The organism is Chryseobacterium sp. G0201 (assembly GCF_003815655.1).
Lineage (GTDB): Bacteria > Bacteroidota > Bacteroidia > Flavobacteriales > Weeksellaceae > Chryseobacterium.
Window position 1 is genome coordinate 2,537,541 of record NZ_CP033917.1, and the last position, 115,343, is coordinate 2,652,883.

The 115,343-nt window shown below is 34.6% G+C and carries 104 protein-coding genes (2 of these 104 cut by a window edge); 50 read left to right on the forward strand and 54 right to left on the reverse strand.

All coding sequences use genetic code 11. The features are described from left to right. The 5 genes in view from recR to EG348_RS11465 are tightly spaced (at most 24 nt apart) and all read left to right on the forward strand, a layout consistent with a single transcriptional unit that may run on beyond the window. On the forward strand, positions 1 to 550 hold the 3' portion of the coding sequence (gene recR / locus EG348_RS11445) for a recombination mediator RecR (protein WP_123983243.1). The gene continues 62 nt to the left of window position 1, outside the view; the window shows 550 of its 612 coding nt (coding positions 63-612); the start codon falls outside the window, past its left edge; it ends in the stop codon at positions 548 to 550. Positions 551 to 574: 24 nt separating this feature from the next. Further along, complete coding sequence (locus EG348_RS11450; RefSeq protein ID WP_123983244.1) at positions 575 to 1,360, forward strand: glycosyltransferase family 2 protein; 786 nt, start codon at positions 575 to 577, stop codon at positions 1,358 to 1,360. Further along, complete coding sequence (locus tag EG348_RS11455; RefSeq protein ID WP_123983245.1) at positions 1,357 to 1,908, forward strand: acyltransferase; 552 nt, start codon at positions 1,357 to 1,359, stop codon at positions 1,906 to 1,908. Before EG348_RS11450 ends, EG348_RS11455 begins: the two co-directional genes overlap by 4 nt. A 4-nt stretch (positions 1,909 to 1,912) precedes the next feature. Continuing rightward, on the forward strand, positions 1,913 to 3,046 hold the full coding sequence (locus EG348_RS11460) for an NAD-dependent epimerase/dehydratase family protein (RefSeq protein WP_123983246.1): 1,134 nt from the start codon (positions 1,913 to 1,915) through the stop codon (positions 3,044 to 3,046). Then, on the forward strand, positions 3,043 to 4,068 hold the full coding sequence (locus tag EG348_RS11465; protein WP_123983247.1) for a lipopolysaccharide biosynthesis protein: 1,026 nt from the start codon (positions 3,043 to 3,045) through the stop codon (positions 4,066 to 4,068). Before EG348_RS11460 ends, EG348_RS11465 begins: the two co-directional genes overlap by 4 nt. A 72-nt stretch (positions 4,069 to 4,140) precedes the next feature. On the opposite strand, the gene secG is transcribed toward EG348_RS11465, so the two are convergent. The 4 genes from secG to EG348_RS11485 all read right to left on the reverse strand — a co-directional run bounded on the left by secG (position 4,141) and on the right by EG348_RS11485 (position 9,247). Next, on the reverse strand, positions 4,141 to 4,488 hold the full coding sequence (gene secG, locus EG348_RS11470; protein WP_123983248.1) for a preprotein translocase subunit SecG: 348 nt from the start codon (positions 4,486 to 4,488) through the stop codon (positions 4,141 to 4,143). 131 nt (positions 4,489 to 4,619) lie between these two features. Continuing rightward, positions 4,620 to 6,653, reverse strand: coding sequence for a M16 family metallopeptidase (locus tag EG348_RS11475; protein ID WP_123983249.1), 2,034 nt, complete (start codon positions 6,651 to 6,653; stop codon positions 4,620 to 4,622). Between the two features lie 108 nt (positions 6,654 to 6,761). Then, positions 6,762 to 8,075, reverse strand: coding sequence for a M16 family metallopeptidase (locus EG348_RS11480; RefSeq protein ID WP_123983250.1), 1,314 nt, complete (start codon positions 8,073 to 8,075; stop codon positions 6,762 to 6,764). Between the two features lie 170 nt (positions 8,076 to 8,245). Next, positions 8,246 to 9,247 carry an aerolysin family beta-barrel pore-forming toxin gene (locus EG348_RS11485; RefSeq protein WP_123983251.1) on the reverse strand — a complete coding sequence of 334 codons (1,002 nt, stop codon included), beginning with the start codon at positions 9,245 to 9,247 and terminating at the stop codon, positions 8,246 to 8,248. Between the two features lie 666 nt (positions 9,248 to 9,913). On the opposite strand from EG348_RS11485, the gene EG348_RS11490 reads away from it, so the two are divergent. Both EG348_RS11490 and EG348_RS11495 read left to right on the forward strand, forming a co-directional pair. Then, positions 9,914 to 11,353, forward strand: a complete 1,440-nt coding sequence (locus EG348_RS11490) for a tetratricopeptide repeat protein (RefSeq protein WP_123983252.1) — start codon at positions 9,914 to 9,916, stop codon at positions 11,351 to 11,353. A gap of 154 nt (positions 11,354 to 11,507) precedes the next feature. Continuing rightward, on the forward strand, positions 11,508 to 13,838 hold the full coding sequence (locus tag EG348_RS11495; protein WP_123983253.1) for an ATP-dependent helicase: 2,331 nt from the start codon (positions 11,508 to 11,510) through the stop codon (positions 13,836 to 13,838). Between the two features lie 298 nt (positions 13,839 to 14,136). Here the strand turns inward: EG348_RS11495 and nagB are convergent, their stop codons facing one another. Further along, entirely contained in the window at positions 14,137 to 16,062 is a 1,926-nt protein-coding gene (gene nagB, locus EG348_RS11500; RefSeq protein ID WP_123983254.1) for a glucosamine-6-phosphate deaminase, read from the reverse strand. A 298-nt stretch (positions 16,063 to 16,360) separates the two neighbouring features. Here nagB and EG348_RS11505 point away from each other — a divergent pair, with 298 nt between their 5' ends. Both EG348_RS11505 and EG348_RS11510 read left to right on the forward strand, forming a co-directional pair. Continuing rightward, entirely contained in the window at positions 16,361 to 19,081 is a 2,721-nt protein-coding gene (locus EG348_RS11505; protein WP_123983255.1) for a TonB-dependent receptor plug domain-containing protein, read from the forward strand. 177 nt (positions 19,082 to 19,258) lie between these two features. Then, positions 19,259 to 20,026 (forward strand): phospholipase D-like domain-containing protein, encoded by a 768-nt coding sequence (locus tag EG348_RS11510; protein WP_123983256.1) that lies wholly within the window; start codon positions 19,259 to 19,261, stop codon positions 20,024 to 20,026. Here the strand turns inward: EG348_RS11510 and EG348_RS11515 are convergent, their stop codons facing one another. From EG348_RS11515 to EG348_RS11525, 3 genes are read right to left on the reverse strand one after another with little or no spacing between them, the layout of a single operon-like run. Beyond that, a complete protein-coding gene (locus EG348_RS11515) occupies positions 20,027 to 21,055 on the reverse strand; it encodes an alpha/beta hydrolase (protein WP_123983257.1) in 1,029 nt (342 codons plus the stop codon). A gap of 23 nt (positions 21,056 to 21,078) precedes the next feature. Next, positions 21,079 to 21,462 (reverse strand): DUF3037 domain-containing protein, encoded by a 384-nt coding sequence (locus EG348_RS11520; RefSeq protein ID WP_123983258.1) that lies wholly within the window; start codon positions 21,460 to 21,462, stop codon positions 21,079 to 21,081. Beyond that, positions 21,449 to 22,222: a HipA family kinase gene (locus EG348_RS11525; protein ID WP_123983259.1), complete on the reverse strand. Its 774-nt coding sequence runs from the start codon at positions 22,220 to 22,222 to the stop codon at positions 21,449 to 21,451. Before EG348_RS11525 ends, EG348_RS11520 begins: the two co-directional genes overlap by 14 nt. Positions 22,223 to 22,494: 272 nt before the next feature. Here EG348_RS11525 and EG348_RS11530 point away from each other — a divergent pair, with 272 nt between their 5' ends. After that, complete coding sequence (locus tag EG348_RS11530; protein WP_123983260.1) at positions 22,495 to 23,334, forward strand: alpha/beta hydrolase family protein; 840 nt, start codon at positions 22,495 to 22,497, stop codon at positions 23,332 to 23,334. Between the two features lie 106 nt (positions 23,335 to 23,440). Next, complete coding sequence (locus EG348_RS11535; RefSeq protein WP_123983261.1) at positions 23,441 to 23,653, forward strand: hypothetical protein; 213 nt, start codon at positions 23,441 to 23,443, stop codon at positions 23,651 to 23,653. A gap of 85 nt (positions 23,654 to 23,738) precedes the next feature. Here EG348_RS11535 and EG348_RS11540 read toward each other — a convergent pair whose 3' ends face one another. From EG348_RS11540 to EG348_RS11570, 7 genes are all read right to left on the reverse strand, one after another. Further along, entirely contained in the window at positions 23,739 to 24,560 is an 822-nt protein-coding gene (locus EG348_RS11540) for a flavin reductase family protein (protein ID WP_123983262.1), read from the reverse strand. Between the two features lie 156 nt (positions 24,561 to 24,716). Continuing rightward, positions 24,717 to 25,964 (reverse strand): fumarylacetoacetase, encoded by a 1,248-nt coding sequence (gene fahA, locus EG348_RS11545; protein ID WP_123983263.1) that lies wholly within the window; start codon positions 25,962 to 25,964, stop codon positions 24,717 to 24,719. A gap of 103 nt (positions 25,965 to 26,067) precedes the next feature. Beyond that, positions 26,068 to 26,523 (reverse strand): hypothetical protein, encoded by a 456-nt coding sequence (locus EG348_RS11550; RefSeq protein ID WP_123983264.1) that lies wholly within the window; start codon positions 26,521 to 26,523, stop codon positions 26,068 to 26,070. A 69-nt stretch (positions 26,524 to 26,592) separates the two neighbouring features. Continuing rightward, on the reverse strand, positions 26,593 to 27,723 hold the full coding sequence (hppD, locus tag EG348_RS11555; protein WP_123983265.1) for a 4-hydroxyphenylpyruvate dioxygenase: 1,131 nt from the start codon (positions 27,721 to 27,723) through the stop codon (positions 26,593 to 26,595). A gap of 240 nt (positions 27,724 to 27,963) precedes the next feature. Next, positions 27,964 to 28,746, reverse strand: coding sequence for a hypothetical protein (locus tag EG348_RS11560; RefSeq protein ID WP_123983266.1), 783 nt, complete (start codon positions 28,744 to 28,746; stop codon positions 27,964 to 27,966). 136 nt (positions 28,747 to 28,882) lie between these two features. Then, positions 28,883 to 30,157, reverse strand: coding sequence for an acetyl-CoA hydrolase/transferase family protein (locus tag EG348_RS11565; RefSeq protein WP_123983267.1), 1,275 nt, complete (start codon positions 30,155 to 30,157; stop codon positions 28,883 to 28,885). A gap of 179 nt (positions 30,158 to 30,336) precedes the next feature. Next, complete coding sequence (locus EG348_RS11570; protein WP_123983268.1) at positions 30,337 to 31,524, reverse strand: homogentisate 1,2-dioxygenase; 1,188 nt, start codon at positions 31,522 to 31,524, stop codon at positions 30,337 to 30,339. Between the two features lie 122 nt (positions 31,525 to 31,646). On the opposite strand from EG348_RS11570, the gene EG348_RS11575 reads away from it, so the two are divergent. Both EG348_RS11575 and EG348_RS11580 read left to right on the forward strand, forming a co-directional pair. After that, positions 31,647 to 33,716: a TonB-dependent receptor plug domain-containing protein gene (locus EG348_RS11575; RefSeq protein ID WP_123983269.1), complete on the forward strand. Its 2,070-nt coding sequence runs from the start codon at positions 31,647 to 31,649 to the stop codon at positions 33,714 to 33,716. After that, positions 33,713 to 34,180 (forward strand): thioredoxin family protein, encoded by a 468-nt coding sequence (locus EG348_RS11580; RefSeq protein WP_123983270.1) that lies wholly within the window; start codon positions 33,713 to 33,715, stop codon positions 34,178 to 34,180. The genes EG348_RS11575 and EG348_RS11580 overlap by 4 nt, the downstream gene beginning before the upstream one ends. A gap of 286 nt (positions 34,181 to 34,466) precedes the next feature. Here the strand turns inward: EG348_RS11580 and EG348_RS11585 are convergent, their stop codons facing one another. The 4 genes from EG348_RS11585 to EG348_RS11600 form a co-directional block, all read right to left on the reverse strand. Then, positions 34,467 to 35,321, reverse strand: coding sequence for a glycine betaine ABC transporter substrate-binding protein (locus EG348_RS11585; RefSeq protein WP_123983271.1), 855 nt, complete (start codon positions 35,319 to 35,321; stop codon positions 34,467 to 34,469). Position 35,322: 1 nt separating this feature from the next. Continuing rightward, positions 35,323 to 36,150, reverse strand: coding sequence for an ABC transporter permease (locus EG348_RS11590; protein WP_123983272.1), 828 nt, complete (start codon positions 36,148 to 36,150; stop codon positions 35,323 to 35,325). A gap of 1 nt (position 36,151) precedes the next feature. Beyond that, positions 36,152 to 37,399, reverse strand: a complete 1,248-nt coding sequence (locus tag EG348_RS11595) for a glycine betaine/L-proline ABC transporter ATP-binding protein (RefSeq protein WP_123983273.1) — start codon at positions 37,397 to 37,399, stop codon at positions 36,152 to 36,154. A gap of 521 nt (positions 37,400 to 37,920) precedes the next feature. Beyond that, positions 37,921 to 38,310 carry a DUF1304 domain-containing protein gene (locus EG348_RS11600; RefSeq protein WP_123983274.1) on the reverse strand — a complete coding sequence of 130 codons (390 nt, stop codon included), beginning with the start codon at positions 38,308 to 38,310 and terminating at the stop codon, positions 37,921 to 37,923. 66 nt (positions 38,311 to 38,376) lie between these two features. On the opposite strand from EG348_RS11600, the gene EG348_RS11605 reads away from it, so the two are divergent. The 3 genes from EG348_RS11605 (at position 38,377) to EG348_RS11615 (ending at position 39,909) form a co-directional block, all read left to right on the forward strand. Next, a complete protein-coding gene (locus EG348_RS11605) occupies positions 38,377 to 38,949 on the forward strand; it encodes a Crp/Fnr family transcriptional regulator (protein WP_123983275.1) in 573 nt (190 codons plus the stop codon). 63 nt (positions 38,950 to 39,012) lie between these two features. Beyond that, positions 39,013 to 39,447, forward strand: coding sequence for a DoxX family protein (locus EG348_RS11610; protein WP_123983276.1), 435 nt, complete (start codon positions 39,013 to 39,015; stop codon positions 39,445 to 39,447). An 18-nt stretch (positions 39,448 to 39,465) separates the two neighbouring features. Further along, complete coding sequence (locus EG348_RS11615; RefSeq protein WP_123983277.1) at positions 39,466 to 39,909, forward strand: carboxymuconolactone decarboxylase family protein; 444 nt, start codon at positions 39,466 to 39,468, stop codon at positions 39,907 to 39,909. Between the two features lie 230 nt (positions 39,910 to 40,139). Here the strand turns inward: EG348_RS11615 and EG348_RS11620 are convergent, their stop codons facing one another. From EG348_RS11620 to EG348_RS11635, 4 genes are all read right to left on the reverse strand, one after another. Continuing rightward, positions 40,140 to 41,123, reverse strand: coding sequence for an aldo/keto reductase (locus EG348_RS11620; protein ID WP_123983278.1), 984 nt, complete (start codon positions 41,121 to 41,123; stop codon positions 40,140 to 40,142). 219 nt (positions 41,124 to 41,342) lie between these two features. Beyond that, entirely contained in the window at positions 41,343 to 42,092 is a 750-nt protein-coding gene (locus tag EG348_RS11625) for a type 1 glutamine amidotransferase domain-containing protein (protein WP_228414717.1), read from the reverse strand. Between the two features lie 2 nt (positions 42,093 to 42,094). Then, the gene (locus tag EG348_RS11630) at positions 42,095 to 42,382 is read right to left on the reverse strand and encodes a putative quinol monooxygenase (protein WP_123983279.1); all 288 of its coding nucleotides are present in this window, start codon (positions 42,380 to 42,382) and stop codon (positions 42,095 to 42,097) included. Then, positions 42,382 to 42,996: an NAD(P)H-dependent oxidoreductase gene (locus EG348_RS11635; protein ID WP_123983280.1), complete on the reverse strand. Its 615-nt coding sequence runs from the start codon at positions 42,994 to 42,996 to the stop codon at positions 42,382 to 42,384. The genes EG348_RS11630 and EG348_RS11635 overlap by 1 nt, the downstream gene beginning before the upstream one ends. 303 nt (positions 42,997 to 43,299) lie before the next feature. Here EG348_RS11635 and EG348_RS11640 point away from each other — a divergent pair, with 303 nt between their 5' ends. The 4 genes from EG348_RS11640 (at position 43,300) to EG348_RS11655 (ending at position 46,724) form a co-directional block, all read left to right on the forward strand. Beyond that, positions 43,300 to 43,989, forward strand: coding sequence for a metallophosphoesterase family protein (locus EG348_RS11640; RefSeq protein WP_262696720.1), 690 nt, complete (start codon positions 43,300 to 43,302; stop codon positions 43,987 to 43,989). A 137-nt stretch (positions 43,990 to 44,126) separates the two neighbouring features. Then, positions 44,127 to 45,029, forward strand: a complete 903-nt coding sequence (locus EG348_RS11645) for a LysR family transcriptional regulator (RefSeq protein ID WP_123983282.1) — start codon at positions 44,127 to 44,129, stop codon at positions 45,027 to 45,029. Positions 45,030 to 45,245: 216 nt separating this feature from the next. Then, positions 45,246 to 46,121 carry an aldo/keto reductase gene (locus tag EG348_RS11650; RefSeq protein WP_123983283.1) on the forward strand — a complete coding sequence of 292 codons (876 nt, stop codon included), beginning with the start codon at positions 45,246 to 45,248 and terminating at the stop codon, positions 46,119 to 46,121. A gap of 156 nt (positions 46,122 to 46,277) precedes the next feature. Next, complete coding sequence (locus EG348_RS11655; RefSeq protein WP_123983284.1) at positions 46,278 to 46,724, forward strand: lipocalin family protein; 447 nt, start codon at positions 46,278 to 46,280, stop codon at positions 46,722 to 46,724. 49 nt (positions 46,725 to 46,773) lie between these two features. On the opposite strand, the gene EG348_RS11660 is transcribed toward EG348_RS11655, so the two are convergent. The 4 genes from EG348_RS11660 to EG348_RS11675 are packed head-to-tail and all read right to left on the reverse strand — an operon-like array spanning position 46,774 to position 50,030. Further along, the gene (locus EG348_RS11660; RefSeq protein WP_123983285.1) at positions 46,774 to 48,111 is read right to left on the reverse strand and encodes a UDP-N-acetylmuramate--L-alanine ligase; all 1,338 of its coding nucleotides are present in this window, start codon (positions 48,109 to 48,111) and stop codon (positions 46,774 to 46,776) included. Between the two features lie 5 nt (positions 48,112 to 48,116). Further along, the gene (locus tag EG348_RS11665) at positions 48,117 to 48,554 is read right to left on the reverse strand and encodes a hypothetical protein (RefSeq protein WP_123983286.1); all 438 of its coding nucleotides are present in this window, start codon (positions 48,552 to 48,554) and stop codon (positions 48,117 to 48,119) included. A gap of 12 nt (positions 48,555 to 48,566) precedes the next feature. Then, positions 48,567 to 49,373 carry a lysophospholipid acyltransferase family protein gene (locus EG348_RS11670; RefSeq protein ID WP_123983287.1) on the reverse strand — a complete coding sequence of 269 codons (807 nt, stop codon included), beginning with the start codon at positions 49,371 to 49,373 and terminating at the stop codon, positions 48,567 to 48,569. Positions 49,374 to 49,400: 27 nt separating this feature from the next. After that, on the reverse strand, positions 49,401 to 50,030 hold the full coding sequence (locus tag EG348_RS11675; RefSeq protein ID WP_123983288.1) for an NUDIX hydrolase: 630 nt from the start codon (positions 50,028 to 50,030) through the stop codon (positions 49,401 to 49,403). A 286-nt stretch (positions 50,031 to 50,316) separates the two neighbouring features. Between EG348_RS11675 and EG348_RS11680 the strand changes: the two genes are divergently transcribed. The 6 genes from EG348_RS11680 to EG348_RS11705 all read left to right on the forward strand — a co-directional run bounded on the left by EG348_RS11680 (position 50,317) and on the right by EG348_RS11705 (position 55,781). Continuing rightward, complete coding sequence (locus EG348_RS11680) at positions 50,317 to 51,135, forward strand: hypothetical protein (RefSeq protein ID WP_123983289.1); 819 nt, start codon at positions 50,317 to 50,319, stop codon at positions 51,133 to 51,135. A 166-nt stretch (positions 51,136 to 51,301) separates the two neighbouring features. Beyond that, the gene (locus tag EG348_RS11685) at positions 51,302 to 51,700 is read left to right on the forward strand and encodes a hypothetical protein (RefSeq protein ID WP_123983290.1); all 399 of its coding nucleotides are present in this window, start codon (positions 51,302 to 51,304) and stop codon (positions 51,698 to 51,700) included. 7 nt (positions 51,701 to 51,707) lie between these two features. Beyond that, complete coding sequence (locus EG348_RS11690; protein WP_228414718.1) at positions 51,708 to 52,439, forward strand: curli production assembly/transport protein CsgE; 732 nt, start codon at positions 51,708 to 51,710, stop codon at positions 52,437 to 52,439. Positions 52,440 to 52,450: 11 nt separating this feature from the next. Further along, entirely contained in the window at positions 52,451 to 52,861 is a 411-nt protein-coding gene (locus tag EG348_RS11695; RefSeq protein ID WP_123983291.1) for a curli production assembly/transport component CsgF, read from the forward strand. A 32-nt stretch (positions 52,862 to 52,893) separates the two neighbouring features. Next, positions 52,894 to 54,258 carry a CsgG/HfaB family protein gene (locus EG348_RS11700; RefSeq protein ID WP_123983292.1) on the forward strand — a complete coding sequence of 455 codons (1,365 nt, stop codon included), beginning with the start codon at positions 52,894 to 52,896 and terminating at the stop codon, positions 54,256 to 54,258. An 11-nt stretch (positions 54,259 to 54,269) separates the two neighbouring features. Then, the gene (locus tag EG348_RS11705) at positions 54,270 to 55,781 is read left to right on the forward strand and encodes a carboxypeptidase-like regulatory domain-containing protein (RefSeq protein ID WP_123983293.1); all 1,512 of its coding nucleotides are present in this window, start codon (positions 54,270 to 54,272) and stop codon (positions 55,779 to 55,781) included. A 171-nt stretch (positions 55,782 to 55,952) separates the two neighbouring features. Here EG348_RS11705 and EG348_RS11710 read toward each other — a convergent pair whose 3' ends face one another. The 6 genes from EG348_RS11710 to EG348_RS11735 form a co-directional block, all read right to left on the reverse strand. Next, entirely contained in the window at positions 55,953 to 56,603 is a 651-nt protein-coding gene (locus tag EG348_RS11710) for a response regulator transcription factor (protein WP_228414719.1), read from the reverse strand. 218 nt (positions 56,604 to 56,821) lie between these two features. Then, the gene (locus EG348_RS11715) at positions 56,822 to 57,295 is read right to left on the reverse strand and encodes an OsmC family protein (protein WP_123983294.1); all 474 of its coding nucleotides are present in this window, start codon (positions 57,293 to 57,295) and stop codon (positions 56,822 to 56,824) included. After that, a complete protein-coding gene (locus EG348_RS11720) occupies positions 57,292 to 58,233 on the reverse strand; it encodes a tetratricopeptide repeat protein (RefSeq protein WP_123983295.1) in 942 nt (313 codons plus the stop codon). The genes EG348_RS11715 and EG348_RS11720 overlap by 4 nt, the downstream gene beginning before the upstream one ends. 112 nt (positions 58,234 to 58,345) lie before the next feature. Beyond that, the gene (locus tag EG348_RS11725) at positions 58,346 to 59,905 is read right to left on the reverse strand and encodes an Rne/Rng family ribonuclease (protein ID WP_123983296.1); all 1,560 of its coding nucleotides are present in this window, start codon (positions 59,903 to 59,905) and stop codon (positions 58,346 to 58,348) included. Between the two features lie 372 nt (positions 59,906 to 60,277). After that, positions 60,278 to 60,568, reverse strand: a complete 291-nt coding sequence (locus tag EG348_RS11730) for an HU family DNA-binding protein (protein ID WP_027388329.1) — start codon at positions 60,566 to 60,568, stop codon at positions 60,278 to 60,280. Positions 60,569 to 60,707: 139 nt separating this feature from the next. Further along, a complete protein-coding gene (locus EG348_RS11735; RefSeq protein WP_228414720.1) occupies positions 60,708 to 61,310 on the reverse strand; it encodes a response regulator transcription factor in 603 nt (200 codons plus the stop codon). Positions 61,311 to 61,558: 248 nt separating this feature from the next. Here EG348_RS11735 and tssO point away from each other — a divergent pair, with 248 nt between their 5' ends. From tssO to polA, 23 genes are all read left to right on the forward strand, one after another. Beyond that, positions 61,559 to 62,095 carry a type VI secretion system TssO gene (gene tssO / locus EG348_RS11740; RefSeq protein ID WP_123983298.1) on the forward strand — a complete coding sequence of 179 codons (537 nt, stop codon included), beginning with the start codon at positions 61,559 to 61,561 and terminating at the stop codon, positions 62,093 to 62,095. An 11-nt stretch (positions 62,096 to 62,106) separates the two neighbouring features. Beyond that, positions 62,107 to 62,631 carry a type VI secretion system transmembrane protein TssO gene (locus EG348_RS11745; RefSeq protein ID WP_123983299.1) on the forward strand — a complete coding sequence of 175 codons (525 nt, stop codon included), beginning with the start codon at positions 62,107 to 62,109 and terminating at the stop codon, positions 62,629 to 62,631. Positions 62,632 to 62,686: 55 nt separating this feature from the next. Beyond that, positions 62,687 to 63,595: a PKD domain-containing protein gene (locus tag EG348_RS11750; protein WP_123983300.1), complete on the forward strand. Its 909-nt coding sequence runs from the start codon at positions 62,687 to 62,689 to the stop codon at positions 63,593 to 63,595. A 40-nt stretch (positions 63,596 to 63,635) separates the two neighbouring features. Then, positions 63,636 to 66,035: a type VI secretion system protein TssR domain-containing protein gene (tssR, locus tag EG348_RS11755; RefSeq protein WP_123983301.1), complete on the forward strand. Its 2,400-nt coding sequence runs from the start codon at positions 63,636 to 63,638 to the stop codon at positions 66,033 to 66,035. 93 nt (positions 66,036 to 66,128) lie between these two features. Next, positions 66,129 to 66,632, forward strand: coding sequence for a DUF4280 domain-containing protein (locus EG348_RS11760; RefSeq protein ID WP_123983302.1), 504 nt, complete (start codon positions 66,129 to 66,131; stop codon positions 66,630 to 66,632). Positions 66,633 to 66,653: 21 nt separating this feature from the next. Beyond that, the gene (locus EG348_RS11765; protein WP_123983303.1) at positions 66,654 to 69,488 is read left to right on the forward strand and encodes a peptidoglycan DD-metalloendopeptidase family protein; all 2,835 of its coding nucleotides are present in this window, start codon (positions 66,654 to 66,656) and stop codon (positions 69,486 to 69,488) included. A 75-nt stretch (positions 69,489 to 69,563) separates the two neighbouring features. After that, complete coding sequence (locus EG348_RS11770) at positions 69,564 to 70,538, forward strand: hypothetical protein (RefSeq protein WP_123983304.1); 975 nt, start codon at positions 69,564 to 69,566, stop codon at positions 70,536 to 70,538. Positions 70,539 to 70,719: 181 nt separating this feature from the next. After that, positions 70,720 to 71,682 carry a hypothetical protein gene (locus EG348_RS11775; RefSeq protein ID WP_123983305.1) on the forward strand — a complete coding sequence of 321 codons (963 nt, stop codon included), beginning with the start codon at positions 70,720 to 70,722 and terminating at the stop codon, positions 71,680 to 71,682. A gap of 191 nt (positions 71,683 to 71,873) precedes the next feature. Next, entirely contained in the window at positions 71,874 to 72,278 is a 405-nt protein-coding gene (gene tssD / locus EG348_RS11780; RefSeq protein ID WP_185145477.1) for a type VI secretion system tube protein TssD, read from the forward strand. 418 nt (positions 72,279 to 72,696) lie between these two features. Beyond that, positions 72,697 to 75,186 carry an ATP-dependent Clp protease ATP-binding subunit gene (locus EG348_RS11785; RefSeq protein ID WP_123983307.1) on the forward strand — a complete coding sequence of 830 codons (2,490 nt, stop codon included), beginning with the start codon at positions 72,697 to 72,699 and terminating at the stop codon, positions 75,184 to 75,186. A gap of 63 nt (positions 75,187 to 75,249) precedes the next feature. After that, on the forward strand, positions 75,250 to 76,098 hold the full coding sequence (locus tag EG348_RS11790; protein ID WP_123983308.1) for a lytic transglycosylase domain-containing protein: 849 nt from the start codon (positions 75,250 to 75,252) through the stop codon (positions 76,096 to 76,098). 86 nt (positions 76,099 to 76,184) lie between these two features. Continuing rightward, positions 76,185 to 78,122, forward strand: coding sequence for a type VI secretion system Vgr family protein (locus EG348_RS11795; protein WP_123983309.1), 1,938 nt, complete (start codon positions 76,185 to 76,187; stop codon positions 78,120 to 78,122). A gap of 12 nt (positions 78,123 to 78,134) precedes the next feature. After that, the gene (locus EG348_RS11800; RefSeq protein WP_123983310.1) at positions 78,135 to 79,640 is read left to right on the forward strand and encodes a hypothetical protein; all 1,506 of its coding nucleotides are present in this window, start codon (positions 78,135 to 78,137) and stop codon (positions 79,638 to 79,640) included. 10 nt (positions 79,641 to 79,650) lie between these two features. Then, a complete protein-coding gene (locus tag EG348_RS11805; protein WP_123983311.1) occupies positions 79,651 to 80,457 on the forward strand; it encodes a hypothetical protein in 807 nt (268 codons plus the stop codon). A 397-nt stretch (positions 80,458 to 80,854) separates the two neighbouring features. Next, entirely contained in the window at positions 80,855 to 81,265 is a 411-nt protein-coding gene (gene tssD / locus EG348_RS11810) for a type VI secretion system tube protein TssD (RefSeq protein WP_072409683.1), read from the forward strand. 241 nt (positions 81,266 to 81,506) lie between these two features. Further along, positions 81,507 to 83,702 (forward strand): type VI secretion system Vgr family protein, encoded by a 2,196-nt coding sequence (locus EG348_RS11815; protein WP_123983312.1) that lies wholly within the window; start codon positions 81,507 to 81,509, stop codon positions 83,700 to 83,702. 8 nt (positions 83,703 to 83,710) lie between these two features. After that, the gene (locus tag EG348_RS11820) at positions 83,711 to 84,604 is read left to right on the forward strand and encodes a hypothetical protein (RefSeq protein ID WP_123983313.1); all 894 of its coding nucleotides are present in this window, start codon (positions 83,711 to 83,713) and stop codon (positions 84,602 to 84,604) included. Then, positions 84,576 to 84,848 (forward strand): hypothetical protein, encoded by a 273-nt coding sequence (locus tag EG348_RS11825; protein WP_123983314.1) that lies wholly within the window; start codon positions 84,576 to 84,578, stop codon positions 84,846 to 84,848. Before EG348_RS11820 ends, EG348_RS11825 begins: the two co-directional genes overlap by 29 nt. Next, on the forward strand, positions 84,838 to 86,433 hold the full coding sequence (locus tag EG348_RS11830; protein ID WP_123983315.1) for a hypothetical protein: 1,596 nt from the start codon (positions 84,838 to 84,840) through the stop codon (positions 86,431 to 86,433). The genes EG348_RS11825 and EG348_RS11830 overlap by 11 nt, the downstream gene beginning before the upstream one ends. 6 nt (positions 86,434 to 86,439) lie before the next feature. Continuing rightward, positions 86,440 to 86,940: a hypothetical protein gene (locus EG348_RS11835; protein WP_123983316.1), complete on the forward strand. Its 501-nt coding sequence runs from the start codon at positions 86,440 to 86,442 to the stop codon at positions 86,938 to 86,940. 32 nt (positions 86,941 to 86,972) lie between these two features. Continuing rightward, positions 86,973 to 87,362 carry a hypothetical protein gene (locus EG348_RS11840; RefSeq protein ID WP_123983317.1) on the forward strand — a complete coding sequence of 130 codons (390 nt, stop codon included), beginning with the start codon at positions 86,973 to 86,975 and terminating at the stop codon, positions 87,360 to 87,362. A gap of 116 nt (positions 87,363 to 87,478) precedes the next feature. Beyond that, positions 87,479 to 88,192 (forward strand): hypothetical protein, encoded by a 714-nt coding sequence (locus EG348_RS11845; protein ID WP_123983318.1) that lies wholly within the window; start codon positions 87,479 to 87,481, stop codon positions 88,190 to 88,192. Between the two features lie 112 nt (positions 88,193 to 88,304). After that, entirely contained in the window at positions 88,305 to 91,154 is a 2,850-nt protein-coding gene (polA, locus tag EG348_RS11850) for a DNA polymerase I (RefSeq protein ID WP_123983319.1), read from the forward strand. Positions 91,155 to 91,383: 229 nt separating this feature from the next. Here the strand turns inward: polA and EG348_RS11855 are convergent, their stop codons facing one another. The 20 genes from EG348_RS11855 to EG348_RS11955 form a co-directional block, all read right to left on the reverse strand. Further along, positions 91,384 to 91,854, reverse strand: coding sequence for a hypothetical protein (locus tag EG348_RS11855; protein WP_123983320.1), 471 nt, complete (start codon positions 91,852 to 91,854; stop codon positions 91,384 to 91,386). Between the two features lie 23 nt (positions 91,855 to 91,877). Beyond that, positions 91,878 to 92,222 carry a hypothetical protein gene (locus EG348_RS11860; RefSeq protein ID WP_123983321.1) on the reverse strand — a complete coding sequence of 115 codons (345 nt, stop codon included), beginning with the start codon at positions 92,220 to 92,222 and terminating at the stop codon, positions 91,878 to 91,880. A gap of 27 nt (positions 92,223 to 92,249) precedes the next feature. Further along, positions 92,250 to 92,648, reverse strand: coding sequence for an immunity 22 family protein (locus EG348_RS11865; protein WP_123983322.1), 399 nt, complete (start codon positions 92,646 to 92,648; stop codon positions 92,250 to 92,252). A 165-nt stretch (positions 92,649 to 92,813) separates the two neighbouring features. Further along, the gene (locus tag EG348_RS11870; protein ID WP_123983323.1) at positions 92,814 to 93,371 is read right to left on the reverse strand and encodes a YdeI/OmpD-associated family protein; all 558 of its coding nucleotides are present in this window, start codon (positions 93,369 to 93,371) and stop codon (positions 92,814 to 92,816) included. Positions 93,372 to 93,396: 25 nt separating this feature from the next. Then, positions 93,397 to 93,930, reverse strand: coding sequence for an HD domain-containing protein (locus EG348_RS11875; protein WP_123983324.1), 534 nt, complete (start codon positions 93,928 to 93,930; stop codon positions 93,397 to 93,399). 124 nt (positions 93,931 to 94,054) lie between these two features. Next, entirely contained in the window at positions 94,055 to 95,203 is a 1,149-nt protein-coding gene (locus EG348_RS11880; protein WP_123983325.1) for an FAD-dependent oxidoreductase, read from the reverse strand. A 23-nt stretch (positions 95,204 to 95,226) separates the two neighbouring features. Then, positions 95,227 to 95,979, reverse strand: a complete 753-nt coding sequence (locus EG348_RS11885; protein ID WP_123983326.1) for a DUF6597 domain-containing transcriptional factor — start codon at positions 95,977 to 95,979, stop codon at positions 95,227 to 95,229. Between the two features lie 10 nt (positions 95,980 to 95,989). Then, entirely contained in the window at positions 95,990 to 96,457 is a 468-nt protein-coding gene (locus EG348_RS11890) for a hypothetical protein (protein ID WP_123983327.1), read from the reverse strand. 26 nt (positions 96,458 to 96,483) lie between these two features. After that, positions 96,484 to 97,449 carry a S41 family peptidase gene (locus EG348_RS11895; RefSeq protein ID WP_123983328.1) on the reverse strand — a complete coding sequence of 322 codons (966 nt, stop codon included), beginning with the start codon at positions 97,447 to 97,449 and terminating at the stop codon, positions 96,484 to 96,486. 51 nt (positions 97,450 to 97,500) lie between these two features. Further along, entirely contained in the window at positions 97,501 to 98,193 is a 693-nt protein-coding gene (locus tag EG348_RS11900) for a hypothetical protein (RefSeq protein ID WP_123983329.1), read from the reverse strand. Next, entirely contained in the window at positions 98,168 to 98,644 is a 477-nt protein-coding gene (locus EG348_RS11905) for a hypothetical protein (protein WP_123983330.1), read from the reverse strand. The genes EG348_RS11900 and EG348_RS11905 overlap by 26 nt, the downstream gene beginning before the upstream one ends. Further along, entirely contained in the window at positions 98,634 to 99,110 is a 477-nt protein-coding gene (locus EG348_RS11910) for a hypothetical protein (RefSeq protein WP_123983331.1), read from the reverse strand. Before EG348_RS11910 ends, EG348_RS11905 begins: the two co-directional genes overlap by 11 nt. Before the next feature lie 157 nt (positions 99,111 to 99,267). Further along, positions 99,268 to 100,983 (reverse strand): ATP-binding protein, encoded by a 1,716-nt coding sequence (locus tag EG348_RS11915; RefSeq protein ID WP_123983332.1) that lies wholly within the window; start codon positions 100,981 to 100,983, stop codon positions 99,268 to 99,270. Positions 100,984 to 100,988: 5 nt separating this feature from the next. Then, positions 100,989 to 102,101 carry a sensor protein KdpD gene (locus EG348_RS11920; RefSeq protein ID WP_123983333.1) on the reverse strand — a complete coding sequence of 371 codons (1,113 nt, stop codon included), beginning with the start codon at positions 102,099 to 102,101 and terminating at the stop codon, positions 100,989 to 100,991. A gap of 116 nt (positions 102,102 to 102,217) precedes the next feature. Further along, on the reverse strand, positions 102,218 to 103,303 hold the full coding sequence (locus tag EG348_RS11925; RefSeq protein ID WP_123983334.1) for a porin: 1,086 nt from the start codon (positions 103,301 to 103,303) through the stop codon (positions 102,218 to 102,220). Between the two features lie 103 nt (positions 103,304 to 103,406). Next, positions 103,407 to 104,777, reverse strand: coding sequence for an outer membrane beta-barrel protein (locus EG348_RS11930; protein WP_123983335.1), 1,371 nt, complete (start codon positions 104,775 to 104,777; stop codon positions 103,407 to 103,409). 102 nt (positions 104,778 to 104,879) lie between these two features. Continuing rightward, positions 104,880 to 105,437, reverse strand: a complete 558-nt coding sequence (gene kdpC, locus EG348_RS11935; protein WP_123983336.1) for a K(+)-transporting ATPase subunit C — start codon at positions 105,435 to 105,437, stop codon at positions 104,880 to 104,882. A 12-nt stretch (positions 105,438 to 105,449) separates the two neighbouring features. After that, on the reverse strand, positions 105,450 to 107,489 hold the full coding sequence (kdpB, locus tag EG348_RS11940; protein ID WP_123983337.1) for a potassium-transporting ATPase subunit KdpB: 2,040 nt from the start codon (positions 107,487 to 107,489) through the stop codon (positions 105,450 to 105,452). A 165-nt stretch (positions 107,490 to 107,654) separates the two neighbouring features. After that, positions 107,655 to 109,349: a potassium-transporting ATPase subunit KdpA gene (kdpA, locus tag EG348_RS11945; protein ID WP_123983338.1), complete on the reverse strand. Its 1,695-nt coding sequence runs from the start codon at positions 109,347 to 109,349 to the stop codon at positions 107,655 to 107,657. A gap of 525 nt (positions 109,350 to 109,874) precedes the next feature. Then, complete coding sequence (locus EG348_RS11955; RefSeq protein ID WP_123983339.1) at positions 109,875 to 111,203, reverse strand: sigma-54-dependent transcriptional regulator; 1,329 nt, start codon at positions 111,201 to 111,203, stop codon at positions 109,875 to 109,877. Positions 111,204 to 111,574: 371 nt separating this feature from the next. On the opposite strand from EG348_RS11955, the gene EG348_RS11960 reads away from it, so the two are divergent. Next, positions 111,575 to 114,454 carry a M16 family metallopeptidase gene (locus EG348_RS11960; RefSeq protein WP_228414721.1) on the forward strand — a complete coding sequence of 960 codons (2,880 nt, stop codon included), beginning with the start codon at positions 111,575 to 111,577 and terminating at the stop codon, positions 114,452 to 114,454. Positions 114,455 to 114,486: 32 nt separating this feature from the next. Here EG348_RS11960 and EG348_RS11965 read toward each other — a convergent pair whose 3' ends face one another. Further along, positions 114,487 to 115,343, reverse strand: the 3' portion of a protein-coding gene (locus EG348_RS11965; RefSeq protein WP_123983341.1) for a GNAT family N-acetyltransferase. Its footprint extends 223 nt past the window's final position; the window shows 857 of its 1,080 coding nt (coding positions 224-1,080); its start codon lies beyond the right edge, outside the window — the gene reads right to left on this strand; it ends in the stop codon at positions 114,487 to 114,489.

The window sequence follows — 115,343 nt, forward strand, 5'->3', positions numbered from 1 at the left end:
TGGCAGGAAAACAGCTTTACGTTTAGCATTACATTTATTGAAACAACCTAATTCCAGAGCGGTAACTTTAGGAAATTCTCTCATTAATCTCGTTAACGAAATAAAATACTGCAAAGAATGCCATAATTTTTCTGATTTTGAGATTTGTGAAATCTGCAGCAATAATAAACGAAATGATGAAGTTATTTGTATCGTAGAAGACGTTCGTGACGTTATTGCCATTGAAAATACAGGAAAATATACAGGAAAGTATCTGATCTTGGGCGGGAAAATTTCCCCGATGGAAGGAGTAGGACCCAATCAGCTAAATATTCCGAGTATTGAAAAGAAGCTTAATGCAGGGCAGGTAAAAGAATTTATTTTTGCATTAAGCGCTACGATGGAAGGAGATACGACGGCTTATTATATTTACAAGAAATTCAAAGGTTTTAATGTAAATTTTTCAAGCATTGCAAGAGGAATTTCCGTTGGGGACGAGTTGGAATATGCCGATGAAATTTCTTTGGGAAGATCGATTATTAATAGGTTGCCTTATAATGAAGCAAGCTAAAAATTATTACTAAATTAAATTTAAATGATCTCGGTAATAATCCCAATGTACAATGCAGAAAAAACAGTTATTAAAGCTTTAGATTCTGTTAAATTCCAGACATATGATTTGGGAGAATTTGAGATTGTTGTAATTAATGATGGCTCAACTGACCAGAGTAAAGTTTTAGTTGAAAATTATATAAAGGTTAATCCTGAAATTAATATTCAATTGATTAATCAGGCTAATAGTGGAGTTTCAAAAGCAAGAAATGCGGGTTTGAAATTGGCGAAAGGAGATTATATTGCCCTATTAGATTCTGATGATGAATGGCTGCCGAAAAAAACGGAAAAACAAATGTTTTTTCTGAAAAATAAAGAAGTGGATTTTATCACAGCTTTAAGAAACGGTGAAAAAATTTGGTTTCCTTATAAAACAGGAGAGAATAATTTAGCTAAAATGAGTTTGAGAAAACTACTTTTAAGAGTGGATGGACAAACTTCTACCGCAATATTTAAAAGAAAAGTATTAGAAAATACAGGATTTTTTGATGAAGATCAAAGATATTCGGAAGATGCTAATTATTGGATGAAGATTTCTGAAAATAATGAAATGTACATCTTAGCTGAAGAATTGGTTTTTACAGGTGGCGGGAAAAAATCATTTGGAGTTTCCGGTTTATCTGCCAATCTTCCTGAAATGGAAAAAGGAATACAGAAAAATTTAAATGAAATGTATGAGAATAAGCGAATAAGCTATTTTGAATATATTTTGTTCTTTCTGTTTTCAAAAATTAAATTCTTTGTTAGAGTTTTAAAAACAAAAATATGATCTATAAAATTTTTTGGGCATTAAGAGCTGTGGTGTATGCTCCATTTTTCGGGAAATTTGGTTTTCCTGGATACTTGGGCAAACCATTGTTTTTAATGGGAATCAAAAAAGTTTTTATAGGTAAAAAAGTACGGATATTCCCTCATTTGAGGCTTGAAGTTCATCGTTCTGGAACAATTCATATTAAGGATGATGTGGTGATTTCGCAGAACGTGCATATTACTTCTGCCGGAAATTTGATGATCGGCAAAAGTTCATTAATATTAGCCAATGTGTTTATTACCAATATCGATCATGATTATGAAGAAATCGGTAAGCATGTGGTAAAACAGGAATATCTTGTGAAAGATACCATAATAGGAGAGAATTGTTATATCGGGATGGGTTCTGCAATTATGGCGGGAACTATTTTAGGAAAGCAATGTGTTGTGGGAGCAAACTCAGTAGTGAGGGGCGAGTTTCCTGATTATTGTGTCATCGTTGGGGCTCCGGCTCGAATTGTGAAAAAATTTAATCCCGAAACTCAAAAATGGGAAAAAGTCAATTAATCATATGATGAAGATTTTAGTCACCGGTGGAGCTGGTTTTATAGGAAGTAAGTTATCATTAGAGCTTACGAAAAAGGGGCATGAGGTAACGGTGTTGGATAATCTTTCGTCACAGATCCATGGAGAAAATCCATCGGAAGACTCGCCTTTGTATAGGAGTATTTTAAATAAAATCAACTTTATTAAAGGTGATGTTACCAATCGTGAAGATTGGGAAAATGCCATTGAAGGTCAGGATATAATTGTTCATTTGGCGGCTGAAACAGGTACCGGACAGTCAATGTATCAGATCGAAAAATATACTGAAGTAAATGTTTCGGGAACAGCAAAAATGCTGGATATTTTGGTTAATAAAACCCATCATGTTAAAAAAGTGATTATCGCATCTTCCAGAGCTATTTATGGCGAAGGAAAATATCTTCATCCTAAGCTGGGGTTGGTTTATCCAAAGCCAAGAAAAGTTGAAGAAATGAAGAACGGTGACTTTGAAGTGAAATACTCTGACGGACAAGTTCTTGAAGCTCTTCCAACCGATGAAGAATCAAAAATTCATCCGACATCCATTTACGGAATTACTAAGCATAATCAGGAGCAAATGGTGATGACAACCTGCGCTGCTATTGGGATTGAACCTGTTTCATTAAGATTTCAAAACGTTTATGGAGAAGGTCAATCCTTATTGAATCCTTATACCGGAATTTTATCCATCTTTTCATCACAAATCCTTAATGGAAATAATATTAATGTCTTCGAAGACGGTAAAGAATCAAGAGATTTTGTGCATGTAGATGATACAGTGGAAGCAACGATAAAATGTATCGAAAGTGACGAGGCTAATGGAGAGATTTTTAATGTAGGAACAGGAGTTTCTAAGGCCGTAACTGCAGTTGCAGAAAATTTAAGAAAATTCTATAATAAAGATTTTGATATCAATGTTTCCGGACAGTTTCGTTTGGGAGATATTAGGCATAACTTTGCGGATATCAGTAAAATCAAATCAAAGCTAAATTTCCAACCGAAAATTTCTTTTGAAGAAGGAATGTCGAGGTTTACAACTTGGGTGTTACAACAGAATATTCAGGATATAAAATTCAAAGAATCGTTGGAAGAAATGAAAGTTAAAGGGCTTTTAAAATGATCAGTTTAAAGGATAAAAAAATACTTTTCTTATCGGTTAGCTTTTTTAAATATGAAAGAGCTATTGCGAAAAGACTGACTGAGCTAGGTGCTGAGGTTGATTTTTATGACGAAAGACCTTCCAATTCCAATTTTTCTAAAGGAATTATCCGTTTAAATAAAAGATTGTATCAATCTCAGATTACAAAGTATTACAATACAATTTTAAATGAGATCAAAAACAAAAAATACGATTATTTCCTATTAATAAAAGGGGAAGCAATTCCTGTTTTTTTTCTTGAAAAAATCCGGGAATTGAGTCCTGAAATGGAAATGATCTATTACAATTTCGATCCATTGAAGGAGTATCCAAACCTTATCTCAAATCTCAAATATTTCGACAGGAAAATTACATTTGAATATGATGATTCGGTTACCTATGGATTAAATTTCAGACCGCTTTTTTATTTGGATGAATATAAAAATTTAAATCAAAATTCTAAGGCTGTTGAATATGATATTGTATTTATCGGAAGCGCGCACACAGATCGTTACATCGTAGGAGAAGAAGTAAAAGCTAAAGCTGATGCTCTTAATTTAAAGACTTTTTTCTACTATTACGCAATGGGAAAAATCGCTTTCAGAATTAAAAAGCTGATTGATAAAAATCTTAAAAAGTTTGATAATAATAAATTAAGCTTCGATAAACTCAATCACCAGCAAATCATTGATTATTATCAGAAATCAAGGTCTGTGTTGGATATTAATAAACCTTTTCAATATGGTTTAACGATCAGAACATTTGAGGTTTTGGCTTCAGGAAGAAAGTTGATAACGGCGAACACAGATATTAAAAACTATCCTTTTTATAATCCTAAGAATATTTTAGTTCTTGATCGTGAAAATATTCAGTTAGATGCCCAATTCTTTAAAACAGAGTTTGAACCACTAGATAAAGAAACACTGCACATGATGTCTTTGGATTCTTTTATAGAATGCTTATTTTTCACTAATCAAGATGATTACTGGAATCAATACAGATAGTCATAACGAATATAAGTCAAAAAAATAGCTCTCATCACTGAGAGCTATTTCTATATGTAAAAAATTATTTGCTTATTTAGCCGGTGTCGCAGGAGTGTTAGCCGGAGTAGCTGTTTTAGAAGCCGGAGCAGATTGCGCAGGAGCTTCTTTCTTAATTGACTGTTGAGCAGGAGCCGTTTGTGTTGGTTTCCCTGTAATTACAACGCTGATAAGGATAAGAACGATAATGATTGCTCCTAAACTCCAAGTTGCTTTTTCCATGAAGTCATTGGTTCTTTGTACTCCGAACTGTGCAGAAGATGCACCTCCGAACGTACTTGAAAGACCTCCACCTTTTGGGTTCTGAGCCATAACAACGATTACTAATAAAACACTAGCAATCATAATAAGAACCATCAATAATATAAATATAGTATCCATTAATTCGATATCTTTTTGAATGGGCAAATTTAATCTTTTTTTACCGAATGACAAAAAAAGATGTTGGCAAATGTTAATAAAAATAAAAACGACAACAATTGTTGCCGTTTTTTATATGAAATTGGTTGTTCTTATTTGAAATCAGAATCTTTAGCCTGATTGATTTGATAAGATTGAACCGTTAAATTAATATCCATTCCACCCATGTTCTGAGTGATCGTGAAAGGTAATTTAACCCCTGAAACATCCTTGTAATCTGCATAGCTTGTTGGGATAGAACCTCCTTCTCCAGCTTTTACTTCTCCAGTTTTCAAACCAGTTTTTACGCTGTAGTAATAAGTCTCTTTTGCTCCTTTTACTACGTAAGAATCTTCGTTGTTGTATTTTTCTATACCTGCAAGTTTGTACTCAGCAGATTTTGCAAAAGCAAGTTCTGGGAAAAGCTCAACGTCTTTCGACATATCGGCTTTTTGCTTATCGTTAAGAGGTACTTTCTTTCCTTGAGCTTCCATGTAGCCATCTTTACCGTCGAATACAATTTTTTGAACAGTATTTCCCATCATGCTAACATTCATAGCCATTTTTCCGTTCTTTCCCTGGATCATTTTCATGCTCATATCCATTCCCTGAACTTTAGTTGTAGCATCAGAAGAGATTGAAGTGATCTTTTGAACAGCAGCTGCACCTCCGATAGCATTAATGTATTTATCAGCAACAGATCCGATCGTTACACTTGCGTCAACTTTCTGAGCAGCCGGTTTTGCAACAGGATTTGCATCTTTATCGAAATATTTTACAGGGTAACCTAATTTTTCCAATCCTTCAGAAATATCAGAAGCTTTACCGGCGATGAAAATTCTGCTTTGGTTTGGTAAAATAGTAGCTTTTACAGCATTGGTAATGTCTGCAGCGGTTACTTTATCAATTGATTTTAAATAATTAGTATAAAAATCAGAAGGAAGATCCTGAACTTTTTGGTTTAAAGCAAATCTTGCGATCGTTTCAGGCTTCTCTAAAGACAAGATGAAAGATCCTTTCAATTTAGCTTTAGCATTTTCTAATTCTTCTGGTTTTACGGTAGAAATAGCGTTAAGTTCATTCATAAATTCCTTAACAGCTTTATCCGTAACCTCATTTCTCACACTTGCTTCGGCAGAGAATTCCGGAGAAAACTTGCTTGCTGTCATGCTAGAATAAGCTCCGTATGTAAAACCGTTTTTCTCACGAAGGTTCATGAAAAGTCTGGCTTCACCACCACCACCTAAAATATAGTTGGCCATAGTAGAAGGGAAGTAGTTAGGATCTCTCATTTTCAACGTGTTAAGGTTGTTTAAAGAAACTACAGACTGCACTGCAGAAGGAACATCTACAACATTGACCTCCGTTTTAGCTACATTAGAAGCCGGTTCTAAAGTTCCGATTGGTGTATTGGCTTTTTTCCATCCTCCGAAAGCTTTTTCGATCAAAGGTTTTACCTGATCAAACTTTACATCTCCAACAATTACTAAATAAGCGTTGTCCGGAGCGTAATATTTTTTATAGACATTCTGAACGTCAGCTAATTGAATTTTATTGATGGATTCAACGGTTTCAAATTCACCTCTTGATGTATTTTTTCCATACATCAAAGCTCTTGAAACTCTTTCAGCAATAGAAGAAGCGTTCTTTTCGTCAGATTTTAATCCTTCAATAGCTCTTTCTTTAGAGTTTTGAATTTCCTCTGCAGAGAATTTTGGGTTAACGATCGCATCTGCCATTAAACCTACTACTTCAGGGAAATATTTTGAAAGTGTATTGGCAAAAGCACCTCCGGAAGAGAAGCTTAAGTTGGCTCCTAAGAAATCAACTTTTTTGTTGAATTCGTCTTTGCTTAAATTTGTTGTTCCGTTTTCCAGCTGTTCTGCCATAATTTGGCTTACCCCTGTAACGTTTCCTTCGTAATATGGAGGTCTGTCCATAGAAAGGTTTACGTTGACTCTTGGTAATTTGTTGTTTTCAACGACCATTACGGTAAGTCCGTTGCTTAACTGGAAAGTTTTTGGCTTAGCAATGTTGATCGCAGGAGTTGGTCCCGGTTTCGGCATTGCATTAATGTCTATTTTTTGTGCAGAAAGCATTCCTGTGAATAAAAATGCTACCGCTATATATGTTAATTGCTTTTTCATTTGTAAAAATTTAATTTTTAATAATTATTTTTTAAACATTGATGATATTTATTAGTTCTAAAGACTGATTGGTAGTCTAAAATTTAATATCCCGTGTCTATTTAAAAATTATTTTTTTTCAGGAACGTAATTAATAACGACTCTTTGGTTAGGATTAAGATACTTTTTAGCCGCATTCTGCAGATCTTCTCTTGTGATACCTCTGTAGATGTCTATTTCTTTGTTGATTAAGTTGGTATCTCCCATCAAAACGTGGTTTGTTGCCAATGAAGCAGCAATTCCCTGAATGCTCGAATTTTGATTTACAAACTGGTTCTCAAATTGATTTTGAAGTTTCTGATAATCTTCCTGAGAAATTAAAGTCGTTTGAAGTTTTTTGATCTCAGCATCGATGTCTGTCTGTAATGTCTGCTTAGTCGTTTGCCCCATTGGGATCGCGAAAAATGCAAAAATTCCATAATCTTCAAGACCTTGGTTAAAAGCCTGTACCTGAAGTGCTTTTTTCTCCTGATCTACTAATTTTTTGTATAAAACTGAAGATTTCCCACTGCTTAAATAAGAAGAAAGCATATCTAAAATATAAGCGTCTTTTTCTTTGTTAGCAGGTGTTCTGTAAGCGAAAACATACGCAGGAAGCTGGATGTTAGGGTCTGTAGCCGTAACTTCTTTTTCCTGAGTGATAGGCGCGTCTTTCGGATAATCTTTTGGATACACAGTTCCTTTAGGAATTGCTCCGTAATATTCCTGAATCCATTTTTTAGTCTGCTCAGGTTTAATATCTCCCGCAACTACCAAAGTAGCGTTATTTGGAACATAATATTTTTTATAAAAAGCCTGGAATTCTTCTAATTTAGCTGAATTCAAATCTTCCATAGAACCGATTGTTGGCCAGTTGTATGGGTGATTGGTGAATAGATTTTTCTGTACTGTTGTGAATAGATTTCCATAAGGCTGGTTATCCATTCTCAATCTTTTTTCTTCTTTTACAACCTCTCTCTGAGTATCTACCCCAACTTGGTTAATAACAGCATGACGCAATCTTTCAGACTCCATCCAAAGACCTAATTGCTCGTTGTTTGAAGGGAAAGTTTCGTAGTAATATGTTCTGTCGTTGGTTGTATTGGCGTTGTTTTGTCCTCCGTTTGAAGAAACTATTTTGAACCAGTCACCTCTTTTGATGTTTGGCGTTCCTTCAAATAAAAGATGCTCGAAAAAGTGAGCAAAACCCGTTCTTCCTTTTACTTCATCCTTTGCACCTACGTGGTACATTACACCTGTTGTAACTACTGGCGCCGAATTATCCTGATGAAGGATTACGTGAAGTCCGTTTGGTAGGTCATACTCTTCGAATTTAATTTGTTGTGCATTCAAAGCCATTCCGAAGAAAGCCACTGCAGCAACAGAAAGAAGTCGTTTTTTCATAAAATAGAAATTGTTTTGTTAATTAGTAGCTAAGCAAATCAATTTGTTACAGTATTAGATCTAAAAGTTAAAACATAAAAAGCGCTTAGAAATCTCTTAGCGCTTTATAGGTTTTTAAAGACAACTAATATTGACTTTAAAATTTGTATGTTGTAATCTAAGCCTCAGATTTATAGGGGCTGTGCAGGAGAAGTTAAAATTGTAACACTTACATTATTTATTGATTTTGCTATTCCTGTTTCTCCTTTTACCTTTGATATGAAATCAGGATATGAGGAAATTGGTGTAGACCAAAAATAATGTCCATTAACTTTTTGAGGGTAATTAGTACGAACTGTTCCTCCTACAGTAATGGGAACAAAGTAATTAACAGAAGATTCCTTTGTTTTTGATAAAATGGTAACCATTTTTTTAGATTTTGCAGGTACGGGCACAATTGCAATACTCGTTAATGTTGTTTCGGTAGATGTTTCTGTACCATCCTCTGTCTGACCTCCTACTGTAACTTCTGTGCTAACCTCTGTCTCGCCTATGACTGGAATTTGAAATTTTGCTTTTGCCCCAATCTTTAAGGATCCGGAAACTACTCTTTTCCATGTTGTTTTATATCCTGTTTTGTATGAGTAGCTTACACGAATGTTCATCGGTTCGTCAGAATCATTTATGGCTTCTGTTGTGAATGATTCATCAGGTAAATTGAAATTTTTGTGATTTATTTGTACCACAGGAATTCCCATAATGGCATGTGTATTTGGGACACCCCCCGCATTATTACTTGAATGACCATCTACTGAAAGATCAGGATTAAAACTAATTCCATCAGGAGTAATTCCGTTTATAGAAAAAATACTCTTCAAAGAATTTCTTGCATTAGATTGAGTTATATCATAGCCTAAATCTTTTAAATGTCCTTGCTTTAAAGGGATGTTTTGTGGTTGAGAGGTTGTTTTTAATGCATTTGTTTTAGGAACAGTAAATTGTTTATTTCCTTCCAAAAGATCAATTTTTTCAAGAACTACCCATCCATTCTTTAACATTTCCGATTCACTTAATTGTTTTGCACTTACTTTAGAATTGTTTTTGGGCGCATTTTCAACATCATGATTAATATCATTGGAACATGAAATTGACATTAATAAAAAAGGTGCAAAAATAATGATTGATTTTTTCATTTTAAATTATTTTTAATGAGTTATACATTTGTTTAAACTATTTCATTATTAAATAGCATTAATTATCAGGATTAATTAGGTGGAAGTGGAGGAGGTTTTTAGATTGAATTATATGTATTATTAGTTATTTGATTTTCAGATGTTTTTTTATTGTTTGTAGTACTTATTATAGTAAAAAATGAACTGGAATAATTTTATAATATTGTTGTATTTAGGGGTTTGTTAAAAATTTCTATAAACTAATTATGAATATTAAATATTAGTTAAATATCGATTATGTGTATGTTTATTGTAAATAGGTGAAGTGTGATATTTTTTTTATTTAAATTTTGGTTTTTAATTATTATTTTTATTTAAAATTTAAGTTAAAGTTGTTATTTTATTTATTTAGCGGGTGTGTACTCATTTTTATTGAAAAAAATATATCAAACAAAATCATATATTTGGTTGAAATTTGAAAGGGAATATTATCTATTTTGTGCTAAAAATTACTGATGTAAATGTAGGAATGAAATTAAAAAGAACTACTTCTACAAAAACACTACAGTTTTTAAGGTTCTGTAAATTAGATAGTTAATATTTTATGTAGTTGAATTGTAGTATTTTTTTATAAAAAGCTACAGATATGTAATATTTTAACTTACGCATAATGATAAATCTATATGTATGAATTTGTTTTTCTCATCCAATAAGTTTTTTCTTTTTTTGTTTTATAGCCCTTTAAAGATTGGATTTCTGTTTTTTGTGATTTTTGCACTTCATTATAAAAGCCAGAGCTATACTGTTTTTGAATTAGATAGTATTACAAAAAATTATAAATATAATGGTCAGTATGAGGATGCTATTGACTTCAATATGGATGTTTTAAAACGATATAAAAAAAATAAGGATTATAGAGGTATTGCTGCTGCAAACATTAATATAGGTAATTTACTTGCATCTATTAATGAGTATAGTCGAAGTTTGGATCATCTAAATATTGCAAAAAAAGAGTTGACAAAAATTAATGATCCAATATTATATTCTAAATTGTATAATGAGTATGGTAGAGATTATTTTTTATTGAGACTTTTTAAACAAAGCAATGAAAAGCTGAATGAATCTATTAAATATTCATTAAATGTAACAGATAGAAAGTTGAGGATGCATCTTTTATACCATAATTACCTTTGGAAATGGTCTAATTTTGATGAATTGAATGAAATAGATTCTTTATATAAAATACAAAGTAGCCTTTTAAAACTCAATCCAGAGCCTTTAGCATATATAAAAATTGCAAAAAGATTTATGCGACAGCAAAAAGAATTAGATTCTGCGGAATATTATCTAAAAAAATCCAATAAAATATTAACGTTAATCAACAGATTTCCTTTACATCACAAAGCGCAGGCTTTGATGAGTTTTGGTCAATTATATTATATAAAAAAGGACTATGAAAGCGCTTTGAACTATTACCTTAGTTCTCTTACTATTTCAAGAAAAATTAAACGTCAAGAATATATAATGCATATCTATAAGGAAATGTCAAAAATTTATGAGGTTCTTGATGATAAGCAAAATTCACATGATTATTATGAAAAATATTCATTCTTAAATGACAGCATTAATGATAAAGAAAAGGTGGCATTATACTCTATTGTTGATGAACTGGGAGATAAAAAAGAAGAGAATAAATTATATTTTTTTATTGTAGTCTTAGTAATAATAGTCATTCTCTATATAGGATATAAAATACGAGAGAATAAAAAAAACAAAAATACTTTGTTGCCAAATACATCTTTTGAGAATATAGAATTGAAAAGAATTCACGAGTATAGATCTTATAGCGAGATTATAAAAATGGCAGAAGATGGAAGTCCTTTTTTTCTTAGTAGTTTTAAAAAATTATATCCTGATTTCCATGAAAAATTAAAGTTTTATTGTTCTGATCTTACAGAACATGATATCAAATTTTGTACTTATCTCAGACTCAATTTAGACAGTAAACAAATTCTTCAGTATGAAAATATAACGTTACGAGCTATTGAAACAAAAAAATACAGACTGAAAAAGAAATTAGGACTTTCCTCTGATGTAAAGCTTTCAACTTGGATATTAGAACTTTAATATATGAATTTGGTTATTTTTAAATAAAAGAGAATGGTTTCATTTAAAAAGTAGGACTACAAATCTTATAGTATGGTAATGAAATCATATAAAATATAGAATTTGAATTCTCCATATAATACACTAATTTTGTGTTCCCAAAATTTTTTGCTGTATGGATTATCTGAAAGGACTCAATGAACCACAATATGAAGCCGTTACCACACTACAGGGACCTCTGATGGTGCTTGCAGGAGCCGGTTCCGGAAAAACGCGTGTACTCACGATGCGTATCGCTCATTTGATCACCAATGGGATAGACCCTTTCAATATCCTGGCGCTTACCTTTACCAACAAGGCGGCAAAAGAAATGAAAGAACGTATCGCTAAACTTGTCGGACAAAGCAATGCTAGAAGCCTTTGGATGGGAACTTTCCACTCTGTTTTTGCGAGAATTTTGAGAAGTGAAGGCCATTATTTAGGTTATCCCTCCAATTTTACGATCTATGATCAGCAGGATGCTTTGAATGTCATCAGAAAAGTGCTGAAAGACATGAATGTAGATGCAGATCTATATAAACCTAAAAAAGTTCAGTCAAGAATTTCTACCTATAAAAATAATCTGATCACGGTAAAAGCGTATTTCAATAATCCGGAATTAATTGAAGCTGATGAAAAAGCCAACATGAAATTCATCGGACAGATTTACCAGAAATATGTTGAGCAGTGTTTCAAAAACGGAGCAATGGATTTTGACGATCTATTGTTGAAAACCAACGAATTGTTGACTCGTTTTCCGGAAGTTTTAGCAAAATATCAGGACAGATTCAGATATATTTTGGTAGATGAGTACCAGGATACCAACCACTCGCAGTATCTTATTGTGAAAGCCTTGGCTTCAAAATTTGAAAATATCTGTGTGGTAGGAGATGATGCACAGTCTATTTACTCTTTCCGTGGCGCGAATATTTATAATATTTTAAACTTTAAAAAAGATTATCCTGACGCAGTAACGGTTTCTTTGGAGCAAAACTACCGTTCGACACAGAATATTGTGAATGCTGCTAATGTTGTTATTGCTAAAAACTTACAGCAATTTAAGAAAAACGTATTCAGTGAAAATGAAGAGGGAGATAAGATCAAAGTTTACCGCTCACTTTCAGATGCTGATGAAGCGAATTTCGTTGCCGGAAATATCTGGGAACTTCGTAACAGAGATCAGAGAAAATACAGTGATTTCTCAATTTTATACAGAACAAACTCTCAAACGCGTGCTTTTGAAGATGCCTTGAGACGTAAAAATATTCCATATAAAGTGTATGGAGGTCTGTCTTTCTACCAAAGAAAGGAGGTTAAAGATTTAATTGGATACCTTCGATTGTTAGTCAATGAAAATGACTCAGAAGCTTTGATGAGAATCATCAATTATCCAACAAGAGGAATCGGAGAAACAACTCAGAATAAATTAATCGTTTTTGCTGATGCACGTAATCTGCCTGTTTCTAATGTTTTGGATAATCTTCCGATGTATGCGCCGCAATTAGGCTTTAATAATGGAGTTTTAACAAAATTGAGTGACTTCTGGTCGATGATCAAGGCGTTTCAGGTATTATTAAAAACTGAAACAGCCTACAATGTTGCGATGGAAGTTGCGAAACGAAGCGGTTTAATTAAATTTTTAAAAGACGATCAGACTCCGGAAGGAATTTCCCGCGTAGAGAACGTTCAGGAATTAATGAACTCCATGCAGGGGTTCATCGAAGAACAAATGCAGGTGGAAGATGGAGATCCGAGCCTACCGAATTTCCTTGAAAATATTGCTCTTTCTGCTGATACACAGAAAAAAGATGATGAGGATGATATGGTTTCTTTAATGACCATTCACCTTTCAAAAGGACTGGAATTTCCTGTGGTTCACTTGGTTGGATTAGAAGAAAATCTTTTCCCAAGTTTTATGAGTTCTACAACCAGAGAAGACCTGGAAGAAGAAAGACGTTTATTCTATGTTGCTTTAACTAGAGCTGAAAAGCAGGTGTTTTTCTCGTATGCAGTTTCACGTTTTCAGTGGGGAAAAATTACCGATGCTGAACCTTCAAGATTCTTAAGCGAGATTGATGAAGAGTTTATAGAATTCGTGAATCCTGTTATGGAAAAACGTTTCATTAATAATGCGGGAGTAAAATCAAATATTTTTGACGAGCATCCTTCTGAAATGAAGGGTTTCAAAAGAGTTGAAAAGAAATCTATCGAAAGAGCAGACGGTTCAAAACCAATTGCTGAACCTAGAAAATTAAAACCTGTAAGCACCGCTAAAATCATCAATCCAAGCGGAGCTTCTTCTCAGGATATCGTAGTAGGAGACAGCGTGAGACACGACCGTTTTGGAATCGGACAAGTAACTTTCCTAGATGGAACAGATCCTCAGAATATCAAAGCAAAAGTAGTTTTCATGCATGAAGGCGAGAAAAACCTGATCTTAAAATATGCTAAGCTGACGAAAATTTAAGTCATTGCGAGGAGCGAAGCAAGCCTGTGCTGAGCCTGTCGAAGTAAAGCAATCTCAAAAAGTTAAACCTGTTTTCATGATTTGAAAATAGGTTTTATTTTTATCACAAGGTTAGACAAAGATATTTTTAATACTAAAATGCTAATTTAAGATAAACAAAGGCATTTCATTTATTTTTGAAAGACAAAGTTTGTATTACTTTGATAAGTTTACGCCCTTGTTTATCTTAAAAAAATTAATATTCAAAAAATATCTTTGTCTAACCTTGTGATGAAAAATACAAAAGGTGAAGACAAAATCAGTCCTCAAACTTCCATCTCACAAAAGCTTCCATGGCTTCATATTCTGCCAATCCTAATTCATCATAAGCCTTTGCTGTTTCACGATTACGGTCTTCCGCACGTTGCCAGAATTCCCTTGCGTCATCTCCCGGAAAAACAGCTCTGTCTTTCTGACTTTGATGTTTAAAAATAGCGTGTTTTTTTCTTTCCAATTCTTTTGGGCTGATCGGTACAGCCATTTCAATTTCGTGGGTTTCAAATTCATGCCAGGCTCCGCGATACATCCATAACCAGCAGTCTTTTGCCCAAGTTTCAGTTTTTCGCAGTCGTTTTAATGCTTCTAGAATAATATTAAAACAAATGATATGGGTTCCATGAGGATCTTCAAAATCTCCCGCTGCAAAAACCTGATGAGGTTGTACTTTTTGAAGCAACTTCATTGTCAGTTCAATATCAACATCGGTAACAGGATTTTTTTTATTTTTTCCACTTTCGTAAAAAGGAAGTGACTGAAAATGAATATGATCATCCTCCAAACCACAATAACGTGCGGCAGCAATAGCTTCACCTTTTCGGATCAATCCTTTAATTGTTTGAATTTCAGGAGTATCAACCTGATTAGGTTTTTTCTGATCAATAAATGAACGCATATTTTGGTACAGTTCTTTAAGTTTTGCGTTATCCATTCCCATTCTTTCGGTAAAATCTACGTTAAACTCAATGAAACGAAGAGCATCATCATCCCAAACCGCTGTATTTCCTGAAGTTTGATATGCAACGTGTACATCGTGTTTTTGATCGACTAACCGGATAAATGTTCCGCCCATCGAAATGACATCATCATCGGGATGTGGAGAAAAAATGATCACGCGCTTTTGAGAAGGTTCGGCTCTTTCGGGACGTTGAGAATCGTCGGCATTTGGTTTTCCGCCGGGCCAGCCTGTGATCGTATGTTGTAATTTGTTGAATATGTGAATATTGATATTGTAAACAGGACCGCGTTCAGTGGCCAGTTGAGCCATTCCATTATTGTTGTAATCGTCTTCTGTGAGTTTTAATACGGGTTTTTGAAGGTGGTTTGCGAGCCAGATAACTGCTTTATGAATCAATTTATCTGTCCAGATACAATCTTTTACGAGCCATGGAGTATCAAAACGGGTAAGTTCTGAAGCCGCAGGTTGATCCAGAATAAATTCTACATTATTTGAGAGTTGAAGATAAGTTGCCGGAACTTTTCCTGAAATTTTTCCTTCTATAGCTTTTTTAATGATGGAAGCTTTTTTACGGCTCCATGCCATCAGAATGATCTCTTTAGCTTTAAAAATGGTACCGATTCCCATCGTGATTGCTTTTGTGGGAACAAAACTTTTTCCTCCAAAATCTTTTGCAGCGTCTCGTCGGGTAAGATCGTCAAGCGTAACCAAACGTGTTCCTGAATTTGGAGCGGAACCTGGTTCATTAAAACCAATGTGCCCTGTACGTCCGATTCCCAGGATTTGAATGTCTAATCCACCAAGTTCTGCAATTTTCTTTTCATATTGTAAACAGAAATCAGGGATGTCTTCTAAAGCCAACGTTCCATCCGGAATATGAATATTCTTTTTTTCTATATCGATATGATCGAAAAGGTTTTCGTTCATAAAAGTAACATAGCTTTGAGAAGCGTTGGGGAGCATTGGATAATATTCGTCAAGATTAAAAGTGATTACATTTTTAAAGCTTAAACCTTCTTCTTTATGTAATCTTACCAGCTCGTTATAAACAGCAATTGGTGTCACTCCGGTTGCCAATCCGAGTACGGCGAAAGTATTTTCTGCCTGTTTTTTTCTGATGATATCGGCGATACGATGAGCAACATTAATAGAAGCGGATCTCGGATCTTCAAAAACATTCACGGGCAATTTTTCAAAACGAGTTTCTTCGAGTAAATTTAATTTTATCATATTATGTGTGATTTAAGAGTAAATATAATAAGTTATTATTGATTATTAATCAGTGTGTTGGCATTTTTACATCATGTTTAAATGAAATGATTAATTGCAATAAGATAGGCTGGTGACATACTATTTTACCCTTTAAAAATTAAATTGAAGTTGATTTTTAGATGGAAAATTTATTTTCTGAATTTAAGTAAGAGATATTTTCCTAAATTAAAAGTCTATTAATTTTGTAGACTAATAAATATGCTTTACATTTGCTCCTCAAAAAAACATAAATCATTAATTATTTTTTACAAAGTCTATGAAAAATAAAACGACAATTTTTTCAGCTTCAGTTCTTTTTTTCTTGGGAACTTATACATATGCGCAACAAAAAGATACTTTAAAGACGGGAGATGTAGAGGAAGTGGTAATTCTGGGATCAAGAAGTGGGGCAAGGTCTAAGGTAGACAGCCCTGTTCCTGTGGATGTATTTAATGTAAAAGAATCTTCAGTTATTCTTCCGCAAACCAATATTTCGCAGATCTTAAATGCAGTGGCGCCATCTTTTACTTCAACGATTCAGACTAATGCAGATGGAACGGATCATTTGGATCCTGCACAGTTAAGAGGTCTTGGTCCGGATCAGGTGTTGGTTTTGGTGAACGGAAAAAGGAGACATACTTCAGCCTTGGTGAATGTTAACGGATCGCCCGGTAGAGGAAGTGTGGGAACGGATTTAAACTCAATTCCGTCGTTTGCTTTAACAAGAATTGAGGTTTTACGTGATGGAGCATCAGCTCAATATGGCTCAGATGCAATTGCGGGAGTTATCAATTTAGAATTAAAAAGAGATACCGGAAAATTAACCGGACAAGTAAGTTATGGAGGAAATCTAACGCCAACTGCTAATGATCATACCGGAGATTTTGACGGACAGAATATTCAGGTAGATCTTAATTACGGGAATAAAATTGGTAAGAAAGGTGGTTTTTATAACATAACATGGACTTCACAATTCAGAAATCCAACTTACAGAGCAGGAACAGAAAGCGGGACAATTTATAATGCTTACAATGCGATTGAGCAACGCGCTTTGAATAATGGAGTGAATCTTTCTTCCCTTTTTACAAACATTGGAAGTACGCCCAATTCTCAGCAAATTGTTAATTCTATTCATCAATATGCTCAAGGGGTAAATTATTTTTCAGCTGATTTTCAAAATCAGATACAATCGGCTACTACCATCACTGCTTTACAGGGACTTTTGAATACCAATGTTACGGATCAGGAATTAGCGTACAGAGGGCAGGATAGAAAGGATTTCAACATGCAGGTAGGGCAGTCTAAACTGAGTAATCAACAGCTTTTTGCCAATATCGAAATTCCTATCAATGACAACTGGAAAGTCTATACTTTTGGAGGATACAGCTTCAGACATGGTACTTCCGGAGGTTTTTACAGAAAGCCAAACCAAAGCCGAACTTTTACAGGATTATATCCTAATGGTTATTTACCACAAATCGGCACCAATATTCAGGATCTTTCGCTATCTGCAGGAATTAAAGGAAACTGGGAAGGCTGGAATATAGATTTTAGCAATACTTTCGGGCAAAACTCGTTTGATTATACAATTCAGAATACAGGAAATACATCTCTGAGATTTGCTTCACCAAGCGAATTTAGCGCAGGTGGGTTAAGGTTTTCTCAGAATACCATCAATTTAGATTTTTCAAAAAAATATAATGTCTGGAGCGGAATAAATATTGCTTTTGGAGCAGAACACCGCTATGAAAACTTTAAAATCACAGCAGGTGAAGAAGCTTCCTACGCAACCTATGATGTGAATGGAAATGTTTGGAATAATACCACTCAGAGACCAACTGACTTTTTTGGAAATGTTTTAGCAGGAGGTTCTCAGGTTTTTGGAGGTTTCAGACCTGAAAATGCAGTAGATAAAAACCGTCAGTCAGTTGCCGGATACGCAGATTTTGAATTTAACTTTACAGATTGGTTATTGGTAGATGCTGCTGCGAGATATGAAAATTATTCTGATTTTGGTTCTACTTTTAATTATAAACTGGCCTCAAGAATTAAATTAGATAAAAATTTAAATGTCAGATTTGCCGGATCTACAGGCTTTAGAGCTCCATCAATTCATCAGATTTATTATAATGTAACGTCTACTTTATTTACTGATGGTGTTTTAAAAGAGGTTGGAACTTTTAGTAATGATTCAAAAGTTGCCAATTTATTGGGTATTCCAAGTTTAAAACAGGAGACCTCAAAGTCTGCAAGTGTTGGATTTACGTATAAAATTCCGGCTGCTAATTTAACATTTACAGCGGATGGATATTTTACAAGAATTGATAATCGAATTATTCTTACAGGACAGTTTGCAAGAGCTGCGGTTTCTGCAGCAGCGCAGGAAGCCTTTGATGTAGCCGGAGTAAATGCCGTTCAGTTATTTGCCAATGCAATTGATACAGAAACGAAAGGATTGGATGTTGTTATCAGCCATAATCTGAGATTTTCGGGAGCCAAATTAGATAACAATTTTGCGATCAATCTTAATCAGACCAAAAAAGTGGGAAATATACATTCCTCGGGTTCTTTACAGGAAACAAATTTAGAAAATGTTTATTTTTCTGAAGCTTCAAGAATCTATCTTGAAGAAGCCGTACCAAGAGTAAAAGCGAGTTTTTCAAATCAACTTTCTTGGGGGAAAACCATATTTTATTTGAGAAACACCTATTTTGGAAAGGTAACAAGTCCTGACATTATTGATGCCAACGGAAATGGAATTGTTGAGCCTAATGAACATCAGCAGATCACACCGAAAATTATCACAGATCTTTCCGTAGCTTATCAGCTTACAAAAAATATAGGTCTTACATTGGGAGTGAATAATCTATTTGATATTTATCCAACAAAAAATTTGACTGCATCTACCAATAACGATCAGTTTATCTACTCGCGTTCTACATCGCAGTTTGGACAGAACGGTAGGTATCTGTTTTCACGACTTAATTTCAATTTTTAAATGTTTTTTTAGCTTTCTATTATTATTTATTAGGAACGGATTCTTTATGGGAATCCGTTTTTTTTGGATTATAGAAAAGATTTAATTTTAAAGGGCTAAAATATTGAAAGTTGAACTATTTTTGCTGTCCGATAAAAACAACAAACAAATAATGAAAAACCGCAATTTTTACTAATAATGGGAACTTTTTATAATAATGCAGTGTGCGATATTTACATGGGAAAAGGTGCCGGTGTAAAACTTATGCAGGATATCAGAAATGCGAAGAAAAATGTGAAAATTGTATCTCCCTATCTTTCTCCGTTTTTAATTAAAGAACTTATTTTTCTTCATTCCAGAGGGATCAATATTAAACTTATTACAAGCGATGAAATAGAAGATTTTTATGGATATGAGAAAAATATTCATAAGCTGATTACTCAAAACAAACACGTTGATGAAGAGGCAAAACAAACAAGAGATAATCTGGTTAGTCTGTCGGGGACATTACTTTTTGCAATGATCGGGCTGGCTGTCGTTCTGTTTCCGTTAATGTATCTTTTGAAGGATTTTAGGTTTGCGTATGGATTTATTGTTGTAGCTATTATGTTTTTTGCAAGAGATCTTGTCGTTAAAAAAATTAAGAAGACTAAAGTGTATCACTATACTTACAAACAGCTATTTCCTTTCAAGGTTTTTGTTTCGCCTAATAGTGGAAATTCTTTCAATAAAACCTTTATTCATAGCAAAATTTACGTTATTGATGATGAAATTGCTTATTTAGGTTCTCTTAATTTTACAGGAAGCGGTGTAAAGGAAAATCATGAAACAAGAATCAGGACAACAGATGTTAATGCTGTTAAAAAAATTATTGAAGAAATGAAAGATCTTTTTTTTAATTCAAATCTGGCGGAAAGAGACATTCAATTTTGGGGAAGTCAATTGTATGATGAACCTGAAAATTAATTAATTCTTCTTTTGTGAAACAATAAAATTTACCATTTCATCATCGATTTGATTAAGATAGGTTTTGTCGGTTGTTCCAAAACCGTGCATTCCATCCTTTACAATGATCAAAGAATTTTGAACATTGGCTTTTTTAAGCTTTCTGCTGAGTTTTTTAGATTGCTGTAACGGAACCACCTTATCCTTGTCTCCCTGTACAATTAAAGTAGGAACGGCGGTATCTGCATAAGTTATCGGAGATACGGTTTTAAAATATTTTACAACCTTTCTTTTATCTTTTTTAATATCATATCCGGAAATTCCATCGACAAGATTTTCTCTCAAAGTCACAATTTTGTTTGAAAATATTAATCCTACGAAAAAAACAGGAACTTTTCCGATGCGTGTATGAAGAAGTGTATTAAGATCTGCCGGGCCAAAATTATCAACAACGTAATTTACTTTTGCAGAATATGAGGCTAATTCCGGACTTCCAACGAATTCGTTATCTTGAGTGTAGGCAGCTAGCATAGAAAGATGAGCGCCCGACGAAGCTCCGAATAATCCGATATTATTGGTGTCAAAATTATATTTTTCAGCATTTTTTCTCACCCATCTTATCGCGTCTTTAGTATCCTGAAGCGGTAACGGAAAATGAATTTTTTCACTTAATAAGGTGTAGTTTATTGCAATTACAGCATATTTTTTTTCAACCAATTTTAGAAACATATCTTCAATATAAGTCTCTGACCGTATGGTTTTATCACCTTTTACCCATCCTCCTCCGTAGACATAAATTACAACAGGAAGTTTCTCTGATGAGGTATCTTTTGGCGTGTAGATATCCAAAGCCATTTGATCACCATTTTGATTGGTTTTGTAGATAATATTTTCAGAAACGTTTGCCTTTTCCGGTAACAGCGTACTTTTCCCGGTTTTGGGTTCAAATGGAAGCTGAGAAAAACTTAAAGTAAATAAATTTAAAAATAAAACAAAAAACAGGTTTCTTGAAAACCTGTAGATTGATATGCTGTTCGATAATGATTTCATATGATATTTTTTGAAAGAGTTCCTTATTTTACTAACTCTTCAAAAAGTTTACCAAAAGTCTTTTCCAGATCTTTAGATTTCCCCGGATGAGGTCTTGAAGTCTGTACTACAGAACTTCTCACCGCCGTCAGCCAACGGAAACGTTCAGGGACTTCCAGTTGGGCAATCGGTCCGCCATTTTTATCGCCATTTGCAATTTTTTGAAAGCTTTCCAGATTTTGAATAATGTCTTCATAATCAAGTTTGCTGTGCATCAGTTTAAATTTATCCGGACACAGATAATATTCCATCCTGATGAATTTTTCTTTTTTAGAAAACAACACAAGTCCGATGTTGAAAAATTCTTCTCTCTCAACCTTTGGAACCAAGCGTATTACAGCGTATTCGTAAATTTTATCCTCTTGCATTTTTGGCTTCGTTTAAAAAGATTTCAGAATTTTCTAATCGCGTTTTCAGGAAGTTAAAATAAACTTCGCGAATTTCTTCAGGTGTTTCATCGGCATCATTCCAATGTAACCAATCTTCAGGAATCAAATTGACGATTTCTCTGAAAACAGTATCATTTAAAACTTCTTTTGCGAATTTATCTGCTTCATCCAACATTTTCGCCTGTGGAAGCAAAACATGGTCTTTTACATATTTGAACGGAGTTTTCGCTGCTGTATCAAAATTTTGCCAAGAATGATGGAAATAAAATGAGGCACCATTATCAATAACCCACAATTCTTTATGCCACATTAAAAGATTGGTATTCTTGAAAGTACGGTCGATATTGGTGATAAAAGCATCCAGCCAAACGATTTTTGATGCCAGAAGCGGATTAATTTTCACACTCGGATCATAAGCGATTGATTCGGAAAGATAATGTAATCCTAAATTCAAACCTTCCGAAAACTTCAGCAAGTCCTGAATTTCTTCATCCGCTTCAGTTCGACCGAAATCAACATCAAGATTTACAAAAACCAATTCTGGAATTTGCAGTCCTAAAACCTCAGTGATCTTCCCGCCTAACAGTTCAGAAATGAGCATTTTAACGCCATGACCTGCACCACGGAATTTCAATACATACTTAAAATCATCATCAGCCTCTGCCAGAGCCGGAAGCGAACCTCCCTCGCGAAGTGGCAGAATATAACGCACTACAGTTACTGTTCTTAAATCCAACATACCGCAAAAATAAGATTTTACTTTGTGTTTAGTCCAATTTTTAATATTTTTAAGTGAAAATTGGTTGGTTAATCGCAAAGGCGCAAATAATTTTTCAACGGAACATTTTAAGACGCAAATATTTTATCTGCGATAAAATTGATTGAGTTTAAACATTAAAATAAAATGAATAAAGGAAAATCTCCGATTTTCTTGCGCCTTAAAAACATAATTAAAATAAAAACTTAGCGCCTTTGCGATTAACCAACAAATAAATAGAACAAAATCGAAACATGAAAATTACAAAACAACAAAATATAATCATCCCAAACTCTGAAACCAGAGAATTTCTTGCAGATGCCTATTACCCTGAAACAGATAAAAAGTTACCGTTAGTAATCTTCGTTCACGGATATAAAGGCTACAAAGATTGGGGCGCCTGGGATTTGATGGCAGAAAAGTTTGCCGAAGCAGGTTTTTTCTTTGTGAAATTCAATTTTTCTCACAACGGAACAACAGTTGAAGATCCACATAATTTTGCTGACTTGGAAGCTTTCGGGAATAATAATTATTCTAAAGAACTTTCAGATTTAGGCGCTGTGATTGATTATTTTGTTAAAGATTCTAAAGTAGATGACCAAAAAATAGTATTGATCGGGCACAGCAGAGGAGGGGGAATTTCTATTATTAAAACTTTTGAAGATGAAAGAATTAATGGTTTGATCACTTTGGCAAGTGTCGACACGTTAGATCGGTTCCCGAAAAATGAAGCTTTAGAAAACTGGAAGAAAGAAGGAGTTTATTATGTTGTAAACGGTCGGACAAAACAGGAAATGCCTCATTATTATCAGTTTTATGAAGACTTTGAAAAAGATGAATATCGTTTTGATGTGGAAAGAGCAACGGAAATGGCGAAAGCTCATGTCTTGGTTATTCACGGAACAAATGATGAAAGTGTAAATGTAAAAAATGCCGAACATCTTCATATTTTAAACCCAAATTCTGAATTGTTTTTAATTGAAAATGCCAATCATACTTTTGGGTCAAAAGAGCCTTGGGAAGAAGATAATTTACCAAAAGAACTGAATACAGTCGTCGAAAAATGTATTGAATTTATTAAAGACAGGATGTGATATTGTTCGTAATTTATTGATATTCAATTAAAATAAATTATTTTCTATTTTGCATATTGTTTAATTTTCATATATTAGTGATATATTAATAACTAAACTAATTACTATGAAAAATTCAAATTTAAACAACGGTAAAAAATTAAGTAGAGAGGCTCAAAAGCAAATTGAAGGAGGAGATAAAGTTCTAGTATGCGCAAGCGGCTGTTATAAAAATTATTTAAGCGATGGATCAGGTAGATGTATTGTACCACCATGTGCTTCTCCTAATTTTGGTACAGAAAGCAAGGATGCTAATGGACGTTGGCAATGCTGTTACTAAACGTCTGGTTTTAAGAAATAAACAAAGGAGTGAAAAATTTTCACTCCTTTTTATTTTTGGATTCGAACCATTAAAGAACGAAGAATTATTTAACTAATATTTTCCAAGCCTCATCAATTTTACTTTCCAATAATAATTTTTGAGCTTCTTGATGAATATTTTCGTCTTCATAGCAATTTTCAGAAGGTAATACCTCAACGTTGGCAAGCATTCCTAAATCGTTTCCAGTGAAAATTTTACTAAGTTTGATAGCATCAGGAAGAAGATCAAAGCCTATTCCTTTTGTTACCAATGGTTTTGGAACTTCAAAAAGATTGTTTTCATTATTTCTCGAATACCAGTTTCCGCCGAGACGAGCGACCATATCGAGTTTTTTCTGATCTAAATTTCCTTCTTCATTCAAATATTCTTCTCTGATATGGATTTTCTGAACTTCACAAATAACCAAATTTCCTGCGCCACCTTGATCTCCCAAAGATTTTACTTCTAAAACTTTACATTCAAAGTTGACAGGGCATTCTTCTATTAATTTAGGTTGAACCAGATCGGCATCTTTCATAGTTAAACCAGATTTGATGAATTCATTTACTCCATCACCATATTCTGTAGAAGCTAACGAAATCTGCTGTACAATAGGGAAATTTACGGTACCGATTACCACTTCCGGAACTTCTAAAACGTTTTCTAAGGTATGTTTTATTGTATTGTCACGAACTCTTCTCGATGGTGAAAAAATCAAGATCGGAGGAACGGTACTGAACATATTAAAAAAACTGAATGGTGATAAATTAATATCTCCATTTTTGTCAACCGTTGATGCTAATGCAATCGGACGCGGCGAAACGGCAGTCTGCATGATGAGTTGTAGTTGTACGGAGGATATTTCGGATGGGGTTACTGTTTTCAAGAATGCTTAAATTTTAATGATTGAATATTTACGTATCCACTTTGCTTGTCATTCCGGAGGAATCTAAACCGCAATTCTTTAAAACATGATTTAGATTCCTCCGGAATGACAAACTCAGCGAATAATTATATTAAAATATTTTATGACTAAATATCTTTATTTGGCAGGAATAATTTTTCCACTTACTTCACCGAAACCAACTCTTACACCATCTTTTTCAGACCAAGCTTTCATGGTTACCGTGTCGTTGTCATCGATGAATTTTCTTTCCTGCCCGTTGCTTAATTTGATTGGATTTTGACCTCTCCATGTCAACTCGAGCATAGAACCGAAAGATTTTGGATCACTTCCTGAAATTGTTCCACTTGCATACAGATCGCCAACTTCAAGGTTGCAACCATTTACAGTGTGGTGAGCCAATTGCTGCGTCATGTTCCAGTACATGAATTTATAATTGCTTTCAGAGATTAAGTTTTCTTCACCGTTTTCAGGTTGTAAATAAACCTCTAAATTGATATCGTAATTTTTATCTCCTTCAAATTTTAAGTAATCTAAAACTTCAGGATCTTGTGTAGGAGAAGCTGTTCTGAAAGGCTCTAAAGCTTCCAGTGTTACAACCCATGGAGAAGCTGACGAACCGAAGTTTTTAGCTAAAAATGGTCCTAGCGGAACATATTCCCAAGATTGAATGTCTCTTGCAGACCAGTCGTTGAAAATAATCATTCCAAAAATAGCGTCTTCCGCCTCTTTTGTAGAAATACTTTCACCCATGTCTGTATTTTTGTTGATGATGAAAGCCATTTCTAATTCAAAATCCAATTGTTTTGAAGGTCCGAAAACAGGTTTGTCTGCATCTGCAGGTTTCGTCTGACCTTTTGGACGGTTGATATCCGTTCCTGAAACTACAATTGATGAAGCTCTGCCGTGATATCCTACAGGTAAATGTTTCCAGTTGGGTAATAATGCATTGGCAGGATCACGGAACATTTTTCCAACGTTGGTTGCATGTTCAATGCTGCTGTAAAAATCAGTGTAGTTCGGAATGTGAACCGGCATCATCATTTTTACTTTATCCAAATCATAGAAAGCGTCTTCAATGGTTTTCTGATCTTTAGACAAGATAGAACCTTCAAGTAATAATTCCTGAATTTTTAAACGAACTGCATTGGTAACGGGTTTTCCCAGTTCAATAAATTCGTTTAAGGTATATGCTTCAAAAACATTGTCTTCTAATCCGTCAATGTCTTCAAAATAACTAAGATCATACAACGTCGCAAGATCAACGATCTGATCTCCGATTCTTGTACAACATCCGATATATTCTTTGTTAAAAACTGCTACTCCGAAAGGAATATTGTGTATTGAAAAGTCCGAATTGGAGGAATACTCTACAAATGATTTCATAAGATTTGAATTTAGTTTAGATTATTAAAAAGATTGCTTACTTCGACAGGCTCAGCATAAACTTACGCTTTTTGCAATGACGAGTGTTCTTCCAAGATTTATATTATTTTTTTGAATACGATGCTTCATCTATCCATCTGTCTTTGGTGTTGACATCGATAAGATATAGGATATCTTTCTGCTTTGTCAACAATAAAGTTTTGGTAACCGGAATCGGAACTTTTTTATTTTCAAGCATATTCGCCCGTAAAGAAATAATGTTCTTTTTTCTGATAATATCACCCGTGAAAACATTTGAACTGGTTTCTCCGGTTGCTTTATCATCAAAAACTTCTACATAAGTAGCATTTTTTCCTTTAATAATAATAAAATCCCTTTCTGTATGGTCTTCCGCGTCTTTAATGAAAACAAATTTTTTGTTGTCTACACTTTCATTTTCCAGATGCTGATTGATGCCTTTTTTTTCTTCAAGGATGGTAAGAATTTCATTCATTGATCCGTATTGTGCTTTTAAACCCAATGCTCCCAAGAATAAAATCCCGATAAATAATTTTTTCATATAATGTGTTTATAAAAAAGTTTTGCCAAGACTTAGAATCCTGACAAAACTTATAATTGTATTTTTTAATTAAAGATTTCCTCTTTTCTCTTGCTCTCTCTCTAATGCTTCGAATAATGCCTTGAAGTTACCGGCACCAAAACTCTGTGCACCGTGTCTTTCAATAATTTCGAAGAAAAGAGTAGGGCGGTCTTCTACAGGCTTCGTAAAGATCTGTAAAAGATATCCTTCTTCATCATGATCAATAAGTATACCTAAGTCCTGTAATTTCTTTAGATCTTCATCGATATGTCCAACTCTTTCAGGAACCATGTCGTAATATGCTTCCGGTGGAGCAGAAAGGAATTCTACACCACGTTTTTTAAGTTCAGTTACGGTGTGGATGATATCTTTTGTAGCTACAGCGATGTGTTGTACACCTTCTCCTTCGTAAAAATCAAGATATTCTTCTACCTGAGATTTCTTTTTACCTTCTGCAGGCTCGTTAATCGGGAATTTTGCGAATCCGTTTCCGTTTGACATTACTTTAGACATCAATGCAGAATATTCTGTGTTGATTTGTTTGTCGTCAAAAGAAAGGATGTTGACAAAGCCCATTACTTTTTCGTACCATTCAACTGTAGGAATCATTCTGTCCCAACCTACATTTCCAACGCAATGGTCTACATATAATAAACCTGCATCTTCCGGCTGATAAGCGCTTTCCCACTTTTGGTAACCAGGCATGAAAGGACCTGTATAATTTTTTCTTTCTATGAACATGTGAACAGTTTCTCCGTACGTGTAAACTCCGGACATTTTTACCTCACCATGCTCATCAGTAAGAGTTACAGGCTCTAAATATGGTTTTCCGCCTCTTTTTGTAGTTTCTTCGAAAGCTTGGTAAGCGTCATCTACCCAAAGTGCCAATACTTTTACTCCATCACCGTGTTTTTTTACGTGTTCGCTGATTGGTGAATCAGACTTTAGCCCTGTCGTTAAGATCAGTCTAATTTTTCCTTGTTGAAGAACATAAGATGCACGATCTCTTACTCCTGTTTCAGGACCAGCGTATGCTACAGACTGAAAACCGAAAGCGGTTTTGTAATAATGAGCAGCCTGTTTAGCATTTCCTACATAGAACTCAATGTAATCTGTACCATTAATAGGCAAAAAATTCTCTGCTTGAGCAATTTTTTCGGCAAATGTAAGTGTTGACATATTTTCTCTTTTACTTTTATTTTATAGGTATGCAAAATACAAAATTCCCTGAAACCTTAAAAATAATAATTGGGAATCGTTGAAGATAGTTAACATAATCATAAAGAAGAGTTCATTTAAGTATATTTAAGTTTCTTATATCACGATCAGGTTATTTACATTTGTGTACACAAAGCAAGTGGAAAAAAAATATTTCGAAAATGTGAAAGCCGTAGATCTCTACGGCTTTCATTTTTTATGTTATTCGATTATCTTATTTAATCTTCCAGCATCGGGATTGTAATTATCCCATATTTTCCATGTGTTGCCTATTTTTTTGATAAAATAGATCTGTGTATTGAGTTGATTTACAAAATGTTCTTCACCTGTTTCTCCTACTTTAAATAAAAGATTCCAGAATTCCTGAGATTCTAATATTTTTTTATCCGGCTCGTCCGTAACAATATGAATATCGAAAACTTCAAAGTTGGAGCGGTTGTTTTTTGTCACTAATTGAAAATCCCTTTCACATAATTCTCTGCTAAACTGTGAAGCTCTTTCTAAAAAAGGAGAATCATCAAAAACCAATGGTTTGAATAATTCTGTTTTGTGATTGGGGAAATTCTTATAAAATTCAAAAACGGTAGAACAGTAATCATAGACCATTTGTTTTAAAAATTCCTGATCATCGGCACTATTTTCCTGTTTTTTCTCTTTTACAAACTGTATGTAAGCGTTGAGGTCTTTATAGCCTAAAAAAATACATATTTTATCTAAAGTCTTTAAAAATCTTAAATCATTATGCGTTTTATCCTGATAATCATTTTCGAAAAAACGCTGCAGGGTAACATGCGAAATAGTGTTTCCTATTTCGAATTTTTTCCCGCCTTTCATCTCTTCAGATTCGGACAGCTCATCTTTTATGATCTCAGAAAGAATTATATAATGGCTTCTCTTCCATTCGCCAACATTCCCTAAAACTGAGTTTTTTACTTTAGAATGTTTTATGACTTCCTCCCTTATCGAATTATATATAGTCTTCAAGTTCCTGATTTTAAAAAGGTTTTTATCAAATATTCTGCCAAAACCTTAAGGCATTTTTACCATTTCTTTATGTTAAGTTAAAAGTACGTTTTTTTTATATTAAATAAATCAATAAATAATTTAAAAATCAATATTATTAATGTTTAAATCTTTCAAAAGCTGCTCTTTCTAACATTTCTCGATCATCAGGATGCGCAATACTAATCAGTTCCTGAGCTCTTTGACGTAGATTTTTCCCATAAAGATAAGCTGTTCCATACTCCGTAACCACCCAATGAATGTGGCCTCTCGTAGTAACAACGCCCGCGCCTTGTTTAAGGAAAGGTACAATTCTGGAAACGCCTTTTTTAGTTCTTGAAGTGATAGCGATGATTGGTTTCCCGTCTTCGCTCAAGGCTGCTCCTCTCATAAAATCCATCTGGCCGCCGATTCCGCTGTATTGCATGGTTCCGATAGAATCTGCGCAGACTTGTCCGGTAAGATCAATTTCAATGGCTGAATTAATGGCAACCATTTTATTATTTCTCATGATATTGATTGGAAAGTTGACATCACTTACATCTTTGAAATCAAAAACCGTGTTGTCATCTACATAATCGTAAAGTTTTCTTGTTCCGAAACAGAAACTTGTGATGGTTTTATTATCGTGGTAACCTTTATATTTATTGTTGATAACATCACTTTGAATTAAATCAATCACGCCGTCACTCAACATTTCGGTGTGAACTCCAAGGTCTTTGTGATTTCCTAAACATTTTAAAACGGCATCCGGAATTGTTCCGATACCCATTTGTAAGGTTGATCGGTCATCAATTAATTCCGCAACATTTTTCCCGACAAGCATTTCATCAGGTCCTACTTTTGAACCATAATCAACCGTTTGGAGTTCTTCTTCATGCCAAACCAATTTATGAATTTTGCTGATGTGGATCATGCCGTCACCGTGGGTTCTTGGCATTAAAGGATTTACGATCGCAACAACTATTTTTGCTGTATCTACGGCCGCTCTTGCAACATCAACTGAAGTTCCCAATGTGCAAAATCCGTGTTTATCAGGAGGAGAAACTGTAATTAAAGCAACATCCAGCGGCAAAATATTTTTTCTGAAAAGAATAGGAATTTCACTTAAAAAAATAGGAACATAATCCCCATTTTCGGAATTAACGGCATTTCTTACCGGTGTGGAAACAAATAAAGAGTTGACAAAAAAACTGTCTTTATATTCTGGCTTAGCAATTTCTACAGCCCCTTGCTGGGTGATAGAAACCATTTCTACATTTTGTAATCTGTGGGATTGTCTTGCCAATTCATCAATTAAATAATTAGGGGTGCATGCACTTCCATGGAAGAATACACGATTTCCACTTTTTACAGTATATACGGCCTCTTCTGCGCTTATATAATTGTACATATTTACGTTTTAATAATTATTATTTTACGATTTTAATCACTTTAAAGATAGTTCATATTGGGTTTATTTAGGGTAAATATTTTGAAACATTTATCATGTTTTTAATGATTTTATGAAAAAAAGAGGCTAAATGCATCACATTTAACCCCTTTTTTATATGTTTTTAATTAAAACAAAAATTATTCTTGAGAACGGTCTTCCATGGTTTTGTCACCTTCTTCCAACCAAGAAGTTTTATATGAAGGATCTTCCACTTTCATAGCTTCTTCCGTAATTTTCAATGGGCGGAAAGGATCTACCATCACCGCATATTCTTCGGTGAATTTTTTACCGATACTTCTTTCCATAGCTCCCGGATGTGGTCCGTGAACGATTCCTCCCGGGTGAAGCGTGAAATCCATTAAGTCGATATGATTACGGCTCATGAAATCACCTTCTGTGTAGAATAAAACTTCATCAGAATCAATATTTGAATGATTATAAGGCGCAGGAATTGCCTGTGGATGGTAATCGTACATTCTTGCACAGAACGAACAAACTACAAAATTATGTGCCTCAAAAGTCTGGTGAACCGGTGGTGGTTGGTGAATTCTTCCTGTAATCGGTTCGAAGTTTTTAATATTGAATTTATAAGGATAAAAGTAACCGTCCCAACCTACAACATCGAATGGATGCGTTGCGTAGATGAAATCGGTGATTTGATTTTCTTTTTTTACTTTAATTAAAAATTCCCCTTTTTCGTCTTTAGGTTCAACGAAAGTTGGTGCGATGATGTCTCTTTCGCAGAATGGTGAATGCTCCAAAAGCTGTCCGAATTCATTTCTGTATCTTTTTGGCGTGTAAATCGGAGAGTGACTTTCTACAACAAAGAAAACAGTATCGTCAGAGTTTAATTCAACCTGATAAATTGTTCCTCTCGGAATAATCAGATAATCTCCGACAGAAAAATCAAGATTTCCTACAAAAGTTTTCAAAACTCCGCTTCCGTTATGTGCATATAAAAGTTCATCACATTCAGCGTTTTTGTAGAAATAATCCATAGACTTTCTTGGTTTTGCCAATCCCATTTTCAGGTCGTTATTCACCAAAAGTATCTTGCGGCTGTCCAAAAAGTCGTCTTCAGGAGTTACATTCATTCCCTTAAACATTCTTGGCGTTACGTTTTTGTCAACAGCGATTTTCGGAGTTACATCTTTTGGTTCCCCTATAGATTTTATCTGAGTCGGACGGTGAATATGGTACAGCAAAGAGGATATTCCATGAAAACCTTCCGTTCCGAAAAGCTGTTCGTAGTAAAATTTATCTTCCGGAGACTTAAAAATAGTATGTCTTTTTGGTGGGATTTTTCCCGACTGGTTATATCGCATTTTACTTTTATATGTAGTTTCTCAAATTTAATAATTTTTCATGAATTGTTTTTAAGAATATTTTTCATAGAGTTTTGCTGTTCTAAAAATAAATGTTAGTTTTGTCTAACAATTTTAATTTCATGAAGCGAATATTATTTTCTGCCATCTTTTTTTCGGGTTATTGTTTTTCACAGGAAACGGATAGTTTGAATATAAATCAATCAAAAAAGATTGATTCTGTAAAAATTCCACAACGAGAAGAGAGGACAAAACTTATCGATGATGTTGTGATCACCGGAACCATAAAACCGATCAGCAGATCAAAAAGTCCGGTTGCTGTGGAAATTTATAGTCAAAAATTTTTTCAGAAAAATCCGACTCCAAATATTTTTGAAGCTATTGCAATGGTAAACGGCGTAAAACCTCAATTGAATTGTTCGGTTTGTAATACTGGAGATATTCACATCAACGGTTTGGAAGGACCTTACACGATGATCTTAATTGACGGAATGCCGATTGTAAGTTCGCTTTCTACAGTTTACGGTTTAAGCGGAATTCCTAATAGTTTGATTGAAAGGGTTGAGGTTGTAAAAGGTCCTGCATCTTCTCTTTACGGTTCGGAAGCGATGGGCGGAGTTATTAACATTATCACTAAAAATGCTTTGACCGCCCCAAAATTAAGTGTCGACCTTATGACAACAAGTTGGGGCGAAAATAATCTGGATCTTTCAACAAAATTTAATTTCGGGAAAAATGTCGCTTCATTATTAAGTTTAAATTATTTCAGTTTTAATGAAAAAATAGATCAGAATAAAGACAATTTCACAGATTCGGCGTTACAAAACAGAATTTCAGTTTTCAATAAATGGAATTTCCAAAGAAAGGAAAACAGGATGGCAAGTTTTGCACTGAGGTATTTGTATGAAGATCGTTTTGGAGGAGAAATGCAATGGAATAAATCTTACCGAGGAAGCACTGAAGTGTATGGAGAAAGTATTTATACCAATAGAGTAGAGGCTTTTGGGATGTATCAGTGGCCGATAAAAGAAAATATTATTACTCAGTTTTCGTATAATTTTCATGATCAAAATTCTTTTTATGGAAGTAACCCGTTTGATGCTACACAAAAAGTAGCCTTCGTTCAGACGTATTGGGATAAGAAATTGGGAAGTCATGATTTGATTGCGGGCGTTACTTACAAAAGGACTTTTTATGATGATAACACACCTGGAACTTTATCGGGAGATGGAGTGACGAATGAGCCGATGAAGTCACCGATTTTGGGAGTATTTATTCAGGATCAATGGGAGATTAATGATAAAAATACTTTGTTGCTGGGTTACAGATTTGATTATGATAAAATCCATCATTCTGTGCATTCGCCGAGGTTTGCATGGAAGTTTTCTCCAAATCCTTATCATACGTTGCGATTCAATTTTGGTACAGGTTTCCGAGTGGTGAATTTGTTTACAGAAGACCATGCAGCTTTAACGGGTTCCCGTGAAGTGGTGATTAAAGACAATTTAAAACCTGAAAGATCAATTAATGGAAATTTAAATTATGTCTGGAAAATTCCTGCTGGAGACAAGTTAATTAATTTAGATGCTTCTGCATTTTATACTTATTTCAGCAATAAAATTGTAGGAGATTTTGATACGGATCCTCAAAAAATTATTTACGATAATCTTCATGGATACGGCATTTCAAGAGGAGCTTCAATGAATGTGGATTTCAGCTTCAGCTTTCCTTTGAGTGTTAATTTAGGAGTGACTTACCTTGATGTTTATCAAAAATTTGATGGAGAAGAAGAAAAAGTTCAACAGCTTCATGCCCCAAAATGGAGTGGAACGTATAGTTTAACCTATAAATTTCAGAGTAATCTGACAATCGATTTTACAGGACAATTTTATGGTCCAATGCGATTGCCTGTTTTACCGAATGATTACCGACCGGAATATTCTTCGTTCTATTCGTTAGCAAATATTCAAGTTTCCAGAAGTTTCAAATCAGGATTTGAAGTGTATTGTGGGGTGAAAAACCTCTTCAATTTTACTCCGAAAGATCCGTTGATGAGACCGTTTGACCCTTTTGATAAGCATGTTGATGATCCGATCAATAATCCCAATCATTACACTTTTGACACCACTTATGGATATGCTCCAATGCAGAGAATCAGAGGATTTCTGGGTGTAAAATATACTTTGAAATGAAAAAATTCATAATATTTTTATTTTTAATGTTTGTGTCTTGTTTTTGTCTCTCGCAGATAAAGACAGGCACTTTTTCTGACTTAGAAATTCTACAGAAAGAAAATCCCAAACCTACCATTATCCACCTTTATACAGATTGGTGTTCGGTTTGTAAAATAGAATCTTTTCAATTAAATAAAAGCAAGGATCTGGTTAAAATGATCAATGATAATTTTTATTTCATCAATTTTGAAGCGGAAAAAACTAAAGATAAAATACAGTTTCAGGGAAAAGAATTTAATTATTTGCCGAACGGAAATTCAGGGATACATCAGTTGGCTTTGGCTTTATCTAAAAATAAAAAACAGCCTGTGTATCCGTTGTGGATTATTTTAGATTCAAACCAAAACCTGGTGTATTATCATGAAGGAGAATTTAAACCTGAAATGATGAAGCAGAAATTGTTGGAGATTTCTGCTTTGTAAACTTTTGTTGGAGAAACGCAAAGGCGCAATTTCTTTTAATAACTATCTGTTTTAAGGCGCAATGATTTTATCTGCGATAAAATTTAGGAATGCAAATTATTGCAGAGTTAATATAACATAACGCTTGGTGAAAATCTTTGATTTTCTTGCGCCTTAAAACAGTATATCATTTAATTCTTTGCGCCTTTGCGTTGCCCAACTTATATTTCTTATTGATTTAGCGGATGATTATGCTTAAAGTTAATTTTTAAAAACTCTAAAAAAATCTGCAAGAGAATTATTAACATTATTTTTTATCCAACCATAATTTCACAAGTTCAGAATGGTCTTCTACCCATTTTTTTGCAGTGGCTTCTTTATCTTTACTGTCTTCCATTTTAGTTAAAAGATCAGCCATATTTTCATCATCAAAATGCAGTTTAGAAAAGAATTTTGCCAATTCGAGATGATCTTTAACAAAGCTTTTTCGGCTGTAGGTTTTAATTTGCTCTGCTTTCCCAAATGTATTTTTGGGATCTTCAAGAAACTTAAGTTTCATTTTTCCAAACATCCAGTGGGGTTGCCATCCAGCTACAACAATCCATTCTTTACGTTTGATGGCATTCTGCAGTTCAGTGATCATGGCAATGGTGGAGGAATTGATTTGTTTATAATTCAGTTGATAATCAATAATGGCTTTATCTGTTCCGGATGTTAATCCTGCTCCTTTTTCAATTCCAATGATTTTGTGATTGAATTGATTCTGATGTTGATTTAATTCTTCTATCGAATTAATCGGAACATATTCGGGAACCACCAAACCTATTCGTCCGTTGTCATAATTGCTTCCAAGGCTAATTAATCCCGGAAATTTAGCAACTTTTGTAGCATGGGTGTAAGGTAACCAAACGCCCATGAAAAGGTCTGTATCTTCGTTATTCATCGAAGCCAGAATCATATCTGTAGAAGCTTTCTGAATAATTACGTGATATCCTTGCTCATCCAGAATGGCTTTAGCGACGTGTGTCATGGCAACATCTTCTGCCCAGCCGTCTACCATTCCGATGGTTATGTATTTAGAGTTTTTTATATTTTCACATGAATTTAATACACCGAATAATGCTATTAAAATCAAGAAAAATAGATATTTTAATTTTTTCATTTTACTGTTTTTTCTTTACAAATCCTTGGGTAATTCGGTCCAGAATAATGGCTAAAATCACAACGGATAATCCACTTTCAAATCCTAATCCGATATCCAGATTATTAATTCCTTCCAATACTTTTTCACCTAAACCACCTGCGGCAATCATTCCTGCGATAACAACCATAGATAATGATAATAATATTGTTTGATTGATCCCTGCCAAAATAGTTTTCATGGCTAAAGGAAGTTCTACTTTAAATAGAATCTGACGATTGGTAGCTCCAAAAGCCCGTGCAGCTTCTACAATATCTTTCGGTACTGCCTCAATTCCCAATGTTGTTAATCGTACTGCTGGCGGCATCGCAAAAATAATCGTTGCAAAAGCTCCCGGCACTTTACCGATACTGAAAAATAACACAGCTGGAATTAAGTAGACAAATGCAGGCATTGTTTGCATTAAATCCAGCAGCGGGCGAATGATTTTTGCAGCTAATTTGCTTTTAGCCGCCCAAATTCCTAAAGGAACAGAAATGATCAACGCGGTAATGGTTGCGACGAAAATAAGTGCCAAGGTTTCCATCGTTTCTCTCCACAATCCCATTAAAAATATTAAAGTAAGTCCGGCTACGGTCATGATGGCGATTCCTTTTCCGGCTTTCCACCATGCTAATAGCGTAAAAAGGAGAATGATAATATAAAAAGGAGTGTTTACCAAAGCCCACTCAATTCCCATGATAGAGGAGTTTCCTACATGTTTTATGACATCAAATAAAGGTTTTGCATTTTCTGTGAGCCAATTGATTGCAGTTTCTACATATTGACCGATATCTATAGTTTTATTCATTTTATTGGTTGTTTGCGATTTCTTTTAATTCAATGATTTCTTCTTCGTTAAACTTGGTCGCTTCTATGATGAGAGATAATTGGGTCACAAGACCTAAAAATTTATTGTTTTCATCTACCACAGCGATGGCCGATTTACTTCCTGAGATTAACGGTAGCATTTCTTCTACCGTAGCCTCTTGATAGACCGAAGGGACGTTGCTGTTGATAATTGATTCTACGGTTGGCTCCTTCTTTGTAATGCGTACAACGTCGTTAAGCGTAACAAAACCAAGAAATTTATTTTGAAAATCTACGACAGGTAACGTTTCCAAACCTGTTGCTCTCATTTTTCTCAAGGCACCTTCAGGACCGTCTTTTCTGAATCGTACTACCGTAGGTTTATCGAACATCAAAGATTTTGCGGTGATGATTGTTTTACGATCCACTTTTTCGACAAAAGCTTTTACATAGTCGCTGGCTGGATTGGTTAAAATATCTTCGGCAGTTCCAATTTGTTCGATCACGCCGTCTTTCATAATAACGATACGGTCTCCAATTTTAATGGCTTCGTCCAAATCATGGGTAATAAAAACAATCGTTTTTTGCAATGTATCCTGTAATTCAAGCATCTGATCCTGCATTTCAGACTTGATCAAAGGATCGAGCGCGGAGAAAGCTTCATCCATCAATAAGACTTCAGGATCATTTGCCAAAGCTCTGGCTAATCCCACTCTTTGCTGCATACCTCCTGAAAGTTGAGAAGGAAACTGGTTTTCGAAACCATTTAAACCTACGATGTCTAATGCTTTTTGAGCTTTTTCATCGCGGGAAGCTTTACTTTCTCCTCTGATTTCTAATCCGAAACCTGCATTGTCTAGAATATTATGGTGGGGTAGCAGTCCAAATTTTTGGAATACCATGCTCATTTCGGTTCTTCTTACTTCCAGAAGCTCTTTGTTATTTTTATCGGTAATATTATCATCATTGATATATACTTTTCCTGAAGTAGGCTCATTCAGTCGGTTAAGACAGCGTAATAGAGTAGACTTTCCGCTTCCGGATAACCCCATGATCACAAAGAATTCACCTTCGTAGATTTCAAAACTAGCTTTGTTGATTCCTACGGTACAACCCGTTTTTTCGAGAATTTCCTTTTTGGAAAAACCTTTGTCTAAAAGTTCCTGTGCTTTTTCTTTGTTTTTGCCAAAAATAATAGTCAGATCTTCAACTTTAAGTTTTACTTTTCTACCGTTTTCAATTTTTTCCATATTCAGAATTTTTCAATTAATATTAATACATAAGAAATTCTACATCAGTTAACGATTATACGTTTAATCTAAGCTGTTCTGTTAATGGCGATAGTACAAAATAATCTGTATGAGCTTTTCAATATAAAAACTCTTTACAAAAAAATAAAAGCATAAAAACCTGTGGTCTTATGTTTATATTTTAAATATTTCAAATAGATTATACTCTAGAAAAAGAGTGAATCATGTAAAAAAGAGTTAATCTTTTTAAATAGATTCTACAGTTAAATTACTGATGAAGTAATTACAGATATGTGTACTGAACAACTTGGATTTCTACATTTCATCAAAATGCAGGCCAGCATAAAAAAGCTAAGCTATCAATTTCTTATGACGATGCAAATTTACGAATTTTATATTAAATGGATTTTTTGAGACTTAAAAAGCTAGTTTTAAGTCAGATTATGGAATGAAAAATTAGCTTTAGAAATTTAGTTAAAAAAAATAATTTACGTTAAAAATTTAAGTTTTAAACAAAAAAATTATCTCTGCATAAGATGATAGAAATTACTCAAAACAACAGCAATAATTGCTAAAATAGCTGGTAAAGCCTGAACGAAAAATATTTTCTTCGTTGCAGAAATAGCACCATAAATTCCGGCAATAGCCACACAGCTCAGAAAAAATAGAGAAACATTAGTCTGCCATTTTGGATCTTCAATTAGAAAAGACCAGATTAATCCTGCAGCCAGAAAACCATTGTAAAGCCCCTGGTTAGCAGCTAAACCTTTTGTGGGCTTGAACATTTCTGCGGGTAAAGCAGCTTTGAAAACTTCTTTTCCTTTTGTTTCCCAGGCAAACATTTCCATCCAAAGAATGTAGATGTGTTCTATTGCGACTAGGGCGATCAAAATTTTTGCAACGATGTCCATGATTTAATGTTTTTTGGAATTGTAAAACTAAAAAAATAAAGTTAAGTTTGAGTACTAAATTTTACAATGGAAACTTTCAAGGCACATTTAGATAAATTCATTACGATTAGTGACGAGGAATTTGCTTCTATCATTTCTTTTTTTCAAGTTTTAAAAGTGAAAAAGAAAGAAAACCTGATGCTTGAAGGTGATGTATGTAAATGTAAGTATTTCGTGTTGGAAGGGTGTCTGAGAAAGTTCTTCATCAATGAAAAAGGAGTCGAACAAACCACGGAATTTGCCATAGAAAACTGGTGGATGTCCGATACTTTCGCTTTTGAAAAACAGATGAAAACAAGCTTTAATATTCAGTCTGTTGAGAATTCCAAAATTTTGACTATCGATTATCAATCTCAGGACCTTTTGTTTGAAAAACATCCGATTATGGAAAGGTATTTCAGAATGGTTTACCAAACTGCTTATGCAGCGGCAGAGAAAAGAATTCGTTATATTTATGAAATGACGAAGGAAGAATATTATGTGCATTTCAGTACGCTATATCCTTGGTTTATACAGAGAATTCCGCAATATTTAATTGCTTCTTTTTTGGGTTTTACTCCGGAATATTTAAGTGAAATCAGAGCAAAATTACGTTCTTAAACCAGTTTAAGATTTTTACAATGTAGAAATCGCAACTTTGTCCTGTTAATAAAAACAACGATTATGACAGGCAAAAAAGATTTTCAATTCCCGCAGCTATTTTTAAGGTTAGCTATCTCTTTTACAATGCTTTCCGCAGTTGCAGACCGATTCGGATTTTGGGGTAAAAACTCAGCTTGGGGAAACTGGGAGAACTTTGAAAAATATACTCTACAACTGACTTCTTTTCTTCCTGAAAGTTTAAGCATATTTTCAGCGTATTTCGCTACTTTTTTAGAAATTTTATTTCCTTTATTATTAATTATTGGATTTAAAACTAAGATTGCAGCTTATTGCGCCGGCTTTTTACTACTCATTTTCGCTTTATCCATGACGATGGCTTTAGGAATTAAGGCTCCTTTGGATTATTCTGTCTGGGTAGGAAGTGCGGGTGCATTTCTATTGGCGAGTCAACATCAATTTTCATTAAGTATTGACGAATTAATCAAGAAAAATTAATCAAATAAATATAATATTATGAGCGCAAGAGTAAACATCGCGACAACAGAATCAGCGGCTTACAAAGCAATGATGGGATTAGAAGGATATCTTCAGACGATTTCTTTAAACCATATTCAAAAAGAATTAATTAAAATCAGAGCTTCACAAATCAATGGATGTGCATTTTGTTTGGATATGCACACAAAAGATGCGATTAAATATGGGGAAACTCCACAAAGAATCTATCTTTTAAACGCCTGGAGGGAAGCTTTGGAGCTTTACACAGAAGAAGAGCAAGTTTTGTTGGCAATGACGGAAGAAATCACTTTGATCAGCCAAAAAGGCTTAACTGAAGAAACATATTACAAAGCAAACCAATTGTTTGACGAAAAACAAATCGCACAGATCATCATGGCAATTGTAACAATCAACGGCTGGAACAGAATTGCAATAAGTACTCACATGCCGATTGCAAAATAAATTTTTAAGAACAAGTAATTTACCAAAAAGCGCTTCCCAATGTTGAGAAGCGCTTTTTCTTATGACGAAGCGATCTTTCAGTACACTAACATATAAGTTAACCACACACTTTGTCATCCTAGAAGGATCTAAATGGTTTAAAGTATGATTTTTATTAAAAAATATAGAGATTGCTTTACTTCGACAGGCTCAGCATAAACTTGCTTCGCTCCTCGCAATGACGGTGTATATTAAAGTTTACCCAATTCAGAATTGATAAAATCCAATTCTTCCTGAGAAAGATCGAAAGACATTGCTTTTGCGTTTTCTATAGCTTGTTGAGCATTTCTCGCTCCTGCCAAAACAACGGTGAGTGCGGGTTGTAAAGTCGTCCAGCGCAAAACTAATTGAGAAAGGGTAGCTCCTTTTTCCTGAGCAATCGGTTCTATTTTTTCTAAGAAAATTTTTACTTTATTAAGATCAAACTGAGAAAAATATCCGTTTCTGTGATCGTTTTCTTTTAATTTGTCTTCTTTGAAATATTTTCCTGTCAAAAGACCTCTTTCCATCGGGCTGTACACAATAATTCCAGAATTATTTTCCAAAGAATAAGGAACCAAATCATTTTCAATCGCGCGGTTCAGCATACTGTAAGAAACCTGATTGCTTGCCAAATTCAGCGTTCTGTTAGCTTCCTGCATTTGTTCAACCCTATAATTACTTACTCCGGCTGAAAGAATTTTTCCTTGCTGGATCAATAATTCCATAGCTTCCATAGTTTCGCAGATACAAGTCGTGCTGTCCGGCCAGTGAAGCTGTAGAAGATCGATGTAATCTGTTCCCAGTCTTTTCAAACTTTCTTCAACCTCCTTAATAATATTCTCTTTTGAAGCTAATTTATAAACGGGAATTTTTACACCATTTTCTTCTGCATCGAAGAAAAATTCACCTTTTCCATTATTGCTTTCATCCCACACCAAACCGAATTTGGTTAATAACTGAATCTTTGAACGGTCTTTTCCTTTAATAGCTTCTCCGATCATTTCCTCGCTTAATCCAAAACCGTAGAAAGGAGCGGTATCAATAGAAGTTACACCATGATCCAAAGAGGCATGAATAGAATCTATAGAGTCTTTTTTCTCATTTCCACCCCACATATTTCCACCGATTGCGAATGCTCCATGTGTGATGACGGATAATTCGAGATCTGTGTTTCCTAATTTTCTATATTCCATTTTTTTGTCTTACTTTTTTTATTTTAATTAAAATTTTCAACCATAAAAGGCACAAAGTTTTTAATACTTAAGATATTTTGAGTAATAATTTTCCATTTAGTTTGTCATTCCGGAGGAATCTAAACTCTCAGATAAAGAGATTAATTACTCCGTCTAGATTCCTCCGGAATGACAAAAAAGCTTCTTATTTTGTGACTTTTTTGGTTAAATATTTACCAATTATTTATTTAATTCCTTTAAAATAGCCTCACCCACACTTTTTGCAGATTGAGGGTTTTGCCCTGTGATTACTCTTTGATCGGTCACCACATGATTCTGCCAAAGTCCTGATTTTTCAAATTTCGCGCCTCTTTCTTTTAATTTATCTTCCAAAAGAAAAGGAACAACGTTGGTTAATTTCACTTCAGCTTCTTCTTCATTGGTAAAGGCATTGATTTTTTTGCCATCAACTAAATATTTACCATCGTTCAATTTAATATTAACCAAACCTGACGGACCGTGACAAACTGCGGCTACAATTCCTCCGTTTTGATAAATTTTTGAAGCGATATTGGCTAATTCTATATTGTCTGCAAAATCCCACATCGCGCCATGACCTCCAGCATAAAAGATGGTTGAATAATCAGCAGGATTTACCTGTGAGGGAGTTAAAGAATTGTCAATTTTACTTTTGTCTTTGCTTTCCCAAAACTCTTTATTTACGGGATCTTTTAAATCAAAGCCGTCAACGGGAGGAGTTCCACCTTTTGGACTTACGAAATCGATTTCGTAACCTGCTTTGTGTAAAACTTCCCAAGGATGCGAAACTTCACCAAGATAATATCCTGTATTTTCTCCTGTATCACCTTTTTTGTCATGACTGGTAACGACAAATAAAATTTTCTTTTTCATATTTTTTGATTTTTTGGTTTGAGCTTGAATGAATCCTATCGTAAATAAAGCAAGAATTAATAATGCTAATTTTTTCATATTTAAATAATATTTGTTAGATAAATTTGTGGTTTTTCCTGTAATTTTTCATCAATCAAAGCCCCGAAAGCCTGAATATAAGGTTGCTGATTATGCTGAGTTAAACCTTCCTGATTTTTCCAGATTTCATAGAAAACAAATTGGTTTTTATCTTCAATTCCTTGATGAAGCGTGTACAATTCGTTGGCTTCTTCTTTTCTGGTTTCTGTCACCATATTTTGAAGGACTTCTAAGACTTCTGCTCTGTGTTCTTCTTTTGCTTTAATTACTGCGGTAAGATAAATTTTCATTAGGCTAATTGTGGTTTTAATTCTTTTTCAAAAATGTTGGTAAGATGTTCTTTGTAGATTTTCATATCACGCTCGATGTTTGCGTTTTTTTCTACATCGTGGAAGTGAAAACTTTCCATTTTTTCGAGAGAAACAAAGGCGTTCATTCTATGAAATCCAAATAATGGTCCATTATCTACACTTGTTTCATTGAAAAATTCTCCCGGAAGCGTAAAAGCAGTTTCCGGCGCATTCCAACTTGTGGTTACCATGTATTTTCTTCCGCCAAGCATGCCTCCGGTTCCGTAGTTGATCTGTGGGTTATCTGCAGTTCTTCCGTCACTCATATAAATTCCTTTGGCGTGACCTGCTGTGAAAACTTCGTCGATATATTTTTTCAAACCATTTGGTAATTGGAACCACCAGATCGGAGTGTGATAAATGATAACATCTGCCCAAACGAATTTTTGAACTTCTTCATTTTTATCATAACCTTCGTCAACTGTTGTGATCTTTACTTCTACATTTTCAAATTTTTGTAGAACTTCCAACGTGCTGTCTGCAATTGTTTTATTATATTTTCCTCCTGAATGTCCGAAGTTTTGTCCACCATTGATGATTAATACTTTTTTCATTGTTGTATGATTGTTTAAATTTTACTCTGCAAAGTTAGGTTGGGATTTTGTATAATAAAAATAGTATAAATTATAGTAAAGTATCAGAATTATGATGGTTGTTTGAATTGTGAATTATAAGCCTGAGAATTGACTATTCACTTGCGAAGCAAAATTCACAATTCACGTTTTATGTTTAAATATCATACTGATCTTGAATATATTTCTAACATTTCTCCTTTAACTTTGTTTGAATAATTTGAATAAAATAGAAAGCAGATAGCAATTTTTAGCGATGTACACGGAAATCTTCCTGCATTGGAAGTGGTATTAAATGATATTGAAGAAAGAGGAATTCATCAAAAATTTTGCTTAGGAGATTTGGTTGATTTTGCACCTTGGGGAAATGAAGTGATCGAAAAGATCAAGAGTTTGAATATTCCTTGTTTAATGGGAAATCATGATGAAAGAATTGCTTTTGATATCCCGGTAATTCCTTTGAGTAAGCATTCTGAGGAGGAAACCACTGCAAGGTTTTTGGCTATTGATCATTCAAAAAAATACATTACAAAAGCGAATAAAAAGTATTTGTCTGAATTGCCTTTTCATTTAAAATTAAACTATAAAGTCGGGAAAAAACATTGGAATATTCAGTTAGTCCATTCAAGTTTAGAAAGTAATTATACCTATTTTTATGAATCTGAAAATGACGATATTTTTATTGATATGCTAAATGATTCTCAGTCTGACGTTGTCATTATGGGACATACCCATTTATCTTTTAAAAAATATTTTGATGGTAAATGGGCGATTAATGCTGGCTCTGTCGGACGTTCAAGAGAAGAAAACCGTTTTGCTTCTTATGTCATTTTGAATTTAGATGAAGATAAAATTACTCCTGAAATTATTCAGCTAGAATATCTGCTTGAAGAAGTTGCTCAAAAAATCGAAGAGAGTGAAATTCCGAATTACTATGCTTCATTTTTAAGAAACGAAAAGCTATCAGTATTCTGATTATTTTGTAGCTTTGTATCATGAAAGTAATAATTGAATCGTGAATTATCAATTCGCTTTGCTTGTCAATTTTATAGTAGAAGAATTTCACAATTCACTGCGAAGCAAATTGACTATTTCGCTAAATAAATACAATTATGGTTAATTTAGAATGGTACAGAACATTTAAAGCAATCTACAAAACCGGAACATTAACCGGAGCAGCAGAAGCTTTATTCATATCACAGCCGGGTGTGAGTTTACATTTAAGCTCTTTGGAAGCGTATGTTGGATATAAATTATTCGACAGAACAGGACGGAAAATGCATCCCACGGAAAGGGGGAAAGTATTATTCAATGCAGTTTCCGATCCATTAACAAAACTTGAGGATGTTGAAAAAAACTTCCAGAAATCTACCGAAAAAACAACCCCGACAATAAGTGTGGGAATGTGTTTTGAAACTTTTCAGACCACTTTGGAGCAGTATGTTTCTTCTTTGCCTTTTAATTTAATTATCAGCTTTGGAGAATATCCTGAAATGCTGGATCAGTTGGATAAAGGGATTTTGGACCTGATTATTACACCGAAAAAAGGAATTTCTCCTAATATTCAGCATGAAGCTTTTTCATCTGAACAGATTATTTTGGTTGGAGGAAAAGATGTTGATACAGAAGGTTTCAAAAAAATATTGAAAACAAAGGATAAAGAGCAGATTGAAAGTTGGTTAAAAGAAGAAAAATGGTATGGAACAACAGGAGATATGGAACATCTTTTCCAGTTCTGGACTTTGAATTTTGGGCATAAACCGGATTTCCGACCAAATTATATTGTTCCTAACTTAAATTCAATCATTCGTTGTTTGAAAGGTGGAAAAGGATTGGCTGTAATTCCTAACTTTTTATGCAAAGACGAGATTCAAAGCGGGGAAGTGAAATTAATTTGGGAAGGCGAGAAAAAGCTGGAAAATACGCTCTATTTCGGATGTAGAAAAAAGACGAGCTATCACTCAGAAATTGAGCATATCAAAGGATTATTTCGTCAGGTGATGGATAAGATTTAATTATGAATTATGAATTATGAATTAGCTCATTTAAACACAAATACCACAAACTATTTTCACAAATAAAACACAAACATCTGTGGCAATTTATGGGAAATAAAAACTTAGACCGTAATAAAAGACAAGTCAAAATTTCTAATTTTCAATAAAATTGGTAAGCAGAGTTTCAATTTTTTATCGGAAATTTGTTTGAATTTAGTAAAAAAATAAAATATTATGAAAAAGAAAACATATACAGGGCAGCCTGTAATTACATTAAATAACGGAGTTGACATTCCGGCTTTAGGTTTTGGTGTCTGGCAGATTGATGACCAGAAAGTGTGTGAAGATACAGTGATTAAGGCTATCCAAACGGGATACAGAATGATTGACACGGCTTCTATTTATCAAAACGAGATCGGAGTTGGAAATGCTATCAAAAACAGCGGAGTAAACAGAGATGAATTGTTTATCACATCAAAACTTTGGGTTCAGGATACTACGTATGACAAAGCAAAAAGTGCTTTTCAGAGAACATTAGACAGATTACAGCTGGATTATTTGGATATGTACCTTATTCACTGGCCTTACTCAGATTTTACGGGAGCTTGGAAAGCTTTGGAAGAATTGTATCAGGAAGGAAAAATAAAAGCAATTGGTGTTTGTAATTTTACGGTTGAAAAGCTGGAAGAATTAAAAGCGAATTCAAACATTCTTCCTGTGGTTAATCAGATAGAATTACACCCGATTTTCCAACAAAAAGAATTGCAGGTTTATAACAGAGAAAATAATATTGTTACTCAACCTTGGAGCCCTCTTGGAAACGGAAATGCTGAACTTTTAAATAACGAATCTTTAAAAGCTATCGCTGAAAAATATAATAAAACGGTTGCTCAGGTTATTTTAAGATGGCATTTACAGGAAGGATTCTGCGCGATTCCAAAGTCTGTGACGCCGTCAAGAATTGAAGAAAATTTCAATGTTTTTGATTTTGAATTAACGGAAGATGAAATGAATACTGTTCGTTCTCTAGATACCAATAAAAGAATATTCTTTGATCCAAAAGATCCGGAATGGGAAGAAAAGATGTTGAATTCTGTTGCAGATATTTAATGATTTTAAAATATTTTTTTCCCAGATTTATTAATTCAAGAGGAGAATTAACTTGGAAAGGAAATAGATAAAATGATATTACGTTAATAAAATTCAGTATTTAAGCAGAAAGTATTTAATTAAAATTAATTTATTTTTGTGACTTTAAAATTAATTATGAAAAAATTCTTTTTTCCATTTATCTTATTTTCGATTGTTTCCTGTAGTAGCGATGACGAGGTTCAGAATTCCGGCAATAAAGCTTCAATTATCGGAGAATGGTACATTGAAAAATCTGAGATATATCGATCGTCAAATCAACAGATTCAGATATCTTTCTCAACCGATTGCCAAAAAATGAGCACACATGAATTTACTTCTTCACACGTTTTCTCGATTTCTTATGCCCAAAATAATAATACATGCGAAAAAACAGATTCTGTAGCAAGGAAATACACATTCGATAAAGGAAATGGTAAATTCTGGTTTGAAGGTGAGGAAAATTATCCTTATTTCGTGACTCAGCTTACTTTAACCAATATGGTTATGGAAGACCGGACCCAGGATTTTGACGGAGACGGTACTAAGGATATATTAAAACGTTTTTATAAAAAAATCAATTAAAATAAAAAACTCCTTTCAAATCGAAAGGAGTTTTGCTTTATGTAAGAATTTATTTAGTCAGATCCAGTCCTCCAAAATTACCCGAACTCATCATCAGGAAAACACCGTTAGTTTTATCCAAGGTTTCCCAGTATGCGTGAAGTTCTTCGGCATTGGTAAATACTTTTAGATTTTCATTTTTAAATTTTTCTTTGATCAGATCTGGTGAAATCGGATCCATTCTTTTGATTTTTAAAGCATCTTCGGAATAGAAAACAATTGCTTCCTCCAATCCGTCCATGGCGTGATCATATTGCTCTAGAAATACAGGATTTAAGCTTGAATAGGTATGAAGTTCAAGAAAACCGTATTTTTTCTCTTTTTTAAATTGCTCACAGAAAGCTTTTACAGCAGCTTTTACCTTGCTTGGCGCGTGTGCAAAGTCTTTGTAAAGAGTTCCTTTGTCTTCTCTTTCCACTTTTTCAAGGCGTTTTGAAGCTCCTTTGAAACTCATAATCGCATCATAGAAATCCTCATCCATAATTCCCAAAGTATGGCAGATATGTCTTGCTCCTTCAAGGTTTAATAGATTGTGCGCTCCAAAAACAGAAAGCGGAATATCTCCCATTTCGGTTTTTAAATACACTTTTCCGTTGTTGATCTCGTATTCCGGCGTTTTGTAAGGTATTTTTCTGAAATAATTTTCAGCGGCTTCTACTACTTTTACTACTTCGGCATCTTCTTCATTATACACTAAAACTCCACCCGGAGTAATGCTTGCAACAAATCTCCTGAACTGCTCAATATAATCATCAAACGTTTTGAAAACATTGATGTGATCCCAAGCGATTCCGCTCATTAAAGCGATATTGGGCTGATACAGTAAAAATTTTGAACGTAAATCGATAGGAGAGGAAAGGTATTCATCACCTTCCAATACCATAAAATCGTTATCCTTAGTCAGTTTTACCATACAGTCGAAACCTTCCAATTGCGCTCCCACCATATAATCAACATCTTTCTGATGAAAATTTAAAACATGCAGAATCATTGAAGTGATTGTCGTTTTCCCGTGAGAACCTGCAATAACAACGCGGGTTTTGGTTTTAGACTGTTCGTAAAGAAATTCCGGATACGAGTATATTTTTAAACCCAGTTCTTTCGCTTTTGCTAATTCGGGATTGTCCTGATGAGCGTGCATTCCAAGAATTACGGCATCAATATCAGACGTTATTTTTTCCGGAAACCATCCCAATTCCTGAGGAAGAATTCCTTTCTTCTCAAGTCTTGATCTTGAAGGTTCAAAAATAGCATCATCTGAACCTGTTACCTGATATCCTTTGTCTTTTAACGCAATAGCAAGATTATGCATGGCACTTCCGCCAATAGCAATGAAATGGGTATTCAATTTATTTACTGTTTTTTAACGTTGTTATTAATAATCTCCTGGAAAGCATTTAAAATGTTATCCCAGTTGGTTTTATAATTTGGCATTACCAGACTTGCGTCTGTTTTATTACCTTCATTAGGACCTTTTTTAACATTAATAGAAGTCGTTACATTGTCGTATAATTTTTTACGATCTTCCTGTATTTTTCTAAAATTGTTTTGAGAAAGAATGTTATCTAACTTTTTTAGATCCTCATTGCTGATTTTAAAATCTTTTTTAATTTTTTTTCCCTGTCCCTCAAAAGAGTAATGCACATTATTGGCCTTGATAAGTAAATTCTCATAGATAGGAGAAGATCCCCCGTTTTTAGAATAACTTATGTCAAAATCTGAATATACTTTTTGGCTGTTACATGAAACTAATACTATGATTGCGAATAAGATCCCTATTATTCTTTTCATATTTAATCTACTTTAATTATCTGAATCCTTTTGTTCTAATTTTTTAGCTTTAAGTTCTTCATCATAATTGTGTAGTACATTGAAATCTTCGGTCTGCTCAATGGCAGTCATTATTTTCAACAAAATTTCTGGTGCTTTTTCGTTGTCATAATCGATGTCTAGAGGTGCTTTAAATTCCATCGTAGGTTTTACGCCTGTTACCTTTACGCGGAGACCTTTTTTATCAAACGCTCTTCTGAATCCGTTAATTTTGATCGGGATTACAATCGGGCGCTGATTTTTAACCAGTTTTGCCGTACCTCTTCTTCCTTGTGCAAAAGCCGATGTAGTACCTTGAGGGAAAGTAGCTACCCAGCCGTTGTCTAAGGCTTTCATAATATTATCAACCTCTGTAAGATCTACCATTCTGTTGACGTTCTGGCCTTCAGCTCTCCATGTTCTTTTTACGGTTACAGCGCCTGCAATTTTAAAAATTTTTGGAAGAATACCTTTATTCATGGTTTCTTCAGCTGCAACGTAGTAAAAGTCGATCTTTGGATTAAGCAGATAAATCGGGTTTTTTATAGTGTCTAAATATCCGTTGTTTACAGCACAGAAAGCGTGATACATTGCTGCCACGTCTGCGAAATAAGTCTGGTGGTTACACACAAAAAGCACATTAGAATCCGGAAGATCCACAAGGTGTTCTGTACCGGTTATTTTCAATTTATTAAAGCCATTGAATCTTCTGTAAGAAACAATTCCTAAAATAAAAATGATAAACCTTTTTAAAAAATAAGGTGTTCCGAATGCATCGGTGAAAATATTTTTCTTCGCCATTTTTTAATTAAACACGGTTGTGCAAAGTTACATTTTTTTCAACAACTGGCTGAATTCACTTAATATCATCGCTGTGGCTCCCCAGATGATGTATCCGTTGAAATTGATGACCGGAACTTCATGTCCTCCTGCGCTTGGCAAAGCCATTATTTCAGGCTTATCGGGAAGATTTAGGAAGGAAGTGATGGGAAATTCAATGGTTTCTACCACCTCAGTATGTTGTAAAATGAAAGTAGGGTCTTTTTTGGTATAAGAAATATACGGATAAACGTAGAAATTACTTGGCGGAATGTAGATCGGAGACATTTCTCGTATGATTCTTACATAATGCTTTTCAATGCCTATTTCTTCCGAAGTCTCGCGAACGGCTGTTTCTGCAAAATCTTTATCCATTTCCTCGCGTTTTCCGCCAGGTAAGGATATTTGTCCGCTATGTCTGTCTCTTTCGTTCTCGGTTCTTAATATTAATGGAAAATACCACTCATCATCTTTAATGTACAAAATAATATTTACGGCAGCGAATTTTGGATTCTTGGCTAATACCTCATCATATGTAAAAACGGGACGTGAAGGAGGTGAAAAAACACCATGAGCATGTTCTCCGGGTAGTTCAACACTTTTTATTTTTCGTAATAAATCTTTTCCAAAATTTTCCATAGCTCAAATTTAGCAATATATACTGAAGAAAAGAAGAGACAAAAATGTTAATTAATGATAAAAGGATAGAAAAATAAGTAATGAATAATTGGTAATCAATAATAGATTTACATAAAACAATCCCCGTATTTATACGTAATTACTTACCGTGATGATCAATAAACCGTAAACGGTTACAAACAGTACTGTAATTAATGATTTTTAAAATTTGCCCTTTTGTAGTGGTTCGCCAGATTGCTTTAGCATCTACCTTTGTCTCACTATTAACCAATTAATTTTTATTAAAATGAAAAACTTTATAACAGGTGTGTTTACACTAATGGCCATGGGTTTTGCTTTTGCACAGGCAAATATTGATGTAACAACTCAAACTGGTAACTGGAACGTTGCTACCGTAGACCAAACAGGTTTAGTAAATATGAATACTCTAAATCAGGATGGAAATCGTAATACTGCCGATATAGATCAGGTTGGAGCTTTCAATACCAACACAGCAGAAAGTATCGGAAACAGAAACTCAATAGACGTAGATCAATTGGGAATTGGGAACTCAAATGAAGTGAGCCAAACAGGAAACAGAAACTCTGCTACAACATGGCAGGTAGGGTTGATGAACATTACAGAACAAACTCAGGTAGGAAGAAGAAATGAAGCTTCTTCAATTCAATTGGGTAGTGATAACTTTGCTTTCCAACTTCAGAATGGCAGAAGAAACGAAGCTTCTTCTATTCAGCTTGGGGATGATAACACGACTCTTCAGGTACAGCTAGGCAGAAGAAACGAAGCTACAGGAGTACAGGTTGGTGACGGAAATATTCTTATACAATACCAAGATGGAAACGATAATGTTGCAATGCATGGTCAAGTAGGTGATGATAACGTTGCAGTTGCTGTTCAAGAGGGTAATGGTAACACTGCAATGGGATTACAGTGGGGTTCAGACAACCAATTGTACCAACAACAGGATGGAGATGACAACACAGCTATCGATCTTCAAATGGGAGATAACAACTACGCTGCAATCACTCAAAGTGGTGATTCTAACATCCATTTAGGAGCTCAGGTAGGAAACAATAATACAATCATGGTTAATCAATCAAATTAGGAAAAGTACATTACAGATCAACACGGAGAGGCTGAGGCCTCTCTTTTTTTGTTTAAAAGTTTCAATAATTTTAAAACGTAACCATAAACCGTGATTTTTCAACTGTAACGGGTAAGTGTGTTTTATAGAGCGCTGTAATCCAGTAACTTTAATAAAAATTAATACCATGTTTAAATTGTCGTGGAGTGTCTTCACACTTCTCATTTTCTTGTCTGTGAAATCACAGCAGATCGATTGGGATCGCATCAACAGCAATACTGTTCTTAATGTTATTACCGGACAGAATCCTGATCAGGCGATGTCTTATTCCAATATGATTCAGATGGGTGATGCCAATAATGCTGAACTTTCTCTTAATGCTAAAACAAATATTTCGGTAAAACAATTGGGAGATTACAACAGCCTTTACTTTAATAATTCATTTACTGATACTGCAACCAAGACAGCTATTACAACGCAGGGAAACAACAATATTATTGATGTTACCGGAAGTAACAGTATTTCGGATGACCTTCAAATACAGGTGAAAGGAGACAATAAAACGATTTTCATGAGAAACTATTAAAACCCAAATGATGAAAAATTTTTATTCTTTGATTTTGTGTTCTTTTATTTTCCTGTCTGTTTTGATTAGCGGACAGGAAGATAAAAAAATCAATGCAAAAATTGAAAGTAAAATAATGGAGGGGCAAATCAATCTGAAAGCTGTGGTCACCAATAATACCACCATCTATAAAGAACTAAATTATCTCTTGGTTTCTATTAAAAAAGGGAACGGCGGAAATCTTTCAAACAATCAGCAAAGCGGAAAATTTTCTATTAATCCGAATGAAACAAAAGTATTATCTGAGATTAATGTTAATCTTGAAAAAAAAGATGCTTTAAAAGTTTTTCTTTATGTAAAAGATGAAGAAACTCAAAAATTAATAGCCAAAGACAGCCTTGAACTTAATAATGATTCATTTAAAAAGAAAGTGAGTAAAGTAGAAGAAGATGTTGTTTTTGAATTAAAAGGGTTAACGATCGATGAAACCAAAAGCAAAGTAGGAAAAGATTTTTATGATTTTTTTTACCTTCAATACAGCCAGCTTCCTGATAAAAGCAATTCAGCCATTACAATCTCAGAACTTCCCGGCCGTGGAACCAACGGACAAATTAATATCGAAATCGATGATAAAGTAGTTTACAGTTTTATGACCAATCCAAGCGAAGATTATCTTAAAGAACAATTAACGAATAGTTTAAAATACATCAAAGAATTTAATGCAAAGAAAAACCTTATAAAAAATGAATTTATATACTAAAAACGTCCGCCATGAAAACTTTAATATTTATTTTGACTTTTTTTGCAGGGATCTTCCTCGGTAAATCTCAGCAACTCGTCTATAAACCGGTAAATCCTGCATTTGGGGGAGATACATTTAATTACCAGTGGCTTTTAAGTTCGGCAAACGCTCAAAATCAATTTGATGAAAAAAATGATTACGGTAATCTGCTGGATAATTTAAATTCTGTTGACGGTTTCAGCCAAAGTCTTAACCGACAGGTTTTGAGTGAATTGTCCAGAAAATTGTTTGAAGATCAGTTCGGAGAGGGAAGTATTCAGCCCGGCAATTACCTTTTTGGGTCATTGTACTTACAGGTTACAACTACCGCTCAAGGACTTTTAATAAATATTTTGGATACCAGCACTGGCGATCAGTCCGAGATCGTAATTCCAAAATAAAATAAAAAAGTAACTAAAAAACCAAACTTACCATGAGAGCTTACACTTACACCAGAATTTTTTTCTGTGCCGTCATGTTGTGTGTCGTACAGGCGTGCAGCTCGTTATTCGGATTGCCGTCCAATCCCGAAAAATCTACGATGGGAGAGAACACCTCTTACACCGCAGAATTGAAAAATTTACCCTTACCTAAAGAGAAAATCGTTATCGGTGTTTATAAATTCAGGGATCAGACAGGGCAGTATAAGCCTTCTGAAAACGGAAATAACTGGAGCACCGCTGTTCCACAAGGAACCACGACCATTTTAATTAAAGCTTTGGAAGACAGCAAGTGGTTTATCCCGATCGAAAGAGAAAATATAGCCAATCTTCTGAACGAAAGACAGATTATCAGATCCACAAGACAGGAATATTTAAAAGATGCCGAAAAAAACAGCCAGGCTTTACCACCACTCTTGTATGCCGGAATTCTTCTGGAAGGTGGTGTGATTTCCTATGACAGTAATATTATGACCGGAGGATTGGGCGCCAGATATTTTGGAATTGGAGCTTCAACTCAATACCGACAAGACAGAATTACCATTTATCTTCGAGCTGTTTCTACGTTGAATGGAGAAATCTTAAAAACAGTTTACACCTCAAAAACCATTCTTTCTACAAGCGTCAACGGAAGTTTTTTCAGATATATTGATACTGAAAGATTATTGGAAGCTGAGGTTGGAATGACGCAAAACGAACCCGTTCAGCTTGCCGTATCCGAGGCCATCGAAAAATCTGTAAAATCATTGATTGTTGAAGGTATCAGAGATAAAATATGGGGAAAAGCAGTTGATAATACCGTAGATTATCAGGCTTTGATCGATAATTATAACAGGGAACAGGATCAAAATCAAAATAGAGCCATCGGAAATAGATATCCGGATAATCAAAGAGGAAAATTCTCGATTTTTGCTCAGGCTGAGGGACAAAAAATAAAAGATGATTACATTAATCCTAAAATGAATATTGGCGGAAAATTAGGCTTTAAATATTTTATAAGTCCAAATTTCAATGTTGAGGTTAGTGGGAATTATTTCACGTTGGAAAATGAAAATATTGTTAAAAGAAATTATTTCGTTCCCGAAGTTAACCTTGAATATCTGATTTTTCCTAAATATAAATTCACTCCTTACATCTATGGAGGTCTTGGAGCGATGTATTCTGAGTTTAAACCTAATTACAAAGGCCAGGCAGGAGGCGGATTAGAATATCTGATTGATAAAAATGTTGCTGTAAGAGCTTCAGCACAATATGATTTGGGTTTTAAAGATAATTGGGAAGGTTTGGTGAACGGTAAAAGGAAAGATCAGGCGCTGCGATTTGCGCTGGGAATCAACTTTTACATTGGTAACAAATAAAAACATAAACTATGAAAACTTTAATACAATTAATCAGCATAATCATCCTTTCTGTTTGTTTATTTTCCTGTAATGAGGAGCTTGTAGATCAGGCTCAGACAGGAGTTTTAAAAGGAAAAGTGGTGAAAAGAGGAACCAACGAACCTATTGCCAATGTGAAGATCTTCACAGCGCCAACAACGCAAACCGTTTTTAGCGGAACAGATGGTTCTTTTGAAATAGCAAGCATGCCTGTGGGCAATTATTCTGTAAAAGCAGAATTGTCCGGTTATCTTACCAATTTTCAGGCAGTTAATGTACAGAACCAGAATCAGGTCGTGACCGTAGTTTTTGAAATGGACGATGACGAATCATTAAATTCTCCACCCACAACACCAGTATTGCTAAGTCCGGTAGACAACGCGGTGAACCAGCCTCTGAGTGTGGAATTGACATGGAATGCCACCGATCCCGATACGGCAGATGTTTTGAAATATAGTTTAACAATTAAAAATAATCTTGACACTAACGTGATTCAGGTTAATGATTTGACGGCGAAACATTATTCGCTTTCAAATTTGAAGTTTGGTGTAAGTTACTTCTGGCAGGTGTCTGTTTCGGACGGCATTCACCAGCCAGTTTTAAGTGCTATTGGCAAATTTACCACCAATACGGTTCCCTCTAACCGTTATCATTATGTTCAGAAACAAAACGGAAATCTGGTTATTATGTCAAGTGATGCAGCAGGAAATAATTTCCAATTTACGAATTCGTCCTACAATAGCTGGCGACCACGAAAAAATAATAATGCCGGATTAATCGCTTTTTTAAGGACAGAAGGCGGAAGCGCGCATCTTTACACAGCAAATCCTGATGGTTCCAATTTATTTAAAGTAACATCGGTTCCTGCAGCAGGTTTTAATAATTTTGAAATGGATTTTTCATGGAGTACGAACGGGCAGGAGCTTATTTACTCGAATTTTAATAAATTATATAAAATTAATAAAGACGGAAGCGGACTGACGCTCATCTACACAACTCCCGACGGAAGTATGATCTCAGAATGCGACTGGAGCTATGACGGCAGTAAAATAGCTTTAAAAACCAATGATTTCAACGGTTATAATGTGAAAATTTATATTGTTGATATGGTAGGAAGCGTTGTAAAAACCATTCTCACCGGAGTTGCCGGAGCTGCCGGAGGTCTGAATTTCTCCGTTGACGGACAATTGTTGCTCTACACAAAAGATGTTTCTGCCTATCAGGACGGAAGCGGAAATTACCGCCAGCTTGATTCGCGTATTTTCATCTATAATTTAGCAACAAATACAACAATCGATATTTCTACCGAAAGCGATAAACCGTTAGGAACAAACGATCTTGATCCTAGATTTTCGCCTAATAATGCACAAGTTATTTTCATGAATACTTCTAATGATAACGTTTCCCAGAAAAACGTTATGACTATTGATCTGAGCAGTTCTATGACAGATCTTGTAAGAACTGCTCTTTTCAGTAATGCCGAAATGCCGGACTATGAGTAACGACTAATGAAAAGTGAATTGTGAAAAGTGAATTTTGCTGAGCAAGTGAATGCTGAATTTTAGAAATTGACAATTCACTATTCCCCATTCAAACCTAGATTTTTTTCATATATTAAAAAATTCCAAACCCCGTAAGGTTTGGAATTTCTGGTTAATTAGTTTGGGTAGTGATCAGTCGATCATATGATTTTCAAGTGCATATTTTACAACGCCTACAGAATTTTTTACATTTAATTTAAGGAGAATTCTTTTGCGGTGGGTTTCTACGGTATTGATACTTATGAAAAGTTTTTCGCAGATATCTTTACTGCTGAGGCCGTCGCAAATGAGTTTTAAAATTTCCATTTCGCGTCTTGTAAGAGGATCTTTGATCTGAAGCCTTTTTTGAGCCTGCTCACTGCTGATAAAATTGATCATTCTGTCTTTTGCGTGATCACAAATATAAATTTCGTTAAGCAGAAGAGCCTGAATAGATTTTATAAACTCGTCATATCTGCTGTTTTTATCAAGATAACTTTTAATTCCTTTGTTAAAAAGTTTTCTTATATCTACAATATCATAGCTGTTGCCAATGACAATAATTTTTATGTTTTTATTTTCTGAGGTTATGCTTTCTACAGATTTATAAAGTTCTGTAAGCATAAGCATGTTTGAACTTATCATGAGAAATTCGGGTGGCTCCTTTTTTAATTGTATTGATAATGCTTCGTAGCAGTTGAATACGTCAATGGAGTTAAAAATTTTACTTTGGGTAAGTAATTTTGATAAACCTTCTGTGTACAATACAGGCTCATCAAAAATAGTTAATCTAGGTTTCATCATGGTTAGTTTTGTTTATATAAAAATATAAAAAAATATTTACATTTTAAACAAAATAATCACAATATTGTTCTTTTTTTTAACAATAGTTATGGTAAATTTTAAATTTATTGATTATTTGTTAAATAATTCTCTTTGGGTGGAATTTTTATCTGAAAATTTAGAGTTATTGTTAGATAAATCTAATATTCATGGGTTTTTTGAAGTGTATAAAAATTATATTAAATTGATTTAATTAACACAGTAGGGATATGTTTCACAGGGAAATTTACTGAGTTGGCAATAAAACAGAATTCATTTGCCTTATGATGAAGCTCTTTTGCCTTTTCAATCATCGATTTTTCTGTGATTATGACGGTCGGATTAAGCGTAACTTCTATAAAATGACCACTTCCGTTGTCTTTTTCTTCCATAATTCCGGTTGCGTTGTCGGTGTAATCAACAACAATAATTCCGGCTTCTGAGCAAAAATGCAAATACCACAACATGTGACATGATGATAAAGACGATAGAAAAAGATCTTCAGGATTGTGTTTTGTCTTATCTCCACGGAAAGCGGGATCCGAAGAAGCTTCAATAACAGCTTTGTTTTCTACAGAAATGGTGTGGCTTCTTTCGTAGCTTCTGTAATTGCTGGTTCCGGTTCCTTTGTTGCCGGTCCATTGGATGGTGGTTTTGTAGTGGTGTTTTTTCATTTTGATAAAAGTGAATAGAATTTTGAGTTCTTGAGAATTTGTTTTATAATATCTTCTTTATCTTTTTTAGAGATAGCCTCACTAAGTTCCCAATCAGGTAATCTAATATTTCTATTCAGGAAATTGATATTATAAGAAGTAAATTTATTTTCACTTCTAATAATTATGTTTTTGAAAGAATTTTCAAACAATGTTTTTAAGTCTTCCTTATGATATTTTTTGATAAGAGTATTATAAGCTAAAATTGTTATTTCTGAATTATCAGCAATCCCGTTTTCAATGATATTTGGAATAAGAATATCGAAAGCTTTTTCGTGTTGTTCTAATTTTATATAACATTGTGAATATAATTCAGCCATAGCTATTTCGTCTTGAGCATATTCATTTCCACAAAAATGTCTGTAAGGATACTTTTTGGTTTCATTAAGATATTGGACGGCTTGTTGGTAGTTTCTATCTCTAATTTCTATTCTTGCAAGTGTTTTTAATGCTCTATTTTTATAGTTTGAATAAGGTTCGCCCATAATTCCAGAACCTACACCTATTTTTTCCAAATCGTCTGCATTACTGTTTAGTATTTTCTGAAAAGTTTTTTTAGCATTATCATAATTACCATTTTCGATTTCTGCAAATCCTTTATTATTTAAAGCTCGAAAGATTAATTTTGATTGTGGAAATTCTTTTATTAGTTCATCATAATTGCTAATTACCTTTTCAAGGGTATTTTCTTTTAGTTCAATAGCAAAATTTCTTCTTAACTTATTTTGTTCAGTTAAATTGATTGTATCTTGATTAATTTCATCATTAAGATTATCATTCAAAAATTCTTGGAGAGTAATTGCTCTTTCGAATAAAATTAAATCTTGGTTTTGGATTTTTTCTTGTCCAAAAATAACGGTAGAAATAAATATTAAATTTATATAAAGAAAGTTTTTCATTTTAAAGAATTGTTAGTTTCAATAGTAACTGTAAATTTATATAAATGGTTTAGTGATTTGATGTTTTTAACAAAAAAACCTCCAGACAAGCCAGAGGTTTTAAAATTTTGTATTAATTAGAATATCCTATCAATTCTTCCTTTTTCGAATTGTAAATCTTGTATTCTAAATATTTAAAAGAGTCCCTTGGGATGATGGTTACCCATTTTTTATACTTGATAAACCATTTCATCTGGATACTTTTAATACCTTTTGTAAGGTAAGCTTCCACGAAAGGGTGTACATGAAGGTAAAGTTTTCCTTTATCCTTTTGTATAATATTTCTGATGGTTTCTTCCAATCTTTCCACAATAACGATCGGAGCAATGATTTCTCCGTCTTTATTTGGGTTGTCTTCTTTTGTTTCGATCTGTTTTTCCTGACGGTTTCTTTGTCTGGTAATCTGTATCAATCCAAATTTACTTGGAGGCAGGATCTTGTGGCGAGCTTTGTCGCGCATCATTTCTGCTTTCAGATGTTCAAATAGATCTCTTCTGTGATCGGGGTTTGGCATGTCTATAAAATCGATAACGATGATGCCGCCCATATCACGGAGACGCAATTGTCTTGCGATTTCTGTTGCTGCCATTTTGTTCACGTTCAGAGCGTGTTCTTTATTGGCAGAGTTTCCGGTTGTGATATTGTTTCCGGAGTTTACGTCAACTACGTGTAGTGCTTCTGTGTGTTCTATCACAAGGTAAGCACCTTTTGAACTTGGAATATTTACGTGTTTTCCGAAGCTTTGTTTAAGCTGTTTTTCTACGTTATAATATTCGAGGAGAGGGATGTGTGAATCGTAAAACTGAACAATGTTTTTTCTTTCCGGAGCAATTACTTCTACATAATTTTTCATTTCTTCCACCATTTGCTCGTCATCACAGATGATGCTTACAAAATCTTGGTTGAAATTGTCTCTCAGAATAGCTGAAGCTTTGTCGTCTTCGCTTAAAACTTTAGACGGAACCTTGTTTTTCTGGATATTTTTAAAAGTGCTTTCCCATTTCTGAATCAGCTGATTCATATCATTATGAAGGTCGGCCACTTTTTTTCCTTCTGCAACAGTTCTTATTATAACGCCAAAACCTTCTGGTTTTATGCTTTCAATAAGGGTTCTCAATCTTTCTTTTTCCTCATAGCTTTTGATCTTTTTGGAAATAGAAACTTTATTGTCGAAAGGTATTAAAACCAAAAAACGTCCCGTTAAAGAAACCTGAGTTGAAATCCTCGGTCCTTTTGTAGAAATAGGTTCTTTGGTAATTTGAAGCAGAATAAGATCGTCTTTAACAATCACTTTTTCTACTGTTCCGTTTTTGTCGATTTCGGGTTGTATCTCGAAACTTTTTAAACTTGAAGTACTTTGTTTTTTAGAAATAGTATCTTTCAGAAACTTTTTGTACGTAAGATATTGCGGTCCCAAGTCCTGATAATGCAGAAATGCGTCTTTATCGTAACCAATATTTACGAATGCTGCATTAAGGTTTGGAGCCAGCTTTTTTACTTTTCCTATAAACAAATCTCCAACTATAAAATCACTTTTGTCCTCTTCCTCATGAAGTTCGCATAGTCTTCCGTCTTCTAGCAGCGCGATCTTCGTAAAGTCGCCTTCATGTGAAACTATTAGTTCTTTCTTCATTTTGTTGTAAGATAAAATTATTAAGATGTTGTGAAATTGGTGTGGTTTTTATCAGGATGATTAAGTTTTTAAATTTATGAATTAAATCAAAACCACCATACTTTATTAATAAAAAAAAGTGACTACCCTAATTTTGCACAAAATCTTATAGTTGTTGCAAAACAAAAATATAGTCGGCGAACTTTAAAAAAATAAAACCACCAACTATATTGTTATATTGTAAATCTCGAAAAAAAGAGATTATTTTTTCTTGTGTCTGTTCGCTCTTCTTCTTTTCTTTCTTTTGTGAGTTGCAACCTTGTGTCTTTTTCTTTTCTTTCCGCTTGGCATAATTTTAATTTTTTAGTAACTAGTTAATATTCAGTTAATTTCTTATTTTACTGTAACTTTCGTTTTTACTTTCTCAACAAAAGATTTTGATGGTTTGAAAGCAGGAATGTTGTGTGCAGGGATCTCAATTGCAGTGTTCTTAGAAATGTTTCTTCCAGTTTTTGCCGCTCTTGTTTTAATGATAAAAGAACCAAAACCTCTTAGATAAACATTATCTCCATTATACATAGAAGTCCTGATCTCCTGCATAAAAGCTTCTACAACTTTCTGTGTTTCATTCTTTTCTGTTCCCAACTTATTTGAGATGGTGTTTACCAATTCTGCCTTTGTCATTTCCTTTTTAAATTTTAAATTTTAGGTGTGCAAATTTAGTTAAAAAAATTGAATACTAGCAAATTAGTCGCGAATTATTTTTCGGTAAAAGGTTGAGATTTTAATGTTTACTATATATTATGTTTGCGTTAAGATAGTGTTACATGCTGGAATTGTAGTATCCGTTTTCCACGCAGAAGCGGATGAGATGGAGTTTTGTTTTCAATCCGAGCTTTTCTGTCAGCCTGTTTATATAGGTGTCAATTGTCCTTGTGCTGAGATTTAATTTTTCTCCTATTTCCTTGTTACTGAAGCCTTCATAACAGAATTTCATCAGCTGGATCTCGGTAGAAGAAAGTTCTCCCTGGCTCTTTTTTTGTCTGTCCATATACTCCTGAACGGCCAATGGCTGCTGTTCCCACTCTTTAGAATAAGCATCGTAATCGAATGTATTGGATGCAATTTGACCTTTCACAATATCTTTTATGACACTGCTTTTTTTCTGGCAATAAAAAGTATTTGGAATTTTTGAAAGGATTTCCGCCATATCTTCCTGATAAGTTCCGGAATAAGTGATAATCGGCGTCTCAGAATTGCTCTTTCTGATGTATTTTATGGCTTCGATTCCGCTTAATACGGGCATAAAAAGTTCAATGATGAAGACATCTTCCTGTCTTCTATAGATTCTGTTTACCAGCTCGTGGCCGTTGTTACAGTCGTTTAGAAGCATGTAGAAAGGGTTTTCCATAAGTGTTTTGATCATTATTTTTTTAAAATAAAAATCGCTGTCTGCTATAGAAAATCGCACAGTATTAGTTAATAGTTTACTCACTTTAATATCGATTTGGTGTAAGATATTTAAAATTTAGAGGCCTAATGTATGAAAAACTTATTAAAGTGAAAATTAATCTTAAATTAAATAACATAACAGTATTATTTAACTAAATAATTTAAATATTGTGCATAAAATTTTTTTTTTATATTTTCACCTGCCAAACAAATCACAAATATATGTCTTCGAATAGGGAGAAAAAATTAAACAAATCAGACGTTAGAATAGGCATTTGGAAGTTTGTTCTATCTTTTGTCGTCTTATCAGCCGTTTCTTTCATTAGTGTGTTTTTCTTTTTTAAAAGTTATGACATCCAAAGAGAAGGAATTAAAAAACAGGCAGACGAATACCGAGAATTACTTACCCGCAGCGACCTGCTGAGGACTCATGTAGACAGTATCCTATATCGGATGGACCAGCTTGATATAAGCAAGGTTGATAATGATATTTTCCTCAAAAACTATATCATGGACAACGTAAGAGATGCCAAAAATATCATGGGAAAAGACAGTGCAGACAACTTTAAGCATTATTCCATTCTGATGAAACAGTTGGAACCTATACTGGCTTTAAAGACTCAAATTGTTAGCGTTTCTTACAAAGAACAGACTGCATTGAGGGATTTAAGCGAATGCCGAGGCAAGATCGGGATCGCAAATAATGAATTAAGACTGGATCCTACAAGGAAATTTACCGGAAGCAGAAAAAGAAGATAAATACAGAAATTATGCAGGGACAAATCACATTATCAAAAAAGGAAAGGCATTATCAGTTTCTTTATTTAGTACTTATGCTTTTCGCAGCGCTTATTTTTCTGGGAATCATCTTTTTGAAAGGTTTTGAGTCGCCATTTTCCGATGAAGATATTATTTCTGTTCAGAATCTGGAGCAGAAAGCAAAATTCGATCAGCAGCAAAAAGTTACCCAAAGAGTTTTAGACAGCACATTTACGCAAATAAACAGGCTTACGAATGAGGTTCCTCAGCCTTTTGAGGAAAATAATATCATGAACGGGATCAATGATGTGGCTAATTCTTTTGAAAATGCCAATGTAACAGACATCAGAAAAGAAGCCTATCCTCAGATCGCCAAATTTTATAAAATGTTCTTCGACGATAAAAAAGTTATTTCAAGTAAAACTGAAAATATCAAGAATTTTGAAAAACAGTTTGAGGAATGCTCAATCGGTTTTAAAGAAAAGAAAAGTCAGCTTTTTCAGCGAGAAAATGCTTTGAAGGCAAGAAATCAATAACCAAAATTCAAAAATTAGAAAAAAACAAAACACATCACAATTATTAATATTAACTATGAATTATTTTCAAAAAAACAAAAAGAACATTATTATTGGTGTTATTGCAACTTTGCTCATAGCAGCATTGGTTGCATTGTGGTTGCAGAAGAAAGTTATACACTCCGCCGATGATATTGTGGGGGTGGTGTATCCATCTTCTCTCAAGGTAGGAGATACACTTTTATTTGAAGATAAAACCCAGTTCGCAAAAACCAAAAGATGGAATTTCGGAGACGGTACAACTTCTGATAAAAGTACAGGGTTTCATTTTTACAATAAACCCGGATATTATTCGGTGACGCTTATCGTGGATAATAAATATTCTAAATCTTTCCCGGTAATGGTTTCTGCAAGAGGAATTCCTAAACCAAAGGATACGTTGAAGATTAAAACGTTGATCGACGCGCCATCTCAGGCAATGAGCTTTGAAAATGTACAGTTTCGTGCAGTTTCCGACGCAAAACAGTTTACATGGAAATTCGGAGAAACAGGAAATATAGATTCCAAAGACAAAATGGCGATCTATTCGTATAAAAAACCTGGGGATTATGTAGTTACATTATACACTGACGAAAGTCCTGAACCTATTTTGCATCACATAAAAATTCTTCAGGGTTATGACGCTTTGGAAGAAGAAGTAAGTGTAGAAGATGCTTATGCTAAAATTGATAACGATTTTAAATATCATTTGCAGCAGATCGCTAACGGAAACAGCTTCAATACGCATTACAATTATCTGTTGAGAACATATCTGTGTAACAACGAAAATACAGTGGTAAAGGTAAACGACAGCAAGGTAAATAATTTTTACATGTATTGCGCAGGACTTCAGTTTGACAAAAATAACGTCATCCAGACTGTAAAAGTGAATTTTGATGATACGCAGAACTGTGTAACCAAAGTTGATATTAATCAAAGCAAATAATCGTCCTTTTGGGCGCACCAATCATAAAAGATAAATTAGGATGAGAAATAAACTTCCTCTAGCAGCATATTACATCGGAGTTTCTGTATTATTGACGAGTTGCCAGGTAAAACTGCCGTCGAAAAAAACTCCGGAACCTTCACAATACGGACAGGTCGACAACTCACCGGTTGTCAATGGTTTTCCTAAAAAATCAGTGCCGTGGATCGCTATCTCAGACAGATCCAGAAATACGGCCTACCTTGATAAAAGTGACGAGAAATCATATAAAGAAGTTAAGTTTTTAGAGCCTTTGATGGTTCTGAAACACCGCGACGGAATGGTAAAAGTAGCAGAATATATTCCTGATGCTTTAATGAAAAAAGTTTCGTCTAAACAGATCAAAACATACGGCTGGATCCCGGAATCTGACCTTCTTCTCTGGAGCAATTCTTTAAAAAGCGAAAAAACAGGTTTTCCTGTGAGAGTAGCGGTATTGCCGAGTAACAGTGATGTTATCAAAAGTTCTGAGAGATATTACAAGAATGATTCAATTATGGTGTTTAATTCGCCAAGTTTGATCGAGCAGGCGGATGTCAAGATCCCGAACGGACAAGTTGTTTACGTCTACAAACAGGCCGAAAACAACAAAAGATTTTTGGTAGGTAAAAGACCATCAGTTGATATGGATAGTATCAGCACGAGCCTGTATGGATGGGTGAGCTCAAATGTAATCTCGGCATGGGGCGAACGTTCTGCCGTGAAAATGAAAAATACAACGGGAGTTTCAGAAACTGCTTTAGGTTTACATGAAGGTTCTCCGGGCGGAACTGATATTGAAAACAGAACTGCCGTTCTTCTCACCGATGTCAACAAAAGAACGCCTCTTGAAAATATTTATCCTGTAACGTTACCTTTAAATGAAGCTCCGACTCCGGATTCTAAAACAAAGTATTTTACAAATGTTTTAGATTACAGTAAGAACTATGTTTTCAATGTATTAGGAGAACCTATTTACTTTGATCGTTACAGAGAAATTACAGAGAAGAATAAAAATATCAATATTGTTTTTGCTTTAGATATCAGTGCTCAGAATGCGCCGTATGCTCCGATCGTAAAATCATTATTACAGGATCTTCAGCTTAGATTTGAGAAACCTTCTTACTTCAATAATGTAAAATATGGAGTTGTTTTGTTTAAAAATAATTCTTGCGGAGATAATGTAGCAGTATCAAATTTAAGTACAGATTACAGTAAGATCACCACATTCATCGACCAAAAATCGAATGAAATGAATTGTCCTAGCAACAGCGGTTATCAACCTGTAAACGAAGGTTTGATGGCTGCCGGAAATCTTCTGTCAAACGTTCCTGATGAGACGAATATTGTAATCACTGTCGGAACTTCCGCGAATCAAGGGGGAAATATGTACGGAGTGATCAATTCTCTTACGCAGGCTCAGGCAAGGTTAATCATGTTCCAGACAAGTGCAAGATCATCTGATACTTATAACGATTTTGTATTGCTTGCTGAAAATGTAGTTACCAACACTGCTAAAAATATTGCTGAGCTTAAAAAACAGAAGATCATCAATCAGAATGATGTTTTAACGAAGAATAATTTCAACCTTGTAGAAGGTGATGAAGGATTTTTCTCATTAAATTATCCAAAACAAAGTATGTCTCAAGGTTTTGTTATTTTCCCGAAAAAAGGGGATATCGCAACGCCGGGCTACCTTAAAAAATCTGTTGACAGCCTGATTACTCAGGTTACCTTAGATAATGAAACTTTAGATAAATCGTTAAATGATTATTTCCATTCTTCAGTTGGAGCTGGAAGAACTGATGTAGATTTAAAATATAAATATCTGTATCCGGGTCTTACAAATCCGGTTCCTGCAGGAATTGCCGCTCAGTTGATCAACTACGGAAGTCCGTTTTTGGTGAAAGGTTTTATTCCGAAAGATTTGAAAGAATATAAACCGGGTCTTGAAAAAGGTATTTTGATCTCAGAAACAGAATATGACAACCTGAAAGCTTTTTACACCGAGGTTTATCTTAAAACGGGCGCTGAAAGAGCAGATTTCAATCAATCCAGAGCCGTTAATGAGTATATCAGATTATTGAAAAAATATAATCCTACCAATAAGTTTTTGGATAAAAGTGATTTATACGAACAGCCAATGTCTTACGCAGTGGGCGTAAGTACCGGATTTGATAACTCTGAAGAAGAATTAATGTCAAAATACAAGCTGAAAGGTTGGAAAAAATCTAAGATTGTTACCAATGAAACGGCAAGAACCTACTTCCGTCACTACAAAGATCTGGCAGACAGAATGCTTACTCACAGAAACAATCCTGCAGTGAAAATCCAGCAAAACGGACAAACTTTTTACTGGCTGAATGAGTACTTCATGCCAACCATGATGCCGGTTGAAGAACCTGAATATACTAAACATTAATAACGTATAATATTGAAAAGCAGAAATTTATTTCTGCTTTTTTTATTTTTTAATGTAAAATATTTATCTTTATACAACCCAAATCACACAAATATGTCAGATCAATCATCACCTCACGATGGCAAGCACTTTGTCATCCAGAAGGGCAAAGCCGAGTGCAATCAGGGAAATCAGCTTCCTCAGCACAAAGTGACTGCCCATCAGAAACATTATTGGAATGATTCTGATGGCAATACAGATTATCTTGCTGTAACAGAAGATGACCTGCAGTTTAATCCTCCCGGACCAAGTTTTGGTCAATGTAAGCTAAAACCTACTTCCGGAGGTTATTTACCGTGCTCTTATGCTCCCGCAGGAAAATGGCAGAAAACCTACGACAAAGTGAAAGTAATGGATAAAAAGATTGTTACTGAAGTTTCAGAACTGCAATGCGTTATAGGAGGAAAGATTACGATAAATGATCACGGACAACGTGGAGAGATGAGCAAGCAGAATGTGAAAAATGCAGATGCCAAAAGTATTCAGCACATCAATCCGCTTGTGAAAATAGACGACTTCAAGGAGACTGTTGAAGAAAGTGAAATAGATGCTTATTAACTCTTAAAAAAACTTTCTGATATGTCTAAACAAGGAGTTTCAAAAATATCCGGGAATCCTGCTCCGAAAGTTGGAGAAAAGACCCTTTACACAATTGCAGGATGGTATCCCTCGACACCAAAAAATAAACAGAACCCGGCATTAGTAACCTGGGAGTTATTTAAAAAACGTTCCAACGGAAGTTTTACCACTACCAACATCAAAAAAATAGGTGATGGCAATTTTACTTTTGGCGAAGTGGCATCAAAACATACCTACCGTTTAGAAGCATATCTTTATGAGCCTGAAGGTAAAGGTTCCACGACGATTGATATTACGCCACAACCTGCTGGAGTTCCAAAAATTAATAAAGTTGAGCTTCACTATGCTGATGATTCAAAAGGAGCTGTTTTTAGCTATACCGAAAAATTGGTTGCCAAAGCTCAATGCGTTAATCTAACAGGTGAAAAGCTCTTATTCACACTTTGGGAAGATGATGCAAAAGGCGAAGGACATAATTCAAACAATCTGTTTGTTGATACTAAACAAGGTGTTGTAGGAAAAAATGGTATGGCAACTACAGAATTCCTTTTAACGAAAGCTTTAATGCAGAAAGCTGCAAAAGGAGAAACAGATCCTGAAAAAATGGAGTTTTATGTGACGGTAGAATATTATAAAAATAAAAAACATGCTACTAATAATATTGACGTAAAAAATCCTGAACATAAACCTAAACCTGCAGAACAGCCAAAACCTGCCCCAAAAACACCTGCTCCTGAACCTCACGACAAGCAGCCTCCCAAAACAAAAGATTCGCCTGTAGGACAGGAACCTGAAGCTAAAGCAGAAACTAAAGGCACAGTTGAGCCTCAGAAACCTGCTACTCAGCTAAAACCTGAGGGTAAAAGTACCAGTGTTGTAGATGATGTAAAAGTAGAAGGTCTTCTGGATGCTTATTTTGCTAAAGAAGAATTTAAAAAAGAAACTTCAGAAGCTGCGGGACAGCATCAGTATAAATTCCAAAGCAATAATAACAATATTGATAAAGATAAAATTGCCGGAATTATTAAAACCAGAGTTGATGATTTGGTTAAAAATGATAAAAAATATGCTAAACTTGAGGACATCAAAACTGCACTCACGCAAACTTCTTATAAAAAAGGTGAGGGTATTTCTGTAAATTTATACAAACTTGGTCCCGAATTCGTAAGAATCAACAACGCGCCTCTTGAAGAGGAAGTTTATGTGGTGGCCAGAACAATGTTACTGGATGGTAAAGAAGTAAGTATTAATATCAGAGAAAAAGATGCAATTTTAGCGGAAAAAGATGCCAGTTTACCGGTTTTAGAAGCTGTAGACAATGGTAATGAAATTACAACCTTAAAAGCCACTGCGCAAGATGGCTTAGCAAAAGTAAAAATAAAGCTTCGTCCAAAATCTGATGAAAATTTAGCTACATGGAAAGATAAATTAAGCGGAATAAAAGACGGAACTCATACGTATAAATTCGGAAGCAATGGCAATAAGACAGCAACTGCAGAACAGAAAAAGAAAATAGCAGGTATTATTGCGAATAAAATTAAGGATGAACTTGAAAAAGAGAAAAAATTTCCGAAAATAGAAACCATCGAAAAAGCTTTAACCAATGAAGTTTATAATAAAGATGAACAAATAACTTTCGATGTTTATAAAAGTGTGGCAGAATATCTTTGGCTGAAAGCAGAATGCACAGGAGATGTTAAAAAACACGACGGAGAATTCCTGAAAAAAGATGGCGCTTATTTTGAAATTGGCAAGAAATGTGAATGTGAAGCAAGAATCAGAGCATTTATGAGAATGCTTAGAGTAGGAGAAGGTACAGAAGGTGAAAAAGGCTACACAACACAATATAGCGGAACACAATTTTCAGATATGACCAAACACCCTGAGAATGTGATCACAGCCGGGGATTATTCGTCTTCAGCAGCCGGAGCTTATCAAATAATGAGGTACACCTGGTGGTGGCTGAAAGGAGAACAATTGACCAAAGACAATAAAAAAGCAGGGGTCTATGAAGAAGCTCATGATTATGTTAAAAAATATTCAGCGCCGGACTTTACTGCAGAATCACAGGACAAACTTTGTATTTTGATTCTTAAACATAAAAGAGCAGGAAGTTTACCATTGATTACTAAAAATCAGGTAAAAGAAGCATTGGAGCAATATGGAAGCTACGAATGGGCAAGTTTACCACCAGGAAGATACGGACAGCCTGCTCAGACAATGACTGCCGCTTTAGAAAAATATGATAAGTTTTTAAAAGAAGAATTGGCAGGGACTACCGATTTACACCTTAAAAAAGGATTTTTAAAAGAATTCGGAATTCAGTGTAACTGCGGAAAGATCGGTGGAAGCTCAGAATGGCATAATCCTTTGGATAATATGGAGTTAAGAGGATGGTATTCAGATACACAATGGTCACCAGGGAAAAGTGATTATCATGGAAGAACAGGCGGTAAGCATGATGGTTTAGACCTGTACGCTCCTGTAGGAACGCAGATATATGCCTGTGTTGATGGTGAGATCACTTATTTAGAAGATCCTAATGGCTACGGAAACAGAACGTTTTTAGAAGGTAATTATAACGGGCAAAAATATTTTTTCATGTATTGTCACCTTTCAGAATATACAACGGGTCAGGTAAGTGCCGGAGATCCGATCGGAAAAACAGGACAGACAGGAAACGCGAGCGGTCAGGCTGCAAAAATGGCTCACTTACATTTTGAAGTCAGAAAAGAGAAGATGTCGAAACCTTCTTTTAATCCGCTTACGGAAATTACAGAATTAGGAACGGATGTTAACGTAAGTCCGGATCAAAACAACCAAACAGGAACATAAATGAAACGTAACGTAATTTTTTATTTATCGCTGTGTATATTAGGGTTTTCATGCAAAGAAAATCGAAATTTAACAGTGAAAAATGCAGCAGCCGATATCAATGTACAGAGTAAAAATAAATATAATATTCCTTCTGATTTAAAAATTCAGAGTCAGGAGGAAATAAATATTGATGGTGATCCTGAAAAAGAAGTTATCATTACAGCATCAGATTCTGCAGCTGACAATACGCATGAATTCTGGTTTAAAAATAATAAACTGATCTATCAATTTACCTATCCTTGGGCTTCGATCAATAAAAAATGGCTCGTAGATCTGGATGGTGATGATAAAAAAGAAATTGTAAGGGTTCAGGGATACGAAGACGGTGTAGATTATGCCATTTATGATATTGTGGATAATCAGCAGAAACCTGTTTTATATTTTAATCCTGTTTTGCAGGATAGCAGGTTTCCAGGTGTCTATTTATGGGCTTATCCTAATGATATCACTGAGTTGATCCTCAATCTGCAAAAGGAATTACAGGTTTCTTTGGATAATAATTATCATAGAGATGATGAGCATATTGTCCCGGATAATCAGAAAGAATTACCTTTTATATTTTTTAAAGGTCAGACAAAGCAACCAGATATGAGGATATCTAAAATGAATCAACCTCAATCTATGACCCTTGCTGCAATAGTTAACAGTGTACGAAATAATGGTGGGACAACTGCAAAAACAGCTCAGTCTGACAAGCAGTGGATAGGAAACTATACAGGTCGTTTTCTGAGAATGAAAGAAGAATCCGGTGATCCTAGGGGTTGGGGGCAGATTTCGGTGAAAATTGATGGTAATTCGGCTAAGTTTCAGTTAGACAGTTATGTAGAAAATCTCAAAAAAGATTTAACAGTAATAAATACAACGACAGATGAAATAACACTTGCTGAAAAAGATAATAAAAACTCGACATTTACAATTTCCAAAAACAAAAATAAATATATACTGAAAAGCGCTTTCATCAATCAGACCGTAGGTGAAACAAGCTCATACGAACTGGAAAAGAAATAAAATAGATAATTTTAAACCTAAATCTTTAATGGATTTATAAAAAACAGTGTACAGATTTTGTATGCCGTTTTTATTTTAATTAATCTTTAAATATCATATTTGATAGAATTTAGTAATGTAAAATTATTTTTTAAGATAATATTTTTAATTAAATTGCTTTAAATCAAAAAAAACGAAAACTATGATTGTTCATTTTATACTTCATGGGGAAACACTGGAAAGTATATCTGAAGAAATAAACCTTGAAAATCCTAAATATCTTAAAGAATACCACAATCAGAGGTGTGCAAGGGAAGATTATATACGTGATGAATTGGTTCCGCGGAAGAAATTATTAATTCCTGACTTAAAGGATATTATTGAGTATAATTCGAGAAATGATGCGCCTTTCAAGCATCCGACGCTTAATCCTAAATTAGCTTTTGAGCCTCAAATTTTAAGCCAAATATATGATGTAAACATCAACGAAATTACAGAAAATGAAGTTGGAAAAAAGGGTAATTTTATTTCTTTTACCGCTTCTTTAAAATGGATTAAAAAAGATGATGATCACCATATTTTTCATTTTTTTAAAAATAATTTCTACGATCAGTCAGGAAGCAAAATCTCCGATCTGGCCACAGAATGTATCCGTTCTCTGAATCCGGTAGTCATTAAAACAGACTCAAAAGGAAAAGTGATGAATATCGGTCTGAAAAAGGAAACCATTGATAATTTTCATTCAATCAAAGAAAAATTGCTCGATCTTTTTCCTGATAAATATGCTAAAATCTATATCGATGAATATGAAATGGCAGTTCTTGACAAAAAATTATTTGATCAGAGAATGAGAGATGATACTTTTATCAAAACCTATTTTGCTCCTGTGAGAAATGAATTTATCAACGGCAAATCTTATGTTGAGCAGACCGTTGGAGAAGATAATACATCAATTACTATTCAACAAAAAGTTGGAAATGAAAATTATTCTCAGGAAATAAGTCTTCTGCAAATTGCTCAGATTCCAAATTCAGACATTGACTTTAACGGAAAATATACATTGTTTTCGGAAAATGGGTTAATAAAAAATATTGAGATCAAATATAGTATTTCCCGATACGGTGTTAAGAATGTGACAAATATAAATATTGAGCAAAAATCGTAAACTATCACCAGTAAAAGGTTTATAAGTTTTTGTTTTTATCACGATATCGTAGAATTACTACATGAAATCGTAGAATTACGACAAATTTTCAAAATTTTATTCAAACACTTTCAAAAAAAAATTAACCGTTTTATCTTTGTTAAACAATCACCGAATCACAAAATATTATTAACGATTAAAAATTTACTATCATGGCAGCGAATTCAAGAGGAATTTTAAAATTCAACGGAGGCGAAGGTCAAAAACTATTGAAACTGAATTACAGTGTTTCAAGATCTACAGACGTATCTGGTAGAGTAGCGTCAGACCCATCAAACGCAATTATCAAACTTACAGTAGAAGCTACAGAAAAATCAGACATTCTGGAAAGCCTACTAAACGGAAAGTACAAGCCTACAAGCGGTGAGGTTACTTTCAACAAATCTCACGAAGAAGGTACATTAATCACTTTGAACTGGGAAAACGGATACGTAATTCAGCACGAAGTAGACTTCGACGCAGTAGACGAAAATAGTATGCTGATCAGCTTTATCATAAGTGCAGAAAAGATCAACTACGGAAACTCTGCTTACGAAGGTCTATGGCCGACAAGCTAAAATTTACACATAATCAACATTCATAAAAAAGACTGTCCCCTCAAGGCGGTCTTTTTTTACCATTACCCAATATGTCCATTTCAGATTTGTGAACTTAGCTGAGTGAAATCGAAGATTCGACATAGTCAAACGCCTTTGCGAACCTTAAAAACACTTAGTAGTCAAAAAAACTTTGCGGACTTTGCGTTAAAAAAAATAAAATCATTAAAAACAGATTTCCAAATTCTTTGTCTAAATGTTAACTATCTCACATTTAAAAGACATATCTAATATTATTAAAAAAAAACTAATATCTTAGTAAAGTATAAAAATTTTTAATGATTGTGGATTAATATTTGTTTAAAATTTAATGAAAACATAATCAAAACAACACACACCGAAATCAGATATAGTATTAATTTTTGAGAAAAATAGTAAAATGGGAGTACTAGTAACCAACGAGACAGTAAAACAGCTTTTTCATATTGCACAATCGATAGCGAGGGAAAATTATAATGCAACATATGGCGGTCCCCATATCCTGCAGGCTTTAATGCACAAGGATATTGGGCTTAACGAATTTTTAAAAAACATAGATAAAGATCCTGGTTATTTCTACGAATGGGCAGATGTACGTATTGAAGATTATCCTAAAACCACCCATATTCCTAATGAAGTCGGGCAGGATGAGTTTGTAGACAATATTGTAGAAGAAGCTGATGATATCCGCCTGAAATTAGGCTTAGACGAGATCACTCCTATTTGTCTTTTGACGGCGATTGTGAAGCCTCAGGTTGCATTTACGTTACAGCAATTGAAGTCTTTACCGCTTAGGGAGCACGAAATATTCAATTTATACAGAAAAGATACACCATTTGCAAGTGCTGAAGATGACGGAATCTCTTCTTTATTTTCAAATGGTTCAGACTATTCAGATAATTCTTTTCCGTCCATTAAAGCCTATTGTGTAGACAGAACGGCTCAAGCCAGAAAAGGAGATCTGGAAAATATCATCGGAAGAGATAAAGAGCTGAGAATGTTGGTCGAAATTCTTTGCAGAAGAACGAAACCCAACGTAATTATTATAGGTGAACCGGGAGTTGGTAAAACCGCTTTGGTAGAAGGTTTTGCAACTGAAATCATTAGAGGAAATGTTCCGGAAATGCTTAAAAACGGAACTCTTTTAGAACTTGATACAGGCGCTTTATTTGCTGGAACTTCTTATAAAGGTGAAATTGAAGACCGTCTTAAAAAGATCATTACTGAATGTAAAAAGATTGAAAAAGCAATTCTTTTTATTGATGAAATTCACACTTTATTAGATCCAAAAGGAAGCATCGGAAACGTTGCTAATTTGTTGAAACCGGAATTGGCAAGAGGTGAAATCACCGTAATTGGAGCAACAACTCAGGAAGAATACAGAAAAATAATCGAACCTGAACAGGCTTTCAACCGTCGTTTTGAAGTTTTAACGGTCAACGAGCCGGACGAAAAAACCTGTGTTAAAATGATCGATGTTTTGTTGGATGGCTACAAGAAGCACCACGGAATTGAAGTTGAAAAAACTGCTCTTCCCGAATGTGTCCGTTTAGCAAAACGGTATGCAAAAGGTAAAAAATTACCAGACGCAGCCATTGATTTGCTGGATAGAACAATGGCGGCAATTAAAATGCTTGACGAACTTTCAGAAAAAGAATTAGAAAGCTGGAAAGGTATTTACGAAACCATTTTACAGGAAGAATATCTGGATGATAAAGACAAAGCAGACGAATTGATTTGGAACTATAATTTATTGAGAGATAAAATAAGTCCGATTTTGTGGGGTTCATTAAGTGAGCAGCCGCAAATTGACAATTCAATGCCTGTCGAGGAAATTCAGAAAATAATTGAAGAAACTTATGCTGAACTTTTACAGCACGCATCAAAGAAAAGAGAAAAAGTAGATCGTTTGGAATTAGCTGCTGTGATGGCTGCGAAAACAAATATCCCGATCGGGAAAATTCAGGCTCAGGAAAAAGAAAAACTTCTGAACATGGAATCGATGCTGCTTAATAGAGTTGTCGGTCAGGATCATGCTTTAAAAATCCTTTCTGACGCGATCGTTGAAAACCGAAGCGGATTAAACAAACCCGGACAGCCAATCGGTTCGTTCTTCCTTCTGGGACCAACGGGAACAGGGAAAACTGAGTTGGCAAAATCAATGGCGGAACTACTTTTCAATGACGAAAAAGCAATGGTTCGTTTTGATATGTCTGAGTTTAAAGAAGAACATTCGGCGGCACTTTTATACGGTGCGCCTCCGGGATATGTTGGTTATGAGGAAGGTGGGATGTTGGTGAATAAAATTCGTCAGCAGCCTTACACGGTCGTTCTATTTGATGAAATTGAAAAAGCGCATCATTCGGTTTTTGATGTGTTTTTGCAGATCATGGACGAAGGAAAAGTGCATGATAAGCTTGGAAAAGAAGGAGATTTCAGCAATGCGATCATTTTATTTACTTCAAATATCGGAAGTGAAGAAATTGTAAAGCAGTTTGAAGAAGGAAAAGTTCCTCAATCTTCTGCTTTAATGCAGATTATGTCAAATTCAGGACGTTTCAGACCGGAATTTTTGGCAAGAATCACGGAAATTATTCCTTTTGCACCGATCACAGAATCTATTGCGGAAAGAATTTTTAATATTCAGTTAAAATCACTTCACGCATCACTTCACAGGTTAGGGATGACCTTGAAAATTACAGACGAAGCAGTGAAACAACTTGCATTAGGAGGATTTAGCAGTAAGTATGGAGCAAGACAAATCTCAGGAGTGATCAGAGCGCAGTTGGCAAGACCGATTTCCAAAATGATCGTGAGAGAAGAGGTTAAAACCGGACAGACACTGAATGTAGATTGGCAGGACGACAAATTAACCTGGAAAGTAGATTAAATAAAATAAAAAGGTAAGTCTGCTGTTTTTTTTAATCCGGCAGATTTACCAAAAAATATAAACATGAACTTCAAAAATATTTTTTTAGGAATAATATTGCTGAGTTCTTCACAACTTGTGAACGGACAATTCCTCGCTGCATCCGATACTTCGGAAAACAGCGTGAGAAGATATAAAAGTATCATTAATTCAAACAAAGAGATCGTTGATTTTATTGAACATTCTCTTGCTCAAAAAGGATTACCGAAGCATTTGAGAAATTTGGCTTTGATTGAGTCTCATTTTAACAGAAATATCACTTCCGGAGCCGGAGCGGTGGGCGCTTGGCAGCTTATGACCTCTCATGCCAATCAGTACGGGCTTTCGGAGCAGAATAGAAACGATTTGTATAAAAGTACAAAAGTAGCGGTAGTTTCTCTGACGAATCTTTATAAAAAATATAACAATTGGGTAACCGTCGTGGCTGCCTACAACTGCGGAGAAGGTAACGTTGCCAAAGCAATGCAGGCTGCAGGTTCTTCGCAATATCATATTTTTTCTAAATATCTTCCGCAGGAAACCATTAATCATGTCAAAAAATATTTAAATGCATGCTACGCAACGGGAGAATTGCAGAGTGTTTTAAGTAACTATAATTCTTCACGAATGAATACTGTTTTCTTTGTAAACGGAGGAAGCGGAAAAGATAATTCCACGTTGGCGGAAACAGAGATCAATGCAGGATTTAATTTAAATGTAATTGCGGATGAGCTTGATGTAGATGTAGACAAACTTCTCTCATGGAACCTGGGAATTACAGAAGAACTCCAAAATAAAGGTGAAAGTATGTTGTATCTTCCAACAGATCTGATGCCTGATTTTTTACTGAGAAAGACCAAAATACTTTCCAGATCAATTAAAGAAGGAAAATGATATAAAAAACCAAACATAACACACCAAACACCAAACCACAAAATAACACTGGGAGATAATGTTTAACCTATCTAAACGCAGATAATATGAAAACAGAATCACAAAATATACTGAAAAGCCCTTCCTACCGTCCGTCACAAAATGCAGACGGTGTATCGGAAAGCCACCACGCCGGGATCAACAGGCTGGTGAAATTATCTTTAGTCATTGAAGGTAAAGTAATCAAGTATTACAAACACTTCAAGCTAAAACAGAGTGCACAGCGCCATCACGAGTTTACCCTTACTTTGGCGCATGATACATTGGGAAATAATCAAAATCATACTTTGGAAGAGGCTAATAAATTCCTTGGAAAACGTTTGACAGCAGTTATTTCTTACAAAGATATAGAAAACAGCCCCGAAAGAACTTTTGTTGGAGTGATCACAGGCGTTGGTTTCAGTCAGGAGAAAATGAGCCTCGGAAATATTGTATTATCAGGTTATAGTCCCACAATTTTACTGGACGGAGCTTCTCATGTTCAAAGTTTTGGAGGTGGCCAGCCTGTCAATATGGGGATTATTGCTGAAGAAGTGATTAAACAGGGAATCGATAAAAACCGTTTTGATATCAGAATTGATGCGAACGATTATTCCCAGATCATTTACAGCAGTCAATATGATGAAACACATTACAATTATCTGGCTAGAATGGCAGAAGCATATGGTGAGCAGTTTTATTATGATGGTGAAGTCCTTCATTTCGGAAAACTTCCGCCTCAGAATAAACCGATCAAGCTTATTTACGGAAGTAATGTCAACGATATTAAGGTTGAATTAAAAGCAAACCATACAAAACCCCAGTTTTACGGCTACAACAGCAGTAAAAATGAAAAACTGACTTCCGGAGCAACGCCGATTCAGCATAAAAGTGATTTAGCAAAAACCGCTTACGAGCACAACGATAAAATTTTCAAGACACCAGCACTTCAGGTGGCTCCGATTAAAGCATCAACGCATCTTGATGTCGAATATTCTCAAAAAAGCACTGCAGGAAGTGAAGCCGTAAATGTTTTTTCATTATCTGGAAATACGACCGTTCCGTTTTTACATCCGGGTTGTGTGGCTGATGTTCAGATGAGAAAAGTTGATTCTAATGAAAGCTCTTATTTCACTAAAATCATGGTGACAGAAACGACTCATGAAATTGATACGATTGGGCATTATACAGGAAGTTTTGAAGGAATCGCTTCAGATACAGGATTTTTACCAAGACCTGAATTTAAAACTCCAAAAGCCGAACCGCAAATTGCAACCGTTATTTCAAATACTGATCCGGAAGGACAGGGAAGAGTTCAGGTGAGATTTGACTGGCAGACGAATGATACCACTCATTTTATCAGAATGATGAGCCCCGACGCAGGCGGAACAGATCAGATCACCCAAAACAGAGGCTATGTTGCCATTCCTGAGGTTGGTGATCAGGTGATGGTTAATTTTGTACACAGCCATCCCGACAGACCTTTCGTAATGGGCGGAATGTTTCATGGCGGAGTTGGATTAGGAGGTGGTGTGGATAACAGAGTAAAATCAATTCAAACCAGAAGCGGTCACCGAGTGGTTTTCACGGAAGATGAAAGCATTATTATTACAGATAAATCCGGTAACGAAATTCACTTGGATACCACAGGAAGCAATATCACAATTACCGCTCCCGAAACCATGACATTGAATTGCAGAAACATGAATATCAATGTCGGTGAAAACATGACGACCAACGTCGGAGTGAATAAAATGGATACGATTGTGATGAATCACAGCGAAAGCATAGGTTCTATGAAATATGTTTCTACCGGAGCAGATTTTATCACCAATGTAACCGGAAAAATGACGGAATTTATTCAGGGAAATAAAGAATCTCATACAGATAAAGACAGACTGCGGGTAGCAAACGGACAAATTACTACACAAAGTCAGGGAACTTTTGAGCAACATGCTGAAAAAGAAGTGCAGAACAACTCGGGACAAAAATCTAATAATTACTAAATCTTTTGTAAAATGGGCAAGGAATCTTACATAGGTGGTGATTATATAGAGACAACCGGAGGTGATGCCAAAGTTTTTGCCGGAAAAAGTATTGTAAACTCTTCTGCAGACAAATTTGCTCAAAAAGGCAAAGAAAAGGGGGTGAGTTATAATGTGAGCGCTCCACCGCCGTCATTGGGGAGTTTAGATCTTATTAAAATTAAAGTAAATACAACTTTTGATATTTGTCATGATGAGGTTGATTCTTTCAGTGAGTTTAAAAATTTCTGGGTTTTAGAAGACAAAGGAAAATATTATCATTGGCTGAATCTGAGATCCAACGCCGCCGACAAAAATAAACCTGACCCTTTACCAATAACGCTTGCAAGTACAGACAGTTTTGTACTGACAGCTACTTTTAAAACAAAAGCACCGCTGGCTTGTAAAATCAGGATAAAAGATGCTAATAATAAATATATTTTTAAAGAACAGCAGCATCCTAAAAAAAATAAGGATGAGGAACATGAGCTAACCTTTACCTGTGATATAAAACCTTATAAAGATACCGTACAGTATTTTGAAAACTTCACCCTCAATTTTGAATATTCAGAAGACGGAACTAATTGGGTACCCATGAGAAGTGTTAAGTTTTGTTTTTATCTTACAATCGGAAATCCGGGGTATGACCAGTTATCTCCTTCATCGGGCAGAGGTGGTGAATATACTGCAGAAGATGGAAACAGAAAGATCATCAATAAAGCAAATAGTAAAGAAAGCATATTAGAAACATTCCTGTATCTTGGCTGTAAGTTTGGAAAAGGATCTAAAAATGCTGATGAAATCATGAACAATGTTTTCAATCACATAAAATCTTTAAATGTTGAAAGAGCCCGTGTGAAAGGAGCTATGGGATATTGGCGAAATACCAGTTCATTACATGCAAGCAGCATGCGATACCGGGGCGTAAGATATTTAATAAAATATGGTGAGGCAAGATGTGGAGAATGGAGTTCGTTTTTACAGGATATCTGCAAGATACAATCTGATAGTTTATTTGTAAGTAAGTTTGATGATTTTGTAATATTCCCAACAGGAACTACAGATAGCAGCGGATATAAAAATTCTCTGTTTTTAGTTAAGGAATGGACTGTAAAAGATCCTGCAGCACCTGTAGACATAAAACAACGGGCACAGGATCTGAAAAACGTTCCGCTGAATTTATTCTGGGATCATGTATTTACCAAATACGGAAACAAATATTTTGATCCTTCTTATGGTTTAACTTCGACTAAAACTTTTCCAAATGATGATGATTTATTAAAAGATTATTCAGGGAAAGCTTTAAGTGGTATTTTATATGGTAAAGTAGACCCTGCCAACCCGCTGATAGATGCTATAGTGTATAAACCACAAACCGGAAAATATATAGAACCGTTTAATGATTATACACTTACTTCGGTGAAAAAGAATAACTATAAATACAAGACCGTGATCACCAACATGCAGAAAGAGCTGACCAAACAGGTTATTCCTAACTAAAAAGAATGTTATGAAAAAAATACTTTTTTTAATATTAGTTTTCTTACTAAATTTTGTTTCATGTCAAACCAATATAAAATCTAATATGAATACAGATGCCGAATTGATATTTACCAAAGAATTAGATAAAAATATTTCTGTTGAGTGCTTTGTCAGCAATGGCAATGATAATTTTGCTTGGGAGTTTAAAATTAAAGGCAAAGAAAATAAAACAGTTGATAAATTCAAGATCAATAAACAAAAATTACAGGAATACAGTCCGTTTGCCAACAGACCTGATTTTTATAAACAGTTAAAAGTGATTTCGGTCTTTAAAAATGGCGATAATCTAGTATTTCTGTTGGATAAATTCGGACAGGTTGATGTGCAGCTTTATTCTTTATCGGGCAACGGTTCCAAAACAATTATTCCTGTAAAAAAATATCAATTGTCGCCAATGGACACCGAACTGCTTGGAGAAGATTTTCAGGATGTGAAGTTGGTTAATAATACTATTTACGGTCTTTCAAAACACCTCAGAGGAAACAGCGGATTGTATTATATTTCGATGATCAATCTTGAAAGCAAAAAAGCTTTGGAAGCCGCAGTAAATGTTTCTTCTAAAGATTCTGTAGTAGATCAAAAAGGCGATCATAAAACGATTGTTCAGTTAGAAGATAGCTCTTCTAAATCCACAGGTTTTGGGTTTAAATTTTTGTTGTTAAATAATGACCTTGTAGATATCGAAAAGAATAATTCAAAATTTATTCTCACAAAGATCAGCTTCAAGCCTTCCAATATTGATAAAACTAAGAATATCAATAATATTATAGAATAAATTGATTGAAAGTTTTAAAGAATACTAAAAATGCCTTATTTCTAAAATAGGGCATTTTTATTTTAAAGATAATTTTTAAAAGATTTAAATGTTCTGAAAGTAAAAAAGAATGTTAATGAACGTTAATTCTATCTTAAATAAACCTTAATATTTCCCAATTTAGTGTGAAAATATGGATGAATTCACTTTTAACAAATTTCTATGAAATACCATTAATAAAGAAAATTATTAATAATTTTAAGTCAAATGTCGTAGAATTACTACATCAAATCGTAGAAATACTACAAAAATTCAGATTAGGGTTTAAAAGCTTTCACGGTATCAGTAAGGGGTATATCTTTGCTACATAATCAATCACCAAATCACAAAATATTATTAACGATTAAAATTTACAAACATGGCAGCAAATTCAAGAGGAATCTTAAAATTCAACGGTAGCGAAGGACAAAAATTATTAAAGCTAAACTATAGCGTATCAAGATCTACAGACGTTTCAGGACGTGTAGCATCAGACCCTTCAAACGCAATTATCAAACTTACAATTGAAGCTACAGAAAAATCTGACATTCTGGAAAGCTTACTAAACGGAAAGTACAAGCCTACAAGCGGTGAGATCACTTTCAACAAATCTCACGAAGAAGGTACATTAATTACTTTGAACTGGGAAAACGGATACGTTATTCAGCACGAAGTAGACTTCGACGCAGTAGACGAAAACAGTATGTTGATTAGCTTCATCGTAAGCGCAGAGAAGATCAACTACGGAAACTCTGCTTACGAAGGTATCTGGCCAGGAGGCACTAACTAACAGTTACAATCATCTTAGTAAAAATAAAATTGGTACAGAATAGTGCGCTCCTCAAAGAGTGAGCTATTCTGTTTTTTTTTTGAAAATAAATTATTCCAGATTTTTAATATTTAATATGCTGTAATTCAGTTGTTTTTAAGTTTAAAAATATTTGATTAATTAAAAGTTTATTTGATTTTTTTATCGAATAAATTTTAGCATTTAAAACACATACACACCAATTAACCAAAATCACAAGGCTATGTTTCAGGATGATAATACGCCAAAAACTCCGACACCCAAAACCGGAAAGCCATCTGTAACCAAAGAAATGGGTGAAACGGCAAAAAAACAGGCTGTAAATAAAGCTACCCAGAAAATTCAGGAAAAAACAAACGGAAAAATTCAGAAAGCAACGGAAACTCTTGCAACGGCTCAGGCTTACACAGGAATTGCTCAAAATGCTTCCGGAATGTTTATGAATCATGTAAAACAGGCAAATATTCCAACTTTAGTTGAAGATAAAGTCTGGTCTAAACAGCCTACCTCCAAAATACACAACGCCTATGCAATCCCTGAAAGTCAGGTTTTAGGCATCAATCGCGTGGTAAAACTTGACATTATTATTGAAGGTAAGGTCATTAAACATTTTAAGCATTTTAAATTAAAGCAAAATGCAGTCAAACACCACGAATTTGATCTGATGCTTGCTCACGATTCCTTAGGAAATGCAGAAAACCATAATTTAGAAGAAGCCCAAAACTTTTTAGGAAAACGAATGACCGTTATTTTTAAATATAAAGATGTTGAAGACGGTCCCGAAAGAAGTTTCGTCGGCGTTATTACAGAAGTTGGTTTTAGTCAAGAAAAAGGAAGTCTGGGAAATATTGTTCTTACAGGTTTCAGTCCCACAGTTTTGTTGGATGCAGCTCCACACATTCAAAGTTTTGGTGGAGGTCAGGAAATAAGCCTGAACAGTATTGCTGACCAAGTCATCAAAGAAGGGTTGGGTCAAAATAAATTCGATTTCAGAGTAGATTCCCAACACGGCAATGTTTCTTACAGTTCTCAATACGAGGAAACCCATTACAATTATCTGGCAAGAATTGCTGAAGCTTATGGCGAACAGTTCTATTATGATGGTGAAGTTCTTCATTTCGGGAAACTTCCGCCACAGGAACAGCCTGTAAAACTCACTTACGGAAGCAGCGTAAATGATGTTAAAATAAAAATGAAAGCCCAGCATGTAAATCCCACTTTTTATGGTTACAATAGCAGTAAAAATGAAAAATTAACGACAGGAAATTCGAAAATAACTCATACTTCAGATATTGCAAAAAGAGCTTATGAAATTTCAGAAAAAACATTTCAAACACCATCGTTAAGGGTTGCTCCAATCAAGGCATCTTCTTTTATGGATATTGATGCTTCCCAAAAAGGCACCGCAGGAAGTAAAGCTTCTAACGTATTTGTAACCTCGGGAACAACGACAGTTCCGTTTTTATATCCGGGATGCATTGCAGACATTGAAATGCGTAAAACAGATACCAATCAGACTTCTTATTTCACGAAATTAATGATCGTTGAAGTGAACCATGAAGTGGATGCAAGAGGTTATTACACAGGAACTTTTGATGCAATTGCTTCGGATACAGGATTTATTCCGCGTCCTGAATTTCAGTTGCCAAAAGCCGAACCTCAGTTTGCAAAAGTGATTTCCAATACCGATCCGATGAATCAGGGACGTGTTCAGGTTCAGTTTGACTGGCAAAATGGCTCAACCACAACAGAATTTATCCGCGTAATGACTCCGGATGCAGGAAGTAGTGATAAAGTGAGTAAAAACCGAGGTTTTATGGCGATTCCTGAAGTTGGAGATCAGGTAATTGTGAATTTTGTTCATCAACATCCCGACAGGCCTTTCGTAATGGGCGGAATGTTCCACGGAGGAGTAGGAGGCGGTGGCGGACAAAATAATAACATTAAAAGTTTAAGCAGCCGAAGCGGAAATAAATTAGAACTAGATGACGGTGCAGGTTCGGTATTTTTAACGGATCAAGGTGGCGCAAATATGAAGTTTGACGGTGCCGGAAATGCCACAACCAATGCTAACAATGATAAAACAGTTTCGGTAGGAAATAATAATACGGTGAATACTGGAAGCAAAAACATAATCAATGTCGGAAGTAAAGATGGTGGCGGAGCAAATTCTATGTTTTCTATGGATAATGCAGGAAATATTTCATTGGAATGCGATACCAATATTACCATTAAAACCGGGGCAAGCTCAATTACATTAAATACCGACGGTACCATTATTCTCAGTGGAAAAATAATTGGCATCGGTGCTGAGGGAATCGGAATTGCAGCTTCTAAAGGCGTTGATGTTTCTTCTCCGGCCAACCATATCGGTGGCGGCCAAACGAAAATAGACGGCGGTGATGCTTTTATTAATTAAAATTTGATATGAGTAATTCATTTAAAATAAAAGAAAAATTCTCTGAACAGTACACGCTGATTATAGATTCAGATATTAAAGCAGTGAATGTTCACATGACTTCCCGTTCTCAGTTGAGATGGGATTTTAGTGTTTTGAAAGTGGAAGAAGATTTTGTTGAGGTTAAAATCATCATGCTGGATCATATTTTACTCGAAGCTAATAATCCGTTGATTAAAGAAATTGCGGCGTTAACCAATGCTTTTTCAAGGTTGTACAACGAATTACATTTGAGAATAAATAATGATGGAAAAGCCATTCAGGTTTTAAATATGGATATTATCCGTTCAAAATGGAGCCAGACAAAGGCTGAAATGGAAAAAATTGCCGAGAATAATCCCGACATCAAAAATGCCATTGTTTTAAATGATAATATTTTTCAGAATCAGGAGAAATTGATCGAAGGAATTCAGAATAACGAATTTTTCCTGATGTATTTCAATAAAATCTATGGAAGAAAAGTTCCGTCAGGTTTTAAAGATAATGCTTTGAATTTTTTCAATTCTGCTAACGTACATTGGAGTTTTAATCTGAAAAACAGTACGAATCCATTGCTTTCTTCAGACGAAATGATCGTAGAACTTTCCGGTGAACCTTCCATTTTATTGAATATTGGATTTTACAACAGAGCATATGTTCAGTTCGCCAATCAGATTGATACAAGTAAACTCCAAACTTCATTAAATGAAGATGGAATTTACAGATTTGATGAAATTACAGGAAGAATGATCGAAGCTTCGTTAACAAGAGAAGAGATCGCCGATCCTGAAAACCTTTATACAAAATTGAAGTATACATTTTATAGTGATGAAATTTTTAAATATAAAATGTCCAATGAATACCTTACAAAAGAACAGTCTTGATATAAAAACTTTTAGCAAAGGGTTTTCTATAAAAAATTATCATTTTGAATTTAGGTTCAGACGTGATAAGCAAAATAGTGTCAAAACCTTTTTTGTTTTCATTGAAAAAGGATATAAGAAAGAACAGCAGGAATTTATATCAAAAATAGGTTATGGCCTCGAGCATCAAACCATTAATAATAGAAATAAAATAACAGCCCATACAAGAAAACAAATCTTAAAAAAAACAGGCTATGGGGAATAAAATTATAACAGAAAAAGATTTCTGGATGTGTTCCAGCGGAGCAATGCCCGCCCAGTTACAGGGAACCAGAAAAAGTAATAAAAAAAGTTCGGGAGACGTCTATATTACCGTTGCAGATACCGCAACAAGCAGTTGGATAGATTTCGGATGTACTAAAAATATGTTGTTGGCTGCGATTTTAACAGCCGTTGCGGTTATAGTCGTGGTCGCGCTAATTGTCGGAACAGGAGGTGTTGCTGCCATCGGTTTAATGGGAATGATGGCTATTGGTGCCGCAGCAGGATTTGCCGGAGGTGTCATTGCAGCCGTGGACGGAGCATTAAAATGCGGACAAAAAAATGCAACCGCCAGAACTTGGGACGGAAGTAAAGATAATATGCTTCTTACCGGAACTCCCGCAATAACAGGTGACCGAACAATGACCTGCTCTATCGGTGGAGTCGTAAAATTTGCACCCGAAATCAAAAGCTGGACGCATGCTTTGGCTTTGGGTGGATTTAATTATGTCACTCAATTGGCTGGATGTGCTTTAGGCGGTGCCGGTGTTGGAGCCGGAGGTTTTCTGGTTGCTGGTCTTGCGGGCGGCTCGCTTGCGCTCGCCGCGCCCAGTCTTCCCAGTGTATTATCGAATGTTGCAGGAAGTTTTACAGGGATTTGGGGCGGAAGCCGAGCTCTTTTTGGTTTAAATTCTTTAGCCAACGAACATGCATATGGAAATGTTCAGGATGCGGGAGATGCCGGATCGGCTTTGGTAAATGGCGGTATTCCAGAAATTGGAATGGGACAGCGTATATTTTCAGGGCAGGCACAGCCTTCCGATTACCTTCTTTTCTTATATTTGTTAAACATAAGAGCAAAAGGCCCTAAACCTCCTGTAGAAGAACCAAATGCCGGTGGTGATAAAGATGGAAGCACGCCTTCTGATAAAGACGGGAATAATACCAAGAAAGAAGAAGGAAATCAAACGCCTGAAGATGAGGGAGCAAATGGAAGCAAAGGGCAGGGGGAGAATAAGACAAAACCTAAAGATGGAGATGAAGGAAATGCGTATGAAAGCCCTCCTAAAACACCTGCAGAAAAATTAGTAGAAGCTACAGAGGCAAAGGCAAAAGAAATAGTAGGAAGTCAAAGCGCTTCAGAAAGAGGTCCTTGTCTGTCCGGGGTATATGATCCGGTTACAGGAAAAACTTTTTATGGTCAAAACTTTAAAACTAATGCTACAGGTAGAGCTGCTTATGAAAAATGGTTAACAGACCCTCCTGAGCTAGGTGGAGCAGATCCTATCATCAAACAAAAAGTTGCTGACTATGAGGCGAAAATTAAAAGTGGTGAGATCAAACCTCCTGAAACGGCTGATAACAGATTGGCGGCACATTCAGAAATAAGAGCTTATGATCAGGCTTTGAAAGCAAGAAGGGAAGCAGGCTTACCAGTTGATGAAAATTCAATCAGAGAAATGGATCTTCATAATAGGGATCTTCAAAATAATGCAATTAAAAATAATGGCGGAACTCCTCCACCTAAAGTAAGATGTCCACACTGTGGTTTCTTAACTGATGGAATTAATACACACGGACATAATTAATAAATTATGATTAATAAAGATATAGAATTGAGACTTGAAGATATTGACGATCGTTTATTTACAAAAAATGATAGAAACGGTTATGCTGTATATTTTTTAGACCAAAATTTAACCCATCCGTTTACGGGAGAGATTTATGTGAAATTTAATGATACAATAGAATCCGAAGCTGAATATAAAAACGGCTATAAAAACGGAATTGAATACATCTATAATTCAGAAGGAAATTTAGAACAGACCAATGAAAATAGAGGAAATGTAATTTTCGGAATTTCAAAAGAATATGATGAAGATGGAAATACGGTGATTGCCAGTATCGTCTATAATAATGACTACCTTAGATCTGTAGAATCTATCGGTAATAAGATTCAGGAAACAAAAGTTTATGATGATAAATTCGGGGAATCTTTACCGGAATATATTCAGAAATTATTGAAATTATCCAATGAGGAAGTATTTAATTATGAATTTAAAATCAATAATCCTTATTTAAATTATAAAGATTAATTTAAAACAAAACCAGCCTCAAATATTTAAATATGAAAAAACTACTCTTAACTGTTATCATAGCAACTTTCTCATTATTATCAACTGCAAATGCCCAAACCAATCCGCTTGCGAAAACAACTTGGGAGGTTGAAAAAATGAACGACGACGGAAGCGCTATTTTAAAAAAAGCAAAATGGATCAAATTTCCTGATGAACAGCCTAAATTTTATTTTCTTCAGTTTGAAGATAGAAAAATCCACAACGGAAATTCATGTTTTCACATGATAGGAACGTACAGCATGTATGAAAATAATCAGGTAGATATCAGCGAAGGATCAGCAGATATGTCCAGCGGTTGCGATGAACCCAAAACATTGAATGGAACCTATCAATTTAAAATTGATAAAGACCGTCTTGAACTCACTCCAGTTAAAAATTAAGTCTGCACTTTTTGATTTTGAACTCAATCATTTTATCTGAAGTAAAAGATTGTATTTCATTTGTTTAAACATTGGTATAGTTTTAGTATGTGAGATTAATAGTAAAAACATACACAATGAAATTAAAATTGATCGCTGGTGCAATAGCAGTAATAGCTTCTGTATCTGCCTGCAAAAAAAATGAACCTAAGCCGCAATCAGAATCCGTTAAAGATTCTACAGCGCAAACAACAACTAAAACTTTATTAGACAGTTTTAAACAGAATAAAGACGAAAAAGCTTTCTTAACAAGTTTATACAAAAAACTGGGGCAGCAGCCTAAAGATGATAAAGGAACACCTTACCGTTTGATCAAAACTGAAGATATAAAACTTCATGGATCGGATAAACCATACACTTTGGCTTATGTAGACGAGATTGATGGATCAATGGCAGGTTGGCCCTATAAAAATCTTTTTATTTTGGATGATAAAGGTCAGATAAAAGGAAATTTCTTAACACAAAAATATGAACCGGTTGCTGTTTTTGAAAACCAATCGCCTTTATTAATGATCACTGAAGAAACTTCCAAAGCAAATGGAATTCACCATTTTATAGGAATCAGTAAAGACAGTATTAAGGAATATTTGAATACTAAAGACTGGACCATCCAAACAATTGATGGTAATAATTATTCACCAAAAATATTACCTTTTGAACTGAAAGATGTTAATAATGATAAACAAAAAGACATCATTTTCTCAGGTCAGAAAAATAATAAACCTTTTACAATGTCTTTCGTTTGGGATCCTAAAAAAGAAGATTTTGAAGTGGATCAAACCAAAAAATAGAATATTATCCTAATAAAATACAAAAGACCGTCATACTTTGGCGGTCTTTTTTTGAATGTAAAATGAGATCAAAAGAAAACACTTTTTCTTATATTTGTTCATTATAGAAAATATGGAGGCAACACAAGATAAAAGGCTATTTCTCATCGATGCTTATGCGATGATTTTCAGGGGATATTACGCATTGATCAGAAGTCCGAGAATAACGAGTACAGGAATTGACACATCTGCAATTTTTGGATTTACCAATTCTTTGATCGAATTGATCAGAAGAGAAAGACCTTCTCATTTGGCCGTCGTTTTTGATGTCGGACAAGCAAGTGTAAGAACAGATGATTTTGCAGAATATAAAGCCAACAGAAGCGAAACTCCGGAAGCTATTAAGATTGCTATTCCATACATTCACAGGATTTTAGAGGCGATGCACATTCCTTATTTGGGAGTTGAAGGTTATGAAGCGGATGACGTAATAGGAACCATTTCATGTAAAGCAGAAAAAGAAGGGTATACCACTTTTATGGTGACTCCGGATAAAGATTTTGCACAATTAGTAACCGATAAAGTTAAGATTTACAAGCCTAGTTTAAAAGGAAGTGAAATTGAAATTCTGGGTGTTGAAGAAGTTAAAGCTAAATATGAAATTGAAGATCCAAAACAGGTAATCGATTTCTTAGCAATGATGGGAGATGCAGTAGATAATATTCCTGGATTGGAAGGTGTTGGAGAAAAAACTGCTATGAAATTCCTGAAAGAATTCGGAAGTATTGAAAATCTTTTAGCCAATACAGATAAATTAAAAGGTAAGCTTAAAGAAAAGGTGGAAGCTTCTGCCGAGCGAGGAATTTTATCTAAAAAATTAGCAACTATTATTTGTGATGTTCCCGTAGAATTTCATCAGGAGCAATATGATCTTGAAACTCCGGATTTTGAAAAAGCAAAAAAGGTTTTTGACGAGATAGAATTCACAAGGTTGTATGAAAATCTTTACCGTGCTTTTGCACCTTCTCAAACAGAAGTTGTGGCTAAAGATGCTACTGCAAACGGTGAAGAAGTCTCTCAGCCAACAGAAACTCCTCAACAAAAAGTAGCTAAGCAAATTGGTCAGCTAGATCTTTTCGCCAATTTTGAAGAACTAGACGAGGCAACTTCAACAAAATCCACTATTGTAGAAAACGAACATTTATATCAGTTTGTGGATAACCCTAAGGCTCAGAAAATTTTAGTTAAAAATTTATTGAACCAAAAAGCAGTTTGTTTTGATACAGAAACAACTTCTCTGAACGAACTAGAAGCCGAATTGGTCGGAATGAGTTTCTCCTATAAAAAAGGGTTGGCATATTATGTTCCTTTGTCTGAAGATCAAGGTGAAGTATTGCAAACACTAGAAATTTTCAGACCGTTTTTTGAAAAAGAAGATTTGTTGAAAATTGCTCACAATCTGAAATTCGATTATAAAATTCTAAAGCAATACGATATTACCGTTAAAGGAGCAATGTTCGACACAATGATTGCACATTACCTTTTAAATCCTGACGGAAGACACGGAATGGATTATCTTTCAGAAGTTTATTTAAATTATAAACCTGTTTCCATTGAAACTATTATCGGTAAAAAAGGAAAAAATCAGGGAACTTTCAGAGATGCAGATCTGAGAACGCAGACCGATTATGCTGCGGAAGATGCAGACGTAACTTTCCAGTTGTATGAATTGTTTGCGCCTCAATTAAAGAAAGAAAATTTAGAAGATTTATTCTTCAACATAGAAATGCCGTTGATGGAAGTTTTGGCTAAAATGGAACTGTCCGGAATTTCTCTGGACGAAAAATGGCTGGCTCAGGAAAGCATCGACCTTGAAAATGATTTAAGACAATTAGAAGCTAAAATATTTGAAATTTCAGGGGAAGAATTCAACATGAATTCACCAAAACAATTGGGAGAAGTGTTGTTTGAAAAAATGCAGCTTGACCCGAAAGCCAAAAAGACCAAAACAGGTCAATATGCGACTTCGGAAGATGTATTGCAGAAATTGGCTTCAAAACACGAAATTATTCAGCATATTCTTGAATATAGAACGTATCAGAAATTAAAATCGACTTACGTTGATGCGTTGCCATCACAGATCGATAAAGATGATCGTGTTCATACCAATTTCTCACAAACTACGGCTGCAACAGGTCGTTTGGCAAGTGTAAACCCGAATTTACAGAACATCCCGATCCGAACATTAAGAGGTCAGCAAATCCGTGGAGCGTTTGTTTCAGCAGAAGGAAAGAAGATTATTTCTGCCGATTATTCTCAAATTGAACTTCGTTTGATTGCTGAGATTTCGGGCGAAGATAATATGATCAAAGCGTTTCAGGATGGTGAAGATATTCACGCTTCTACCGCTGCGAAACTTTTTAAAATTCCATTGGAAGAAGTTTCAAAAACTCAGAGAAGTCAGGCAAAAACAGTAAACTTCGGAATTATTTATGGTCAGGGTGCGTTTGCATTGGCAGAGCAGACCGGTTTGTCGAGAACGGAAGCCAAACAAATGATCGAAGCCTATTTCGAAACCTATCCAAAGTTAAAGCAATATATGGCTGAGCAAGTCAATAAAGCCCGTGAAATGGGGTATGTTGAAACTATTTTAGGCAGAAAACGTCATTTAAAAGATATTAATTCCGGAAACTTTGTTGTAAGAGGTCACGCCGAAAGAAACGCTGTAAATGCTCCTGTTCAGGGAAGTGCTGCTGATGTTGTGAAAATGGCGATGATTAAAATCCAAAAAGAACTGGAAAAAGAAAAACTTCAGACAAAAATGTTACTTCAGGTACATGACGAATTGGTGTTTGAAGCTCCGATTGATGAGGTTGAAGTCGCTACAAATATCATTAAAATTGAAATGGAAAATGCTATTGAAACGCAGGTTCCTTTGTTGGTGGAGATTGGAGTAGGGAAGAACTGGCTGGAAGCGCATTAGGAATACATACCTTTTATAAATATAAAAAACCTTCCGCGAAAGTGGGAGGTTATTTTTTTATAAAATTAAATAAGATATAATTTTTTAAATTATCGTCTCCTGGAAGGACTACTTCCATCTTTTCGCGTATATCCTTTTATACTTACTGATCCTCCAGAACTTGAACTATTAAAATACTTTTCATGGTGATTTTATTTAAGTATTCAAATGTATACAATACACTTATAAATTAATTACGGGATTCCATAATCATTTTTATTTCTTTAAAATGTAATAAGATAACAGAGAAACAACCCAAAATAATAACCGGAAACAACGACTGCGAAATCGTGTAATGTATTTCTTCATTGAAGAGATAAGTACTCCATGAAGATTCTCTTTCCACGAAAATGGTATAATTCCAGAATAGCCATACAGCAGCGAGAAGAATAAATTCTATTACCATTTTCAGGTATAGATTCTTGAGTAATGAAAATATTGAAAACAGAATAGAAAGAAAAAAGGCTGTCATCAACGAAATAAAGAATGCATCTTCAAAAAAACTGCATTCTAAACAACTACTCGAAGTGTTATCCGAAAGCCTTCCCATTGCAAAGTATGTCTGCAAAAATGTTGCAATAAATAGGATAGAAAATGCAATTCCATTCTTCTTTAAAAATGAAATGATTGTAGTTTTTAGGAAGGTGATCTTTTTTTTCAAGTGCTGTGTTTTTATGTTTTTAATTATTCCGAATCCGGAATTTGATATTTTGTATCAGTTAATAGTTTGCTGTTAGAAAGGCTTATAGGATTTCCGTTCATATTATATTTCCAACCAAGATTTATAGCTTCTATTATTTTTTCTTTAATCATAACCGGAGTTACACTTTTAATATATTCATCACCATAACCATAAGACCTACTGAAATTAACATTTATAAATAATAATTGTCCTTCACTTTCATGCTGAACAGGAATTGAGTATTCTTCATTGTGTGCCTCATTATGTGAAATTTTTCTTCTTATTTTCCAATAAAAAATCTCATCATTTTCATTGATCTTTCTAAGCCCTTTTTTTGAAATTGCCATTTTATAAAGAATAATTCTTGAATATTTCTAAACACTAAACTCAATCTTCCCAAGATAAACCAAGCTAAACATCTCATCTTCTACAGAAACAGGTTTTGCAATTTGTCCGCTACTTAGGAAGATCAAAGAGTTAATATTAGACTTAATATCCAATTCATTGATCCTGTCCACTAAAGTCGGAAGCCATTGATCAGCAAAAGAATATTCTGAAAATTTATCATAGATGTTATTGTTGGTATGATCAAAACCATATTCTACAAAATCATAATCCAACCAAATAGTATCCTGAGATTCTGCAAATTTTGAATTATGGGTTTCATCAGATTCTTCTTCCACATAAAAATCTTCATCTTCATTCACGAAGTCTTCAAAATCTTCTTCACTGCTAAAATTTCCTATCCAAAAATCTAATATTTGTGTATCCATAAATGTTCTTTACTAACTTTATATTGCTATTTATTTGAGTATTAATTGATTATTTAAAATGAAAATAACCATTGTAACTGACTTCAAAGTTATAACAATATTTGTAAACCATTCATTAGAAAATACTTGTATTAGGCATTTTAACTTGTATTTAAATGATATTTTTTATTGAACTCTTTTTCCCGCTTCACTCCCGTTAATTGTCTTCTCCAGTCTTGAAATTCTCGTTTTTTCCTGTTTAGCACTCATGATCCAGTGAAGCATTACTTTTTTATAAGATGGAGCCTGATTGTTGAAAAAATCCCAGGCTTTTTTGTTGGATTTAAACTGTTTTTCATACATTGGATCAAGAACAGCCAGTTCTTTTTCGTGAGAATAAATGGCAGATCTTTCTTCTTTTCTTAGTTCAAATGCTTTTAAACCTTCAGGCTTCATTAATCCAGCTTTGGTCAGTTCTTCCACTTTTTTGATGTTGATAACACTCCAGATGCTTGTCGGTTTCCTTGGTGTAAAACGGTTGCTGTAGCTTTCTTCGTCAATAGATCTTCTCACACTATCTATCCACCCAAAACATAATGCCTGATCAACGGCTTCCGACCAGATCATAGAAGGTTTTTTAGTCCCGACTTTATAAAATCCTACCAACAGTTCTGTTTCAGTTTTATGGTTTTTCTCAAGCCATTCTCTGAAGTCGTTGGGCGTGGCAAAAAATATTGCTTCCATTTTTATGTTTTTAATAGGTTGCTCTCTATTGATTATACTCCTTGATTTTCTGTTCCAATCTTTTTTCCAGATACTCATTTCCACCATGAAGTTCTTGGAGAATGATTTCGGCTTCCAGCTTATATTTTTTGATCTTTTCTTCAGACCAGTGAGCGGGTGGTGGTTGAAGATTAGTAATTCTGTCCGCCAATTTTACAGCCCAAACTTCTTTGGGAAGCTTTTTGATACGATTCAGGCTATCCATCATTCTTTCATCTTTTTCCAGATCCGAATTTTTTGTTAAAGCTAAAACACCATCAGCAACAGGTTGACTAAATTTATTTTTAAGTTCTTCGTATGTGGTTGGAGTATCTTCCAAAACATCATGAAGTAAAGCAACCTGAATGGCAAGTTTACCATCAAAATTCTCTGATCTTTCGGAAGCTAATAAGATTTCCATAACAACATTACTCAAATGCACAACGTAAGGAAGATTAGTTCCCGGAATGGTATGGTGTTGGTCTGTATGTTTATTCGCTGCAAATTTTATAGTTTTCTGATAAATATCCTGAATGCTCATATTTGGTGGTTGTTCTTTTTCTAATTATTTTATTTCGTAAAATAATTTATGATCTAATATAATCATTTTATATTTTTTAGGTTTCGGGCGGGAGCAAAGCTCCCGCCCGAAACCTAAAAAATATTTAACCTCCACTAAATATCTTCATAAGATTCTCAATTGCATTTTCAGAATGCATCAACACCGTATTTTCTAAGGTCAATCTTGTGATTTCGGAAGCTCTTTCCAGCATTTTCTCTTCATAAGATGAAATGGCAGATTGTACATCTTTAAATTCATCATTTGTCAAGCATTCAGCCAATTCATAAGCATCCTGCATTGCCATGTTGACACCTTCTCCTGCGTAAGGAGGCATTCTGTGTGCAGCATCACCAAGAATGGTTATGTTGGGAAGAGTTTCCCATTTCTGATCAATAGGGTAGTGATATTGTGGACGGGGAATGATCGATATTTCATCACTTTCAAATAATTCCTGCCAGATTTCATCCCACGAGCCGAATTCTGTTTTAAACCAATCAGAAACCTCTTTTTTATTATTAAAATCAATTCCTGAATCCTTTACCCAATTTTCACCCACTTTACAGCCTGTATAGAAAGTTAAAGTTCCGTCTCCTTTTGTACTGAGCAATAATGTCTGTTCGTTATCCAAAGCGAAAATTTTACCACCATTAATGAGTTTCCAAATTTTTGGTGCATTTATTTCAGCATTATAAATATTGCCCTCAACCATTGTTACTCCGGAATAAATAGGTTGAATATCTGTAATATAATGACGGATTTTAGAATTTGCTCCATCTGCAGCAATCACGATATCTGCATCATAAGATGTACTGTTTTTGAAATGTAATAACCAGCCTTCCTCATATTTTTCCATTGAAATAAAATGACTGTCCCAAACCACCGTATCAGGTTGTAAAGATCCTAATAATATTTTACGGAGTGGAGCTCTGTCAATTTCAGGTCGGTCTTCGGAATGAGAATTTTCTTCAGAATGTTCGTCTAAATAAATATTCAGATTTTTATCTAATACTTTTAATTTTCCGGCATCAGGGCGAAAATTTGTTTTAAAATCATCCATTAATCCTGCTCTTTGAAGGGCTTCCAGACCGGATCCTTCATGCAGATCCAAAGTAGCTCCCTGTACACGAACCTCTTTGTTGAGATCTCTTTCATACACTTTTACATCAGCATTTTTTAACTGTAAAAGTCTGGCTAAAGTCAATCCTCCGGGACCACCGCCAACAATGGCTATTTTTTTATCTTGTATTATCATAACGTTTAAATTATGATGCAAAATTACTTTTCAGGAAGAATTGAAAATTGTATAAATCGGTCGTTTTTATTTTGATTGAGTTCTTTCGGAAGAAATCCGGAAAGTTTTTTAATCTCTTTAATGAAATGAGATTGATCGCTGAAATTCTGTTCAGGAAATAATTTCCCCTCTTTAATATGTTGAAAAGAAGCTCTAAAACGGAGAATTCCACAATATGATTTTAATGAAATACCAAATTGCTGGTTAAAATAACGGTTGATCTGTCGTTCGCTCCAGATTACTTTTTCGGAAAGTTCTTTTACGGTTAATGAGCCTTTCTCAGAATAGATCAAATTAAACAGTTTAAGTTTTCTTTCATCAATTTTTTGATGATAAAGTTCGTGCTGTATATTTTCGGATGCTTTTTGACAAAATTTTTCAAAATCATTTAAGTCATTGTCTGAAAAACTCCAGAAATTAAGAGGTAAACTTTTGGCATTATTTAATAATTCAGAAACGGAAGTATGAAGAATGTATTCTGCTGCCAATAAATTAAAACTTACAGCGAACATTTTAGTTTTTTCAGCAATTACAATTTGTTCGGGATGCGTACAGATGCCCAATAACACAATGTGAAAAGGTTCTTGTAAGGACTGAGAAAAGATCAGATCGATCCTTCCGTCGGGTAGAAGAATAACTTCCTTATTTTCCGACGGATTATCCAGCATCCAGAAACTTTCAACAAAGTCTTGAAGCGATGCATCCGGTTGGCTGGATTGATAAATTAAACTGCTCATTAAAGCAAATTTACTTAAAAACTAAAATAGTATAAGGCTCGTTCTTTTGTCCTGCCGGTGGGAAAATAAACCTAATGTGAAGTTTATTTTTAAAATAATCAACAAAGGTTTCTCCACCGGGAATTTTTCCGGTTTCGGTTTTTTTGTAGCCTAAATCGATTATTGTTTTTAAGTATTGATCATACTCGCTTTTATTTTTAAACTGAAACTCAACCCGGTCTGCCGATTTTTCATTTGTATATTCAAATTTTCCGATCTTGTATTGAAAATCCGGACTGTCATATTCATATAAATTGAATTCTGAGCTTTCAGTTTTGTCGTAATAAGAATATTTCAGTTTTTTAATTTCAACTTTAAATGAGGTCATATCCATTTTGTTGAATTTTTCGAGCTGATCTAATGAAAAAGCCTGTCCAAATCCCTGAAAATGCAGAACTAAGATTAATATAAGTGTTGAGACTATTTTAAAATGATTCATGTGAAATTAATATTTTAGAATTTGAGTTATAAAGATTTTATTTTGGTGATATAATCATTTAATTGATCACTTTTTACTTCAATATCAGCAGGAATTCCTCTTCCAATTTCTTTGTACGGATATTTTGTCCGGTCAATTAAAGTTCCTGTCGTAATCACTAAAAAGGCATTGTCCGGCAATTTGAACTCCGAATTATCTGAAGTTAATCCTTGCGTATTACAGCCTACAATTTTTACATTTTTCTGTCCTTTGAAGCTAGCCACAACAAATTCTCCTGAACTTGCGGTTTTCTTATTGGTTAAAATATAAATAGGCTTATTTTTATTTTTGATCTTGATGTCCGAAATAGGAATGACTCCTATTTTTTGTTTCCCGAAATAAATACCATCATTTTTACTCATAAAAAAACTTATCGCCCCTGAATTATCCATAGATCCTGATGCATTATTGGTATCTAAAAAAGGACGTGTCGATTTTAACATGGGAGAAAACATTCCGCCTTCATTATCCCTAAGATCAATGATCCAAAGCTTTGGGTTAGCTTGATCTAATTTTTTTACTTTATCAAAAAATGTCTGTACATATTCATTCCAGTCATCCTGATTCATATTTCCGATGGCGGGTACCGTGATATAAGCCATGTTATGATCGATCAGACTGTCTTTTGGATAAGGAAATTCTATACCAACATCTTTAAATCTTTTTAAATAAGCTTCAATGACTTCAGGTTCATAGAATTTTGAATGATGATCGCCTAATTTTCCAAGAATATCCCTAATGATAGGGTAGGTTTCTCTAATGGTTTTCTTTTCGTTAGCTTGTTTGAGATACGTTTCTTTTATTGCTGTCCAATCAATACTCTTTTTATTAACGGAATTCTGCTCCATTAGCTGAATGGCTTTTTCAACATAAGAGGTGGGAGTTTCCTGTGAATATATTTTGCCTGTAAAAAGGAACAAGCTAAAGAGGGTGAAGAGAAGAATTCTTTTCATAGGTATTGATTAGTTTTAATGAATCGAAGATACTTATAATATTTGTTTCATTTATTCTTCAATTCCGTAGATTAATATTTTGTGAATATCCGGAATTTGAAGATTTTCTAATTCATTAATTTTAATCAGTTGCAGTGCGAAATTATTGAGTTCAGTTTTAGCATTTTCAACAGCAATTCTAAGTAAGTCTTTATCAATTTCAATTCTGTCTTCCAAAATAGGTGGTGCAAAATTTTCCTGAATTTCAGAATTTAAAAAATCAAAAATGATTTTATTTTCGGATTTTTCAATTTTTGGAGAAGGATGTCCCATATAAAAGAAGCTGTAATCTTCATCAAATAAATCTTCCCATGCTTCAATATCTCCTAGTTTTCCGCAGCATTGTGGGAAATATTTGTTCTCATCATCTATTTTTAAAATATAGCCACCATAAAACGAAGTGTAAAGTTGATAGATTTCTTCTTCTTTATTAATCTGTGAATCTATTTCTTTTTTTGCTATTTTTAGTAAGTCTGCATCTGAAATTTCATTTACTCTATAAAATGAAGAGGCTTTTGAATAAGATTTTAAAAGTTCAGAAAGGCCAGCTTTTATATTTGTTGAAATATGATAATTTTCCCATTCATCTGGAAATTCCCAATAAGGACCTGAAGGAGGCGTCGGAACGTCCTGATCGTAATTTGTGATTTCTATAACGGGGATTAATTCTATTTTCATATTAATAAAATCTTCTGCTTTTGCCATCTAGTAAGTTTTCTAACATCAAAATCTGCTCTTGATTAAGATTTTCCAAGGTTATCTTTTTATGTCTGTTCATAAGATATTCTGGATAATAAACCAGTTCAACACTATTGTTATCAATTTTATATTCTCTTAAAAGGGTAGGTTTTCGTGTGTTTTTTCTATTTTTATTTGAGAACAAAAGATTGGTAGTTTTAAGAGGTATAAAGTGGAAGCTTGTAGAAAATAGAAAAATTGAATTTTCATTGATCAAAAGATTAAATGAGCACCACTCAAAATTTTTTTTATTTCCTTGGTCTGTAAAAATTGTTCCGCTTATATTTTTTAATTCTATTGAATTTGTTTGTTTACAATTTTTAAGAATTTTCTTTTTTTCAATGAAATAATAAACGCTCTTACCAATAGCAAATAAAAAGAAGACAATAATGAAATAGGGAAATATATTATCTGGCATTTTTTAATTTATCATTTAAAATTTTATGGTCGTTGTCTAGATTGGTTAAAAATTCTTCAGGATTTTTCAAAAAACTATAACTGTTTGAAAGTTTGGCCAATTTATAAACTTCTTTTTGTGTTGGAATGACAAGATTTCCTTGAAGATCCATTAAGAGACAATCATATTTTTTCGCAATTTCAATAAAATTATTTAAAAAAATCAAATCATCTTCTCTTAAATCTGCCCGAAAATGAAGTTTTTTTATTTTTCCATTTTCTTTATTTAATATTAATGATGCATCATGATCTATTGCTGTATCAATGGTTCTCTTATAATGTTTCCAGTAATAATAATCAGATCTACTTTCTAATGGTTTTCTGGGAAATAATTTATTGATGTAATAAATTATCTCTGTTGGAAAAATCTCTGTAACATCCCAAAAATTTATAGTTAAAGCATCTATAAAAAAATCAGTAGAATCCAATAAATTATCTTCTTCAAGGTAGTAATGATTTATTCTTTCTTGAAGATTGATATTTAATTTATTAGGAATAAATCCGAACTCATTAATAACTCCTTTTCGTGGAATTAGATTTAGTCGAAACTGATAAATAGCCATTTATCAAATGTAAAAAAATATTTTAAGCCAACGGCAACTTAAAATAAAAAGTACTTCCCTGATTCAGCGAGCTGTTTACGCCAATTTCGCCATTTTGTTTTTCAATGAAATTTTTGGAAATCGCCAAGCCTAAACCTGTTCCGTTTTGATGTTCTCCGGGAACCTGAAAATAACGGTCAAAGATCTGACGGTGGTATTTTTCATCAATTCCGCTTCCTGTATCTGTGATGCTGAATGTTACAAATGAATCTGATTTCTCAACTAAAATCTGAATATTTTCATCCTGAAAAGAATGTTTAATGGCATTGCTCAGGAAATTATTCATTACCCAAACCGTTTTATCAAAATCGGCAGAAACGAAATCATTTTCTTCTAAATTATTCTGAAGATTAATAGAAATATTTTTCTGTTCAGCCAGTTTTTCCACATTTTTTATGGCAGTCTGAACAATATTTTTGGGCGAACAATTTTCAATATGTAATCTGATATTTCCTGTTTCCACCTGAGATAAATTAAGCAGTTCTCCTGTAATATCCAATAAACGTTGTCCGTCTTCATTGATGCTTTTCAACAACTCTTTTTGTTGCTCATTCAATTCACCGAATTTTTGATTTCCTAATAATTGAACACCCATTTTTATGGCTGAAATTGGAGTTTTCAGTTCATGAGAAATGGTGGCGATAAAATTAGTTTTAGCAAAATCAAGTTCTTTAAAAGGCGTGATATTTCGTAATAAAATTACTTTTCCAATGTATTTTTTCTCTTTTTCGCCGGTTTTTACAATGTTGATAGGAACAATTTCCTGTTCGAAATAATTCTCTTTATTGTCGGTAACAATTTTGATAGGTTCTTTTACAGGATGATCGATATTTTTTAAGAGTTCTCTTACCAAATCATTGTTGATCGCCACTTCATGAGCGGTTTTTCCGATAATTTCTTCTTTCCTGAGATTGGTGATTTTTAAAGCTTCATCATTAATCATGTAGATAAAATGATTCTCATCCAAACCGATCACGGCATCGTGCATATTGTTGACTAACGTTTCAATCCTTTTTTTATCCATCAATTGCGTAGAAAGCGTGCTGCTTTCATATTCCTGCAGTTTTTCAGCCATGATGTTGAAAGAATTGGCTAGATCGTTAAATTCTTCACTTCCTTTGAAATGAACTCTTTCATTATAATTTTTATTCGCAATTTGTTTAATACTGAAAGTCAGCTGGTTGATAGGTTCTGCAATAGTTTGGGGTAAATTAAACAACAAAATAAAAGCAATCAGAAAACAAACGGTTCCAATACTCACGATCCAAAAAGTAGCATTTTCGGCTGTAATAATGGCGATATCACTTTTACGTTCAATACCTTTCATGTTCAGTGACATGATTTTAGCCAAATCTTCGCGAATGAGTTTTTCTTTTTCGTTGGTGGGTTGTTTTAAATAGCTGCTGAAGTGCAAATTTAGGTTTTGCGTTGCTTCTTTTTCACCAAATTCAGTGAGGTTTTTTTCCTGTAAAATATTGTTTTTTTGAAAATCCTTGATCGCAATTGCGCTGTCTGTACTTATTTTATCCAAAGCCAGCAACATGTTTTTAGAAAACTCCAAACTGTTGTAATTGGCGGTAAGAATTTTCTCGGTATCAGATTTTAATTTGTTGATGTACACAGAGCCGATCACCGAAAGTAAAACGATCAGTAAGAATAAAAGACCTACACCGAGGGTGAGTTTTGTTTTAATTTTCATTGTGTTTAAGATAAAATAATAATGTCGATCTGTCGTTCATTCAATCGGTTCATCAGAGTATAGATCCAGCTGTAGCCGGAAAGTCTCTGCCAAAGTTTTGCATGAGGTTTTCCGATGCAAACCGTGGTGATGTTATGCTCGATCACGTAATCTAAAATCCCTTTGTGGACGCTGTTTTCTTTAATCCTAATGACTTTCGCTCCCAATTCCTGCGCTAAATTAAAATTATTAATCAAATATCTTTGCTTATCCAAAGCTATTTTTTCAGGATTTTCTGATGGTTTCTGCACATATAAAACAGTCCACGGACTATTATAATAACTCGCCAATCTTGAAGTTTTTCTAATGATATTTTTAGCAATTTTCTCGTTACTGCTGATGCATACGAGAAATTTTATAGGTTTAAAATTTTCTGTTTTTACCTCTGTTTCAACCTTTTTTTCAACGTGGGTGGCTACTTCTTTTAAAGCTAATTCGCGGAGCTGTAAAATATGTCCGCTTTGAAAGAAATTATTTAAAGCCGTCTGAATTTTTTCCTTTTTGTAAATTTTTCCTTCTTTGAGTCTCGTTAAAAGTTCGTCAGCGGTTAAATCGATATTCACCACTTCATCAGCTAAAGCTAAAATTTTATCGGGAACGCGTTCTGTAACTTCAATTCCTGTTATTTTTTTAACTTCTTCATTTAAACTTTCAATGTGCTGAATATTCATCGCACTGATGACGTTGATTCCGTTATCGAGGATTTCCAGAACGTCCTGCCATCTTTTTTTGTTTTTGGAGCCTTCTACATTGGTGTGAGCCAATTCATCCACCAAAACAACTTCCGGATGTTCATTGATAATCGTCTGAAGATCCATTTCTTCAAGGTTTTTACCTTTGTAAAACGTTGATCTTCTCGCAATTTCAGGAATTCCGTCTACCAAAGCTACGGTTTCTTCTCTTCCGTGAGTTTCTATGTAGCCTATTTTTACATCAATGCCGTTTCTCAACAATGCATGGGCTTCCTGAAGCATTCGGAAGGTTTTCCCGACACCTGCACTCATCCCAATGTAGATCTTGAATTTTCCTTTTTTGGATTTTTGGATCAGTTCTAAAAATTGCTTTGCTGATGATGACATTAATTTTATTCTTTTTAATTTTATTTTTTGAAACATGATATTGTTGGAAGTTTGAAGCTGGAAGTTATTACTACAAATTATTTAATCCTAACCTCCAACTTCCATCTTCCCGCTTTTTAAAACCAAGCTGCAAGACTTGTTGTAATGAAAAAATTCCCTTGTTTAAGCTCATCATTCTTTACAAAAATGGCATCTTTAGAAGTAAAACCTCTCGCTTCTGTACGGAATACAACATTTTTTAGGATCGAATAATCTACATTCAGAGAATATCCGTAGGTTTGAAATCCGTTTTGCGTTTTTGTACTGATAATAACTCCATTTTTGTCATTGTAATATTCAAGTCTTCCGGCTAAAGCCCATTTATCATTAAATTGATATTTCATCAACATATTTGGAGTGTACCAAATGTTGTATTGTTCGCTTCCTTTTAATTTTTGTTCGGCTCCGATATCGAAACCAAGAATGGTAGAAAACTGTTTCGTTACTTGAAAAATTCCGTGTAAATCATGGAAATAACGCATTTTTTTCTCTTCTTTTGATTTATCATTTCCGACGAATGAACTGCTGTTCAAGGTAATTTTATCATTCGGTTTATAGGTTATTTGATGTCCAAACGAGATGCTTTGATTACCGTCGGCTTTTGCGATACGCTGCCATCCATTCAGAACCAATCCGCTTAGAAACCATTTTCCACTGTCTGAAGTGTAGGAAATTTTGGCTCCCGTTTCAAAGTAAGGCGAATTTTCTGCAGCTAAACTTCTTGTAAGATTCATATTATCCTTTCCTATGGCACTTTCCCAACCGATATGAGAAGGTATGATGCCGGCATCGATCCACAAATTTTTATTTTTTGAAATTTTAATTCCAATATTAGCTTCATTCACATAACGTAAAGCATCTTGCTCTGCTACCATATTATCTTGTGCATAAGTTCCTGCCATTAAAGCAAAGTTGGCCCGAAGATTTTCACTTTGGTAAGTTGCTTTTGCAAGTCCTAAATTAAGATTCAGCTCGTTATGACGATTGTATGAATATAGAAAATCCTGACGGTTATGGCTGGCCGGTTCATTAAAATCATAGCTGTAAAAAAGCTCTGCATAAGCAGAAAATGTGATCTTATTGCCAATTTTCATCGAATCCGAAGACTGTGCCTTCGGAAAGAATACACACAACATAAGTCCAATGACAATATACTTTTTCATGTTCAAATTTCTTTTTAGTAATGGTTAATTGTTTTTAAGAGCTCGAAACAATTAAAGTTAATTATTTCGAGCTTATAGTAAGTATTAAAATTTATTTTGTTGGCTACAGTCTGAACATTACAGCCAATGTCAATCTGCTGTCAGACTTTCTTAAATCGGGTCTCCAAGAGTCAATTGGAGTATCTATCCATCCGTCCGGACTGGTTGTTCCGCCAGATCCTGCGAAATAAGGGATATTACTTTTTCTGAATCCGTATTCTAATCTGAAAGTTACGAATTGATTCGGCATGATATCCACAGTTGCCGTTCCCTGAAACATTTTTAGTTTTTCTCCTTTTGCAATGGCATCATTAAAATCGTTGTTGGCAACTGGAGAAGGGGAGAATGCTAAATAAGCTCCCGGATTTGAAACAGCATCAGCTCTTAAGGATAACGCAATTTTATTGTTATGAAACCAAAGTCTGTTGGCAATGGAAGTTCCGATCATGTAATTGTCTTTTGCCTTCAAACCTCCACCGCTCTGGAATCCGTAATGGTTGTTGATACTGAAAGCAGCCTGTGACAAGCCTTTGCTTTCTTTATTGTGGAAATATCTCGCAACAATACTGTGGTCATGGTGAAAACGGCGAACATCAGGATTATTTCTCGTGTCTTTTCCGTTTAAATAAAAATTGGCAACCAACTGAAGATTTTCGTTCGGACGGTAGTAATTGGAAACTCCCAATCCAAGACCTTTATTCCATGAATTATAAGTCTGCCAACCGTTCAACACCCAAAGTTCAACCTTATATTTTTTTGAAGGATATGCCTGAATTCTAGCTCCCTGAAAATAGAAAGGTGTAAAATCGCAGACCAAACTTCTCTGATAGTTCCAGTTTTCTCCCAGAACATAACTTTCCAAACCGATGTAACTCATGAAAATCCCGGCTTCAACATTCAAACCGTGCATTACGTTGAAATGATAACCTGCTGCAGCTTCTCGGATATTTTTTAAATTACTCACACTTGTATTTTTACCATGATTTACGGTTCCGTCCAAATCTTGAACAATAGAGCCCATTTGCCCATATTGTAACCATAAACGGCCGATCATATTTTTGTAGTTGGTTTCTAAACCGATACTCGCCATATTGATCGTAAATTCATTGGAACGACCGATTGCTGCTGAAATCGTGTGTGTATTATCTTGTGGATTACGAAAATCGTAATTATAATAGGCATCTACATAGGTTACACCCGTTAAAATCGTTTCTCCATCTTTATCTTTTAAAGTTAAAGGAAAATCTGTCTGGCGGTTTTGTCCGTTGATCCAAGTCAGATCGTAACCGTCAAAAGGAATTTTAGAATCGGTTTTTGCTGTTAGCGAATCTTTCGGTTGTAAGGAAACTGAATCTTTTTTAATTTCCTGTGCATTCATAGGATTTAAAGCAAAAAATCCCAATAAAAAAATAGCCTGAATAGTTTTTGATTTCATTATATAAATATTGATAACAATGTGTAGTTTTAATTAAAAAGTGTCATCTAGGCTGACAAATCCAGTCTTTAACTTTTGCTTCTTGTTTTAAGACAAAAGAAATTACTTCAATTGATCTAAAGCGATATTCAGCTTTAAAACATTCAATTTCGAAGGTCCAAAAAGTCCCAAAAGAGGTTTTTCTGTTTGATTTTTAATAAGATTTTCAATTTTTTCCAGAGAGATATTTCTTTCTTTTGCAATTCTTTTGGCTTGGTATAAGGCGCCTTCTTCAGAAATATCAGGATCCAGTCCGCTTCCGCTTGCTGTAGCTAATTCTACGGGAACTTTCGTATTTTCCATTTCAGGATTCTGCATTTTCAAAGTATCAATTCTTTTTTGCACGTTTTGCAAATACTCTTCATTGCTTGGTCCTTTATTGCTCCCCGCACTTCCTGCAGCATTGTAATCAACTGCAGATGGGCGACCGTGGAAATATTTAAGAGATTTAAAATCCTGTCCGATATTGGCGTAAAACTTTTGTCCGTTATAATTGATGATCTCTGCATTTCCCTGAGTTGGTAAAATTTTAGAACCTGCGAAAACAAAGATTAAATATAGGGCTACCACAACCAGCATAACCAGAGATAATCTCAACGCTGAAATAAGATAAATTTTCATTTTTTTAAATTTTTAAAAGAATAGACTGATAAATAAGTCAATGATTTTTATTCCTATGAATGGAGCGATAATTCCTCCCAAACCGTAGATCAAAAGATTTCTTCTCAATAATGCACTTGCACCGATCGGTTTGTAAGCAACACCTTTCAACGCTAATGGAATTAAGAATGGAATAATGATCGCATTAAAAATAATGGCCGATAAAATCGCTGATTCAGGACTGTGAAGATTCATGATATTCAATTTCTGAAGCGCCGGAATAAACGTGATAAACAGCGCCGGAATAATGGCAAAATATTTAGCAACATCATTCGCAATACTGAAAGTTGTCAACGTTCCACGAGTCATTAATAACTGTTTTCCGATTTCTACGATCTCGATTAATTTTGTCGGGTCATTATCCAGATCCACCATGTTTCCGGCTTCTTTTGCGGCCTGAGTTCCACTGTTCATGGCAACACCAACATCGGCTTGGGCTAGGGCAGGAGCGTCATTCGTTCCGTCACCCATCATGGCAACCAGTTTACCTTCCTGTTGTTCTTTTTTGATGTAATTCATCTTATCTTCAGGTTTAGCTTCTGCGATAAAATCATCTACACCGGCTTTTTCTGCGATAAATTTTGCGGTTAAAGGGTTATCACCTGTTACCATTACGGTTTTCACACCCATTTTTCTCAATCGTTGAAAACGTTCCTGAATTCCGGTTTTGATGATATCCTGAAGTTCAATAACTCCCCAAACTTTTTCATTAACGGAAACCACCAATGGAGTTCCTCCGTTTTCAGAAATTTTGGTTACAGCGTCCTGAGTTTCCTGTGGGAAAATATTTCCGGCTTTTTCAGTCAGTTTTTTAATGGTGTCGTAAGCTCCTTTTCTAATTCTTGTGTTTTCAAAATCAATACCTGAAGTTCTGGTTTCAGCCGTAAAATCGATGTAGACAGGATTTGGAACAAGCAAGTCTTCAGATTTTAATTGGCTTAATTCTATAATTGATTTTCCTTCCGGAGTTTCATCAGCAACAGAACTTAATGCTGAACCTTTGATAAATTCTTCAAGTTGAATTCCATTTGAAGGATGAAATTGAGTTGCTTTACGGTTTCCGATGGTGATTGTTCCTGTCTTATCAAGAAGTAGAACGTCAATATCTCCAGCAGTTTCAACAGCTTTACCACTTTTTGTAATAACGTTGGCTCTCAAAGCTCTGTCCATCCCCGCAATTCCAATTGCAGAAAGCAGACCTCCGATCGTTGTGGGTATCAGACAAACGAAAAGTGATATAAATGCCGCAATGGTAATCGGCGTCTGCGAATAATCTGCAAAGGGTTTTAAAGTAACTGTAACTATTATGAAAGTGAGGGTAAACCCTGCTAAAAGTATGGTTAATGCGATCTCGTTCGGTGTTTTCTGTCTTGAAGCACCTTCTACAAGGGCGATCATTTTATCAAGGAAAGATTCTCCGGGCTTGGTGGTAACTTTCACCTTTATTCTGTCGGAAAGTACTTTTGTACCACCTGTTACGGAACTTTTATCTCCACCAGATTCTCTGATCACGGGTGCACTTTCTCCTGTGATTGCGGATTCATCGATTGTTGCCAACCCTTCGATAATTTCACCATCCATCGGGATCTGATCACCTGCTTCACAAAGGAAAATATCTCCCAGTTTCATTTCTGCAGACATTTTTAAGGCTGTTTCCACCTGAAATCCCGGTTTGTTGTCGATGATTAATTTTGCAGGAGTTTCTTCACGCGTTTTTCTCAACGTATCTGCCTGTGCTTTCCCTCTTGCTTCTGCGATGGCTTCTGCGAAGTTGGCAAATAAAACAGTAAAGAATAAGATAATAAATACTAAAAAGTTATAGGTGAAACTGCCCTGTGATTTGTCTCCCGTTAAACTGAATAAGCTTACGATAAACATGACAACTGTTCCGACTTCTACCAGAAACATGACAGGATTTTTAAACATGATTTTCGGATTCAGCTTAACGAAAGACTGTCTGATAGCTTCGTTAACCAAATCTTTTTGAAACAATGTTTGTGATTGATTTTTCATTTTTTTGAAATAGTTATATAATTGTAAACCAATGGTAACCATTAAGGTGAATAAAGAGATAAGTGATGAAATGGATAATGTTATTCAAGTGAATGATTCTATGAGATTTAGACTAGTTTTCTTACTCTCATCAATTCCTTAATGGCTTACGATTGATTTTAATTTTTATTTAGAAAAATATTGAAGTTGTTCTGCAATTGGTCCCAAAGTAAGTGCTGGGAAGAATGATAAAGCTGCGATCAGAAGAATAACGGCTAAAGTCATAAATCCAAAAGTTGCGGTATCAGTTTTCAATGTTCCTGAACTTTCCGGGATATATTTTTTCTGAGCTAAACATCCTGCAATGGCAATTGGACCGATGATCGGGATGAATCTTGATAACAACAACACAATTCCTGTTGAAATATTCCACCAAGGCGTATTGTCGCCCAATCCTTCAAATCCGGAGCCGTTATTGGCTGATGATGAAGTGAATTCGTATAACATTTCACTAAAACCATGAAAACCTGGATTGTTTAATGTTTTGGCTCCAAATTCAGGCATATAAGCTGTTAAAGCTGTTCCGACAAGAATTAAAAAAGGGTGAAATAAAGCAACGATCATCGCTATTTTCATTTCTTTGGCTTCGATTTTTTTACCCATAAATTCAGGCGTCCTTCCGACCATAAGACCGCTCATAAATACTGCAAGAATGATGAATATAAAGTAATTTAGAATTCCGACTCCACAACCACCGTAGAAGCAGTTGATCATCATCGCCAAAAGCTGATTCATTCCTGAAAGCGGCATCGTACTGTCATGCATGGCATTTACAGAACCTGTAGAAATTACCGTTGTAGCAATACTCCAATATCCTGAAGAAGCACTTCCAAAGCGGATTTCTTTCCCTTCCATCGCTCCCAAATGATTGTCGGTTCCCATTTCTGTAATCAATGGATTTCCCTGAGTTTCATTCACAACATTCGGAACAGCAAGTGCTAGAAAACCAATGGTCATTACAGTAAAAATAGTCCACGAAAGTTTTCTTTTCTTTAAATAAAATCCTAACGCAAAAACCAACGCAAAAGGAATGATCATCTGAGTAACCATTTCCGTCATATTGGTCATATAATTCGGGTTTTCAAGCGGGTGTGCAGAGTTGGCTCCAAAAAAACCTCCTCCGTTTGTTCCTAAGTGTTTGATTGCCACAAAAGCTGCAGCAGGACCTCTTGAAACATCAACTTTTTGACCTTCCAATGTTGTGATATGGTCTTTACCTTCGAAAGTCATCGGAGTTCCGTTGGCAGAAAGGATAAAAGCCACTACAATACTGATCGGAATCAATATTCTGATCATCGATTTGGTGAAAAAATCGTAGAAATTACCTAATTCCGTAGTCGTTTTTTCTTTAAATGCTTTGAAAAGCACAGCCATTGCAGCCATTCCGGTTGCAGCAGTTACAAACTGTAAAAACATTAAGTATAACTGGCTTAAATAACTGACTCCCGTTTCTCCTGAATAATGCTGTAAATTACAGTTGACCAAGAAAGAAATTGCTGTATTAAAAGCAAGATCTGGTGACATATTCGGATTTCCGTCTGGATTTAAAGGAAGCCATGATTGATTTAATAACATGAAAAATCCGATGATGAACCAAACTAAGTTGATGGTCAGCATGGCAAACATATTCTGTTTCCAAGTCATCTGACGGTCGGGATTGATCCCTGAAATTTTATAAATAATATTTTCAATCGGCTGAAAAATTTTATCTAAAAAAGTCTTTTTATAACCGTAAACATTAGCAATGTATTTCCCTAGGAAAATACCAATGACTAATGTGATTGCGAACATCGCTATGATGCCTAAAATTTCTGTATTCATGATTTTGATTAAAATTTTTCAGGTTTCGTTAAAACATAACAGATATACCCAAAGGCTAATATTGAAAGGATAAATAAACTCCACATAATTTTTATATTTTGTCAAAAAATTCAACAGATTTGTATAAAAGCCAAAACAGTACTGCGAAAAGCAATATTAAACTAATGAGCATCATGATGTTACAATTAAAGTTAATAAAGTAAAAAGCACATACGATACAATCAAAAAGCTGAATTTTGAATGCTCCCGTTTTTTGAACGTTTTTCTTGAAATTGTCATTTTTAGAATATTTTATTTATATCCTATATGCCAAAAGAAGATCCGTTTTTTCAAAATGTGAGATAAGTGATTTTATGATAGTGTGTTACGGTGTTTATAGGTAATGTCATAACAAAGAAAAGCCTATCATTTTGATAGGCTCATTATTATAATGATAGGATGCTTTAGGCGAGAGACAGTAAGCTATAAGCGAATTCTAGCGTAAATTTAGAACTCTTAAACACTGAGATTCTCCAACCCTCAAACTCATCGCAGTTCGTATTCTTCCAATTTGCGGTACAACGTTGCAATACCAATTTCCAGCAATCTCGCTGCTTCGGCTTTGTTTCCTTTGGTGTATTTAATCACTTTTTGGATATGCTCTTTTTCTAAAGATCGCATGCTCAACGAGTCCTTTTCTGTTGAAGCAATTTTTTCGGAATAATGCGGCAGACTTTCTGTATCCAGAATATTGTCATTCATCAAGATTAGACTTCTTTCGATGGTATTTCTTAATTCACGAATATTACCCTTCCAGTCATTTTTTTCTAAGGCTTTATAATATTCCTGGGAAACCTGAACGGATGATAAATGCAGTTTATTCGAAAAAATATCAATAAAATTTTTAGCCAAAACTTTCAGATCTTCTTTTCTTTCACGAAGTGGAGGAAGATTGATTTCGAAAACATTTAGCCTGAAATAAAGATCTTCCCTGAAATGGCCTTGTTTTATTTCGTCTTCTAAATTTCTGTTGGTCGCGGCAATTAATCTGAAATCCGATTTTGAAACCTTTGTTTCACCCATTTTCATGAATTCTTTGGTTTCCAGCACGCGAAGTAATTTTGCCTGAAGTTCGATGGGCATTTCACCAATTTCATCTAAAAATAAAGTTCCACCGTTGGCTTCTTCTACAAGACCTTTTTTGTCTTTTATGGCTCCGGTAAAAGAACCTTGTTTATGCCCGAAAAGTTCGCTTTCCAGAATTTCTTTGCTGAATGCAGAACAATTGATCGCGACAAAATTATTTTTCTTTCTGTCACTTCCTTCATGAATAGCGTTGGCGAAAACTTCTTTTCCGGTTCCTGTTTCGCCTGTTAAAAGAACGGTTGCATCTGTTAAAGCCACTCTTTCTGCCAGTTTTTTGGCCTGAATAATTAAAGGAGAAATTCCAATGATTTGATTAAATCCTTTTTGAATATTACTCTTTTGAACGATTTTGGATTTATTATCTTTTGCTTTTTCCAACGTTTTATAGACCAACGGAATAATTTTCTCGTTATCATCGCCTTTCACTAAATAATCGTAAGCTCCGTTTTTCATTGCCTGAACTGCATCCGTAATATTTCCGAAAGCGGTCATCAGAATAATTTCAAGGTGAGGATATTTTGTTTTAATAGATTTCACAAGATCAACCCCGAAAGCATCGGGAAGCCGAACATCACTCAACACAACATCAAAGTCGTATTGTTCTAGCATCGTCATCGCAGAACGCGCTGTGGAAGCTTCTTTTACGTTAAAATTTTCTTGGGAAAGGATCATTCCTAACAGTTTTAGGAGTTTGATCTCATCATCGATGATCAGAATGTTTCCGGACATGGTATGGTTTTTTGGAAAACTTAGTGCAAACTTAGATAATTATTTTGAAAAAAGACAAAGAAAGCTAAGATGGTTGAGATTGGTTTTGTTGTTTGGGAGCCTTGTTAAGGTTTTTTGACTTCATGACAATTTATCGACAAAAACCTAGCTGCGATAGTAACGGTTACCCCGCAACATGTGAGGAAGAGTTCGTGGGCTGGGTATTGGGAGCGTTGGCGTGACGAGTATGAGTGGATAGCGCGAAATAGCTCCTGGAAAATAAATAATAAGTAATTAATGATCATTACAATAGATGTAATAATAGGAAAAGTAGAAAGTGTTCTTTTTTGATTGCTTACATTTGTATACATTCTTATCTTAAAGGAATGAAAATGAATTTACATATGACTGACAAAAGATATAAGGAGACGATTCATACAGACAAAAACAACTACGAATACATCACAATACCTCAAGACGAAAATAAAGTAAGAATCTATACCTTGAAAAACGGGTTAAAAGTTTTTCTTGCTCAAAATTTTGATGCTCCGAGGATTCAAACCTACATTCCTGTAAGAACGGGAAGTAATAACGATCCGGCCGATAATACAGGTTTGGCGCATTATCTTGAGCATATGATGTTTAAAGGAACTTCAAGATTAGGAACTCAAAACTGGGAAAGGGAAAAGGTTTTACTAGACCAGATTTCTGACTTATACGAACAGCATAAAGCAGAACAAGATCCTGAAAACAAGAAAGAAATCTACACAAAAATAGATGAAGTTTCTCAGGAAGCAAGCCAGTATGCGATTGCGAATGAATATGATAAGGTAATTTCTTCATTAGGCGCAAGCGGAACGAATGCCCACACTTGGTTTGACGAAACCGTTTACAAAAATAATATTCCCAATAACGAACTTGAAAAATGGCTGAAAGTCGAGAAAGAAAGATTTTCTGAATTGACATTAAGGCTTTTTCACACTGAATTAGAATCCGTTTACGAAGAATTCAACAGAGCGCAGGATAATGATTCAAGATTGGTGAATTATGAGTTGATGGATGCTCTTTTTCCAACGCATCCTAACGGTCAGCAAACGACTTTAGGGAAGCCGGAACATTTGAAAAATCCTTCTATGAAGGCGATTCATAAATATTTTGATGAATATTATGTTCCCAATAATTATGCAATAGTTTTGGTGGGTGATCTGGATTTTGAAGAAACGGTTCAACTTATCGATCAGTATTTTGGAGCTATTCCTTACAAAGAATTACCAAAGAAAACTCCAATTATTGAAAAACCTATTACTGGGATCGTAGAAAGAACGGTAAAGAGCCCGACAACGCCGAGAACTCAATTGGCTTGGAGAACCGACAGCTATGGAAGCAGAGAAGCGATATTGGCAGATATTGTTGCCAATATTTTAAGCAACAGGGGAGAAGCAGGATTATTAGATTTAAATATCAATCAAACGCAAAGAATGCTTTGGGCACAGGCTTTTTCGGTTGGTTTAAAAGAATACGGATATTTTTCAATTGTTGCTGTCCCGAAAGAAACACAGACTTTGAAAGAAGCCAAAGAAATGGTGTTGGAACAGATCGAATTGCTGAAAAAAGGAGACTTCCCAGATTGGATGCTTCCTGCCATCATCAATGATTTTAAGGTCCAAAGAATGAAAGCGCTGGAAACAGCCGATGGTATTGCTACAAACCTTTATGATACCTACATCAAAGGTAGATCTTGGGAGCAGGAATTGAATGAAATGGATGAATATTCCGAGTTTACGAAAAAGGAAGTTATCGATTTTGCGAACGAATTTTTTAAAGATAATTACGTTATCATCAATAAAGAAAAAGGAGTTAACGATAAGTTATTAAGAGTTGATAATCCGGGAATTACACCTATAAAAATCAACCGTGAAGCTCAATCTGAATTTCTAAAAGAGATTTTAGCTGAAAAAACAGATGATATTCAACCTGAATTCATTGATTATCAAAAAGAAATAAAAACAGCTGCCGTTAAAGATAAAAAACTGAGTTTCGTTAAAAATAAATACAACGAAATTGCTCAGGCTCATTTTATTTTCCCTTTTGGAAGCGATCATGACAGAGATTTGGGAATTTCTACGCAGGTTCTTCAATATTTGGGAACTGAAAAATTTTCACCTGAAGATCTTAAAAAAGAATTCTTTAAAATTGGGGTCAGCAATGACTTTAAAACAACAGCCGATCAACTTCTGATCTCACTAAGCGGTTTGGAAGAGAATATTGAAAATGGAATTGAATTGCTCCAACATTGGATGCATAATGTAAAACCGGATCAGGAAATTTACAATCAGTTTGTAGAAACAATTCTTGAAAATCGTGAAGCGGTAAAAAAAGATAAAAACCGCATTATGACGGCTTTGACGAATTATACAAAGTTGGGCGAATTTTCACGTTTTACAGATATTATTTCTAAAAAAGAGCTTGAAAGTTCAAATGTTGAGGTATTTACAGACAGAATGAAAAAACTGTTTGATTATCCGTATCAAGTATTTTTCTACGGGAAAAACTTTGAAAACTTCACTAATTATATTGAAAAATATATTGAAACGGCAAGTCTTCAAATTCCTGAGCCTAAAAAATATCCTGAACCGGAAACAAAAGGTAACGTGTATTTCATGAATTACGACATGGTACAGATGGAAATGAGTAAGATTGGAAGAGGGAATGAAGTGAACACGGCAAATTTCGGAAAAATCAATGTTTTCAATGAATATTTCGGAAGAGGTTTGTCATCGATTGTTTTCCAGGAGATCCGTGAGAGTAAGAGTTTGGCGTACTCTGCGTATGTTTCTTACGCTGCCAATTCAGAATCGGGACATCCGGATTATATCACAACGTACATCGGAACTCAGCCGGATAAATTGCAGATTGCAGTTGACACGATGAGTGAACTGATGAGCGAACTTCCTGAAGTGCCCATTCAGTTTGAAAATGCCAGAAATGCAGCTTTAAAACAAATTGCATCAACAAGAATTACACGAACTACTATTTTCTTCAATACCTTAAGGTTAAAAAAAATAGGCATTTCGCATGATTTTAGAAAAGATATTTATCAGCAGATTCAAAATTTGAAATTTGATGATGTGAAGCAGTTTTATCAGACAGAAATAAAACCTGTACATTTCAATACCGCCATTATCGGGAAACGAGAAAACCTGAATATGGAAGCTGTTAACCAAATGGGAGAGTTCAAAGAATTGACTTTAAAAGATATTTTTGGACATTAAAATTAAAAGAGGCTTAAAAAAAGCCTCTTTTTTTATGTCATCACACAATCACCATCGCCATCCTGAAAATCTGGATCAAAGCTGTTGGGAAGGTTTCCAATTAATCCCTTGTGAAACATGTATCGTCTTTCCATATTTCGCTGATGTATCTTTGGAAATATATTCATCGATTCTGCTTTTTTATTGAATTCTGTTTGATAGCTTGTTAAATAATTAATTTTATTCTTAACGACAAAATAGCTTAAAAATGTAACGAATTTTTCCAGATCAGATTCTGAAAACAGATAAGAAATTTTTAAGTGACCATTTCGTACAAACAAAAGTGCACAAGTCTCTAAAACATTTTTTTTATCATAAATTTTTATCCAAAAGTATTTGAAACTTTCAGAAAAGCTGGAAAATAAATAATTTTCTTCTTTACTTTTACTTTCTAAAACCCATGGGTTTTCTATTGCCCAATTGAGTTCTTCAGCATTTCGGTTACTGTGAAATCTTGAAATGAAATCAACACTTTCAGAATCAACTTTATCAAGAATTTTAAATTTGAAATCAGGTTTTTGGATGAAGCAGTTTTTTACTGAAATGAAAGAGTTTAATACAGAATCTCCCAAGCTAAGAAGTGGTTTTATATTTTCTGTTTTGGGCTTTTTTGCGGGAATAATTGTTGCCAGATCAGTTCGGAAATAATACCTTTTACCAACCTTTGGCTGAATATATTGAAAAACGCCAATTTTGTTATATAATGATTCGGCTTCTTTTGTGAATTCCGTTATAGCAATATTGCTGTTATATTCTTCGAATGCTTTATCTAAAAGCTGTTGAGCAATTCTTTTTCCACGAAATTGATTGCTGATGAAAAGTGTACTTAACCATGCATAATTGAATTTTT

Bases quoted from the DNA above. Each gene is read 5' to 3' on its own strand.
- EG348_RS11450 (WP_123983244.1), top strand. From the start codon at position 575: ATGATCTCGGTAATAATCCCAATGTACAATGCAGAAAAAACAGTTATT.
- EG348_RS11455 (WP_123983245.1), top strand. From the start codon at position 1,357: ATGATCTATAAAATTTTTTGGGCATTAAGAGCTGTGGTGTATGCTCCA.
- EG348_RS11460 (WP_123983246.1), top strand. From the start codon at position 1,913: ATGATGAAGATTTTAGTCACCGGTGGAGCTGGTTTTATAGGAAGTAAG.
- EG348_RS11465 (WP_123983247.1), top strand. From the start codon at position 3,043: ATGATCAGTTTAAAGGATAAAAAAATACTTTTCTTATCGGTTAGCTTT.
- secG (WP_123983248.1), bottom strand. From the start codon at position 4,488: ATGGATACTATATTTATATTATTGATGGTTCTTATTATGATTGCTAGT.
- EG348_RS11475 (WP_123983249.1), bottom strand. From the start codon at position 6,653: ATGAAAAAGCAATTAACATATATAGCGGTAGCATTTTTATTCACAGGA.
- EG348_RS11480 (WP_123983250.1), bottom strand. From the start codon at position 8,075: ATGAAAAAACGACTTCTTTCTGTTGCTGCAGTGGCTTTCTTCGGAATG.
- EG348_RS11485 (WP_123983251.1), bottom strand. From the start codon at position 9,247: ATGAAAAAATCAATCATTATTTTTGCACCTTTTTTATTAATGTCAATT.
- EG348_RS11490 (WP_123983252.1), top strand. From the start codon at position 9,914: ATGAATTTGTTTTTCTCATCCAATAAGTTTTTTCTTTTTTTGTTTTAT.
- EG348_RS11495 (WP_123983253.1), top strand. From the start codon at position 11,508: ATGGATTATCTGAAAGGACTCAATGAACCACAATATGAAGCCGTTACC.
- nagB (WP_123983254.1), bottom strand. From the start codon at position 16,062: ATGATAAAATTAAATTTACTCGAAGAAACTCGTTTTGAAAAATTGCCC.
- EG348_RS11505 (WP_123983255.1), top strand. From the start codon at position 16,361: ATGAAAAATAAAACGACAATTTTTTCAGCTTCAGTTCTTTTTTTCTTG.
- EG348_RS11510 (WP_123983256.1), top strand. From the start codon at position 19,259: ATGGGAACTTTTTATAATAATGCAGTGTGCGATATTTACATGGGAAAA.
- EG348_RS11515 (WP_123983257.1), bottom strand. From the start codon at position 21,055: ATGAAATCATTATCGAACAGCATATCAATCTACAGGTTTTCAAGAAAC.
- EG348_RS11520 (WP_123983258.1), bottom strand. From the start codon at position 21,462: ATGCAAGAGGATAAAATTTACGAATACGCTGTAATACGCTTGGTTCCA.
- EG348_RS11525 (WP_123983259.1), bottom strand. From the start codon at position 22,222: ATGTTGGATTTAAGAACAGTAACTGTAGTGCGTTATATTCTGCCACTT.
- EG348_RS11530 (WP_123983260.1), top strand. From the start codon at position 22,495: ATGAAAATTACAAAACAACAAAATATAATCATCCCAAACTCTGAAACC.
- EG348_RS11535 (WP_123983261.1), top strand. From the start codon at position 23,441: ATGAAAAATTCAAATTTAAACAACGGTAAAAAATTAAGTAGAGAGGCT.
- fahA (WP_123983263.1), bottom strand. From the start codon at position 25,964: ATGAAATCATTTGTAGAGTATTCCTCCAATTCGGACTTTTCAATACAC.
- EG348_RS11550 (WP_123983264.1), bottom strand. From the start codon at position 26,523: ATGAAAAAATTATTTATCGGGATTTTATTCTTGGGAGCATTGGGTTTA.
- hppD (WP_123983265.1), bottom strand. From the start codon at position 27,723: ATGTCAACACTTACATTTGCCGAAAAAATTGCTCAAGCAGAGAATTTT.
- EG348_RS11565 (WP_123983267.1), bottom strand. From the start codon at position 30,157: ATGTACAATTATATAAGCGCAGAAGAGGCCGTATATACTGTAAAAAGT.
- EG348_RS11570 (WP_123983268.1), bottom strand. From the start codon at position 31,524: ATGCGATATAACCAGTCGGGAAAAATCCCACCAAAAAGACATACTATT.
- EG348_RS11575 (WP_123983269.1), top strand. From the start codon at position 31,647: ATGAAGCGAATATTATTTTCTGCCATCTTTTTTTCGGGTTATTGTTTT.
- EG348_RS11580 (WP_123983270.1), top strand. From the start codon at position 33,713: ATGAAAAAATTCATAATATTTTTATTTTTAATGTTTGTGTCTTGTTTT.
- EG348_RS11585 (WP_123983271.1), bottom strand. From the start codon at position 35,321: ATGAAAAAATTAAAATATCTATTTTTCTTGATTTTAATAGCATTATTC.
- EG348_RS11590 (WP_123983272.1), bottom strand. From the start codon at position 36,150: ATGAATAAAACTATAGATATCGGTCAATATGTAGAAACTGCAATCAAT.
- EG348_RS11595 (WP_123983273.1), bottom strand. From the start codon at position 37,399: ATGGAAAAAATTGAAAACGGTAGAAAAGTAAAACTTAAAGTTGAAGAT.
- EG348_RS11600 (WP_123983274.1), bottom strand. From the start codon at position 38,310: ATGGACATCGTTGCAAAAATTTTGATCGCCCTAGTCGCAATAGAACAC.
- EG348_RS11605 (WP_123983275.1), top strand. From the start codon at position 38,377: ATGGAAACTTTCAAGGCACATTTAGATAAATTCATTACGATTAGTGAC.
- EG348_RS11610 (WP_123983276.1), top strand. From the start codon at position 39,013: ATGACAGGCAAAAAAGATTTTCAATTCCCGCAGCTATTTTTAAGGTTA.
- EG348_RS11615 (WP_123983277.1), top strand. From the start codon at position 39,466: ATGAGCGCAAGAGTAAACATCGCGACAACAGAATCAGCGGCTTACAAA.
- EG348_RS11620 (WP_123983278.1), bottom strand. From the start codon at position 41,123: ATGGAATATAGAAAATTAGGAAACACAGATCTCGAATTATCCGTCATC.
- EG348_RS11625 (WP_228414717.1), bottom strand. From the start codon at position 42,092: ATGAAAAAATTAGCATTATTAATTCTTGCTTTATTTACGATAGGATTC.
- EG348_RS11630 (WP_123983279.1), bottom strand. From the start codon at position 42,382: ATGAAAATTTATCTTACCGCAGTAATTAAAGCAAAAGAAGAACACAGA.
- EG348_RS11635 (WP_123983280.1), bottom strand. From the start codon at position 42,996: ATGAAAAAAGTATTAATCATCAATGGTGGACAAAACTTCGGACATTCA.
- EG348_RS11645 (WP_123983282.1), top strand. From the start codon at position 44,127: ATGGTTAATTTAGAATGGTACAGAACATTTAAAGCAATCTACAAAACC.
- EG348_RS11650 (WP_123983283.1), top strand. From the start codon at position 45,246: ATGAAAAAGAAAACATATACAGGGCAGCCTGTAATTACATTAAATAAC.
- EG348_RS11655 (WP_123983284.1), top strand. From the start codon at position 46,278: ATGAAAAAATTCTTTTTTCCATTTATCTTATTTTCGATTGTTTCCTGT.
- EG348_RS11665 (WP_123983286.1), bottom strand. From the start codon at position 48,554: ATGAAAAGAATAATAGGGATCTTATTCGCAATCATAGTATTAGTTTCA.
- EG348_RS11670 (WP_123983287.1), bottom strand. From the start codon at position 49,373: ATGGCGAAGAAAAATATTTTCACCGATGCATTCGGAACACCTTATTTT.
- EG348_RS11675 (WP_123983288.1), bottom strand. From the start codon at position 50,030: ATGGAAAATTTTGGAAAAGATTTATTACGAAAAATAAAAAGTGTTGAA.
- EG348_RS11680 (WP_123983289.1), top strand. From the start codon at position 50,317: ATGAAAAACTTTATAACAGGTGTGTTTACACTAATGGCCATGGGTTTT.
- EG348_RS11685 (WP_123983290.1), top strand. From the start codon at position 51,302: ATGTTTAAATTGTCGTGGAGTGTCTTCACACTTCTCATTTTCTTGTCT.
- EG348_RS11690 (WP_228414718.1), top strand. From the start codon at position 51,708: ATGATGAAAAATTTTTATTCTTTGATTTTGTGTTCTTTTATTTTCCTG.
- EG348_RS11695 (WP_123983291.1), top strand. From the start codon at position 52,451: ATGAAAACTTTAATATTTATTTTGACTTTTTTTGCAGGGATCTTCCTC.
- EG348_RS11700 (WP_123983292.1), top strand. From the start codon at position 52,894: ATGAGAGCTTACACTTACACCAGAATTTTTTTCTGTGCCGTCATGTTG.
- EG348_RS11705 (WP_123983293.1), top strand. From the start codon at position 54,270: ATGAAAACTTTAATACAATTAATCAGCATAATCATCCTTTCTGTTTGT.
- EG348_RS11710 (WP_228414719.1), bottom strand. From the start codon at position 56,603: ATGATGAAACCTAGATTAACTATTTTTGATGAGCCTGTATTGTACACA.
- EG348_RS11715 (WP_123983294.1), bottom strand. From the start codon at position 57,295: ATGAAAAAACACCACTACAAAACCACCATCCAATGGACCGGCAACAAA.
- EG348_RS11720 (WP_123983295.1), bottom strand. From the start codon at position 58,233: ATGAAAAACTTTCTTTATATAAATTTAATATTTATTTCTACCGTTATT.
- EG348_RS11725 (WP_123983296.1), bottom strand. From the start codon at position 59,905: ATGAAGAAAGAACTAATAGTTTCACATGAAGGCGACTTTACGAAGATC.
- EG348_RS11730 (WP_027388329.1), bottom strand. From the start codon at position 60,568: ATGACAAAGGCAGAATTGGTAAACACCATCTCAAATAAGTTGGGAACA.
- EG348_RS11735 (WP_228414720.1), bottom strand. From the start codon at position 61,310: ATGATCAAAACACTTATGGAAAACCCTTTCTACATGCTTCTAAACGAC.
- tssO (WP_123983298.1), top strand. From the start codon at position 61,559: ATGTCTTCGAATAGGGAGAAAAAATTAAACAAATCAGACGTTAGAATA.
- EG348_RS11745 (WP_123983299.1), top strand. From the start codon at position 62,107: ATGCAGGGACAAATCACATTATCAAAAAAGGAAAGGCATTATCAGTTT.
- EG348_RS11750 (WP_123983300.1), top strand. From the start codon at position 62,687: ATGAATTATTTTCAAAAAAACAAAAAGAACATTATTATTGGTGTTATT.
- tssR (WP_123983301.1), top strand. From the start codon at position 63,636: ATGAGAAATAAACTTCCTCTAGCAGCATATTACATCGGAGTTTCTGTA.
- EG348_RS11760 (WP_123983302.1), top strand. From the start codon at position 66,129: ATGTCAGATCAATCATCACCTCACGATGGCAAGCACTTTGTCATCCAG.
- EG348_RS11765 (WP_123983303.1), top strand. From the start codon at position 66,654: ATGTCTAAACAAGGAGTTTCAAAAATATCCGGGAATCCTGCTCCGAAA.
- EG348_RS11775 (WP_123983305.1), top strand. From the start codon at position 70,720: ATGATTGTTCATTTTATACTTCATGGGGAAACACTGGAAAGTATATCT.
- tssD (WP_185145477.1), top strand. From the start codon at position 71,874: ATGGCAGCGAATTCAAGAGGAATTTTAAAATTCAACGGAGGCGAAGGT.
- EG348_RS11785 (WP_123983307.1), top strand. From the start codon at position 72,697: ATGGGAGTACTAGTAACCAACGAGACAGTAAAACAGCTTTTTCATATT.
- EG348_RS11790 (WP_123983308.1), top strand. From the start codon at position 75,250: ATGAACTTCAAAAATATTTTTTTAGGAATAATATTGCTGAGTTCTTCA.
- EG348_RS11795 (WP_123983309.1), top strand. From the start codon at position 76,185: ATGAAAACAGAATCACAAAATATACTGAAAAGCCCTTCCTACCGTCCG.
- EG348_RS11800 (WP_123983310.1), top strand. From the start codon at position 78,135: ATGGGCAAGGAATCTTACATAGGTGGTGATTATATAGAGACAACCGGA.
- EG348_RS11805 (WP_123983311.1), top strand. From the start codon at position 79,651: ATGAAAAAAATACTTTTTTTAATATTAGTTTTCTTACTAAATTTTGTT.
- tssD (WP_072409683.1), top strand. From the start codon at position 80,855: ATGGCAGCAAATTCAAGAGGAATCTTAAAATTCAACGGTAGCGAAGGA.
- EG348_RS11815 (WP_123983312.1), top strand. From the start codon at position 81,507: ATGTTTCAGGATGATAATACGCCAAAAACTCCGACACCCAAAACCGGA.
- EG348_RS11820 (WP_123983313.1), top strand. From the start codon at position 83,711: ATGAGTAATTCATTTAAAATAAAAGAAAAATTCTCTGAACAGTACACG.
- EG348_RS11825 (WP_123983314.1), top strand. From the start codon at position 84,576: ATGAATACCTTACAAAAGAACAGTCTTGATATAAAAACTTTTAGCAAA.
- EG348_RS11830 (WP_123983315.1), top strand. From the start codon at position 84,838: ATGGGGAATAAAATTATAACAGAAAAAGATTTCTGGATGTGTTCCAGC.
- EG348_RS11835 (WP_123983316.1), top strand. From the start codon at position 86,440: ATGATTAATAAAGATATAGAATTGAGACTTGAAGATATTGACGATCGT.
- EG348_RS11840 (WP_123983317.1), top strand. From the start codon at position 86,973: ATGAAAAAACTACTCTTAACTGTTATCATAGCAACTTTCTCATTATTA.
- EG348_RS11845 (WP_123983318.1), top strand. From the start codon at position 87,479: ATGAAATTAAAATTGATCGCTGGTGCAATAGCAGTAATAGCTTCTGTA.
- polA (WP_123983319.1), top strand. From the start codon at position 88,305: ATGGAGGCAACACAAGATAAAAGGCTATTTCTCATCGATGCTTATGCG.
- EG348_RS11860 (WP_123983321.1), bottom strand. From the start codon at position 92,222: ATGGCAATTTCAAAAAAAGGGCTTAGAAAGATCAATGAAAATGATGAG.
- EG348_RS11865 (WP_123983322.1), bottom strand. From the start codon at position 92,648: ATGGATACACAAATATTAGATTTTTGGATAGGAAATTTTAGCAGTGAA.
- EG348_RS11870 (WP_123983323.1), bottom strand. From the start codon at position 93,371: ATGGAAGCAATATTTTTTGCCACGCCCAACGACTTCAGAGAATGGCTT.
- EG348_RS11875 (WP_123983324.1), bottom strand. From the start codon at position 93,930: ATGAGCATTCAGGATATTTATCAGAAAACTATAAAATTTGCAGCGAAT.
- EG348_RS11880 (WP_123983325.1), bottom strand. From the start codon at position 95,203: ATGATAATACAAGATAAAAAAATAGCCATTGTTGGCGGTGGTCCCGGA.
- EG348_RS11885 (WP_123983326.1), bottom strand. From the start codon at position 95,979: ATGAGCAGTTTAATTTATCAATCCAGCCAACCGGATGCATCGCTTCAA.
- EG348_RS11890 (WP_123983327.1), bottom strand. From the start codon at position 96,457: ATGAATCATTTTAAAATAGTCTCAACACTTATATTAATCTTAGTTCTG.
- EG348_RS11895 (WP_123983328.1), bottom strand. From the start codon at position 97,449: ATGAAAAGAATTCTTCTCTTCACCCTCTTTAGCTTGTTCCTTTTTACA.
- EG348_RS11900 (WP_123983329.1), bottom strand. From the start codon at position 98,193: ATGGCAAAAGCAGAAGATTTTATTAATATGAAAATAGAATTAATCCCC.
- EG348_RS11905 (WP_123983330.1), bottom strand. From the start codon at position 98,644: ATGCCAGATAATATATTTCCCTATTTCATTATTGTCTTCTTTTTATTT.
- EG348_RS11915 (WP_123983332.1), bottom strand. From the start codon at position 100,983: ATGAAAATTAAAACAAAACTCACCCTCGGTGTAGGTCTTTTATTCTTA.
- EG348_RS11920 (WP_123983333.1), bottom strand. From the start codon at position 102,101: ATGTCATCATCAGCAAAGCAATTTTTAGAACTGATCCAAAAATCCAAA.
- EG348_RS11925 (WP_123983334.1), bottom strand. From the start codon at position 103,303: ATGAAAAAGTATATTGTCATTGGACTTATGTTGTGTGTATTCTTTCCG.
- EG348_RS11930 (WP_123983335.1), bottom strand. From the start codon at position 104,777: ATGAAATCAAAAACTATTCAGGCTATTTTTTTATTGGGATTTTTTGCT.
- kdpC (WP_123983336.1), bottom strand. From the start codon at position 105,437: ATGAAAATTTATCTTATTTCAGCGTTGAGATTATCTCTGGTTATGCTG.
- kdpB (WP_123983337.1), bottom strand. From the start codon at position 107,489: ATGAAAAATCAATCACAAACATTGTTTCAAAAAGATTTGGTTAACGAA.
- kdpA (WP_123983338.1), bottom strand. From the start codon at position 109,349: ATGAATACAGAAATTTTAGGCATCATAGCGATGTTCGCAATCACATTA.
- EG348_RS11955 (WP_123983339.1), bottom strand. From the start codon at position 111,203: ATGTCCGGAAACATTCTGATCATCGATGATGAGATCAAACTCCTAAAA.
- EG348_RS11960 (WP_228414721.1), top strand. From the start codon at position 111,575: ATGAATTTACATATGACTGACAAAAGATATAAGGAGACGATTCATACA.